Origin of the sequence: Serratia sp. OS31 (assembly GCF_014164835.1) — a bacterium.
Classification (GTDB): Bacteria; Pseudomonadota; Gammaproteobacteria; order Enterobacterales; family Enterobacteriaceae; genus Serratia; species Serratia liquefaciens_A.
In genome coordinates this window covers 57672-142061 of the sequence record NZ_JACJFQ010000012.1, presented here as the reverse complement: position 1 = coordinate 142061, position 84390 = coordinate 57672, and the positions used below count along the sequence as shown (strand labels likewise).

The 84390-nt window shown below is 55.6% G+C and carries 79 protein-coding genes, 1 tRNA gene and 1 other RNA gene (1 of these 81 cut by a window edge); 44 read left to right on the top strand and 37 right to left on the bottom strand.

Translation table 11 applies throughout. The features are described from left to right. Positions 1 to 134 precede the first annotated feature (134 nt). A complete protein-coding gene (locus H5P17_RS12670; protein WP_182823273.1) occupies positions 135 to 803 on the bottom strand; it encodes a DUF1345 domain-containing protein in 669 nt (222 codons plus the stop codon). Between the two features lie 204 nt (positions 804 to 1007). Between H5P17_RS12670 and mscS the strand changes: the two genes are divergently transcribed. Further along, the gene (gene mscS, locus H5P17_RS12665) at positions 1008 to 1877 is read left to right on the top strand and encodes a small-conductance mechanosensitive channel MscS (RefSeq protein WP_182823271.1); all 870 of its coding nucleotides are present in this window, start codon (positions 1008 to 1010) and stop codon (positions 1875 to 1877) included. Between the two features lie 90 nt (positions 1878 to 1967). Here the strand turns inward: mscS and H5P17_RS12660 are convergent, their stop codons facing one another. The 13 genes from H5P17_RS12660 to H5P17_RS12600 all read right to left on the bottom strand — a co-directional run bounded on the left by H5P17_RS12660 (position 1968) and on the right by H5P17_RS12600 (position 15865). Further along, entirely contained in the window at positions 1968 to 3317 is a 1350-nt protein-coding gene (locus H5P17_RS12660; RefSeq protein ID WP_182823269.1) for an aromatic acid/H+ symport family MFS transporter, read from the bottom strand. Between the two features lie 203 nt (positions 3318 to 3520). After that, on the bottom strand, positions 3521 to 4219 hold the full coding sequence (locus H5P17_RS12655; protein WP_182823266.1) for an RluA family pseudouridine synthase: 699 nt from the start codon (positions 4217 to 4219) through the stop codon (positions 3521 to 3523). 175 nt (positions 4220 to 4394) lie between these two features. Continuing rightward, positions 4395 to 5096 carry an L-ribulose-5-phosphate 4-epimerase gene (gene araD, locus H5P17_RS12650; RefSeq protein WP_182823264.1) on the bottom strand — a complete coding sequence of 234 codons (702 nt, stop codon included), beginning with the start codon at positions 5094 to 5096 and terminating at the stop codon, positions 4395 to 4397. Then, positions 5090 to 5950, bottom strand: coding sequence for an L-ribulose-5-phosphate 3-epimerase (locus H5P17_RS12645; protein WP_044553295.1), 861 nt, complete (start codon positions 5948 to 5950; stop codon positions 5090 to 5092). The genes araD and H5P17_RS12645 overlap by 7 nt, the downstream gene beginning before the upstream one ends. A gap of 1 nt (position 5951) precedes the next feature. Continuing rightward, positions 5952 to 6608 (bottom strand): 3-keto-L-gulonate-6-phosphate decarboxylase UlaD, encoded by a 657-nt coding sequence (gene ulaD / locus H5P17_RS12640; protein ID WP_182823262.1) that lies wholly within the window; start codon positions 6606 to 6608, stop codon positions 5952 to 5954. Between the two features lie 9 nt (positions 6609 to 6617). Continuing rightward, positions 6618 to 8096 carry an FGGY-family carbohydrate kinase gene (locus H5P17_RS12635; RefSeq protein WP_220496818.1) on the bottom strand — a complete coding sequence of 493 codons (1479 nt, stop codon included), beginning with the start codon at positions 8094 to 8096 and terminating at the stop codon, positions 6618 to 6620. Continuing rightward, on the bottom strand, positions 8096 to 9391 hold the full coding sequence (locus H5P17_RS12630) for an MFS transporter (protein WP_044553291.1): 1296 nt from the start codon (positions 9389 to 9391) through the stop codon (positions 8096 to 8098). Before H5P17_RS12630 ends, H5P17_RS12635 begins: the two co-directional genes overlap by 1 nt. Before the next feature lie 118 nt (positions 9392 to 9509). Continuing rightward, a complete protein-coding gene (locus H5P17_RS12625) occupies positions 9510 to 9980 on the bottom strand; it encodes a YhcH/YjgK/YiaL family protein (protein ID WP_182823260.1) in 471 nt (156 codons plus the stop codon). 13 nt (positions 9981 to 9993) lie between these two features. Next, positions 9994 to 10992, bottom strand: coding sequence for a 3-dehydro-L-gulonate 2-dehydrogenase (yiaK, locus tag H5P17_RS12620; RefSeq protein WP_182823258.1), 999 nt, complete (start codon positions 10990 to 10992; stop codon positions 9994 to 9996). 255 nt (positions 10993 to 11247) lie between these two features. After that, entirely contained in the window at positions 11248 to 12108 is an 861-nt protein-coding gene (locus H5P17_RS12615) for an SMP-30/gluconolactonase/LRE family protein (RefSeq protein WP_182823256.1), read from the bottom strand. Between the two features lie 12 nt (positions 12109 to 12120). Continuing rightward, positions 12121 to 13221 (bottom strand): substrate-binding domain-containing protein, encoded by a 1101-nt coding sequence (locus tag H5P17_RS12610; protein WP_044553285.1) that lies wholly within the window; start codon positions 13219 to 13221, stop codon positions 12121 to 12123. A 15-nt stretch (positions 13222 to 13236) separates the two neighbouring features. Further along, positions 13237 to 14319, bottom strand: a complete 1083-nt coding sequence (locus tag H5P17_RS12605) for an ABC transporter permease (protein WP_044553283.1) — start codon at positions 14317 to 14319, stop codon at positions 13237 to 13239. Further along, on the bottom strand, positions 14312 to 15865 hold the full coding sequence (locus H5P17_RS12600) for a sugar ABC transporter ATP-binding protein (protein WP_182823254.1): 1554 nt from the start codon (positions 15863 to 15865) through the stop codon (positions 14312 to 14314). Before H5P17_RS12600 ends, H5P17_RS12605 begins: the two co-directional genes overlap by 8 nt. A 362-nt stretch (positions 15866 to 16227) precedes the next feature. On the opposite strand from H5P17_RS12600, the gene H5P17_RS12595 reads away from it, so the two are divergent. From H5P17_RS12595 to H5P17_RS12585, 3 genes are all read left to right on the top strand, one after another. Continuing rightward, entirely contained in the window at positions 16228 to 17046 is an 819-nt protein-coding gene (locus H5P17_RS12595; RefSeq protein WP_044553281.1) for an IclR family transcriptional regulator, read from the top strand. Positions 17047 to 17168: 122 nt separating this feature from the next. After that, positions 17169 to 17786 carry an arginine exporter ArgO gene (argO, locus tag H5P17_RS12590; protein WP_044553279.1) on the top strand — a complete coding sequence of 206 codons (618 nt, stop codon included), beginning with the start codon at positions 17169 to 17171 and terminating at the stop codon, positions 17784 to 17786. 122 nt (positions 17787 to 17908) lie between these two features. Further along, on the top strand, positions 17909 to 18640 hold the full coding sequence (locus H5P17_RS12585) for an oxidative stress defense protein (protein ID WP_071827052.1): 732 nt from the start codon (positions 17909 to 17911) through the stop codon (positions 18638 to 18640). 51 nt (positions 18641 to 18691) lie between these two features. On the opposite strand, the gene H5P17_RS12580 is transcribed toward H5P17_RS12585, so the two are convergent. Beyond that, positions 18692 to 19585: a LysR family transcriptional regulator ArgP gene (locus tag H5P17_RS12580; protein WP_044553276.1), complete on the bottom strand. Its 894-nt coding sequence runs from the start codon at positions 19583 to 19585 to the stop codon at positions 18692 to 18694. Between the two features lie 202 nt (positions 19586 to 19787). Between H5P17_RS12580 and rpiA the strand changes: the two genes are divergently transcribed. Both rpiA and serA read left to right on the top strand, forming a co-directional pair. Next, positions 19788 to 20444 (top strand): ribose-5-phosphate isomerase RpiA, encoded by a 657-nt coding sequence (gene rpiA / locus H5P17_RS12575; RefSeq protein ID WP_020828502.1) that lies wholly within the window; start codon positions 19788 to 19790, stop codon positions 20442 to 20444. Positions 20445 to 20768: 324 nt separating this feature from the next. Beyond that, positions 20769 to 22007, top strand: a complete 1239-nt coding sequence (gene serA, locus H5P17_RS12570) for a phosphoglycerate dehydrogenase (RefSeq protein WP_044553273.1) — start codon at positions 20769 to 20771, stop codon at positions 22005 to 22007. A gap of 194 nt (positions 22008 to 22201) precedes the next feature. Here the strand turns inward: serA and H5P17_RS12565 are convergent, their stop codons facing one another. The 3 genes from H5P17_RS12565 to zapA all read right to left on the bottom strand — a co-directional run bounded on the left by H5P17_RS12565 (position 22202) and on the right by zapA (position 23392). Next, entirely contained in the window at positions 22202 to 22810 is a 609-nt protein-coding gene (locus tag H5P17_RS12565; RefSeq protein WP_182823252.1) for a 5-formyltetrahydrofolate cyclo-ligase, read from the bottom strand. Positions 22811 to 22838: 28 nt separating this feature from the next. Continuing rightward, positions 22839 to 23021, bottom strand: a non-coding RNA gene (gene ssrS / locus H5P17_RS12560) — 6S RNA. A gap of 41 nt (positions 23022 to 23062) precedes the next feature. Further along, positions 23063 to 23392, bottom strand: a complete 330-nt coding sequence (zapA, locus tag H5P17_RS12555; RefSeq protein WP_012146623.1) for a cell division protein ZapA — start codon at positions 23390 to 23392, stop codon at positions 23063 to 23065. Positions 23393 to 23713: 321 nt separating this feature from the next. Here zapA and H5P17_RS12550 point away from each other — a divergent pair, with 321 nt between their 5' ends. The 9 genes from H5P17_RS12550 (at position 23714) to H5P17_RS12510 (ending at position 37811) form a co-directional block, all read left to right on the top strand. Then, positions 23714 to 24292 (top strand): YecA family protein, encoded by a 579-nt coding sequence (locus H5P17_RS12550; RefSeq protein ID WP_041414927.1) that lies wholly within the window; start codon positions 23714 to 23716, stop codon positions 24290 to 24292. A 61-nt stretch (positions 24293 to 24353) separates the two neighbouring features. Next, positions 24354 to 25667 carry a Xaa-Pro aminopeptidase gene (gene pepP, locus H5P17_RS12545; RefSeq protein WP_182823250.1) on the top strand — a complete coding sequence of 438 codons (1314 nt, stop codon included), beginning with the start codon at positions 24354 to 24356 and terminating at the stop codon, positions 25665 to 25667. Positions 25668 to 25671: 4 nt separating this feature from the next. After that, positions 25672 to 26850: a 2-octaprenyl-6-methoxyphenyl hydroxylase gene (gene ubiH / locus H5P17_RS12540; protein WP_182823248.1), complete on the top strand. Its 1179-nt coding sequence runs from the start codon at positions 25672 to 25674 to the stop codon at positions 26848 to 26850. A gap of 86 nt (positions 26851 to 26936) precedes the next feature. After that, complete coding sequence (gene ubiI / locus H5P17_RS12535; protein ID WP_182823246.1) at positions 26937 to 28139, top strand: FAD-dependent 2-octaprenylphenol hydroxylase; 1203 nt, start codon at positions 26937 to 26939, stop codon at positions 28137 to 28139. A 549-nt stretch (positions 28140 to 28688) separates the two neighbouring features. After that, positions 28689 to 29786 (top strand): glycine cleavage system aminomethyltransferase GcvT, encoded by a 1098-nt coding sequence (gene gcvT / locus H5P17_RS12530; protein ID WP_182823244.1) that lies wholly within the window; start codon positions 28689 to 28691, stop codon positions 29784 to 29786. A gap of 44 nt (positions 29787 to 29830) precedes the next feature. Next, complete coding sequence (gcvH, locus tag H5P17_RS12525) at positions 29831 to 30217, top strand: glycine cleavage system protein GcvH (RefSeq protein WP_044553267.1); 387 nt, start codon at positions 29831 to 29833, stop codon at positions 30215 to 30217. Positions 30218 to 30303: 86 nt separating this feature from the next. After that, positions 30304 to 33183 (top strand): aminomethyl-transferring glycine dehydrogenase, encoded by a 2880-nt coding sequence (gene gcvP, locus H5P17_RS12520; protein ID WP_182823243.1) that lies wholly within the window; start codon positions 30304 to 30306, stop codon positions 33181 to 33183. A gap of 239 nt (positions 33184 to 33422) precedes the next feature. Further along, the gene (locus tag H5P17_RS12515) at positions 33423 to 36710 is read left to right on the top strand and encodes an autotransporter domain-containing protein (RefSeq protein ID WP_182823240.1); all 3288 of its coding nucleotides are present in this window, start codon (positions 33423 to 33425) and stop codon (positions 36708 to 36710) included. Positions 36711 to 36845: 135 nt separating this feature from the next. Next, entirely contained in the window at positions 36846 to 37811 is a 966-nt protein-coding gene (locus H5P17_RS12510) for a zinc-binding alcohol dehydrogenase family protein (protein ID WP_182823238.1), read from the top strand. Between the two features lie 4 nt (positions 37812 to 37815). Here H5P17_RS12510 and H5P17_RS12505 read toward each other — a convergent pair whose 3' ends face one another. From H5P17_RS12505 to H5P17_RS12495, 3 genes are read right to left on the bottom strand one after another with little or no spacing between them, the layout of a single operon-like run. Continuing rightward, positions 37816 to 38346 (bottom strand): GNAT family N-acetyltransferase, encoded by a 531-nt coding sequence (locus H5P17_RS12505; protein WP_044553262.1) that lies wholly within the window; start codon positions 38344 to 38346, stop codon positions 37816 to 37818. A 6-nt stretch (positions 38347 to 38352) separates the two neighbouring features. Then, positions 38353 to 39756, bottom strand: coding sequence for an ATP-binding protein (locus tag H5P17_RS12500; protein ID WP_182823236.1), 1404 nt, complete (start codon positions 39754 to 39756; stop codon positions 38353 to 38355). After that, positions 39753 to 40421, bottom strand: a complete 669-nt coding sequence (locus H5P17_RS12495) for a response regulator (RefSeq protein ID WP_048760848.1) — start codon at positions 40419 to 40421, stop codon at positions 39753 to 39755. Before H5P17_RS12495 ends, H5P17_RS12500 begins: the two co-directional genes overlap by 4 nt. 188 nt (positions 40422 to 40609) lie before the next feature. On the opposite strand from H5P17_RS12495, the gene H5P17_RS12490 reads away from it, so the two are divergent. From H5P17_RS12490 to H5P17_RS12480, 3 genes are read left to right on the top strand one after another with little or no spacing between them, the layout of a single operon-like run. After that, positions 40610 to 40828, top strand: a complete 219-nt coding sequence (locus H5P17_RS12490) for a hypothetical protein (protein ID WP_182823234.1) — start codon at positions 40610 to 40612, stop codon at positions 40826 to 40828. Between the two features lie 28 nt (positions 40829 to 40856). Further along, complete coding sequence (locus H5P17_RS12485) at positions 40857 to 41669, top strand: MipA/OmpV family protein (protein WP_182823232.1); 813 nt, start codon at positions 40857 to 40859, stop codon at positions 41667 to 41669. A gap of 25 nt (positions 41670 to 41694) precedes the next feature. Continuing rightward, the gene (locus tag H5P17_RS12480; RefSeq protein ID WP_182823230.1) at positions 41695 to 42441 is read left to right on the top strand and encodes an SDR family oxidoreductase; all 747 of its coding nucleotides are present in this window, start codon (positions 41695 to 41697) and stop codon (positions 42439 to 42441) included. 7 nt (positions 42442 to 42448) lie between these two features. Here H5P17_RS12480 and H5P17_RS12475 read toward each other — a convergent pair whose 3' ends face one another. Next, complete coding sequence (locus H5P17_RS12475; protein ID WP_182823278.1) at positions 42449 to 43126, bottom strand: GntR family transcriptional regulator; 678 nt, start codon at positions 43124 to 43126, stop codon at positions 42449 to 42451. Positions 43127 to 43255: 129 nt separating this feature from the next. Here H5P17_RS12475 and H5P17_RS12470 point away from each other — a divergent pair, with 129 nt between their 5' ends. Genes H5P17_RS12470 through H5P17_RS12455 form a run of 4 tightly spaced genes read left to right on the top strand, consistent with a single transcriptional unit; the run spans position 43256 to position 47324 of the window. After that, positions 43256 to 43969: a DUF2848 domain-containing protein gene (locus H5P17_RS12470; RefSeq protein ID WP_182823228.1), complete on the top strand. Its 714-nt coding sequence runs from the start codon at positions 43256 to 43258 to the stop codon at positions 43967 to 43969. Beyond that, on the top strand, positions 43969 to 45318 hold the full coding sequence (locus H5P17_RS12465) for an amidase (RefSeq protein WP_182823226.1): 1350 nt from the start codon (positions 43969 to 43971) through the stop codon (positions 45316 to 45318). The genes H5P17_RS12470 and H5P17_RS12465 overlap by 1 nt, the downstream gene beginning before the upstream one ends. Positions 45319 to 45348: 30 nt before the next feature. After that, positions 45349 to 46002, top strand: a complete 654-nt coding sequence (locus tag H5P17_RS12460; RefSeq protein ID WP_182823224.1) for a DUF4286 family protein — start codon at positions 45349 to 45351, stop codon at positions 46000 to 46002. Continuing rightward, positions 45999 to 47324, top strand: a complete 1326-nt coding sequence (locus H5P17_RS12455; RefSeq protein WP_182823223.1) for an MFS transporter — start codon at positions 45999 to 46001, stop codon at positions 47322 to 47324. Before H5P17_RS12460 ends, H5P17_RS12455 begins: the two co-directional genes overlap by 4 nt. A 40-nt stretch (positions 47325 to 47364) precedes the next feature. On the opposite strand, the gene H5P17_RS12450 is transcribed toward H5P17_RS12455, so the two are convergent. After that, on the bottom strand, positions 47365 to 47973 hold the full coding sequence (locus H5P17_RS12450) for an HD family hydrolase (RefSeq protein WP_182823221.1): 609 nt from the start codon (positions 47971 to 47973) through the stop codon (positions 47365 to 47367). 183 nt (positions 47974 to 48156) lie between these two features. On the opposite strand from H5P17_RS12450, the gene H5P17_RS12445 reads away from it, so the two are divergent. Then, on the top strand, positions 48157 to 48831 hold the full coding sequence (locus tag H5P17_RS12445; RefSeq protein WP_182823219.1) for a hemolysin III family protein: 675 nt from the start codon (positions 48157 to 48159) through the stop codon (positions 48829 to 48831). A gap of 156 nt (positions 48832 to 48987) precedes the next feature. Here the strand turns inward: H5P17_RS12445 and ygfZ are convergent, their stop codons facing one another. Further along, positions 48988 to 49980, bottom strand: coding sequence for a tRNA-modifying protein YgfZ (gene ygfZ, locus H5P17_RS12440; protein WP_182823216.1), 993 nt, complete (start codon positions 49978 to 49980; stop codon positions 48988 to 48990). A 322-nt stretch (positions 49981 to 50302) separates the two neighbouring features. Between ygfZ and sdhE the strand changes: the two genes are divergently transcribed. From sdhE to creD, 5 genes are all read left to right on the top strand, one after another. Further along, positions 50303 to 50569, top strand: a complete 267-nt coding sequence (sdhE, locus tag H5P17_RS12435) for an FAD assembly factor SdhE (protein WP_020828476.1) — start codon at positions 50303 to 50305, stop codon at positions 50567 to 50569. Further along, entirely contained in the window at positions 50550 to 50972 is a 423-nt protein-coding gene (locus H5P17_RS12430) for a protein YgfX (RefSeq protein ID WP_182823214.1), read from the top strand. Before sdhE ends, H5P17_RS12430 begins: the two co-directional genes overlap by 20 nt. Next, positions 50972 to 51667: a two-component system response regulator CreB gene (gene creB / locus H5P17_RS12425; RefSeq protein ID WP_044553240.1), complete on the top strand. Its 696-nt coding sequence runs from the start codon at positions 50972 to 50974 to the stop codon at positions 51665 to 51667. The genes H5P17_RS12430 and creB overlap by 1 nt, the downstream gene beginning before the upstream one ends. Beyond that, a complete protein-coding gene (creC, locus tag H5P17_RS12420) occupies positions 51664 to 53082 on the top strand; it encodes a two-component system sensor histidine kinase CreC (protein WP_044553238.1) in 1419 nt (472 codons plus the stop codon). Before creB ends, creC begins: the two co-directional genes overlap by 4 nt. Positions 53083 to 53166: 84 nt before the next feature. Beyond that, the gene (gene creD / locus H5P17_RS12415) at positions 53167 to 54531 is read left to right on the top strand and encodes a cell envelope integrity protein CreD (RefSeq protein WP_182823212.1); all 1365 of its coding nucleotides are present in this window, start codon (positions 53167 to 53169) and stop codon (positions 54529 to 54531) included. A gap of 35 nt (positions 54532 to 54566) precedes the next feature. On the opposite strand, the gene fldB is transcribed toward creD, so the two are convergent. Next, positions 54567 to 55085 (bottom strand): flavodoxin FldB, encoded by a 519-nt coding sequence (fldB, locus tag H5P17_RS12410; protein WP_020828471.1) that lies wholly within the window; start codon positions 55083 to 55085, stop codon positions 54567 to 54569. A gap of 107 nt (positions 55086 to 55192) precedes the next feature. Between fldB and xerD the strand changes: the two genes are divergently transcribed. The 6 genes from xerD to H5P17_RS12380 all read left to right on the top strand — a co-directional run bounded on the left by xerD (position 55193) and on the right by H5P17_RS12380 (position 61611). Continuing rightward, the gene (gene xerD / locus H5P17_RS12405; RefSeq protein ID WP_182823210.1) at positions 55193 to 56092 is read left to right on the top strand and encodes a site-specific tyrosine recombinase XerD; all 900 of its coding nucleotides are present in this window, start codon (positions 55193 to 55195) and stop codon (positions 56090 to 56092) included. Between the two features lie 27 nt (positions 56093 to 56119). Beyond that, positions 56120 to 56836 (top strand): bifunctional protein-disulfide isomerase/oxidoreductase DsbC, encoded by a 717-nt coding sequence (gene dsbC, locus H5P17_RS12400; protein ID WP_182823208.1) that lies wholly within the window; start codon positions 56120 to 56122, stop codon positions 56834 to 56836. A gap of 6 nt (positions 56837 to 56842) precedes the next feature. Further along, positions 56843 to 58576, top strand: a complete 1734-nt coding sequence (gene recJ / locus H5P17_RS12395; RefSeq protein WP_182823206.1) for a single-stranded-DNA-specific exonuclease RecJ — start codon at positions 56843 to 56845, stop codon at positions 58574 to 58576. Between the two features lie 166 nt (positions 58577 to 58742). Next, a protein-coding gene (gene prfB / locus H5P17_RS12390) for a peptide chain release factor 2 (RefSeq protein ID WP_104410945.1) occupies positions 58743 to 59841 on the top strand; the annotation gives its coding sequence in 2 pieces (ribosomal slippage) (positions 58743 to 58817 and positions 58819 to 59841; 1098 coding nt in all). A gap of 9 nt (positions 59842 to 59850) precedes the next feature. Next, complete coding sequence (lysS, locus tag H5P17_RS12385; RefSeq protein ID WP_044553232.1) at positions 59851 to 61368, top strand: lysine--tRNA ligase; 1518 nt, start codon at positions 59851 to 59853, stop codon at positions 61366 to 61368. A gap of 169 nt (positions 61369 to 61537) precedes the next feature. Beyond that, a tRNA-Gly gene (locus H5P17_RS12380) sits at positions 61538 to 61611 on the top strand. Between the two features lie 386 nt (positions 61612 to 61997). Here the strand turns inward: H5P17_RS12380 and H5P17_RS12375 are convergent. From H5P17_RS12375 to H5P17_RS12365, 3 genes are all read right to left on the bottom strand, one after another. Beyond that, positions 61998 to 62531: a hypothetical protein gene (locus H5P17_RS12375; protein WP_182823204.1), complete on the bottom strand. Its 534-nt coding sequence runs from the start codon at positions 62529 to 62531 to the stop codon at positions 61998 to 62000. 67 nt (positions 62532 to 62598) lie between these two features. After that, positions 62599 to 63072 (bottom strand): hypothetical protein, encoded by a 474-nt coding sequence (locus H5P17_RS12370; protein WP_182823202.1) that lies wholly within the window; start codon positions 63070 to 63072, stop codon positions 62599 to 62601. 189 nt (positions 63073 to 63261) lie between these two features. Further along, entirely contained in the window at positions 63262 to 63891 is a 630-nt protein-coding gene (locus H5P17_RS12365; protein ID WP_182823199.1) for a helix-turn-helix transcriptional regulator, read from the bottom strand. Positions 63892 to 64730: 839 nt separating this feature from the next. Here H5P17_RS12365 and H5P17_RS12360 point away from each other — a divergent pair. The 5 genes from H5P17_RS12360 (at position 64731) to H5P17_RS12340 (ending at position 70192) form a co-directional block, all read left to right on the top strand. Further along, positions 64731 to 65435, top strand: coding sequence for a DUF1120 domain-containing protein (locus H5P17_RS12360; RefSeq protein ID WP_182823197.1), 705 nt, complete (start codon positions 64731 to 64733; stop codon positions 65433 to 65435). A 210-nt stretch (positions 65436 to 65645) separates the two neighbouring features. Beyond that, positions 65646 to 66341 (top strand): DUF1120 domain-containing protein, encoded by a 696-nt coding sequence (locus tag H5P17_RS12355; RefSeq protein ID WP_182823196.1) that lies wholly within the window; start codon positions 65646 to 65648, stop codon positions 66339 to 66341. 100 nt (positions 66342 to 66441) lie between these two features. Continuing rightward, positions 66442 to 67140 (top strand): fimbria/pilus chaperone family protein, encoded by a 699-nt coding sequence (locus H5P17_RS12350; RefSeq protein ID WP_182823194.1) that lies wholly within the window; start codon positions 66442 to 66444, stop codon positions 67138 to 67140. Positions 67141 to 67151: 11 nt separating this feature from the next. Beyond that, positions 67152 to 69587, top strand: a complete 2436-nt coding sequence (locus tag H5P17_RS12345) for a fimbria/pilus outer membrane usher protein (protein ID WP_182823192.1) — start codon at positions 67152 to 67154, stop codon at positions 69585 to 69587. 14 nt (positions 69588 to 69601) lie between these two features. Continuing rightward, the gene (locus H5P17_RS12340) at positions 69602 to 70192 is read left to right on the top strand and encodes a fimbrial protein (RefSeq protein WP_182823190.1); all 591 of its coding nucleotides are present in this window, start codon (positions 69602 to 69604) and stop codon (positions 70190 to 70192) included. A gap of 148 nt (positions 70193 to 70340) precedes the next feature. Here H5P17_RS12340 and H5P17_RS12335 read toward each other — a convergent pair whose 3' ends face one another. Further along, positions 70341 to 74588: a transporter substrate-binding domain-containing protein gene (locus H5P17_RS12335; RefSeq protein ID WP_182823188.1), complete on the bottom strand. Its 4248-nt coding sequence runs from the start codon at positions 74586 to 74588 to the stop codon at positions 70341 to 70343. Between the two features lie 801 nt (positions 74589 to 75389). On the opposite strand from H5P17_RS12335, the gene H5P17_RS12330 reads away from it, so the two are divergent. From H5P17_RS12330 to H5P17_RS12320, 3 genes are all read left to right on the top strand, one after another. Then, positions 75390 to 76016, top strand: a complete 627-nt coding sequence (locus H5P17_RS12330) for a response regulator (protein ID WP_044553224.1) — start codon at positions 75390 to 75392, stop codon at positions 76014 to 76016. A 16-nt stretch (positions 76017 to 76032) separates the two neighbouring features. Then, on the top strand, positions 76033 to 76422 hold the full coding sequence (locus H5P17_RS12325; protein ID WP_182823186.1) for an Hpt domain-containing protein: 390 nt from the start codon (positions 76033 to 76035) through the stop codon (positions 76420 to 76422). 204 nt (positions 76423 to 76626) lie between these two features. Next, positions 76627 to 76932 (top strand): type II toxin-antitoxin system RelB/DinJ family antitoxin, encoded by a 306-nt coding sequence (locus H5P17_RS12320; protein WP_182823184.1) that lies wholly within the window; start codon positions 76627 to 76629, stop codon positions 76930 to 76932. Positions 76933 to 77041: 109 nt separating this feature from the next. Here H5P17_RS12320 and H5P17_RS26645 read toward each other — a convergent pair whose 3' ends face one another. The 4 genes from H5P17_RS26645 to H5P17_RS12305 form a co-directional block, all read right to left on the bottom strand. Continuing rightward, positions 77042 to 77170: a hypothetical protein gene (locus tag H5P17_RS26645; protein WP_255477903.1), complete on the bottom strand. Its 129-nt coding sequence runs from the start codon at positions 77168 to 77170 to the stop codon at positions 77042 to 77044. 959 nt (positions 77171 to 78129) lie between these two features. After that, on the bottom strand, positions 78130 to 78435 hold the full coding sequence (gene cbpM, locus H5P17_RS12315) for a chaperone modulator CbpM (RefSeq protein ID WP_182823183.1): 306 nt from the start codon (positions 78433 to 78435) through the stop codon (positions 78130 to 78132). Continuing rightward, entirely contained in the window at positions 78428 to 79360 is a 933-nt protein-coding gene (cbpA, locus tag H5P17_RS12310) for a curved DNA-binding protein (RefSeq protein WP_182823181.1), read from the bottom strand. Before cbpA ends, cbpM begins: the two co-directional genes overlap by 8 nt. A 154-nt stretch (positions 79361 to 79514) precedes the next feature. Beyond that, on the bottom strand, positions 79515 to 80084 hold the full coding sequence (locus H5P17_RS12305) for an HdeD family acid-resistance protein (RefSeq protein WP_182823179.1): 570 nt from the start codon (positions 80082 to 80084) through the stop codon (positions 79515 to 79517). Positions 80085 to 80283: 199 nt separating this feature from the next. On the opposite strand from H5P17_RS12305, the gene H5P17_RS12300 reads away from it, so the two are divergent. Beyond that, positions 80284 to 82050: an ABC transporter ATP-binding protein/permease gene (locus H5P17_RS12300; RefSeq protein WP_182823177.1), complete on the top strand. Its 1767-nt coding sequence runs from the start codon at positions 80284 to 80286 to the stop codon at positions 82048 to 82050. A gap of 42 nt (positions 82051 to 82092) precedes the next feature. Here the strand turns inward: H5P17_RS12300 and H5P17_RS12295 are convergent, their stop codons facing one another. Then, entirely contained in the window at positions 82093 to 82482 is a 390-nt protein-coding gene (locus H5P17_RS12295) for a tautomerase family protein (RefSeq protein WP_182823175.1), read from the bottom strand. A gap of 148 nt (positions 82483 to 82630) precedes the next feature. On the opposite strand from H5P17_RS12295, the gene H5P17_RS12290 reads away from it, so the two are divergent. Next, positions 82631 to 83575: a LysR family transcriptional regulator gene (locus tag H5P17_RS12290; protein WP_182823173.1), complete on the top strand. Its 945-nt coding sequence runs from the start codon at positions 82631 to 82633 to the stop codon at positions 83573 to 83575. On the opposite strand, the gene H5P17_RS12285 is transcribed toward H5P17_RS12290, so the two are convergent. The 3 genes from H5P17_RS12285 to lldD form a co-directional block, all read right to left on the bottom strand. After that, positions 83562 to 83699, bottom strand: coding sequence for a hypothetical protein (locus H5P17_RS12285; protein ID WP_156033856.1), 138 nt, complete (start codon positions 83697 to 83699; stop codon positions 83562 to 83564). The genes H5P17_RS12290 and H5P17_RS12285 overlap by 14 nt on opposite strands. After that, entirely contained in the window at positions 83668 to 84099 is a 432-nt protein-coding gene (locus H5P17_RS12280; RefSeq protein WP_044553213.1) for a VOC family protein, read from the bottom strand. The genes H5P17_RS12285 and H5P17_RS12280 overlap by 32 nt, the downstream gene beginning before the upstream one ends. A gap of 228 nt (positions 84100 to 84327) precedes the next feature. Continuing rightward, positions 84328 to 84390, bottom strand: partial view of an FMN-dependent L-lactate dehydrogenase LldD gene (gene lldD, locus H5P17_RS12275; protein WP_182823171.1) — the end only. 1080 nt of this gene lie beyond the right edge of the window; 63 of the gene's 1143 nt are visible here — the last part of the coding sequence; its start codon lies off the right edge, out of view — the gene reads right to left on this strand; it ends in the stop codon at positions 84328 to 84330.

Sequence of the window (84390 nt, the reverse complement as noted above, 5' to 3'; positions counted from 1 at the left end):
GTTTGGTGCTACCAGGTCGAAGGGAGCGCAGGTATCCCCGGGAACTGAAATCATTGAAACGAAAATATCCTATAAAAAACAATGCCGGTCACCTTAAGTGACCGGCATTACCCTTCGGGGAGCCTTTTTCGTTGTTAGCCCAACAGGCTGGCACCGACGTTGATTGACAGCCCCAGGATCACCAGATTGAAAACAAAGGAAATCACCGATTGCAGCAGAGCGACTTTGCGCACTTCGGCCGCACCGACGGCCACGTCTGCGGTTTGCGAGGCCACCGCGATGGTGAACGAGAAATAGGCAAAGTCCCAATAGGTCGGCTCTTTGAGCTCGCCGGGAAACAGCAGGGGCAGCGGATCCTGCTGTGCACCCTGACGATAAAACTGATGAGCATAGTGCATGGTAAATGCCGTGGGCAGCAGTAACCAGGACACCACCAGCGTCGCGCCCGTCAGCGCCAGATGCAGCGTCTTCAGCGAGTCGCTGACCTGTTTGGCGGTGCTCAGCTCAAACAGAATGGACAAAATGCTCAGCAGACAACCGATGCTGACCAGAGCCAGCACCATACTGGCGCTCTCATCCTGTGCACGCGCCAGTTGGCGGATGTGCTTTGGCGTGCTGATCAGCATCAGTCGCCAGAGAAACAGCAGGTAGCACCAGGCCAAAACATTCCAGCCAAGCATCAGCCGCTGCAGCTCAGAAAGCGTGGCGGGCAGCAGCAGGTAGCACAAGATGCCCGCGCCGACGGACAGCAGCAGCCTTGGCCGAACCTGCCAGTAGTGTTTGATTGACGATGGAATGTGCATAACCGATAAAGTTCCTTATCGTTATAAAGGCGATAGCGCTGTGTTCAGCATAGAAGAAGCGTGGCGGCAGTTTGGCTATTTTTGACGCTTACGGTTGGCATGCGGTGGAAATGTTGGTTAACCTAAGGCGGTGGTTTCCGACTGACGGCTGATGTCAGTTTTTTTGCGAGTTTATCCCCTTAGGGACAAGTTAGGACGACACGAATGAAAGATCTGAATGTAGTAGACGGCATTAATGGTGCCGGTAACTGGCTGGTGAAGAACCAGGACTTATTGATTCAGTACGCGGTGAACATCGTCGCGGCTATCGTTATTTTCATCATTGGTTCGATCATTGCCCGCGTAGTCAGCAATGCGTTAAACCGGGTGATGAAACTGCGCGGTATCGACGCCACGGTTGCCGACTTCCTGTCTGCCATGGCGCGTTACGGTATTCTGGCCTTCACCTTTATCGCAGTGCTGGGGCGCGTTGGCGTGCAGACCACGTCGGTGATCGCCGTATTGGGTGCCGCAGGTTTGGCCGTTGGCCTGGCGCTGCAGGGCTCGCTGTCCAACTTCGCTGCCGGGGTGCTGTTAGTGGCTTTCCGTCCGCTGCGTGCCGGTGAATATGTCGATCTGGGCGGCGTGGCCGGTACCGTTGACCAGGTTCAGATTTTCTCCACCACGCTGCGTACCGCAGACAACAAAACCATCGTGGTGCCGAACGGCAAAATCATCGCCGGCAACATCATCAACTATTCTCGCGAGCCAAACCGCCGCGTAGACATCGTGGTTGGCGTGGCTTATAACGCCGATATCGACGTGGTGAAAAAAGTGTTGGGTGATGTGATCGCTGCCGACAAGCGCATCATGCACGCCAAAGGCGTAACCGTACGCTTGAACGAGATGGCGCCATCTTCACTGAACTTTGTCACCCGTTCCTGGACCACTAACGCGGAATACTGGAACGTATACTTCGATCTGATGGAGAACTTCAAGCGCGCGCTGGATGCCAACAATATTGGCATTCCGTTCCCGCAGATGGATGTTCATCTGTACCGCACTGAAGAAGCGGCTACCGCGAAAGCGGAATAAAGCAGAAGAAGAGAAAAGGGGCCCAGGCCCCTTTTTTTATTGCCAGCCGGGGCTCCATCCTGCGGATGTCGCCCCGGCTTTTTCGTTTTTTCAGTTTGATAACGCGGAGTCTGGTGCAGGGGCGCGGCGGTTCACGCTGAGCCGGTAGAGCAGGAAAATAGCCGCAGAGCCCACCAGTACCGGCAGTGCCAGCCAGATGAAGAACATCTCCGACGTTCCTGCCGCGACGATCATCCAGGCACCAAGCATTGAACCGACGATCGAGCCGAAGCGACCGCTCGCCATCGCCCAACTGACGCCGGTGACGCGAGCGGCGGTGGGGTAAAGGGTAGCGGAGACCAGATTCAGGCCGTTCTGCGCCCCGGCCACGCCGAAACCGATGAGAAAGACGGTGACCGCCAGCGTATAGGCGTCCCCCATCAGATAACCGGTAGCGCCAATCACCAGCGCGGCCCCCAGGTACGACAGGGCCAACACCCGGTAGGGACCGACGCGGTCCATCAGCAGCGCCATAAGGATGGCACCGAGGGTTCCGCCCAGCGGCACCATCGCACCGATGCGCGATGCGTGGACGATATCGTAACCGGTATCCTTGAGGATGCTCGGCAGCCAACTGGTGAGCAGATAAAACACAAACAACGAGCAGAAGAATGCCACCCACAGCAGCAAGGTGCGTACTGCGCGACCTTCGATGAACAGGTGCGAGATTGGCGATCGCGTCAGCGCGGGGCGTTCATCATCGATAATGGTTACGCCCGCCCAATTTTTGCCGGTGATGCGCTCAACCACCTGGCGCAGGCTATCGGCATGTTTCGGGCTGGCAGTCATAAAGCGCGCTGACTCGGGCATTTGCCAGGCCAGTAACGGCAACAGCAATAATGGCGCGATGCCGCCGAGCAACAGCAGGCCACGCCAGCCGAAGGCCGGAATAATCTGCCCGGCAAGCATGCCGCCCAGCGCCAGACCGGAGGTGAAACCGCTCCAGCTGAGGGTGACCATGATCATCCGCCGACGCGCGGGCGAGTATTCCGAGCTCAGGGTGATACAGGTGGGCATCGCCCCCCCCAAACCGATACCGGTGATTAAGCGCAGCAGGGTCAACGACTCGATTGAGCTGGTGTAGGCCGAGGCCAGAGTGCCTCCGCCAAAGATCAGTATGGAGGCGAGCAGCACGCGCTTGCGCCCTATGGCATCGGCAACCGGGCCGAAGATCAGACTGCCGAGCAGCAGCCCGAACAATCCCGCGCCAAACGCCGGCGATAACTGCGCAGGCAGCAGCTGCCACTCCTCGCGTAACGCCGGGGCAATATAGCCGATGATTGCGGTGTCAAAACCGTCCAGCAGGACAATCAGGAAACACAGGGTAAGGATCAGGATCTGATAGGGCGAGATTTTCGCGTTGTCGATGATCTCGCTGATACGAGCGGTGTTTTGGCTCATGGGGGTTCCACTTTAATTAGGCTTGTGTGGAGCTGGCTGGAGGGCTGTGCAGGCGTCAGGCTCTTGCTGAAACGGGCCTGAACCAAAGCCGCTGTGGCTGGCAGGGTGCAGAAGGTCTGAGTATACACCAGAGCCGGGGGCTTGCAGCGATGCGCTGAGATGAGCCGTTCTGTTTCAGACAAAACGGCTTAAATTCTCTCGCTTCAGAACGGGCTGGCATTATGGGCTTTGATCTTTTCTTCGCTGACAGGATGAACGAAATGCAGTTCGCTGGCGTGCAGCATCAATCGCGGCGTCCCTTCGGTGCCTGGCAGCAGACGGCCGCCATACAGATCACAGCCCAAAATAGGATGGCCCAACTGCCGGCAGTGGATACGCAGTTGATGGGTTCGCCCGGTTTCCGGCATTAACTGAACCCGCGTCAACGGCAGTAACGTCCCGTTTTTCAACTCGCGATAAGTGCGTTCAACAACCCGATAGCGTGAGCGAGCGGGCTTGCCGTGGATTGAGCAAATCGACATCAGCGGGAACAGCGCCGGGTCTTTGGCGATCGCGGCATCTATCACCCCTTCGTCGTCGTTCAGGTGCCCGCAGAGCAATGCGCTGTACACTTTGGTGACGGTACGCTGACTGAACTGTTGGCAAAGGGCGGCATTGATCGCTTTATTACGCGCTATCACCATCAGCCCGGAAGTGCCGAAATCAAGGCGGTGGACCAGCGTACAGCCGGGAAATAGCTGCACCAGCCGATGATGCACCGAATCGAGATTTTGCGGATTTTTCCCCGAGAGGCTTAGCAGCCCGGCGGGTTTATTGATAAGCACCAGACTCTCGTCCTGATACAGCGTCTCTATCTGGTCATGGCACGGCGGGGCAATAAAGGTATCGATAATCTTAGACATCAGGCTGCCTGGCGGGAAAGTGGGAGCGGATAATAACGAATTTTTGGCCGCCAGTCAGTTGTCGCCGCCCGGCGCATTGTCAAAGGATGATCAATGGCTAACCCGGCAAAGGGGCTTTCACCAGACGCCGAACGGCGTCTGGCTGCCAAAAGGATGACTGAAAGGCGTTGCCGACTTATTGCCCGTAGTAGGCATTTTTGCCGTGTTTGCGCAGGTAATGTTTATCCAGCAGCGCCGGTTGCATGCTGTGAATGCCCGGTGTCAGCTGACGTGAAAAAATCCCCATATAGGCAATTTCTTCCAGCACCACAGCGTTATGCACTGCGCTGTGCGCGTCCTTGCCCCAGGCGAACGGCCCGTGCGAATTGACCAACACTGCCGGAATGGCGTTCGGGTTGATGCCGCGATGGCGGAAGGTATCGATAATGACCTTGCCGGTTTCCAGCTCGTATTCATGCTCAATTTCGTCTTCGGTCATTAGGCGGGTGCAGGGAATGGCTCCGTAGAAGTAATCGGCATGAGTGGTGCCCCAGGCAGGAATATCCAATCCTGCCTGCGCCCAGATGGTAGCGTGGCGCGAATGGGTGTGAACGATACCGCCAATGTCGGCGAATTCACGGTACAGCGCCAGGTGAGTGGCGGTATCGGAGGAGGGCTTTTTGGTGCCCTCGACGGTATGCCCCTTGGCGAGATCAACCACCACCATGTCCTCGACGGTCATGTGTTCATATTCCACGCCGGAAGGCTTGATCACCACCAGCCCGCGTTCGCGATCCACGGCGCTGACGTTACCCCAGGTGAAGGTCACCAGGTTATGGCGCGGCAGGTCCAGGTTGGCTTCCAGCACCTGTTGTTTAAGCTGCGGCAGCGTTAGCATGTCATACCCCCTTGTTGCATTTTCTGTTCGATCCAGCGGCGCGCCTGCACGATCTCGGCCACCGGCTCTTCGGCTTTTTCGGTCCACATTTCAATCAGGAAAGCACCGCGGTAGTTAAGCTGTTTCAGGGTGCGGAATACGGCGACGAAGTCGACGCAGCCCTCGCCAAACGGCACGTCGCGAAACTGTCCCGGCGAGCTATCAGTAACCGGATAAGTGTCTTTCAAATGGATGGCCGCGATGCGGTCAATGCCCAGCGCCAACTCCTGCGCCACGTCATTGCCCCAGGCGCTCAGATTGCCGACGTCCGGATAGACCGTGAACCAGGGGGAGGCCAGGCAGGCGTCCCAAGCCTTCCATTTGCTGATGGAGTTCATAAAGGCGGTGTCCATGATCTCTACCGCCAGCATCACCTGGGCCGCGGCGGCGCGCTCGACAGCCCACTGCATCCCTTCGGTGAAGCGGGCGAGGGTGCTTTCGTCCTGCGGCTCGTAATAGACGTCATAACCGGCGAGCTGAATGGTGCGGATGCCGACGTCCTTCGCCAGTTGAATCGCCTGTTCCATCATCTCGAAGGCGCGCTGACGCAGCGCATCGTCATGGCTGCCGAAGGGAAAGCGGCGATGACCGGACAGGCACATCGACGGGATGCTGATGCCGGTTTCCAGCATGGCGCTGACCAACGACAACCGCTGCTCCTTGCTCCAGCTCAGGCGTGCCAGCCGCTCGTCGCTTTCATCCACCGACATTTCGACAAAATCAAAACCGCAGGCCTTGGCCAGCGCCAGCCGCTCGGGCCAGGTCAGGTGCTTCGGCAAGGCTTTTTCATAAATTCCCAAGGGGTGCTGACGCATATCAACTTCTCCAGATGTCATCAATGGCCGAGCGGAACTGACCGGCAGCGGCCAGCGGATCGGCAGCCTCCGCCAGCGCTCTGCCGACGATAAAAGCGGTCACGGCGATGTCTTTAAACAGCGGTAAATCGGTCGGCGTGATACCGCCGGTCACCGACAATTCAATGCCCAGATCCGACAATGCCTTCATCAGATCCAAATCTTGATGGCTCCAGGTTTGCCCGCTGGCCTGCGCGTCGCGGCCACGGTGGTATATCGCCTGGCGGATACCGAGGTCGCGCCATTGTTGGGCATCCTCCAACGTCCAGCGGCCGAACAGCTCAATCTGGATCTCGCCCTGGTGCCGTTGCGCCACTTCCAGCGCACTGGCCATGGTGGCCAGCGGGGCGGCACAGATGACGGTCATCCAGTTGGCACCGTGGCCGAAGGCCTGCTGCGCCAGCGTGCCACCGGCATCGGCCACTTTCAGGTCGGCCACCAGCGTATGTTGCGGACAGCGCTCGCGCAGTGCGCTCACCGCCTGAATACCGGCGCTGATGCATAAGATGGTGCCGGCCTCGATAATGTCGACGTGGGGCTGCAGGCGTTCCGCCGTCTGCAGAGCGGCATCTAACCGGGTGTGATCGAGCGCCAGCTGCAGGCGCGGTTTATTGCTCATAAGGCCTCCTTACTGCGCGGATTGCAGCGTTTGCAGTGCCGCAACCAGCGCCTGATAGCGTTGATATTTTTTGCCGTAGGCCGCGCTTGCCGAGGCATCCGGCAGCACCCGTTCAATTCGGGGTGCCAGCTCGCGCTGGGCGGCGGTGAAGTCGCTGAATGCGCCGCTGCCGACCATGGCCGCCATCGCGGCGCCCAGGCAGCCGGTTTCTTCCACCTGTGGCAGTTCGACCGGCAGGCCGCTGACGTCGGCAAACATCTGCATCCAGGGCACTGACTTGGCAGGGCCACCGGTGACGCGCAGCGCGGTGGCCGCAGGGAAACGTTGCCGCATGCGGTTGAGATGGGTCATATGGCAGAACACCACCCCCTCGTAAATCGCCTGCACCAGGTGCTCGCGCTGGTGGAAGGCCTGCAGGCCGTGGAAGCTGGCGCTTAGGCCGAGCCCGGCGTTGGAGCCATACAGGAAGGGTGCGAACAGCAGGCTGCTGTCGGCTTTTGGCAACGCCGCTACCCAGTCATTAAGTTGGGCATAGTCTTGCAGGCCCCATTGCCGGCAGAACCACTCCAGGTTGGCGGCGGAAGTGGGGCTGGCTTCGTGCACGATGTATTTGCCTGCCTCGGCGTGGCGGCCATACACAAAGGGGTGATCGAACCCGTCGGCGATGCTGTCGGTGATGCCGCTGGTGACCGACCAGGTGCCCATCACCGCATTGAGTCGGCTTTCGTCCCGCAGCCCGGCGCACAGCGCGGTGGATACCACGTCGAACAGCCCGCCAACCACCGGCGTTCCCGACAGCAGCCCGGTCGCCGCGGCCGCGGCAGCGTTGACGCGGCCGGCGATTTCGGCGGAACCGACGATCGGTGGCAGCGCGGGCATGATGTCGCCAATACCCAGCAACTGCGCCAGTGCCGGGTCATAGCGGCCGTCGGCCATCTGATAAAGGTTGGATTCGGAGATATTGGTTTCTTCGCAGGCCAGCTTGCCGGTCAGGCAGTGACGCAGATAATCGTGCGCCATCAACACGCTGCCAATTTGGCGATAGCGCTCCGGCTGGTGTTGCCTGACCCAGCGCAGCAGCGACACCGGGTGACCGGTCCACAGCGTTTGTCGGGTCTGCGGGTAGAGCGCCCGCGGCACGCCCTGTTTTTGCCACTCCTGCACCAGTGTCAATGCGCGCTGATCGGAAGACAGCATGGCGTTGCCCAGCGGCAGGCCTCGTTTGTCCAATAAAAACGCGCCCTTGCCCTGCGCCGAGATGCCGATTGCCTGAATATCGCCGGCGGCGATGTTATTGCGGACCAGCACTTCCCGGATCACCTCGGCGGCAGTGCGCCACAGCGCGGGCATATCTCGCTCCGCCCAGCCGGGTTGCGCTGCGATAATCTCCAGATTACGACGGGCAATATCCCGCTCGGTGCCCTGACGGTCATACAGTCCGGCCTTGATAAAGGTGCCGCCACAGTCCAACCCCAACCAATATTCCATTATTCGGCCCCCGCTTTTTGGTCGCATTTATTCGGCAACATCAGCGCCAGTACCGAAGCGATGGCCAGCGATACCGCCAGGCTATATACGCCGACATCCTTGCTGAACAAGCTGATCAAGACGCCGACCATGTACGGGCCGCAGAAGCCGCCTAGGTTGCCCAGTGCGTTGATCACGCCGCGTGCCCCGCCGGCCACTTCGGCGTTAAACAGTTTGGGAGGAATGGTCCAAAACACCCCGGCGGCGGCCTGGATAAAGACGCCGCAGCCAACCAGCGCTGCGTAAGACCACCAGATGTGATCTTTTAACAGCACTGACAGCGCCATACAGATGGCGAAGCAGGCCAGCGGCAATGCGACGAATACTTTGCGTTTGCCGGTACGATCGGACAGGGTGGAGATGATCAGCATGCCGAAGATGGCGCCGATATAGGGCAGGATGGCCAGCATGCCGACCTGCTCCATGTTGCCGTTGGTCAGCCCCTTGAGGATGGTCGGCAGCCACAGGGTGTAGCCGTAGATCCCGGTTTGATAGAAGAAGTTCACCATGATCAACTGCCACATGATCTTGTCGCCCAGCACCCGGCGCAGCGAGGCGTTACGCACCGTTTTGCCTTTGATCAGCAGCTGTTCGTCATGCAACGTTTTGATCAGGTAGTCTTTTTCAGCCTGCGAAATCCACTTGGCTTCCTGCGGGCGGTTGCTGATGGTGAAATACCACAGCACCATCACCACCAGCGACAGCGCGCCTTCCACCAGGAACAGCATGCGCCAGTCCCAGGCGGTGATGATCCAGCCGGACAGTGGCGCGGTGAGAATACCGGCAATGGGCACGAACATAATCACAATGGCGTTGGCGCGGCCGCGTTCCTTGTCCGGGAACCAGTTGCTGATCATGGTCAACACCACCGGCAGCATGCCGCCCTCGGAAACGCCCAGCGCGAAACGCAGGAACAACAGCTGATATTGATTGCTGACCAGCCCGGTCAGCACCGAGATCACCGCCCAGGCCAGCAGCGACCAGCCGATGAATTTCTTGCCGTTGCCATACACCGCCAGCTTGCCACCCGGCACCTGCAGAAACAGATAACCGATAAAGAAGATGCCGCCGGCCAGGCCGGCCATGGAGGCGGTGATGCCTAGCTCATCGTCCATGCCGCCGGGCATGGCGAAGGCAATATTCACCCGGTCCATGTAGGAGATGATGCAGGTAATAAGAATAGGCGGCACTATTCTCAACCAGCGTAATTTGGGAATGACCTGGCTGCGGCTAACGGAAACAGAGGCTGTATTCATCTATACACCTTTCGCTATTTTGTAGGGTCGGGCTTTATTGTTTTGTTTGCGTTGGGCACAAGGGCGCCCGCACCGGCCTGAGGACCGGTGTTTTTTGCAGGTTTTCGTTTGCGGCTAATTAAGCGCTAAATAATGCCAGCGGTATTTTCACCACCACTTTGCGAATATCGCCGGGCTGTTGGTTAATACAGGCCGGGCGATGCACATCCTGCGGGAAAAATACCGCAAAATTTCCCGGACGCAGGGTTAACCAGGATTCATCAGCGACGTCCTGATAAAAAATAATGTCGCGCTGCGCCAGCAAATCCTGGTGGATCGAGTTATTACCGAGATCCGCCGCCACGCCGATCAATTCGGTGCCGCTGACCAGAAATTGCACGTCGATGTTTTCCCGGTGCACCTCGGGCCGCAGATCGCTCGGCTGGTGGGTCTGCAGATCCAGCACCTGTACCACGTAGCCGGTGGCAGGATCCTGATACCGACCGGCGGGCAGGGCGCTGAAATCGGTGCTTTGCAGATAGGCGATGGCTTTGGCCACCGGCGCCGGGTACTGCTCCGGCGAAGTATGGGCAATATGGCCGAATATCATGGTGACTCTCCTGTTAAAGCGCCTGAATGCGCGCCCAGACGCGCTCATCGACGGGAATGCCGTCACGCATGTTTTCAGCGTGGATACGTGGGAATTTATGGCCCGGCAGGCGAATGGCTATCTCCGGGTTATCGCGTTCTGCGCTGGTGATGTAGTCCATGATGCGCTGCAGTTTGGCATCGCGGGTGGCACCGTCGATCAAGCGTTCGATCTCAATGGCGATGAACACCTGCGACACGCCATATTCTTCGCGGTTGTCTTCGGTCACTTCCGCCACTGAGGATCCGCCGGACAACAGGGTGGCGATCATATCCAGCACGATCGACAGCGCGGATCCTTTCCAGTAACCCATCGGCAAAATGCGACGGTTTTCTTCAATGGTGGCCGGATCGCGCGTCAATTGGCCGTCGTTGTCGAAACCGCCGTCCACCGGCAAGGTTTTACCCGCCAGCCGATTCAGCTCCAAAGCGCCATAGGAGAACATCGACATCGACATATCCACCATGGTGATGGGGTTGCCCGGCACCGCGACGATCAGCGGGTTGGTGCCGATCCGGCACTCCTTGGCGCCCCAGGGGGGCATAACGGCGATCGAGTTGGTCCAGCAAATGCCGATATAGCCTTTCTCCGCCGCCTGCCAACCGAAACCACCGCCGCGCATCCAGTGGTTGGCATTGCGCAGGGCCACCAGCCCTATACCGTGGTTATCAGCCAACTGCATGGCGCGATCCATCATCTGCCGCGCCGTGAGATTGCCGATACCCTGATGCGCGTCCCATTGTTCAATGGCTCCGAGTGACAACAGCTTGCTGGGTTCGGCGTCCGGCACGATATCGCCGGCGTCCAACTGCTGAATAAAGCGTGGGAAACGGTTAACGCCGTGGGAGTAAACGCCGTTGGCAGAGGTGTCAGCGAACATGCCCGCACAGTCATCGGCGGTGGCTTCCGCCACGCCCCGCGACAGCAGCACGCGTTTGAATTCCTGTTTCAGATCGGTGTAACTCACTCTCATGCTGGTTCTCCGCTACGGCATTTTGTTTGTTTTATGTTCTTTGAATTTCAATATGCGAAATTGCATTTCAAATAAATGCTATACCTGCGGCCAGATGAAGTCAAAGCGAGGGAAGAGAAAGTTATTCATATAAAACAAGTGGTTAAATTAACTTGGTGGTTTTGTGATCGCAGGCACGTTTTTGGCCGTTGCGGTGTTTTAGGCGTGGCAAAGCAGAGCGGTAACTGCCCGCTCTGCTTTGGCCTTTATGACTAATTACCCTCGCGTATTCAGTATTTTGCGGTACAGCGAAGTGGTGGCGGTGATGTACAACTCATTGCCGTCTGGTCCACCAAACGTGCAGTTGGAAACCCGCTCCGGCACTTCGATCTTACCGAGCCGCTTTCCCTGACTGTCGAAGATCAATACGCCGTCGGCACAGCTGCAAAAAATGTTACCGAATTCATCGACACAAAAGCCGTCCGGGAAGCCGGGTGCCACGGTGGCGAAACGGCGTCCGGCGTTCAATTCACGTCCGTTAACCTGATACACCCGCAGCTCTCTGCGGCCCAGGGTCGGGAAATCGACGATCGACATATCCGCCACGTACAACAGAGACTCATCCGGCGAGAACGCCAGGCCGTTAGGGCGCTGGAGATCGCTGGCCGCGATGTTCAGCGAACCGTCACGCGGATCGAAGCAGTAAAGGTAACAGCCAACGATCTGGCTTTCCGACTTGTAACCTTCTTCGTCACCGATAATGCCGTAGGGCGGATCGGTAAACCAAAGGGTGCCGTCGGAACGCACCGCCAGATCGTTGGGTGAGTTGAAACGCTTGCCGTCAACGCGATCGACCAGCATTTGCACCTCACCGTTGTTTTCGGTTCGGCTGATGCCGCGTCGTCCGTGCTCGCAGCTGACCACGCGGCCTTCGGCATCCCGTGCGTTGCCGTTGGCATAATGCGACGGGGAGCGCCACAGGCTCAGTTCCCCCTGTCGCGACCAGCGGAACATGCGATTGCCTTTCACATCGCTGAACACCACCGCGTTTTGTGCGGGCAGCCACACCGGCCCCTCGGCCCAAATGGCCGGTGAGCACAGGCGTTCGAGCGGTGGGCCCGCCATCAGTTGGTTCATGCTGACCTCCGCTTACTTCACGCCCCAAATGGCTTTGTAATGGCCCTGATAATCATTTTGCGGGTCATACAGGTTACTGGCGCCGCCGTCGGCGGTGATGTTGTCGCGGGTCACCAGGTGCGCCGGGGTCACGTAGCCGGAAGGTGGCTGTTTGGCGAAGGCGCGGTTGAACTCATCCAGCAGTTGCCAGCCGTGCAGCTTGAGCGGCTCCGGCACCGTGGCGGACTGGCTGCCGCCGGAACGAATGCGCTGATAGGCCGAAATCGAGCCGTCGCCGGCGGAAATGCTGTATGGGGCATGGGTACCGCCCTTACCGGCGGTTTTCAGTGCCGGAGCCATAAAGTCAAAATACAAATCGTTAATCGCCAGCGCGTATTGGAACTGATCGCCGTATTTCTGCAGCAGGCTGAAGGTCATGGCGGGCATGCGGTTGGCGGTGTCCGCCAGCGGGGTATCGATAAACTCAACCACCTTGCAACCGCTGCATTTACCGATCTCCTCTTTCATCACGTTGGCCTTGTCCAGCGCGATTTGGTACAGCGAATCGGTGAAGATCAGCACGCTGGCTTTGCCGCCGGACTGCACCACGGCATATTGGGCGGCAATGCGCGCCACTTCGTTGGAGTCTGAGGTGACGTTATAAAACACGTTGTACTTGGCGATGGGCCCCGGCTCCGGCACCGCGTGCCAGGCCGTCAGCACTATGCCCTGCTGAATGGCTTTTTTCAGCGGGATCTTGGCGACGTTAGGGTTCCAGCCGCCGATCACTATGCCGTCCGGCTTTTGGGCAATGGCCTGATTGAGCGAGGCCAGCTGATCTTTCACCGAGCCGCCGCCGTCGAGGGTTTCCAGTTTCCAGCCCGCGGCTTTCGCCGCTTCGCTCAGCCCTTCCTGCACCCCTTGTACACCGCCGTTTTTCATGTCCGAAGCGATAAAGATGATTTTCTTGTTGGCTTGCAGCTGCGGCCCGCTGGTCGGTCCGTCCCACTGAGTCACGCTGGCAGTCGCCTTGGCGACCGCGGCCGTGGCCTGATCCAGATAAGCATCGGCCCAGGTGGGAGAAGCCGCGCTGGCCAGCAGCAGGGTAGTCGGTAATATCCAAAGACGTTTCATTCGGTGCACTCCTGGTTAAGGATTGATCGCTTTTTGGTTATTTTTATCAGCCGTAGCGGCTGGGCTGCGTTGTACCGCTTTTTGATTGAGTAACCGGCGGCGTTGGGCATAGCCGGCAAGGGTGATCGACAGCAACAGCGTCGCGCCATTGAACAGCGGCTCGACCCAGAATTCACCGCCGAACTGTTGGATACCGGCGATGCCGATAGCCAAAATGGCAATGCCAACCACGGTGCCCCAGACGTTAACCCGGCCCGGACGAATGGTGGTACTGCCGAGGAAGGCGCCGACCAGGGCCGGCAGCAGGTAGTCCATGCCGACGCTGGCCTGACCCACGCCCTGTTCGGCGGCGATCAGTACGCCACTGAAACCGGTCAGCACGCTGGAGGCGATAAAGGCACCAATGGTGAAGCGATTGACCGAGATGCCGTTCAGCCGCGCCGCCGCCGGATTGCCGCCCACGGCGTACATGCAGCGGCCAAGCGGGGTATGTTCGGTGATTAACCACAGCACCACGGCAACGATCAGCACATAGAATGCGACGATCGGGATCCCGCCGATCTCGGTATGGTGCAGGGCGATGAAAGCGTCCGGCAGATCGCCGACGATCTGCCGCCCGCCGGAGTGCCACAGCGCAATGGCATACAACACGGTGCCGGATCCGAGCGTGGCGACGAAGCTGTCGATGTCCGCCAGTGCCACCAGAATGCCGTTCAACAGGCCGTACAGCGCGGAAAGGGCCAGTACCGCCAGCACCGCCATCTGCCACGAAAAGCCATATTCCACCTGCAGGGTGATGGCCAGGATATGCCACAGCACGATGCCGAAACCGACGTTAAGGTCAATTTTGCCGACGATCATCGGGATGGTCGCCGCCAGCGCCAGCAGCGCAATCTTGGCTTTGCTGGAAAGGATCGCCTGCAGCGTCAGCATGGACGCGAAGGACGGTGCGATCAGCGAAAACAGTACCACCAGCGCAACGCACAGCAGCAGCAGGCCGTAGCGGGTGAGAACCTGCATCAGCCAGGGGCCGGCGCCGTCCTGCGACAGGCTGACTCTTTGCTCCAGTGCCGTTGATTTAACAGATGTTTTAGACATGGCCTACCTCAGATTCTAACGTTGCCGTGAGGGTTTCCCCGGAGCTGGCGGAGGCCAGTTCCAATAAATTGGCGAATGACACCTGCTGGTTTTTCAGCTCGCCGACCACTTTTCCCCGGTTGAATACCAGAGCGCGGTTGCAGATATGGGCGATCTCTTCAAAGTCATTGGAGATCACCAATACTGCCACGCCCTCCGCCAGGGATTTATTCAACAGATGGTAGATTTCCGCCCGTGCTCCTACGTCTACGCCGGCGGTGGGATCTTCCAAAATCAGCAGCGGGGCGCCCAGGTGCATCCAGCGCGCCATCACCACCTTTTGCTGATTACCGCCGGACAGGGCGCTGATATCGATATTGACGTCTTTGGGCCGTACGTCGAACAACTGTACCTTCCACCAACTGGCACCAATTTCAGCCCGGCGGCTGTAGCGGGACAGCAGTTTGTGGCCACTGGCACAGGGGTTGATAAACAGATTTTCACGCACGCTCATCGACATCACCAGGCTTTCACCGGTGCGGTCGCCCGCCACCAGCGAGACGCCGCAGGCCATGGCATGTTGCGGGCTATCGGCGCTATAGGGTTGGTCACGAAAGCGGATTTTGCCTTCATCGGCGTGACGCAGGCCGAACAGCAAGCGGCCGATCTCCTCCTGCCCGGCGCCGCGCAGGCCAGCCAACGCCAGCATTTCACCGGGCTGCAGGCTAAAGCTGACCGGGCCGATATCGCCCACCACCACATTATTGAGCTGCAGCACCGGCGGCTGGTTTTCCGGCAGGGGTTCGCGCTGATCGCCCGCTATTGCTTCACCGACGATCATCTGCACCAGATCGCGCAGCGAATAGTCGGCGGTATTGCCGCCCGCCACATAGCGGCCGTCGCGCATGACGCATACCCGGTCGGCAATCTCGATCACTTCATCCAGCCGGTGGGTGACGTAAATCATGCCGACCTTTTTGTCGCGCAGCCGGTTAATGACGGCAAACAGATGACGCACATCGTTGGCGGGCAGCGAGGCGGTGGGTTCATCCAACACCAGCAGTTCGGCGTTAACGGCCACCGCCCTGGCGATCGCCAACAGCGATTTCTCGGTGCGCGACAGTTCGAACACCCTGGCGTCGGGATCCAGCGCGATGCCGACATCCTGCAGCGCCTGAGCGGCGCGGCGGCGGATGGCTCGCCAGTCGATCAGGCCAAAGCGGCGCGGGAATCCCATCACCAGCGCCATGTTTTCCGCTACCGTCATCCATTCGATCAGCCCGAGATCCTGATGAATAAAGGCAATAGGCTGGCGACTGTCACTTTTTATCGCCGCGGCGGAGGCTATGCTGGTGCCCTGGAACTGAATGTCGCCGCCGTCGCGCGGATACACCCCGGCCAGCACTTTGATCAGCGTCGATTTGCCTGCGCCATTTTCGCCCAGCAGGGCCAGGACTTCGCCCGGCATCACCTGCAGGCTGACGTCGTTCACCGCGACGTTGCCGCCAAAGCGCTTAACGATATGGCTGAGGGTAAGAATGGGTTGTTCCGCATTATCTGGTGTCATGTGATGCGCCCCTGGTAGTGAAATACGCAATCGGATTGATGCTTTTTGGTGTTTATATCGCCGTTAAATTTCAATATGCGAAATTCAATTTCAAAAATAATATGACGAACACCGATCTAAAGCAAAGCCGAAGGTGTTTTAATTTTTGTTTTAAAACAATAAGTTATTTATGTCTTTGCGGAATTGTGACGCACAACTCACTTCGAGAGTTAGCAGAATGTTGCGCAATTTTAACCTGCTGCTGACAATGAAACGGCGTTCCGTCTTCACCTGATGCGGGCCTTGGGGTAACATTCCCGGCAAAGGGGCCGTTTGCCACGCGGTGGCGTTGGTCGGCGGTTCGACACTGGAGAAATTGCGTTATGAGCCTGAAAGCTGTCGACGAAAAAGATGACAAGAAAGACAAACCCCTGGGCAGCCAAAGCCTGTTCCGCGGTTTGCAACTGATTGAGATCCTGAGCAACTACCCTAACGGTTGCCCGCTGGCCCATCTGTCTGAACTGGCCGGTATGAACAAAAGCACCGTTCATCGCCTGCTGCAGGGTTTGCATACCAGCGGTTACGTGACTCAGGCGCCGTCGCCCGGCAGCTATCGCCTGACCACCAAGTTCATTTCTGTCGGTCAGAAAGCGCTTTCCTCGTTGAATATCATCCACGTTGCCGCACCGCATCTGGAGCAGCTCAATCTTGAGGTCGGGGAGACGGTGAACTTCTCCAGCCGCGAAGACGACCACGTCATTTTGATCTACAAGCTGGAACCCACGACCGGCATGATGCGCACCCGTGCCTATATCGGCCAGCATATGCCATTGTACTGCTCGGCGATGGGCAAGATTTTTATGGCCTATGGCAACAGCGATTACCCCGATCGCTACTGGCAGACACATCAGCATGAAATCCAGACGCTGACGCGCAATACCATTACCGAATTGCCCAAGATGTATGAGGAACTGGCCGATATTCGCCAGCGCGGCATGGCGATGGATCGTGAAGAGAATGAGCTGGGGGTGTCCTGCGTAGCGGCGCCGGTATTCGATATTCAGCAGCGGGTACCCTACGCGGTATCGGTATCGTTGCCGACCGCCAAACTGCAACAAATCGGCGTCAAAGCGCTGATTAAGCCGGTGCTGGCGACCGCGCAGCGCATTTCTCAGGAGCTGGGTTTTGTTCTTCCCGCCTGATTATTAGCATTGCTGATAGTTGATTAGAAATATCAATTTCACCTAATAATTTTTTCCTCCTATGATGCGCGTGTTGACCGACACGCGCCGCTGACCGGCGCACTCTTTCTGTGAGGAATACCATGCTAGCTGTCTTTCTGCAGGGCTTTGCCCTGAGCGCCGCGATGATCCTGCCGCTGGGCCCGCAAAATGTTTTTGTCATGAACCAAGGCATCCGCCGTCAGTATCATCTGATGGTCGCCTCACTGTGCGCATTGAGCGATGTCGTGTTGATTTGCGGGGGGATTTTCGGTGGAAGCGCGTTGTTGAGTCGTTCGCCGTTGCTGCTGGCTTTGGTCACCTGGGGCGGCGTCGCCTTTCTGTTGTGGTACGGCTGGGGGGCGTTTCGCACCGCGTTCAGCCGGCAATTGGCGCTGGCAACGGCCGAGGAGCTTAAGCAGAGCCGCTGGCGGCTGGTGGTGACCATGCTGGCGGTAACCTGGCTCAATCCGCACGTTTATCTCGATACTTTTGTGGTGCTGGGCAGCCTGGGTGGCCAGTTGGCGCCGGACGTTCGTTCCTGGTTTGCGCTGGGGGCGGTGAGCGCCTCCATTCTTTGGTTCTTCGCGTTGGCGCTGTTGGCTTCCTGGCTGGCCCCCTGGTTGAACACTCAAATGGCGCAGCGCGTCATCAATACGCTGGTCGGCGTGGTGATGTGGGGCATTGCATTGCAGTTGGCCTGGCAGGGCGCAAGTTTATAAGAATTTGTCACTAATCCGAATTCAAAAGCCCGTGCGATATGCTACGTTTGATGCCAAGGAACCGGCCTTTTTCAGTCGAGAAAGCTCGGTAATCAGTTACAGCCTGTCATCAAGGAGACTCTGTGAAGCTTAAAGCATTGGCTATGGCCGCAATGATTGGATTAGGGACGTTACCGCTGGCGCTGCAAGCGGCGGAAGTGCCGGAAGGGCCGCACGTAGTGACTTCTGGCACATCAAGCGTTGATGCCACTCCAGATATCGCCACCCTGGCGATCGAGGTCAGCGTCTCTTCTAAAGACGCTGCGCAGGCGAAGAAGCAGGTTGATGAGCGCGTAGCGCAATATTTTGATTTCCTGCAGAAAAACAATATCGAGAAGAAAGACATCAGCGCGGCTAACCTGCGCACTCAACCGGAATACGATTACCTGAAAACCGGTGAGTCGGTGCTGAAAGGCTACCGTGCCGTACGCCAGGTACAGGTTACGCTGCGCCAGTTGGATAAGTTGAACGAGCTGCTGGACGGGGCGTTGAAGTCCGGCCTCAACGAGATCCGCGCCGTTGAGCTTGGCGTGGCCAAACCGGATGTTTACCGCGAACAGGCGCGTCAGAAAGCCATCGAGAACGCCACACAGCAGGCGGCTTCACTGGCGAAAGGCTTTAACGCGAAACTGGGGCCGGTTTACAGCATTCGTTATCATGTTGCCAACTATCAGCCAATGCCGGTAGCGCGCATGTACAAATCGGCGGGAGCCGCTGCGGAAAGCGACGTGGCGCAAACCTACGAACAGCAGAGCATTCACTTTGACGATCAGGTTGATGTGGTGTTCGAGCTGCAGCGCAACGCGGCGCAGTAACTCAGGCCGTGTTCAGTAAAAAAGGTTCGCCGCGGCGAACCTTTTTCCCTTTTAATCCTGACGCAGAACCTGGCGACCGTGTTCCAGCAGGGCATCGGTCACTTTACGCATCATGCGGCTTTCCGGCGCGAAGCGGTGCCAGAACAGCATGCGGCGCTGGAACAGACCCGGAGTCAGATCGATAAGCTCGCCCGACTCCAACTCTCTCTCAATCTGCAGATGCGGGATCATACAGCAGGTGGTGCCCTGACGAGCCAACTGCACGAAGGCTTCCGATGAGTTCACGATATGGCAGGGAACGCTGCCCGGCGACAGATCAAAGTTCTGCTGCAGGAAAGCCTGGTGCATGTCATCGAGATGGTCGAACGCCACCGCCGGCGCTTTCAGCAGCGCAGAACGTGTGACGCCGTTCGGGAAGTAGCGCTCGGCAAAACCTTTCGAGGCGACAAACAGATAGTCCAGCGCGCCCAACCGGTCGACCAGGCAGCTCGGCAGCGGCTGCGGTTGGATACTCACTGCGCCTACCACTTCACCGCGCCGCAGGCGTTCCTGGGTACGGGTTTCGTCTTCCACCTGCAGGTTCAGGCGGATAGGGGAGTCCGTCAGCACCGGTTTTAACGCCGGCAGCAGCCAGGTGGCCAGGCTGTCGGCATTGACCGCCAGCGACAGCAGCAACGGCGTGTCGATACCGGTGTCGTTGCCCAGCCACTCTTCTTCCAGCAACTCGACCTGGTGCAGCAGCGCCAGCAATTTTTGGCCCTGCTCGGTCGGACGCGGCGGTACGGTGCGCACCAGCAGCGGTTGGCCGAACAGGTTTTCCAACTGCTTGATGCGCTGGGATACTGCCGATTGGGTGATGCAAAGCTTTTGCGCGGCGCGCTCAAAGCCGCGCTCACGGATCACCGCGTCCAGCGCTTGCAGCGTTCGATAGTCTGGGCGTTTCATCGGAAAGATATCCCTTACAGTAATAGATACAGGCACTATGCCACATCTGGGGTGTTTTACAGGTGGAAAATCACCGCGCGACTTTACCGCGACGCGCCTAAAAATGCGGCTTAGGGTGAAGAAGTGTGATCCTGCCTGAGTGAAAAATAGCGATTTACCCTATAATACGCACACGTTTTCGTACAGAGGCAATGGACATATTATGACGCAGGATGAACTGAAAAAAGCGGTTGGCTGGGCCGCGCTGGATTACGTAACCCCTGGCACCATCGTTGGGGTAGGTACCGGCTCCACCGCCGCCCACTTTATTGACGCGCTCGGCTCGATCAAGCACCAAATCGAAGGGGCGGTGTCCAGCTCCGACGCCTCCACCGCCAAGCTGAAAAGCCTCGGTATCCACGTGTTCGACAGCAATGAAGTGGATTCGCTGGATATTTATGTCGATGGCGCGGATGAAATCAACCGCCAGATGCAGATGATCAAAGGCGGCGGTGCCGCGTTGACACGCGAAAAAATCATTGCCGCCATCGCGCGCAAGTTTATCTGCATCGTCGATGCCAGTAAGCAGGTCGATGTGCTGGGCAAATTCCCGTTGCCGGTCGAAGTGATCCCGATGGCGCGTTCCTATGTGGCGCGTGAGTTGGTGAAGCTGGGCGGGCTGCCGGAGTACCGCCAGAATGTGCTGACTGATAACGGCAACGTGATCCTCGATGTGCACAACCTGAGCATCGTCGACGCCATCGCGCTGGAAAACAAAATCAACGGTATCGCCGGCGTGGTGACCGTGGGGCTGTTCGCCAACCGCGGCGCCGATGTGGCGTTGGTCGGCACGCCTGAAGGTGTGAAAGTCGTCGAATAACCGAATGTGTTAGCAGGGGCGTCGCCATGGCGCCCCTCTGGGATACGCTCTTGGATCCCAGCGAACCGCATAATTCACTGGCTAAAATATCTTTTCTTTAAAGCGCCAAATTTGGTGACATATGTCACATTGTCAGCGTTAGCTCCACAAAGCTTCTGTCTATTTCTTTCCCTTTGGCATTTTCTGCCAGAAACCGCCAACATCGCTGAGCCTTGTACTGACGGGCGGGCAATCGTTTGTATTGCCGCCCGCGTTATTTTTGTTATGTTGGATGCGTGCTGTTAACAACAGCCGCTTCTGAAGTCTGAACATAGGGTCGGGTAAATGGCAAAAGTATCATTGGAGAAAGACAGGATTAAATTCCTGTTGGTGGAAGGGGTTCATCAGAGCACGGTAGATAATCTGCTGGCAGCCGGATATACCAACATTGAATATCACAAAGGTGCGTTAGACACCGAAGCGCTTAAGGCATCCATCCGCGATGCTCACTTCGTCGGCATCCGATCGCGTACGCATCTGACCGAAGAAGTCTTCGCCGCTGCAGAAAAGCTGGTGGCGGTAGGGTGTTTCTGCATCGGCACTAACCAGGTTGATCTGAAGGCAGCGACCAAACGCGGCGTTCCGGTGTTTAACGCACCTTTCTCTAATACCCGATCCGTGGCCGAAATGGTGCTGGGCGAACTGCTGCTGATGCTGCGCGGCATTCCCTCCGCCAACGCCAAGGCGCACCGCGGCGAATGGCAAAAATTGGCCGTGGGCTCGTTTGAAGCGCGCGGCAAGAAGTTGGGGATTATCGGCTACGGCCATATCGGTACCCAACTGGGCATCCTGGCCGAAGGCCTGGGCATGAAAGTGTTCTTCTACGATATCGAGAACAAGCTGCCGTTGGGCAATGCCCAGCAGGTGCGCCACCTGTCCGACTTGCTCAATATGAGCGACGTGGTGACGCTGCACGTGCCGGAAACTCCGTCGACCAAAAACATGATGGGTGCAGAAGAACTGGCGCTGATGAAACCGGGCTCGATTCTGATCAACGCTTCGCGCGGCACCGTGGTGGATATTCCCGAGTTGTGCAAGGTATTGGCCAGCAAGCACTTGGCCGGCGCGGCGATCGACGTCTTCCCGGAAGAGCCTGCGACCAACAGCGAGCCATTCAACTCACCGCTTTGCGAGTTCGATAACGTGATCCTGACCCCGCACATTGGCGGCTCCACTCAGGAAGCGCAGGAGAATATCGGTGACGAAGTGGCCGGCAAGCTGGCGAAATACTCCGACAACGGCTCAACCCTGTCGGCGGTTAACTTCCCGGAAGTGTCCCTGCCGGCGCACGGGCCTAACGCCAGCCGCCTGCTGCACATCCATGAAAACCGCCCGGGTGTACTGACGCAGATTAACCAGATCTTCGCTGAAGAAGGGGTGAACATCGCCGCGCAGTACCTGCAAACCGGTCCGGAAATCGGCTATGTGGTGATCGACATTGAAGCGGAAACCGAGCGTGCCGATGCGGCATTGCAACGTATGAAGGCGATTGACGGCACTATCCGTGCTCGCTTGCTGTTCTGATTGAATGTGCTGTCACTGAAAAGGCCGGATTTATCCGGCCTTAGTCTGATGGCAAACACCCGAAAAACGTGGTTTTCGGATGTTTGGGGTAAATCAGAAGAAATAATCCTTTGTTTTCATTAGTCCCCAGATCAGAACTTTTAACCGCAAAGAACTTTGTCAGCAATCTGAGGCCGGATTTATCCGGCCTTTTGCTATTTAACGATCTGCCACACCCAATTTTTTGCGGGGGTGACAATCTCCGGCAGCGGAATATCCCAGTGTTCCACCGGCACCTGTTCGACCTGCTGGCAGTCATGGGCCAAGCCTATCGGATAAGGGCCGCGGTGCTGCCAATTTTGCAGGGTGCGATCGTAGAAGCCACCCCCCATCCCCAGGCGCTGGCCCGCGCTGTCAAAGGCCACTAACGGCGTCAGTACCACGTCGAGCGAACTCAATGGCAGCACCTGGCGCACGTCGAGTTGCGGCTCAAGAATATTGAAGCGGTTGTTCACCAGGAGTGTTTCAGGAGTGTAATGCAGGAACAGCAGATTACCGGGGCTGAACGGGTGCAGGACCGGAAGGTAAACCTGTTTACCTAGCTGCCACAGGCGCTCAATCAACGGGCGGGTATTCAATTCACCGTCGAAAGACAAAAATACCGCGATGTTCTGTGCCGCCAGGACGCGTGGATGTGCAGCAATGCGTTCGGCTATCTGCAGGGAGGATTGTTGTTGTTGTTCAGGCGTTAAGGCGCGTCTACGCTGACGGATTTGGCTTCGGATGTTTTGCCGCTGTTGGGCATTCTGGGCTTGAAAAGACATAGTCAGCACACATATCGCTGAGGAAGGGGGAATCTCCGAGATGCCGTCGCAGGCTGTAACCCTTGAACCCATGGTTCAAGGTGAACGTGCTGTCGCAATCTTAAGGCTTCTCGGCGGGCCGAGCATGCACACCGATCGCGGATCATCACATTCTGTTGGTACTAAATATCGGCTCAGGGGACTGGCCCGCTGGCGAACATCTCAGAGAAATTTTTTACTCATTGCCAAAACCTTGGGTTTCAGCAACTTAAGTTATTCGAATTGTGCATCCTGACGTTCAGAGATGCGACCCTGTTCAAGCAAAGCCTGTTCAATGGTCTGTTGCAGCATGCGAATGCGTTGTTCCATATTGGACGCATAATCACGGGTTTTCAACCGTTCTTGAGCAAGTTCATGACAAACGTTCAATGCTGCGATGAAAACGAGCTGCTCAGTATTTGTGACTCTAGTGCGAACTTTAAGATCTTGCAACCGTTCGTTAAGATCGACCGCGGCCATGTTCAACGCATCTTGTTGTTCTGGCGGGCAATTGACTCTTAAAGAGCGACCAAAAATTTGAATATCTACCGGTTGTGCAGACATGCCACCTTCCTGCCTAAATTTCGCGCCAGCCCCAGCTTGCCCTGACCGGGCCTACCAAAGCGGGCGCCACTATATATACCTCGGTACCAAGATACAACCCCTTTTTCAGTACCTGGTTGTAATCTACTGCGTCAGACATTACCAGTCAAAAAAGGGTTTCAAAATGCGTATTTAGCGTCATTTCGTCCCCTGCCGGCAGCGTGTGAGTTCTGACACATCACGATTATAACTAGCCACTGAGGTGTCGCGCTTATCTGGTACAGCGACGGACCTTGGTGGTAGCATAACACGAACTTATCCTGCCAACGATGACGAATGCGCATGTCTATACAGAATACATTTCCAAGTTACCAATCTTTGACCGTTGCCCTTAACCAGCAAGCGGTGGCGTTAACCGCAGCAGAAATGCACGGCCTGATCAGCGGCCTGCTGTGCGGTGGCAGCCGCGACGCCGGCTGGCAATCGCTGGTCTATGATCTGACCAATGAAGGCGTGGCCTTCCCGCAGGCGCTGAGCCTGCCATTGCAGCAACTTCATGAAATTACGCGTGAAACGCTGGAAGACGACGACTTCATGTTCCAACTGATGATGCCGGAAGGCGAAACCGTCAGCGTGTTTGACCGCGCCGATGCGCTGGCCGGTTGGGTGAATCATTTCCTGCTGGGGCTGGGCATGATGCAGCCGAAGCTGGCGCAGGTGAAAGACGAAGTGGGCGAGGCGATCGACGATCTGCGCAATATCGCTCAGCTCGGTTATGACGAAGACGAAGACCAGGAAGAGCTTGAGCACTCTCTGGAGGAAGTGGTGGAGTATGTGCGCGTGGCGGCCATTTTGTGCCACACCGAATTTACCCGCCATAAGCCGACGGCGCCGGAAAATGCCAAACCGACCTTGCACTAAATACCCGATTTCACGCCCTTAGCGGCCGTGAGCACAGGCAGATTGATTTCAGGAGAAGGTGATGACTCAGCAGGAATTCAACGGTCGCCGTCAGGCGCTGTTGGCGAAAATGGCTCCGGCCAGCGCGGCAATTATTTTCTCTGCGCCGGAAGCTACGCGCAGTGCAGATACCGAATATCCCTACCGTCAGAACAGCGATTTCTGGTACCTGACCGGCTTCAACGAACCGGGTTCGGTGTTGATTCTGGTCAAGAGCGACGAAACGCACAACCACAGCGTGCTGTTCAACCGGGTGCGCGACCTGACGGCGGAAATCTGGTTTGGCCGTCGCCTGGGGCAGGAAGCCGCTCCGGCGAAGCTGGGCGTGGACCGCGCGCTGCCGTTCGATGAAATCAACGATCAATTACCCCTGCTGCTCAATGGCCTGGACGTGGTTTATCACGGGCAGGGCCAATACGACTACGCCGATAAAATCCTGTTCGACGCTCTGGACAAGCTGCGCAAGGGCTTCCGCCAGAATCTTCAGGCACCGGCGACTCTGACCGATTGGCGTCCGTGGCTACATGAAATGCGCCTGTTCAAATCGTCTGAAGAGTTGGCGATCATGCGCCGCGCCGGTGAAATCAGCGCGCTGGCCCATACCCGCGCGATGCAGAAATGCCGCCCCGGCATGTTCGAATACCAGCTTGAAGCGGAAATTCATCACGAATTTACCCGCTTTGGCGCTCGTTATCCGTCTTACAACACCATTGTCGGCGGCGGTGACAACGCCTGCATTCTGCACTACACCGAAAATGAAAGTGAATTGCGCGATGGCGATCTGGTACTGGTCGATGCCGGCTGTGAGTATAAAGGCTACGCGGGCGACATCACCCGGACCTTCCCGGTCAACGGCAAGTTCAGCCGGCCACAGCGCGCGGTGTATGACATTGTGCTGGCATCGCTGACGCGTGCCCTGGAGCTGTTCAAACCGGGCACCAGTATCCGTGAGGTCAATGATGAGGTGGTGCGCATCATGATCACCGGGCTGGTGGAGCTGGGGGTCCTGAAGGGTGAAGTGGAGCAACTGATTGCCGAACAGGCCCATCGTCAGTTCTACATGCATGGACTTGGCCACTGGCTGGGGCTGGATGTGCACGACGTGGGGCATTACGGCACGCCAAACCGCGACCGCACGCTGGAGCCGGGCATGGTGTTTACCGTCGAGCCTGGGCTGTACATCGCGCCGGATGCCGACGTGCCGGAAGAGTACCGCGGCATGGGTATTCGTATTGAAGATGATATTGTGATCACTGCCAACGGTAATGAAAACCTGACCGCCAGCGTAGTGAAAGACGCTGACGCCATCGAAGCCCTGATGGCGGCGGCAAGGTAACGGCATGAGCGTAATTATTGTTGGCGGCGGCATGGCGGGCGCGACCTTGGCGCTGGCCATTTCATCGCTCACTCAGGGAAGAATGGCGGTTGATCTGGTCGAAGCCACCCGACCGGACGATCGTAGCCATCCGGGGTTTGACGCCCGCGCCATTGCCTTGGCGCAGGGCACTTGCCAACAGCTGACGCGTATCGGCGTTTGGCCGGCGTTGCGAGATTGCGCGACGGCCATTACCCAGGTACACGTCAGCGATCGAGGTCACGCGGGTTTCGTTAATCTGTACGCGCAAGATTATCAGGTTGACGCGCTCGGGCAGGTGATTGAACTGCATGACGCCGGCCAACGGTTGTTCGCGCTGCTGGCCAAGGCACCCGGCGTCACGCTGCATTGCCCGGCCAGAGTGGTCGATGTGGTGCGTACGACGGAACAGGCTGAAGTGCTGCTGGATAACGGGCGGCGCATCAGCGGGAAGCTGCTGGTGGCGGCAGACGGCTCGCGCTCGGCGCTGGCGCAGGCCTGCAACCTGCAATGGCAGCAAAATGATTATCCGCAGTTTGCCACCATCGCCAACGTAACCACGGCGGTGCATCCGCAAGGACGTGCCTTTGAGCGTTTCACCCGCTATGGACCTTTGGCGTTGTTGCCAATGTCCCAGGGTCGTAGCTCATTGGTGTGGTGCCATGCACGCGAAGATCGTGAACAGGTTGATGCGTGGGACGATGCACGCTTTATGAGTGAATTGCAGCAGGCGTTTGGCTGGCGATTGGGGCGAGTCCTGCGTGCCGGTAAGCGTCACAGCAACCCGCTCAGCCTGCTGACCGCCAACCAGCACGTCAGCCATCGCTTGGCCCTGGTGGGGAATGCCGCTCAGACGCTGCACCCTATCGCCGGTCAAGGGTTCAACCTCGGCCTGCGCGACGTGATGTCGCTGGCGGAAACACTGGCTCAGGCACAGCAGGACGGGGAAGATCCCGGCGGCTATGCGTTGTTAAGCCGTTATCAGCAACGGCGACAGCAGGATCAGCAAGCGACGATTGGCGTCACCGACGGTTTGATTCGGCTGTTTGCCAACCGTTACGGCCCCTTGGTGGTCGGGCGTAATCTGGGTCTGATGGCGATGGCACAAATGCCGGCGGTGCGTGACGCCTTTGCCAAGCGGACTTTGGGCTGGGTAGATCGTTAGGCAATATTCAGATGCGGCGCAGCGTGTTGCGCCCAAAAGCGCTGGGCAATCACTGCGCAGCGCGTCATTTAAGGAAATTAAGCAGCATGCAATCATTTGACGTGGTTATCGCCGGTGGCGGTATGGTGGGGCTGGCACTGGCTTGCGGTTTGCAGGGCAGTGGCCTGCGCGTTGCGGTGCTGGAGCACCAGCAGCCGGATATGACGCCGCCTCAGCCACAACCGGCACTGCGGGTATCCGCCATCAATGCCGCCAGCGAGCGCCTGTTGCAGCATATCGGCGTCTGGGATGAGATCCTTACCCTGCGCGCCAGCGCCTATAACGCCATGGAAGTGTGGGATCGCGACAGCTTCGGCAAGATTGCCTTCCGCGGTGACGAATGCGGCTTCAGCCACCTCGGTCACATCATTGAAAACTCGGTGATCCAGCAGGCGTTGTGGAAACGGGCGGCAAGCCTGAGTGATGTCACGCTGATCACCCCGGCGGCGCTCAAGCAGGTGGCCTGGGGCGAAAACGACGCTTTTATCACCCTGGAGGACGGCCGCATGCTGACGGCCAGGCTGGTAATAGGTGCCGACGGTGCTAATTCCTGGCTGCGCCAGCATGCCGATATTCCGTTGACCTTCTGGGACTACCGCCATCATGCGTTGGTGGCCACCATCCGCACCGAAGAGCCGCATTTGGCGACGGCACGTCAGGTATTCCACGGCGACGGCATTCTGGCATTTCTGCCGTTCAGCGATCCGCATTTAAGCTCCATCGTCTGGTCGGTTGCTCCCGAAGAGGCCGAGCGCCTTAAGCAGCTGGCGCCTGAGCAGTTTAACCGTGAGTTGGCGATGGCCTTCGATCTGCGCCTTGGCGCCTGCCAGTTGGAGAGCGAACGCCAGACCTTCCCGTTGACCGGGCGCTATGCACGCAGCTTTGCCGCGCATCGCCTGGCATTGGTGGGGGATGCCGCCCATACCGTGCATCCGTTGGCCGGTCAGGGGGTCAACCTGGGCTTTATGGACGCCGCCGAGCTGATCGCCGAATTGCGCCGCCTGCAACGTCAGGGCAAGGACATCGGCCAGCACCTGTATCTGCGTCGCTACGAGCGTCGTCGCAAACACGGCGCAGCGGTCATGCTGGCCAGCATGCAAGGATTCCGCGAACTGTTTGACGGTAACCACCCGGCGAAAAAATTGCTGCGCGATGTCGGGTTGCGGCTGGCTGACAGCCTGCCGGGCGTCAAGCCGAAGCTGGTGCGTCAGGCCATGGGCCTGAACGATCTGCCGGAATGGCTGGCCTGATAACGGCCTGAGAGAGATCCTTCAGCCGGGTCTCTCTTTCTTTTTCCCCGTAGCGTTACCGTTCTCCAAAGGCGCAGATCTGTGCCTTATGCCCATAGCTTTTCCTTATATAACCCTTCATTTGAAATAATCTAATTTCAGGCTGTTTTTATCATTACTTTTTCTAATTCCATAACCGGTTATCAAAAGTCGAAATTCCGTCTCTGGCCGTGAGTTTGTTATATAACTTCGGATTTTTGGTGCTCTAATTGTTGGTTTTGTGCCTTAAAGCGCAGTTTTCCAGTTTAAAACTCTGCACACTAGCCCGGCTTTTTACTGGCGCAGAACGCCGCCATGCCTATTTTAACTTATGGTTAATGTGGTCGTTCGGTGATAACGTCAGGGCAAAGGTATCGTTTGCGTCGCGGCGATTTGCCGCCGTTTTTGTCAATTTCGACGCAGCGTTTCTGTTGGGCAGTCAGTGCGCCACGCAATCCGGCCACGAGCCATAATCTGACGTATTGCGTAGCAGCACCCTATCTTCAGCTTCTGAGTGGAATGAGGGAAAAGATGGCAAAGCAAACCCCACTGTACGACCAGCACGTGGCGTGCGGTGCGCGCATGGTAGATTTTCATGGCTGGATGATGCCGCTGCATTATGGCTCCCAGATCGATGAGCACCACGCCGTGCGTCAGGATGCCGGTATGTTCGACGTCTCCCATATGACCATTGTGGATCTGCGCGGTGCCCGTACCCGCGAGTTTCTGCGTTACCTGCTGGCGAACGATGTCGCCAAGCTTACCCAACCTGGCAAAGCGCTGTACACCGGCATGCTGAATGCGTCCGGCGGCGTGATTGACGACCTGATCGTTTACTTCTTTACTGAAGACTATTTCCGCCTGGTGGTGAACTCCGCCACACGTGATAAAGACCTGGCCTGGATCGAAGAGCATGCAGCGCCGTATGGCGTAACGCTGACGGTGCGTGACGATCTGGCGCTGATTGCAGTGCAGGGCCCTCAGGCCAAAGAGCGTGCCGCCACCTTGTTTACGCCGGAACAAAAAAACGCGGTGGAAGGCATGAAGCCGTTCTTCGGCGTGCAGGCAGGGGATCTGTTTATTGCCACCACCGGTTATACCGGCGAAGCAGGTTATGAAATCGCTCTGCCGAAAGAGCTGGCGGCAGATTTCTGGCAGCAACTGCTGGCGGCGGGTGTTAAGCCGGCCGGCCTGGGTGCGCGTGACACGCTGCGCCTGGAAGCGGGCATGAACCTGTATGGTCAGGAGATGGATGAAGGTATTTCGCCGCTGGCCGCCAACATGGGCTGGACCATCGCCTGGCAGCCGGAGGATCGTCAGTTCATCGGTCGTGACGCGCTGGAAAAACAGCGTGAGCAGGGCACTGAACAACTGGTCGGCTTGATCATGACGGAAAAAGGCGTATTACGTAATGAGCTGCCGGTACGTTTCACCGATGCGGCAGGTCAGACGCATGAAGGGGTGATCACCAGCGGTTCATTTTCACCGACCCTGGGCTTCAGCATCGCCCTGGCTCGCGTTCCTGCCGGTATCGGCGAACAGGCCATCGTACAGATCCGCAACCGAGAAATGCCGGTCAGGGTCACCAAACCTGGCTTTGTGCGTGCCGGTAAGTCACTGATTAATTAATTTTTGTTTATTGATTCTTTATTTCTTCGAAGGAGTAGCTGGCGATGAGCAATGTGCCAACAGAATTGAAATACGCATCCTCCCACGAGTGGGTTCGTTCAGAAGGTAACGGCGTTTACACCGTAGGTATCACCGAACACGCGCAGGAACTGCTGGGCGATATGGTGTTTGTCGATCTGCCAGAAGTGGGCCGCAAAGTCGCCGCCGGTGAAGATTGCGCCGTGGCGGAATCCGTCAAGGCGGCATCGGACATTTACGCGCCAATCAGCGGCGAAATCGTGGCGGTGAATAGCGAGTTGGAAGGCTCCCCGGAGCTGGTCAACAGCGAACCTTACGGTGACGGCTTCCTGTTCCAGATTAAAGCCTCAGACGAAGGCGAGCTGGCGAGCCTGCTGGACGCCGCTGCTTATCAGGCTTCTATCGACGAGTAATCCATGCAACGCCCCAGGCCTTTCGGCCGGGGCGTTTTAGTTCAGGCTATATCCCGTACCACGCCAGAATTCAGGAATTTGTAGCAATGACTCAGACACTCAGCCAACTTGAACACAGCGAAGCGTTCATCGAACGCCACATCGGCTCTTCTGCAGAACAACAGCAGCAGTTGCTGGAAGCGGTGGGCGCACGCTCGCTCAGCGCGCTGATCCAACAGATTGTGCCGGCAGACATTCAACTGCCTGCGCCGCCGCCGGTGGGCGATGCGGCAACTGAACATCAGGCGCTGGCCGAACTGAAGGCGATTGCCTCGCAGAATCAGCGCTACAAATCCTATATCGGTATGGGTTACAGCGCGGTGCTGACGCCGCCGGTGATCCTGCGCAACATGCTGGAAAACCCGGGTTGGTACACCGCTTATACCCCGTATCAGCCGGAAGTGTCGCAGGGCCGTCTTGAGGCGCTGTTGAACTTCCAAACCCTGACCCTGGATTTGACCGGTTTGGATCTGGCATCCGCCTCGCTGTTGGACGAAGCCACTGCGGCGGCCGAAGCGATGGCGCTGGCCAAACGCGCCAGCAAGCTGAAAGACGCCAACCGCTTCTTCGTGGCTGATGACGTACATCCTCAGACGCTGGACGTGGTGCGTACCCGCGCCGAAACCTTCGGTTTCGAAGTGATCGTGGATAAAGCCGAGAAAGTGCTGGAGCTGCAAGGCGTATTCGGCGTGCTGCTGCAACAGGTAGGCACCACCGGTGAACTGCACGACTACAGCGCGCTGCTGGCCGAATTGAAGAACCGTAAAATCGGCACCAGCGTGGCGGCCGACATTATGGCGTTGGTGCTGCTGACCGCACCGGGCAAACAGGGCGCCGATGTGGTGTTCGGTTCTGCACAGCGCTTCGGCGTGCCGATGGGCTACGGCGGGCCACATGCTGCCTTCTTTGCCTGTCGCGACGAGTTCAAACGCTCGATGCCGGGCCGTATCATTGGCGTTTCCCGCGATGCCGCAGGCAACACCGCGCTGCGCATGGCGATGCAAACCCGTGAACAACATATCCGCCGCGAAAAAGCCAACTCGAATATCTGTACCTCGCAGGTACTGCTGGCCAACATTGCCAGCCTGTATGCGGTGTACCATGGCCCGCAGGGCCTGCAACGCATCGCCGGGCGCATCCATCGTCTGACCGACATTCTGGCCGCCGGGCTGCAACAAGCCGGGCTGACATTGCGCCATAAAACATGGTTCGACACCCTGACGGTCGAAGTGAAGGACAAGGCTGCCGTACTGGAACGTGCATTGAGCTTCGGCATCAACTTGCGTACCGACATTCACGGTGCCGTGGGCATTACGCTGGACGAAGCCACCTCCCGTGAAGACGTACAGACGCTGTTTGCCTTGCTGGCGGGCGACAACCATGGTCTGGACATCGACGCACTGGACGCTGCCGTGAGCAAAAACAGCCAGTCGATCCCGGCTGCCATGCTGCGCCAGGATCCGATCCTGACTCACCCGGTATTTAATCGTTATCACAGCGAAACCGAGATGATGCGCTACATGCACCGTCTGGAACGCAAGGATCTGGCGCTCAACCAGGCGATGATCCCGCTGGGCTCCTGCACCATGAAGCTCAATGCCGCGGCGGAAATGATCCCGATTACCTGGCCTGAATTCTCCGAGCTGCACCCATTCTGTCCGCCTGAGCAGGCGGCAGGTTACCAGCAGATGATCGGCCAACTGTCGCAGTGGTTAGTGCAACTGACCGGTTATGACGCAGTTTGCATGCAGCCTAACTCAGGTGCTCAGGGCGAATACGCCGGTTTGCTGGCGATCCGTCGTTACCATGAAAGCCGCAATGAAGCTGGCCGTCATATTTGCCTGATCCCAAGCTCTGCGCACGGCACCAACCCCGCTTCCGCGCAAATGGCGGGCATGAGCGTGGTGGTGGTCGCCTGCGACAAGAACGGCAACATCGATCTGCATGACCTGCGCGTCAAGGCAGAACAGGCGGGTGAAGAACTGTCCTGCATCATGGTGACCTACCCGTCGACCCACGGCGTGTACGAAGAAACTATTCGTGAAGTGTGCCAGATCGTTCATCAGTTCGGTGGCCAGGTCTATCTCGACGGCGCCAACATGAATGCTCAGGTGGGGATCACCACCCCGGGTTATATCGGGGCGGACGTTTCGCACCTTAACCTGCATAAAACCTTCTGTATCCCTCACGGCGGCGGTGGCCCAGGCATGGGCCCTATCGGCGTGAAATCCCACCTTGCCCCGTTCGTTCCAGGCCATAGCGTGGTGCAGATCGACGGTGTGACCACCCAGCAGGGCGCAGTCTCCGCTGCGCCGTTCGGCAGCGCTTCTATCCTGCCAATCAGCTGGATGTACATCCGCATGATGGGTGCGGAAGGCTTGAAGCAGGCCAGCCAGGTGGCAATCCTTAATGCCAACTACATTGCGACCCGTTTGAAGGACGCTTACCCAGTGCTGTATACCGGTCGCGATCACCGCGTAGCGCATGAATGTATTCTCGATATTCGTCCGCTGAAGGAAGAAACCGGCATCAGCGAAATGGACATCGCCAAACGTCTGATCGACTACGGCTTCCATGCGCCGACCATGTCGTTCCCGGTGGCGGGTACGCTGATGGTTGAGCCAACCGAGTCGGAAAGCAAGGTCGAGCTGGATCGCTTTATCGATGCGATGCTGGCGATCCGTGGCGAGATTGATCGGGTGGCAAAAGGCGAATGGCCATTGGAAGATAACCCGCTGGTGAACGCGCCCCACGTGCAGGCGGAGCTGGTCAGCGACTGGCAGCATGCCTACAGCCGTGAGCTGGCGGTGTTCCCGATTGCCGGCGTGCGTGAGAACAAATACTGGCCGAGCGTGAAGCGTCTTGATGACGTGTACGGCGATCGTAACCTGTTCTGTTCCTGCGTGCCGATGAGCGACTACGAATAAGCTTATTCGAGCAGGTTTACCTTTATGAAGCAGCGCACTATGCGCTGCTTTTTTATGGCTAATCCCCGAGAGTTTTCTTACTGATACATTTGATTCATCAGCGATTTTTTTATTTTCCCGCGCTTTGCCTCCCTTATTTTTTAAGACTCTCTCCGGTTTAATTTGCGTTTACATCCACACGTCTAAATTGTCATCAGCAAACTATTTTGCAGGGACGATCCATTGACAAGGAGTGCACGATGAAAAGGTTGGCTATCGCAATCATTGCGGCTTTACCCCTCTGTTCCGCGCAGGCGGTCGAGAGCTACGAGGTTCGAAATAACAGCGGCCAAACGGTGTTTAAACTGAATTTCTACGGTCCGGCCGACGACAGCTACTTTAATGAGGAGGGTGTCCCCCAGCATGCCTCCTGGGCATTGGATGATGCGCAAAAGGCTCAGGTGATCAGCGCCGCGCAACGCTGGGCCGATATTATCAAGCCTGCGCCGGGCCGATTGCCGGGCGTGATTAACATCGGCACCTATGACGATGAGGGGGCCGGTGCGTTGAGCCCTGACGTCAGCGATGCCGAATTTAGCCTGACCCAGCTTCAGGCGGTGTTGCAGGGCCAGGATGCCGGCGAGTTGGACAACGGTGCCCACGCCGTCGTCAGGATCGGGAAAATGGATTTTACCCCTGGCCAGGCTTCGCCGGCACAGATCCCCACCGATCACCGTACCGATCTGGAAGTCACCCTTTTTCATGAAATAGCCCATGCCTTGGGGATTAGCGCCACAGCCGGTGTAACGGATGGCGTGACCCAATTTGGCCCGACGTTTGGCAGCTGGAGTTCGCACCTGTTTGATGACAATGGCAATCCGGCGCAGCCGGGGCAGGCTATCTTGTGCAATAAGTGTGAGGGGCCGGACGATCCTTCTGCCTTTGACGTGCGCAAAGATCGCGGTTATTTCGCCGGCAGCCACGTCAAAGAGGTGTTGGACGGTGCCATGCCGGGTGTTCCGGTACGTATTCTCGATGTGCTGGGCGATCTGGACGATGATTACATGTCGCACATTGAGCTCGATCGCAGCCTGATGAGCCATCAAAACTATCGTAATTACACCACCATGATGGAAGCAGAATTAGCGCTACTGCAGGACATGGGGTATGACATCGATCGCCGTAACTTCTTTGGCCGCTCGATTTACGGCAGTGGTCTGGAGGTGACCAACCATCAGGGATATTTTGCACGCAATGCGGCAGGCACTGCGTATCTCGACGGCCAGGCGAATACTGCAGCCCGGGGCGTCGGGTTGCACATTTACGGCAGCAATAACCGGGTCGAGCAGCGCGCCGACATCATGGCGGATGGCGTTGCCGCTGCGGGTATCCGGATAGATGGCGCGGGGAATACGCTCAGTATTGCACCCGGCGTCCGGGTTCAGGCTAACGGCGATTACGGCACCGGCTTATTGGTGGCATACGGCGACAGTCACAATATCGTTCAACGCGGCAGTCTGGAGGCGAAAGGTAAAGAAGGCGTCGCCGCAAGGCTGGATTTCGGCAATAACCTGCTGGGTAATGACACCGAATACCGTGGTTCGTATATCTGGCAGTGGGCGGGCGTCGATCTGTCTCAATATCGGGCTGCGCCGCTGGTGTCTAACTTCGATATCACCGGCTCGTTAAAAGGAGCCAAAGCGGCTATCTACCAGTCAGTGAATGCATTGGCCGGCGCCATTAACGTGATGCGCGGCGCTGACATTCAGGGCGATATCATTTCCGATTATGCACAACGGGATGGAAATAATCAGGCACGTCTGACTCGCTTGACCTTCGGCCTGCAGCCAGATGCGCAGGGGCAGGTCACTGCGGCGGCGGATAACGGTTTTGATTTCACCTATAACGGCAACATTCGGGGTAAGGAAAACCTGGCGCTGGTGGCCGAAGGCGGGAAAACCACCCTGAACGGTAACCATCAGGTCTATAGCGTGGATATCCAGCCGGGTGCCCAATTGGCGGGTAATAGCCGCTACGCGCTGTCGGATGCCGGGCTGTTCACCAATAACGGCTTGCTTACCGCCGGGGGGCCTTTTGGCCAGTTGTCGATCGACGGTAATTATTCCCAGGGGCCACAGGGGCGCTTGCAATTGATGTTCGACGGCCAAGGGCAGGGGGATCGGGTACAAATTAGCGGTAAATCCAGCTTAAGTGGAACCCTGACGTTGATGCCGGTAAAAGGCTGGTATGCCTCAGGCTGGCAGATGAACAGCGCTTCTCTGTTGCGATTGGGCCAGGTCAGCGGTGAATTCGAGCAGCTCGGCGTTCAGACGGCATCACCGACGCTGAGCTTCCATGTTACTCCGTTGGCAGCCGGGCAATACCAAATCAGCGCGACCCGTGGCGTATCGGCCTACAGCCAATATGCACAGAATGTGAATGAACGAAATGTAGGTCTGGCGTTAGCCCGGGCTGCGGCGACCGCGGGGAACGACCTGCGGCCGTTACTGACCGCGCTGGATTTCTCCAGCCCCGAAGGCCGGCAGGTGAACAGCGCGCTGGCGCAGCTGGAGCCGTCGGCTTATAACAGCCTGATTCAGACCTCATTCGACCGCGAACGCCAGTTAACCCGTGCCTTGACCGCACCGGAGCGCAATTTGACGTTAGCATCAACGAGCGACGAGCAAGATTGGATCAGTTTTGCCCTGCCGTACGGCGGCGGTAATTGGCAAAACAATACGGGCACAATCGCCGGTTACAACGCATCGCGTTATGGCGTGCTGTTCGGCGCCGAGAAACGTAATGGGCTGCTACCGGGCCTGACCACAGGTTTCCACGCGGCGGTCGGCGGGCAAACGGTCAATGCCAAAAGCGCCGATCGAGCGCGCACGCACAGCACCTCCTTTGATGTTGGCTTGCAGTTCAACTACGCGCAGGACGCCATGGCTGGGCCGTTTGCCTATGGTCTGGGGCGCATAGGGGCGGAGGATAATCAGATGAAGCGCCAGTTTGATGTGGCCGGCATAAGCGGCACCCGCAAGAGCGACTGGACGGCCTGGAACGGCTCACTAACCTTGGGTGGCGGGTATCATTTTGCGTTAACCGAGGCATTTAGCCTCGGCCCGGTGGCAGCGCTGGACTATACCGCGACCACCCATCGCCCGATCCAGGAGTCCGGTTTGGGTAACGCGCCGTCGATGCAGATTAAGGGACGTTATGCCGATTCGCTGCAAAGCACGCTGGGTGTGGAAGCGCTGTACCGGCAGCCATTGCAGGGCTCACAGGCGCTGTCCGCCACCCTGCGTCTTGGCTGGCAACATGAGTTGTTAAACAACAAGCTGAGTCAGCGTGCTCAGTTTGTGGGCTATAACGCCTCAGCTTTTGATAGTGAAAGCACCTTGGCCGGGCGCGATGCGTTGGCCGCGCAGGCCGGTGTGCAGTATCAGCTAAACCAGGCCGTCTCTTTGGGCGCCGGCGTTTCCAGTGAACTGTTACGCCAGGGCAGCCATTCGTTAGAGGGCAACGTTGCCGTGACCTGGCGTTTCTGATTTTTTAATCGGATTACCGCTGAGCGAATATCAATAACACTTTTCGGCTAGATGTATTATCAGGGGACACGGCATGATGCCCTGTCCCTTTTTTATTGTCGCAGCAGGGCAACCTAAATGACATGAGGATCCAAAATGAGAGCAGCAACCGTAAACGCATTGGGGCAGGCCCCGGTACTCGGTAATGTGGATGAGCCGGTAGCGCGGGAAGGGGAAACGCTAATCGCGGTGCGCGTGGCCGGCATCAAGCAATTGGATCGCGCCATAGTAGCCGGAACGCATTACTCAAGCCCGAAAAGCTTGCCGATCGTACCCGGCACCGATGGCGTTGGCTATGCGCCGGACGGTCAACGGGTCTATTTTGCCTCCTTCCGGCAACCGCACGGTGCGCTGGCAGAACGAACCCTCGCCTCCTGGACGGTACCGGTACCTGAAGGGGTAGATGACGCGACGGCCGCCGCATTGATTAACCCGGCATTCGCTGCCTGGTTGCCACTGCACTGGCGTGCCGAGTTACAGGCGGGTGACACGGTGCTGATTCTCGGAGCTACCGGGACCTCAGGTAAGCTGGCGGTAGCGGCCGCACGTCAGGCGGGAGCGGGGCGAATTGTCGCCGCCGGTCGCCGTCAGAGCGTGCTGGAGGCGCTGGACGTTGATGCTACGGTCGATCTTGGGCTGGAAGGAGCTGCATTGACGCAGGCCTTCGCCGCCGCAGCGGGGCCGCATGGTTATCAGGTGATTGTCGACTATATCTGGGGTGCCGCGACCGAAGCCTTGCTTGCGACGCTTAACAACCATGATTTGTCTTCCTACGCCGGTGGCCGCGGCATACGTTTGGTGAACGTCGGGTCGATGGCCGGGCCGGATATCCGCCTGCCGGCGGCGGTGCTGCGCAGCAATCAACTGCAGATCATGGGCAGCGGCACCGGCAACTTCCCGCCGATAGCCGAGATGCAAAGGTATGCCAGCGAAATCCTGGCCTTGGCGGCGGCGGGGCAGATTTCGGTTGAAACTCAGGAGCACGGCTTATCAGAGATCGCCGAAGTCTGGGAGCTGAACAAGAAAAGCGACGTGCGTTCGGTGATCCGAATTGCCCAATAGGCGGCTACCGGCAATAGCAAACCAGGTGGATATCTTCCGGCTCGCGGGCGAACAGCTCGTCATCAGGCTGATCAATCAAGCGGCAGCCCTGCGACAGGTAGAAGTCCACGGTGTTTTTGTTGGGGATAGAAGATACGTACAACCCCAGCGCGCCCTCTTTTGCGGCCTGCTGCAGGCAGTGGTTGAACAGGATCTTGCCCAGTCCTTTACCGCGCTGGGCGGCACCCACGTAGAAAAAAAGCAGTTGGAGCAAGTCCTGTTGCGGGCCGCGCGGCAAGGTATCTACCGCCGCCGCGGCAACAATTTTATCTTGATCTGACAGAGCGAAAAACGAGCCACCGCGGGCAAAGCATTGTTCATGGATCGGCGTATAGGTTTCCCGATCGTGCGGATCCCAGCCGCGCACATCGTAATAGTCGGCATAAGGCCGTAGCTCTCCGTCTTGCAGACGATAGAGGGTATCGATAATTTCACTGCGGTCGATCTGCCACAGGGCGTCAAGCTGGTGCTGCTGCAGCAAAATGGGGACGGTCATGGCGGGTTAGTTCTCCGTCGGTATCAGGTAATTTTCCGGCAGGTCGATGACAAATCCGATGCCGCGTTCATCAAGCCCTTCGGTGATCCGTAGCTGCGCACCGATCTTATCGGCCAGGTTTTTGGCAATGGCCAATCCCAGACCGCTGCCTGTCTGCTGGACGCCGGGCACGCGATAAAAACGCTCGAACAGGCGTTTTTGGTATTCCCGGCTAACGCCAGGGCCATTGTCACGCAGGGTAATATAGCAGCCCAAGGGGGACAACGAGCGGATATTGGCTTCGATCCTGCTGCCGGGCGGGGCGTATTTGATGGCGTTTTCCAGCAGGTTGGTAAAGATGGTGACCAGCGAATGACGATCGGTATCGATCACCACGTTTTCACTGCCTTCCAGCGAAAGCTCAACGTTCTTTTCCATCGCATAGGGTACGTGCTGGGCAATGCATTTGCTGATTTCAGCGTAGATATCTACCGCCTCAATCTTCAGCGGAAAGTCTTCCGACTCCAGCTTGGCCAGATCAATCAGCTGGCGCGACAGCGATGCGGCGCGATCCAGCCCCAGCTGCATGTCCCCAATGATTTCCTGCCGTTCGGTTTTATCCGCCACCTGAGTCAGCAGGTGCAGCTGTGCCAGCACGGCGGCGATCGGGGTGCGCAGTTCGTGGGCCGCGTCCGCCATAAAGCGTTTTTCACGCTGGTTGGCGGCGTCGATACGCGTCATCAGCTTATTGATTTCCAGCACGACAGGCCGAATTTCCTGGTACTGCGCCCGTACATTGATCGGCGATAAGTTGCCTGGCTTGCGGTCAGAGATGGTTCTGGCAATTTGCCGCAGCGGCCGCAGGCTGAAATAGGCGGTGATCAGCAGCGTGACGATGATCGCCGCCAGGATCACCAGCAAAGGGATTGCGGTGCTTTCCGCCGGATTGCCGAAAATGGTGGTGCGGTTGTCGAAAGATTCGCCGACGATCACCCGAAACTTCTGCTTTTCGCTCCAGCTGCCGGCGATATGCCACTTCACGTTGGCGTAGCTGATGGTGCCGGACAGCACCGACGGGGGCAAAACCAAAGGTTTATCTTGAGCGGGAGAGGCATAAAGCATCTGATTATTACGATCGAAAACGACAAACAGCGGACGATAATCTATTTCGTCTTCCATCCCGTTTTTAATCGAATCGATGTACATTATTTCGATATCTTTAATGATGTCGGAATAATTATTGTTAACGTCAGTCTTGTCGAGAATGTTGGCGATGCCTTGTGCAACAATACGCTGCTGATTATCCAGATACTTTTCAGCATCCGGGTAATAAAGGTATTTGACCCAACCCAGCAATATTCCCCAGAGTACCAGTATGGCCATCACCTGGAAAACGATGGTTCGCATGAAAAAGGATTTGAAGCTAATCATCCCTGAGACTCTTTTTTCAATAAATAACCTATGCCGCGTACGGTAATAATTCTCTCCTTGCCAATTTTTCGCCGCAGATTATGCATGTGCACCTCAAGAGAATTACTTTCTACATTATCGCCATTGCCGAATAGGCGCTGTTCCAGGGCCGCCTTGCGCACCACGGTACCGGCGCAACGCATCAGTTCGTGCAACAGGCGGTACTCTTTTTTCGACAGCAGCAGCAGTTCGTCGTCCAGCGTGACCTGGTGGTTCATGGGATCCAGATACAGGTTTCCCAGGCTCCAGGTTTGGGAGGCAAACCCCGCCATGCGCCGGTTTACCGCCTTCACGCGGGAGATCAGCTCAGGCAGGGCAAAAGGCTTTGCCAGAAAGTCATCTGCGCCGGAATCCAGGCTATTGACCAGGCTTTCTATGCGGTCACGGGCGGTCAGAATAATGATCGGAATATTTTGGCCCGCAGCGCGCCATTCAATCAGCTTTTTCAAGCCATCGCCGTCGGGCAGGGTGAGATCCAGCAGCATTAAGTCGAAGCTGCCTTCAGATAATTTATGTTGTGCATCATGGACTAACCGCACCCAGCACAAATCGAACCCGGCCAGCTCTAAAGCACGGCACAGGGCTTTGCCCAATTGCAGATCGTCTTCCACAAGCAATATGTTCACGGGGTATCCGGTTTATGTCACGGCGCTGGCGGCTATATAACTACAACCGCAGGGGGAAGACAACGACGCGCTCCTGTTTGTTCACCCCTTCTTAAGCAAACCTTAATCTGGGATTAATTTGACGTTAAGGGAAGACCGTCCTCTTTCAAGTACGCTCAGCCCTGAATAAATCATTCAGGTGATAAAAAATGCGTATCGACAATCTTTCAATGAAGGCTGCCCGCTTAGGCGCAATTTTATTGTTGGTATTGGCCATGCTGTCTTTCCACGTCGATGCGCAAGGCGGGGATCATGGCGAATCATTTTTACCCACCCTGTCTGTTATTCAGCATACGGAGTCATCGGATTTTTATAAAAGCTTAAAGCCACGTATTAAAAAACAATTGCGGCGCCTGGTGGCGCTTTAAACCTTTATTAAATAATAAGGCAGATACGGTGAAAAATACCCTGGGTTATTCTGCGGCGACGTTATTGGTGTTATTCCCTCTGCAGGGGCTTACGCAAGATGGCGCAGAGGCGTCATTGAAATTCAGCGGCGGTATGGCCGTGGCGCCGGACTATCAGGGAGCTGCCGACTACAGTGCCGTGCCGCTGTACGATATTGAGGCCGGTTACGAGAAGTCTGCCTGGGGTGACTTCAGCCTGGGTTTGCAAAACGGTGCCCGCTGGCAGTTGCCGTTATCGGGGCCCTTCGGCATTGCCCTGCTGGCCGGCTATGACGCCGGGCGTGATGAAGAGCTGAAAACGCTGCGAGGCCACAATAAGCGGCTAAAAGGCATGGGCGATCTGAAGGGAGCCCTGGAAGCCGGCATTGAGCTGAGCTATAAATTTGACCCTTTTCGCACTTACGTCAAGGGGATGCAGGCCACCAAAGCGCGCCGTTATGGGGATGAGGATCTGGGGCATACCGCCTATGTCGATCTGGGTATCGCGGCAGTTTATCCGCTGAGCGAGGCATTGACGTTTTCAACCGATTTGAGCACCACCTGGGCCAATAAGGGTTACCAGCGTGGTTATTTTGGCGTGACGCAGCAGCAGGCACAGCAAACTTCATTCACCGCTTACCGACCGGGCAGCGGCTTTAAACAAGCCACCCTCACCGGCGTGCTGAATTACGCACTAACGCCGGAAATTGCCTTTCAGGGGGGCGTAAGTCTCTATACTCTGCTGGGGGATGCGGCCAAAAGCCCCATCGTCGAGAAAAAAACGGCCGGCATCGTCTTCCTGAGCGCCAGCTACAGTTTCTGATTTCCCAACCAGAGAAAGGAACGACATGACGAAAGTTGCATTGGTCACCGGCGCCAGCCGCGGTATTGGTCGCGCCACGGCGCTGCTGTTGGCCCGTAAGGGGTATGCGGTCGGCGTTAACTATCTGAAAAATGAAGCGGCAGCAGCGCAGGTGGTGGCGGAAATCGAAGCGATGGGCGGCCGGGCGCTGGCGCTAAAAGCGGATGTGGCCGATGAAAATCAGGTGGTGGCGATGTTCAATGCGTTGGATGCCGGCCTCGGCCCGATAAGTGCGCTGGTCAATAACGCCGGCATCTTGTTTCAGCAGACGGGGATTGAGCAACTGACCGCCGAGCGTATCAACAGGGTATTGTCTACCAACGTTACCGGCTATTTTCTCTGTTGCCGCGAGACGGTGAAGCGCATGGCGAAGCGTCATGGCGGGCAGGGCGGAGCGATCGTCAATGTCTCCTCCGCGGCCGCGCGTATCGGTGCTCCTGGGGAATATATCGACTATGCCGCTTCTAAAGGGGCGGTAGATACGCTCACCACCGGACTGGCGCTGGAGGTGGCAGCGCAGGGCATTCGCGTCAACGCCGTGCGACCGGGGCTGATTTATACCGAAATGCATGCCAGCGGCGGCGAGCCTGGACGCGTTGATCGGGTAAAAAGCAGCCTGCCGATGCAGCGTGGCGGCACCCCGGAAGAGGTGGCGGAAGCCATTGTCTGGTTACTGTCCGATGCCGCTTCTTACATCACCGGCAGCTTTATTGAGGCCGCCGGCGGCCGCTGACGGCGGCTTACCCCTCATGCAGCAGGGCACTGCGGAATGAAAGTATGTGCGCCTGCGCCGCATTGGCAGCTGCGTCATCGTCCTGTGCGGCCAGTGCGGCGATAATCGCCCGATGTTCCTCTATCACTTCGCGCATATGGCCTTCGCGTGACAGCGTGCTGGCCCAGAAGCGTTGTGCTCTGGCGTGCAGTACGCTCAGAATGTCCGCCAACATATTATTTCCGGCGATCTGTGCCAGCTGCTGGTGGAACTGATGATCCAGCGTCATCATTTTTACCCGATCGCGTTGCTGACTGGCGGCTTCGATTTGTTGATTGAGTTCCGTAAGCTCGGCGATCTGGGGGGCCGTAATTCTTTTGCTCGCCAGCCGCATACACAGCATTTCATTGGCCAAACGCACTTCAATCAGTTCCAGCGCATCGTCCATCGAAAGCGGCGCAACCATCACCCCTTTACGCGGGATCACCTGCAGTAATCCTTCATTGGCCAGTCGGTGGATCGCCTGATTGATCGGCGTTCTGCCCATGTCCAGCTCGCTCATCACGTGAGCGGTATTGAGATATTCACCAGGTTTATAACTTAACGTCACCAGCGCCTGCTTAAAGCGTCGGTAGGCGAGTTCATTCAGTGACAGCCCGGCTTCCTCTGCCGTCGGGAGTTCCGGGCTCTCTGCGTCAAGGGTCATCACGTTCTGCTCCTGCAAGACGAAAGTTTTTAGACATAGTACACAAAAACATGGCACGGAAATCGCTTATTTGGTAGCTAAAGATATAGTGAAATTTCACAGTATTTTAACCAAAGAGGCACAAACGCCATGAGACTGACCTTTACTTTACCCGAATCCAGCGGCACTGGGGTGTTGGATGTCGAGATCGATCACCTGGTGATTGCCGGCTGGACCGGCCGGGATCGCGAAGCGATCCTGCACCATATCAGGGAGCTGGCCGAGCTCGGCGTGCCCCAACCCAGTGCAATTCCTCTGTTTTACCGGGTGGCGGTTAACCAGCTCAGCCAGAGCGAACGTATCGAAGTTATCGGCAATGCCAGCTCCGGCGAAGCGGAACCGTTGATCTTCACACATCGCGGTGAATGGTATGTCTCGCTGGCTTCGGATCATACCGATCGTCAGTTGGAGGCGCACAGCGTGGCCCTGTCCAAACAGCTCTGCGTCAAGCCGGTGGCTCGTGCCGCCTGGCCGTTGCGTGAGGTGAGCGCTCACTGGGACTCGTTGATCCTGCGATCTTGGATCAAGGAAAACGGCGAATTCCAGCTCTATCAGCAGGGCCGTCTGGCCAGCCTGCGTACTCCGGGCGATCTGCTGGATCGCTACCTGAGCGGCCAACAGTTACCGGAAAGTGGGCTGACAGTGCCGCAGCCGCAAGACGGTCTGGCGATGGCCTGCGGTACGGTAGCGGCAATTGGCGGCATCCGGCCGGCGACCGAATTCCGTATGGAACTGGTGGATGAAGTGCTGGGGCGGACCATCAGCCACCATTACAGCAGCATTGAGCTGCCGGTGGTGGCCTGATGAAAAAGCTGACGTTATCCCAGGCCGCTTCAGGCCTGGCCAACGGCGAATTTACCGCCGCGCAGTTAACCGCTGACGCATTGTTGAAAATTGCGGACGAGCAGGGAGAGGGGCGGCGCACCTTTACTCATGTGTATGCTCAATGGGCTCAGGAGCAGGCCCTGGCGGCCGATCGGCGGCGGGCCGCGGGCAACCCTCTGTCGGCGCTGGACGGTGTACCGGTGTCGGTCAAAGACCTGTTTGATGTCGCAGGGGAAGCCACCGCGGCCGGGTCACGCGTACTGGCCGGAGCGCCAGCGGCGGGTGCCCATGCTGTCGTGGTGGCGCGCTTGTTGCAGGCGGGCGCGGTGGTGATGGGCAAAACCAACATGACCGAATTTGCCTATTCCGGGCTGGGGATCAATCCCCACTATGGCACGCCCGCCAATCCCTGGGATCGCAGCGCACGTCGTATTCCCGGCGGCTCGTCCTCGGGGGCAGCAGTGGCGGTGAGCGACGGCATGTGTTTCGGCTCGATAGGCAGCGACACCGGCGGTTCGGTGCGGATCCCGGCGGCCTTCTGCGGCCTGACCGGCTATAAGCCCACCGCCAGCCGCATTAGCAGCGGCGGCCTGCTGCCACTTTCCCCTTCGCTGGATTCGATAGGCGTGATTGCTCATGACGTGGCCGGTTGCCTGGCGCTGGATACGGCAATTGCCGATCGGCCACTACGGCCTCAGCAGAAAAATTTGAGTCAGGCACGCTTCGCCGTACCGCAAACCCTGGTGCTGGATGGCCTGGATCCTGAGGTCACCACCGCGTTTCACCTTGGCTTGCAGCGCTTGGCGCAGGCCGGAGCGCAGATTGAATTTATTCCCTGCCGAGAGTTCGCCGAACTGGCGACGATCAATGCCGACGGTGGATTTACCGCGCTGGAGTCCTGGCGCTGGCACCGTACGTTGATTGCCGAACATGCCGATGCTTATGACCCCCGGGTGCTGTCGCGCATTCGTCGCGGCAAAACGTTGGATGAGAACAACCTGCTGCAATTACGGTCGCTGCGCGCCGATTGGCAACGGCGGGTGAGTGTCGCAGTGCAAGGGTTTGATGCGTTGCTGATGCCTACGGTGCCTTTCGTTGCCCCGACCCTTGTCCAGTTGGAAGCGGATGAAGAAGCCTATTTCCGTATCAATGGTGCCGTGCTGCGCAATCCCTCGGTAATCAATTTCCTCGACGGCTGCGCATTGTCACTGCCGTGCCAGCAGGCCGATGCGGCTCCGGTTGGCCTGATGGTGGCCGCACTGCCTTTGCATGACGAAGCGCTGCTGGGTTGGGCGCTGGCAATCGAACGTTGCCTCGCCGGCGCGTGATTCTTACTTTGAGCTAACAGGAGAGTCCCCATGACCGGTTCCCCGAACGGAATGCTGTTTGTCGCAACAGATATCGCCACGCAGGATGAGGCGGATTTCAATCAGTGGTACGACCGCGAGCACGTGGAAGAGCGGGTACGGGTGCCTGGTTTTTTGTCGGGCACCCGTTATCAGGCGCTGCACGGCGGGCGTAAATATCTCGGCCTGTACAAAACCGAATCATTGGCCAGTTTTACCTCAGTGGCCTACCGCGCTGCGTTTACTCAGCAAACGCCCTGGTCGGTGGCGAGCCTCGATAAAATGCGTGACCCGATGCGCCGGGTGTGTGCAGTGGAGGCGGTAACCGGTCAGGGCTGCGGCAGTTACCTGGCTATCGTTAATCTCACACCGGCTCAACCGGAGGTATTGAAAGCCAGCATCAGCCATTTGGGCACTCAGCTGGCCGAGCAGCCGGGCTTTGTGCGCAGTAGCCTGCTGTCGCCGGACGCGGAGCTCAGTTCGCCGTTGCCGAAAGAGTCGCGTGAGAATCGTCATCTGTTGCCGATGCTGATGATCGAAAGCAGCAGCGTCGAAGCCTGCCGGCGGCTGAGCGAGCTGGCCTGTCGCCAACTGGAAATCCCCGCTGCCGAAGCCCTGCATTATGCCCTGGGCTGGCAACTGACCACTCAGGAGCTGTCATCATGAGCACTTCAACCACCGAAACGCCGACCCTGAACCTGTCCGCTGCCGACGCTGCCGCTCACCCACCGAAAACCGGCAGGCTGGCGGCCGCCAGTTCTATCGGCACCGCGCTGGAATGGTACGATTTCACCGTTTACAACATCATGGCGGCGCTGATTTTCAATCACGTATTTTTCCCGTCTTTCGACCCGCTGGTGGGTACCATTCTGGCGTTTTCCACCTATGCGGTCGGTTACGTTTCCCGGCCGATTGGCGGCATCGTGTTCGGCCATCTCGGCGACGTGCTGGGGCGGCGCTTTGTGCTGGTGACGACGCTGGTGATCATGGGGGTGACAACTGCGCTGATGGGACTGTTGCCCGGTTACGCCAGCTGGGGCATCTGGAGCCCGCTGCTGTTGGTGACGCTGCGCTTTATTCAGGGGATTGCATTGGGAGGCGAATGGGCCGGCGCGGTACTGCTGTCGATGGAGCACGGCAAACCGCACCAGCGGGGGCGCAATGCCTCCTTTGCTCAGGTCGGTCCTTCCTGCGGCACGCTGATTGGTACTGGCCTGATCACGCTGGTGACGGTGGCGATGTCGGCAGAAGATTTCCAACAGTGGGGCTGGCGTATCCCCTTCCTGCTGAGCTTGGTGCTGGTGGTGTTTGGCCTGTGGCTGCGTCGTGGGGTAGGGGAAACGCCGGCGTTTCTGAAGCTGGAAGCCTCGAAGGACGTCACTCATGCGCCAATTCGTGAGGTGTTCACCCAGCATCGGCGTCCGCTGCTGATTGCCGGCGGTTCACGTATCGGTTCCGACGTGCTCTATGCGCTGGTGGTGGTCTTTACGCTGACCTACGTCACCACGGTGCTGAACCTGCCGCGCCCGCTGGCGCTGACCGCCACTATGCTGGGGGCGATCGGCAATGCGATTACCGTCCCCATGTTTGGCGCACTGTCGGACCGTTTTGGCCGCAGGCCGGTGTATATCGGCGGAGCGCTGGCGGCGATGGTATGGGCGTTTGTGTTCTTCGTGCTGCTCGACAGCAGCCAACCGGTGCTGATCTGCCTGGCGGTGGTGGTCGGTTTGTTGATCCATGCGGCGATGTACGGCCCGCAGGCGGCATTTATCACCGAACAGTTCCCGACCCGGGTGCGCTATGCCGGATCGTCGTTGGCCTACACGCTGGCGGGCATTATCGGCGGTGGGTTTGCGCCGCTGATTATCGCTTCGCTGTTCAAGTCCTACGACAGCACGCTGGCGATCTCGGCCTACGTGGTGGTGGCGTTGCTGATCACGCTGTGGGCGGTGATTGCCGCAAAGGAAACGGCACACAAGCCGCTGTGACTGGCTTGCCGGGTGAGGGAGGCACCCGGCCTGCGGAGAGTTACTTCAACCAGCCCTTGCGCTGGGCATCCTGCAGGTGGTGCAGCAGGTGTTTCCACAGCTCAGGGTAAACTTCTTCAATCATCGTATTGCGTGACAATACCTGTTCCAGGCTGATGCCGTTTTCGACCCAGCTTTGGCCTTCATTATGCAGGTTCATCAGCATCGGCATGGTGCGGTCCAGCACCAGCGCAAAGCGTGCGTCGGCGCTCTCGCCATCTTCATATTCCTGCCACAAAGCGGTGAAATACTCGCGTTGAGCGTCCGGCAGCATACCGAACAGACGCCGTGCCGCAGCAACCTCTTGATCGTGGATCGCCGCACGGGCGGCCAGATCGTACACCAGTACGTCACCGGCATCGATCTCGACGATGTCATGCAGCAGCGCCATCTGGATCACTCGCTGAATATCTACGCCTTCACCGGCATAAGGTGCCAGGCTCATGGCGCCCACGGCGAAGTGCCAGCTATGCTCGGCGGAGTTTTCCTGGCGTTGGGTGCCCAGCACCTTGGTGCGGCGTTGCACGCTTTTCAACTTGTCGATTTCCATCAGGAACTGGATGACCTGGGTCATGGAGCCGAAATCTAACGCGGGTACAGCGGATGACATGGTGTAAACCTCAAGGTAGATGGGTTGAAGCGGATCGATTGTAGACCAGCGAGCGGGGGATTTCGATGGTTACACGCGCACACAGTTTTATTTTAGCGTACACGTGTACACTGAAATTATTCTCAGTTAAGCTGCTTTGCGGTAATTTCGAACAGTGTTGCGCATTTTGAGGGGTTTTGCGTTATGGGAAAAACGGGCGTAGTGAAAGCCGGTACCGAAAAAAATGCCGCTGCGGCCTATCCGTGGGCGGAGGAGATAGCCAACAGCATCAGCCACGGCATCGGGTTGGTTTTGGGGATCGTCGGCCTGGTATTGCTACTGGTGCAGGCGGTCGACAGCGGTGCCGACGTCACGGCCATTACCAGCTACAGCCTTTATGGCGGCAGCATGATCCTGCTGTTCCTCGCCTCCACGTTGTACCATGCGATCCCCCATCAAAAGGCCAAGCATTGGCTGAAAAAGTTTGACCACTGCGCCATTTACCTTTTGATTGCCGGTACCTACACGCCGTTTCTGTTGGTGGGGTTGAACTCACCCTTGGCCAAGGGGCTGATGGTGGTAATCTGGGGCCTGGCGCTGCTGGGCGTGCTGTTCAAACTGGCGTTCGCCCACCGTTTTGAAGCGCTGTCGCTGGTGACCTATCTGACCATGGGCTGGCTGTCGCTGATTGTGATTTACCAGTTGGCGACGCGTCTGGCATTAGGTGGCGTGACGCTGCTGGCGGTCGGCGGCGTGGTTTACACCCTGGGGGTGATTTTCTACGCCTCGAAGCGATTCCGCTTTGGTCATGCTATCTGGCATGGCTTCGTGCTCGGCGGCAGTCTGTGCCACTTTATGGCGATTTATCTGTACGTCTGATATTCGCCGATATCTTTCACACTGCAGCGTTGTTGGCTGTGCGTACTCACCCCAGTCACTGACTTGAGTAAGCTCCTGGGGATGTGCCCGCTTGCCGCCTGGCTGCAGTGCGAAACCTATTGCGATATCTTAAGAAGCTCTGACCGCCTCTATTTTTTATTTTTCATCTATCAGTGAATACGGCAGCGGTTTGATCGCCAGTTGGCTGGTGGCATCGTCGCGCACCCGCAGCTTGCTGTCGGCTTCCAGATCGTTATTCAGTACCACCTGTACCCACAGCGTGCCGTCGGCCAGCTTGGCGGCGCTCAACACCGTGCCGGTACGACGCCAGTTTTCACCCAGTTGCAGTTCCAGATCCTCGGCCGGCTGTGGCACCCGCCCGGCTTTGCCTTCCAGCCAGTACAGCGCCCGTTTGTTGGCGCCGCGGAATTTGGCGCGCGCCACCATCTCCTGACCGGTATAGCAACCTTTGCTAAAGCTGATGCCTTCCAGTGCCTGTAGATTGGTGGCTTGCGGAATTAGCTGCCCGCTGTTGGCGGCGTCAATGACCGGATAACCGGCTTCGATATCCAGCGTCAGCCACTGCTGGCTGTCGTTGAGTTCCGCCTGTTCGTGCAGCCTGGCGACCAGCTGTTCGGCTACCGCTACGGTGGTGACCAACAGGAAACGTTCCGCCGGTAAAGTGAAGTGCAGCAGGGTGGTTTCACCGTCCTGCACCACCGGATGTTCCGCGTCCGGCAGGCTGTTGAAAATGCCCGTCAGCGCCGCACGCGCCTGAAAACCGGCTATGCCCAGCAGCACCGCTTCGCTATCGGCGGCGATGGTGAGTTTGGAAAACACCGCATATTTTTTGATTTCAGCCAGTTGGCTGTCCAGCACGCTGCGGCGTTCCAGATAGGCAAAACCTTCGCCACGATGGAACAGACGCAGGTTGCTCCACATTTTGCCTTTGGCGTCGCAGTGGCCGCACAGCACGTGTTGGTCAGCCGCCAGCGCTTCGATGTCGGCGGTCACCTGGCCCTGAAGGTATTTCACCGTGTCGGGCCCGTTCAGCGTCACCAGCGCCCAATCTTCCAGCGAGATTAAGGTCAGAGGCAGATGGGAAGACGTGGAAGGTTGACGGGGTGGAAATGGAATTTTATACGCCATAGTAAGATCCTGCTTAACGTTAGCTTACCTGAAGGTGTGTTGGCCCCATGGTAAAAGAGGCGGCGGGCTTTGCAAACTGTTATTCACGCTTGTCGCGCCGGCAGCGCTTTTTTTGACATTTAGCGCTTAATTACGCTTTAGGCAGAGAACGTCCTTCCCGGCGAGTATGTCAAATTGTTACTCTATAGGCTTGCGGCCGAAGGTTACCCTTGCAGACAGATCTTTGGCTGATGGAATTATATCGCGCCGGTGTTGCCATACAGTGTGTCGGTTGAACCCTGCGATGGCGTTGCCACGCTGAAAAGAGGTTAGTCATAACAACATGGATATTAATAACAAAGCACGTATTCACTGGGCTTGTCGCCGTGGCATGCGTGAGCTGGACATCTCGATCATGCCGTTCTTCGAATATGAGTACGATCGGTTGAATGACACGGACAAAGCGCTGTTTATCCGCCTGCTTGAGAGTGACGATCCCGATTTGTTCAACTGGCTGATGAATCATGGCGCTCCGCAGGACAGTGAACTGCAGAGAATGGTGACACTGATCCAGACGCGAAATAAAGACCGTGGCCCAGTGGCGATGTGATGTTCGTATTTCCTGGCGCACCCAGTTACTTTCGCTGTTGACGCATGGCGTTCTGATCCTGCTGATCCTGATTTCACCCTGGCCGGAAGGCTACGGGCCAATTTGGCTGGTGTTGCTGACGCTGGTGGTGTTTGAATGCATTCGTAGCCAAAAACGCATTGCGTCGCGTCAGGGGGAGTTGCGCCTGCTGGAGAACCAGCGTGTGGGCTGGCAAGGGCAGGAATGGCAGTTGGTCAAGCAACCCTGGATGTTGCGTTTCGGTATTCTGCTGACGTTGCAATCAATGCAGGATAAAAAGCGTCGTCGCTTGTGGTTGGCCTCCGACAGCATGGTTAAGGCCGAATGGCGGCATTTGCGCCAACGGCTGTTGTATCCGCCGGCCAGCGATGACGAGGAACCCTGATGAAGCCGACGCTGTGGCTGGTGGAGGATGAACCCAGCATTGCCGATACGCTGATTTATACCCTGGAGAGTGAAGGTTTTCAGGTGCGCTGGTTCGAACGTGGCGAACCGGCCTTGCAAGCTTTGGCGCAAGGGGCGCCCGCGTTGGCTATCCTCGATGTCGGTTTACCGGATATCAATGGTTTTGAACTGTGCCGCCGTCTGCTGTCGCAGGCGGCGGATTTACCCGTTCTTTTTCTTACGGCTCGCAGCGACGAACTCGATCGCCTGATCGGGCTGGAAATCGGTGCCGACGACTACGTCGCCAAGCCTTTTTCTCCGCGTGAGGTCAGCGCCCGCGTTCGCACCATTTTACGTCGTTTACAAAAACAACAGCGCTTGCAGCAGCCCACGCTCTATAGCTTCGGCCCCTTTGGGCTGGATGAACCGGCGGCGACCATTTATTACCATCAGCAGCCGTTACCACTGACCCGCTATGAATTCCTGCTGTTAAAAACCTTGTTGCTGGCCCCTGGCAGGGTGTTTTCACGTCAGCAACTGATGGACAGCGTTTGGGCCCAGGCGGAAGAGAGCCTGGACCGTACGGTCGACACCCATATCAAAACGCTGCGCGCCAAGCTGCGGACCATCGATCCGGGTGAACCGCCCATCCATACGCATCGTGGCCTGGGCTATAGCGTGAGCCGCCAACCATGAGAATAGGCCTGCGCCTGCTGCTGGGGTATTTCCTGATTGTGGCGGTCGCAGGCTATTTCGTGCTGAGTATTTTCGTGCAGGAAGTGAAGCCTGGCGTGCGGCGCGCAACCGAAGGCACGCTGGTGGATACCGCCAACCTGCTGGCGCAAATCGCGCGTCTGGATATGCAGCGTACTGACGTGGCGCACGGCCAACTGGCGCAGGCATTCGCTCAACTCAATCAACGGCCCATTGGCGCCAATATTGCCGGTATTCGCAAAGATCGCAGCGAATATCACGTTTATCTCACCGATCGACTCGGTAAAGTCATTTTTGATTCCAGTGGCAAGGCACTCGGTCAGGATTATTCTCGCTGGAATGACGTGTACCTGACGCTGCGCGGCCAGTACGGCGCCCGCAGCACGCGAAGTGACCCGCAGGATGAAAACAGCTCGGTGATGTATGTCGCCGCGCCGGTGCTGGATCAAGGCAAGATAATCGGCGTGCTCAGCGTCGGAAAACCCAACAGCACCATGGCCCCGGTGATCAAACGCAGCGAACGACGCATTCTGTGGGCAGGGGCGCTGCTGTTGGGCATTGCCTTGCTGATTGGTCTGGGTTTCGTCTGGTGGATCAACCGTTCGATTGGTCGATTGGTGCGTTACGCCGATGGCGTCGCGCAAGGCGAAAGCGTGCCGCTGCCAGAAATGGGCAGCCATGAGCTGACGCAACTGGCGCAGGCGCTCGAAAGCATGCGCGTGAAGCTGGAAGGCAAAGCCTACATCGAACAGTATGTGCACACTCTGACCCACGAGTTGAAAAGCCCCCTGGCGGCGATCCGCGGCGCGGCGGAGCTGCTGCAGGAGTTCCCACCTCCGGCAAGCGCTCAGCGCTTTCTGACCAATATCGAGCAACAGAGCACGCGCATTCAGCAATTGGTGGACAAGCTGCTGGTTCAGGCGCGGCTGGAAAGCCGCCCTGGGCTGGAGTCGGCACCGATCGCGATGGCGGCGTTGGTGCGTCAGGCGGTCGCGGGCAAGGAGGCGCAGGCGGTACGGCGCGGTATTTTATTGCAGATAGACGGGATGGAAGAGGCTACCCTGACCGGCGACGCGCTGCTGATCGGTCAGGCGTTAACCAATCTGCTCGACAATGCGCTGGATTTCACCCCCTCGGGCGGCACTATCAGCGTGCACGGCGAACGTCATGATAATCATTACCGCATCACCGTCAGCGATGACGGCAGCGGTATCCCGGATTACGCGTTGGACAAAGTGTTCGAGCGTTTCTATTCGCTGGCCCGGGCCGACAAACCGAAAAGCAGCGGACTGGGACTGAGTTTTGTGCAGGAAGTGGCGCGTTTGCACCGGGGATCGGTCCGGCTGCACAATCGCCAACCGCACGGCGTGGCGGCTATTTTCACCTTATCTCTCTGACTTCACCTTCCCTTCACATAACCACATCCTGCTTTCACCGAAGGCCATTATCGTGGCGCCATTACCTACAAGGAGCGCGCAGCGATGATGAAATCGGTACTGTTTTGGAAGATAGCTACCCTGCTGGGATTGATGATTTTGATGATCATCCCGGTGACACAGTTAATGAATGTGATTGAAGAACGCAGTGGTTACCGCCAGAGCGTGGTGGGGCAGGTAAGTGAAAGCACCAGCCGCGCACAGCGGATTTTGGGGCCGTTGATTGTCATTCCTTACACCGAGAGGGAGGAAAAGACCGACGATAAGGGGCAGAAAGTGGTGCAAATGGTCAGGCATCATCGCTATCTGCTGCCGGAAAACCTGCAGGTGAACGGCAAGCCGAACGTGGAAGTGCGTAAGCTGGGAATTTACCAAACGCAGGTGTACCAGGGGCCGCTGAAGTTTCAGGTGAAATTCGGTCAGCCGGATCTGAGCGACCTGCAACGCAGCAATGTCATGATTGGCCAGCCTTTCCTGCTGGTGTCGTTGAGCGATTCACGCGGGATCAAGAGTATCTCGCCGCTTATCAGCGCGCAGTCGCAGACGACTTTCGAACCGGGCACGCAGGTTAACGTGCTGCCGCAGGGGATCCATGCTCCGCTAACATTGGCTTCACTGCAGAAAAGCGGATTGGATGCCGATTTCACCCTTACGCTGGCGGGCACCAGCAGCCTGTCATTGGTGCCGCTTGGGCGCAGCAGCGAATTGACGCTGCAGAGCAACTGGCCGCACCCGAACTTCCTCGGCAACTTCCTGCCGGACGAACGCAAAGTAACGGAGAAAGGCTTTAGCGCCCGCTGGCGCAGCACCTGGTTCGCTAACAATATCAACAGCGCCTTCCATTACGATGACGGGATCCTCGACGAGGACAAATTGCCGGCTTTCACTACCAGCCTGATTGAACCGGTGGATCATTACCAACTGACCGAACGCGCGGTGAAATATGCGGTGCTGTTTATTGGCCTGACGTTTATGGCGTTCTTCCTGTTTGAAACCCTGACCGGCCTGCGAGTGCATCCGATTCAATATCTGCTGGTCGGTGCGGCGCTGGTGCTGTTCTATCTGATCCTGTTGGCGTTCTCCGAGCATTTCGGTTTCGCCACTGCTTATCTGCTGGCCAGTATCGCCTGCAGCGGATTGATTGCCTTTTACCTCAGTGCCGTTCTGCGCGGCCGGTTGCGCGGTGCGTTGTTCGCCGTCAGCTTACTGATGCTGTATGGCGTGCTGTACCTGCTGTTGCAGTCGGAAGATAACGCGTTGGTGCTGGGCGCGGGGCTGCTGTTTGCTATTTTGGCGGGGATTATGCTGCTGACTCGCAAGCTGGACTGGTATCAGGTGGCCGATCCGGCTCGTTTGGGTGCCGAGATGCCCGTCGGAGAACAAGAAAACCGTTTCCGGTTATGGAAATAAGCAGGAGATTGGGCGCGTAGCCGCGCCCTGATACATTACAGCAGGGGTTCCATCTCCAGCAGGATCTGTTCGCACCACTGTTGCATACGGTCTTCGCTCATGTCGTATTGGTTTACATCATCCAGCGCCAGGCCGACAAAGTGTTTGCCATCGGCGCTGAGCGGTTTGGGGCTGGTGAACTCGAAGCCGTCGATGGGCCAGAAGCCGATAAATTGTACGCCGAGCGGGGCAATATGATCGTGCAGCATGCCGAGCGCATCGAGGAACCATTCACCATAACCGAGCTGATCGCCCATGCCATACATGGCAACGATTTTCCCTTTCAAATCCAGCGTTGTCAGCTGCGGCCAAATCGCTTCCCAGTCTTCCTGCAGCTCACCGAAGTCCCAGGTGGGGATACCGAGGATCAGGATGGAGTACTCTTCCATCAGCTTGGGGGAGACGTCTTTCAGGTTGTGCAGGTCGACCAGGTCTTCACCCAAAATCTCACGGATTTTTTCTGCCGCCATCTCGGTGTAGCAGGTGCTGGAGCCGTAAAACAGACCAATCTTCATGTGTAAACCGTTTATATTGCCGTAGGTAGAATTGCGTCGAGTATACCCGATTTGTACCGGTTTAAGGCATAATGCCTGTGGCATAAACGTAACAAAGAGAGGACCGCGTGCAACAGCAAGATCATGCGTTGATTGAGCAATTCCTGGATGCGCTGTGGCTCGAACGCAATCTGGCAGAGAATACGCTGGCCTCTTACCGGCTGGATCTGCAGGCGCTGGTCGCCTGGCTGAACCAACAAAACATTTCGCTGGTAAAGGCGCAGGCGCTGGATCTGCAGGCGTTTCTCGCCGAACGGGTCGAGGGCGGCTACAAAGCTACCAGCTCCGCGCGTTTGCTGAGTGCAATGCGCCGCCTGTTCCAATATTTGTACCGTGAAAATATGCGCACCGACGATCCCACCGCGCTGCTTGCCTCACCTAAGCTGCCGCAGCGGCTGCCGAAAGATCTCAGCGAAGCGCAGGTCGATGCGTTGCTGCAGGCGCCCTGTGTCGATCAGCCTCTGGAGCTGCGTGACAAGGCGATGCTGGAAGTGTTGTACGCCACCGGGTTGCGGGTCTCCGAACTGGTCGGGCTGACCATCAGCGACGTCAGTTTGCGCCAGGGCGTGGTACGGGTGATAGGCAAAGGCAACAAGGAGCGGCTGGTGCCGCTGGGTGAAGAGGCGGTGTACTGGATCGAAAATTATCTGGAACACGGCCGCCCATGGCTGGTCAACGGCCAGGCGCTGGACGTGTTGTTCCCCAGCAATCGTTGCCAGCAAATGACCCGACAGACGTTCTGGCATCGTATCAAACACTATGCGATCCTAGCGGGCATAGACAGCGAGAGGCTGTCGCCGCACGTGTTGCGTCACGCATTTGCCACCCATTTGCTGAACCATGGGGCGGATCTCCGTGTCGTACAGATGTTGCTGGGGCATAGCGATCTCTCGACCACGCAAATTTATACGCATGTAGCGACCGAAAGGCTGAAACAGCTACATCAACAGCACCACCCGCGTGCCTGACACGCCGGGTTCAAAAGGATTGGAAGAATGAAGAAAGGTTTAATGCTGCTCTCTCTGCTGGTGGCTTCTGTGACCGGCGCGGCCCATGCCGACGATGCGGCAATTCAAAAAGCGCTTGGCAGCCTGGGCATTCAGCAGGCGGACGTGCAGCCTTCACCGGTGAACGGCCTGAAAACCGTGCTGACCGATAACGGCGTGCTCTACGTGAGCGAAGATGGCAAACACATTCTGCAAGGCCCGCTGTACGACGTCAGTGGCAAAGAGCCGGTCAACGTCACCAATCAATTGCTGACCGGCAAGCTGGAAGCGCTGAAAGATCAGATGATTGTCTACAAAGCGCCAAAGCAAAAGCACGTGATCACCGTGTTTACCGACATCACCTGCGGCTATTGCCACAAGCTTCACGAGCAGATGAAAGAGTATAACGATCTGGGCATTACCGTCCGCTATCTGGCGTTCCCGCGTCAGGGGCTGAATTCCCAGGCCGAAAAAGACATGCAGTCCATCTGGTGTACCGCTGATAAAGCCAAGGCTTTCGACCTGGCCATGAAAGGCGACGCAGTGTCCCCGGCAACTTGTAAAACCGACATCAGCAAACACTACGCGCTTGGTGTGCAGTTCGGTATTCAGGGTACTCCGGCGATCATTTTGGAAAATGGCATGATGATCCCGGGTTATCAGGGACCGAAAGAGATGGCCGCCATGCTGGACGCACATCAGACCGCAACCAAAACCGGTGGTTAATCGCCGGTGAGCATCAAAACACAACTCCGCCGCCGTGAAAAGGCGGACGGCAGCCATCTGCCTGCCAGCCTGCATCCGCTGCTGCGCCGTTTATACGCGCTGCGCGGCGTGAAGGCGGAGCAGGAACTGGAACGCAGCGTCAAAGGCATGTTGCCCTGGCAGCAGTTGGACGGCATTGATACTGCCGTGGGGATCCTGCAACAGGCATTGGCCGATCATCGCCGCATTATGGTGGTGGGGGATTTCGACGCCGATGGCGCCACCAGTACCGCCTTGACGGTGCTGGCGCTACGCAGCATGGGCGGCAGTGCCGTCGACTATCTGGTACCGAATCGCTTTGAGGACGGCTACGGCCTGAGCCCCGAAGTGGTGGAGCAAGCGGCGACGCGCGGTGCAGAGCTGATCCTGACCGTGGATAACGGCATCTCTTCCCACGCGGGCGTCGATGTGGCACACGCCAAAGGCATACAGGTGCTGGTGACCGACCACCACCTGCCGGGGGAAACCCTGCCGGCAGCGGAGGCGATCGTCAACCCGAACCTGCGCGGCTGCGAGTTTCCGTCCAAATCCCTGGCCGGCGTCGGGGTGGCTTTCTACCTGATGCTGGCGCTGCGTGCCCGGCTGCGGGACAGCGGCTGGTTTGAACAGCGGGCGTTGGCGATGCCAAACCTGGCGGAACTGTTGGATCTGGTGGCGCTCGGTACGGTTGCCGACGTGGTGCCGCTCGACGCCAACAACCGTATTTTGGTTTATCAGGGTCTGAACCGTATTCGCGCCGGCAAGTGCCGACCGGGCATTCGTGCGCTGCTGGAAGTGGCTAACCGCGACGCGCGCCAACTGGCAGCCAGCGATCTCGGTTTTGCTTTGGGCCCGCGGCTCAATGCTGCCGGGCGACTGGACGACATGTCGATTGGCGTGGCGCTGCTGCTGAGTGACGACATTGCGCAGGCACGCATGCTGGCTAACGATCTCGATGCACTCAACCTGACACGGCGCGAGATTGAGCAAGGCATGCAGGTTGAAGCCTTGCAGCTGTGCGACCAACTGGAACGCAGCAGTACCGCCTTGCCATACGGGCTGGCGATGTATCATCCGGAATGGCATCAGGGCGTGGTGGGGATCCTGGCTTCGCGCATCAAGGAACGCTTCCACCGCCCGGTGATCGCGTTTGCACCGGCGGGCGAGGGCATTTTGAAAGGCTCCGGCCGTTCGATAGCCGGTCTGCACATGCGCGATGCGCTGGAGCGACTGGATACGCTCAATCCCGGGCTGATGATGAAGTTCGGTGGCCACGCCATGGCGGCCGGACTGTCGTTGGAAGAGGCCAAATTCGACGAGTTTCGCCAGCGCTTTGGCGATCTGGTTGGAGAATGGCTCGATCCGGCGATGCTGGAAGGGGTTATCTGGTCAGACGGTGAGCTGGCCCTGCAAGAGCTTTCGCTGGAAACCGCCGAGCTGTTGCGTGAGGGCGGCCCCTGGGGACAGGCCTTCCCGGAACCGACCTTTGACGGCAAGTTTCGCATTTTGCAGCAGCGGCTGGTGGGCGAGAAGCACCTGAAGCTGATGGTCGAGCCGCTCGGCGGCGGCCCGTTGCTTGACGGTATCGCCTTCAACGTGGATACCACGCTGTGGCCCGACAGCAGCGTGCGTGAGGTTGAACTGGCTTACAAGCTCGACGTCAATGAGTTTCGCGGCAACCGCAACGTGCAGTTGTTGATTCAGCATCTCTGGCCGCGTTGATTCGCACTGCCATTAAGCCGGGGCTGGCTTGCCCTGCCCCGGCCACATTTCTTGCCCACAAAAACTGAGCAACTCGCTATAAACTGACGCCTGGATCCGATAGAATTACCGGTTCTAATGGCATTTCGCCATCGACGACATCTAACGAAAAAGAACGCTAAAAACCATGTTTGAAATTAATCCGGTAAAAAACCGTATTCAGGACCTGTCCGAGCGGACTGCCGTTCTTAGGGGGTATCTTTGACTATGATGCCAAGAAAGAACGCCTAGAAGAAGTCAACGCGGAGCTGGAACAGCCTGACGTCTGGAACGAACCCGAGCGCGCGCAGGCGCTGGGTAAAGAGCGCGCGGCGCTCGAAGCCATCGTTGAAACCATCGACCAACTGGAGCAAGGTGGCGAAGATGTCACCGGTCTGCTGGAATTGGCGGTCGAAGCCGATGATGAAGAAACCTTTAACGAAGCCGTCATTGAGCTTGATCAACTGTCTGCCAAGCTGGAGCAACTAGAATTTCGTCGTATGTTCTCTGGTGAATACGACAGTGCTGATTGCTACCTGGACATCCAGGCAGGCTCCGGCGGTACCGAAGCGCAAGACTGGGCCAGCATGTTGCTGCGCATGTACCTGCGCTGGGCCGAAGCCAAAGGCTTTAAAACGGAAGTGATTGAAGAGTCCGACGGCGACGTCGCGGGGCTGAAATCCGCCACCATCAAGATCATCGGCGACTATGCGTTTGGCTGGTTGCGTACTGAAACCGGCGTGCATCGCCTGGTGCGCAAGAGCCCGTTCGACTCCGGTGGCCGTCGTCATACCTCCTTCAGTTCGGTGTTTATCTACCCGGAAGTGGAAGACGACATTGATATTGAAATCAATCCGGCGGATCTGCGTATCGACGTGTATCGCGCTTCCGGTGCGGGTGGTCAGCACGTAAACAAAACCGAGTCGGCGGTGCGTATTACCCACTTGCCGACCAACATCGTAGTGCAGTGCCAGAACGACCGTTCTCAGCATAAGAACAAGGATCAAGCCTTCAAGCAGCTGCGAGCCAAGCTGTACGAGTTTGAGATGCAAAAGAAAAATGCTGATAAACAGATGATGGAAGACAACAAGTCGGACATCGGTTGGGGCAGCCAAATCCGTTCATACGTGCTGGATGATTCCCGCATCAAGGATTTGCGCACTAACGTTGAAACGCGCAACACGCAGGCCGTATTAGATGGCGACCTGGATAAATTCATTGAGGCAAGTTTGAAAGCCGGGTTATAAGGAACAGAAATGTCTGAGCAACAACCACAAGGCGCCGATCAGGCGTTGGATCTCAATAACGAGTTGCAGTCACGCCGTGAGAAACTGGCTGCGCTGCGCGAGAACGGCATTGCGTTCCCGAATGATTTTCGTCGCGACAGCACGTCTGACAAGCTGCACGCAGCTTACGGCGAAAAAGACAACGAAGAGCTGGAAGCGCTGGGCGTAGAAGTCACAGTAGCCGGCCGTATGATGACGCGCCGTATCATGGGTAAAGCGTCATTTGTCACGCTGCAGGACGTTGGCGGTCGTATCCAGCTGTACGTTGCGCGTGACGATCTGGCGGAAGGCGTTTACAACGAACAATTCAAGAAGTGGGACCTGGGCGATATCGTTGGCGCACGTGGTAAGCTGTTCAAGACCAAGACCGGTGAGCTGTCCATCCACTGCACCGAACTGCGTCTGCTGACCAAGGCCCTGCGCCCGCTGCCGGACAAGTTCCATGGCCTGGCGGATCAGGAAACCCGTTACCGTCAGCGTTATCTGGATCTGATCGCCAACGACGAATCACGCAAGACCTTCCAGGTGCGTTCCCAGATCATGGCAGCGATGCGTAACTTCATGGTGGAACGCGGCTTCATGGAAGTCGAAACCCCTATGATGCAGGTGATCCCTGGCGGGGCTTCCGCACGCCCGTTCGTGACTCACCACAACGCGCTGGACATCGATATGTACCTGCGTATCGCGCCAGAACTGTACCTGAAGCGTCTGGTGGTAGGCGGCTTCGAGCGCGTGTTCGAGATCAACCGTAATTTCCGTAACGAAGGCGTTTCTCCGCGTCATAACCCAGAGTTCACCATGATGGAACTCTATATGGCTTACGCGGATTACAAAGATCTGATTGAGCTGACCGAATCCCTGTTCCGTACCCTGACCGAGAAAGTCTTGGGCAACTCTCAGGTGCAGTACGGTGATGAAGTGTTCGACTTCGGCAAGCCGTTTGAAAAGCTGACCATGACCGAGGCTATCAAGAAATACCGTCCGGAAACCGATCTGGCCGATCTGGCTGACATGGGCAAAGCGGTAGCTATCGCTGAATCCATTGGCATCAAGGTTGAGAAGAGCTGGGGCCTGGGTCGCGTAGTGACCGAGATCTTCGAAGAAGTGGCGGAAAGCCATCTGATTCAGCCGACCTTCATTACCGAATACCCGGCGGAAGTGTCCCCGCTGGCGCGTCGTAATGATAACAACCCGGAAATCACCGACCGCTTCGAGTTCTTTATCGGCGGCCGTGAAATCGGTAACGGCTTCTCCGAGCTGAATGACGCAGAAGACCAGGCGCAGCGTTTCGCTGACCAGGCTAATGCGAAAGACGCCGGTGATGACGAAGCGATGTTCTATGACGAAGACTACGTCACTGCGCTGGAGCACGGCTTACCGCCAACGGCCGGCCTGGGTATCGGTATCGACCGTATGGTGATGCTGTTCACCAACAGCCACACCATCCGTGACGTGATCCTGTTCCCGGCCATGCGCCCGCAGAAATAACGTTTCGTAGAGCAGATATCAACCGGTGCAGGCAACTGCGCCGGTTTTTTTTGCTTGTCGGACCGGACAGGAAGGTTGCGCATGCTAACTGCTTAAAACACCAGCAGTTACGCGCTATCTCCGCTTGCCCGCCGGGGATAACCGGTTATAATGACTGCCGCACACCGATGCGGGTGTAGTTCAATGGTAGAACGGCAGCTTCCCAAGCTGCATACGAGGGTTCGATTCCCTTCACCCGCTCCAAAGCCTTTCTTTTAGTACCTTCTCGTTTAGTACCTTCTCGTTAGAAATCATAAAATTCAGAAGTGATTGAATGTCCAGGTTCCGACAAAGGTATCTCTAGGAATTGCCCATCGCTGTTGTAGCGTGGTGTATGGTTCTGGGAGCATATCAAACCGCTTGTGGTCGTTTTACTGCCTTAGCGCAATACGCAGCATGCCATGCCATCGGCTCTAAACTCTTCTATCCACAGCATTCAACCTCTATATGCCTCTGCAAAGCTCACTGCTACCGCACCGATGTTACCGTGGAGAAATCGCAAAAAAGAAAGGTGAAGGGAAGGCTCTTTGAGTCAGGATTTAGCGCTTCCCTGTGGGCTGAAAGCAATGTCTCTTGTAATGCAGGCAGTTTTACCCTGAAATTATGGAATGGAGTTCTAGTAAAACTTGTTGTTGATCCAATGGTTCCCGCTTATTGATGCCCATGCCTAGGTCTTCCAGGCTCAAGTGCAGTTTTTGTATTAATGTATCGTCATCGCGCAGACAGATGATGTATGCATTCTCAAAGGGTAAAATATTTACCAGTCTTACACCATGTGGCTTTAGATAATAATTAATATGTTCTAGCCAAGGTATAAAATAGGGGAGTTCCCATGGTTCAATATTTGACTCTGACCAATCGATATTTTCAACGCAATTGAAAATAAAATCAGTTATATCAATGGGTAGGGTGATGTTTTTTAGCGGTTTCAACTCAGGAGTATAACCACTATACTCCGTCCATTCCTCATAGACCATCAGGTCTTGTTCGCCTAGATTTTTGTACAACCAGTCTAATACGGTACCAGGTTCAAGGGTTGTTGGTAGGGGGGTATACATAGGTGCTGAGTCGCATCCTGGAATACAGAGTTCAAGATTCTCTATCAAATTTTGTATCTGCTTCATTGATATTTCCTCATGTTTTTATCGGGTTTTTAAACAGAATGCTTTTATCAAGGCATGCGACTAATGATCACCTGGCCGAATTTAAATTCGCTAGCTTTCTGCGTGACAATATCTTTCTACGGATAAATTTTTTTACTTCCTGCTGGATAGTTTGAAGATTGAATTTGGCCAAGGTGTTTTCAGCCGGTAAGCCAGAATCGCTTTTTTGCAAATCTGTCAGATTCATTCTTGGGGTTTTGCTTTGTTGCGTAAGCGATTTTATGCGTAGCTTAGACACCGGGCTGACTCCGGTATCCCCCCGGCTGATTTTGCCTTCGGCTTGCGGCAGCAGAGCTGTCTTGTCGGTTAACTGTCCTTGATGCTTTCCGCTGGTCGGTTCATTTGTATCCCCGCTATGAGGGTTATTAGGTGACAGTTTGCCATCTTGTATGGAGTGCAAAATAGCAGGGATATTGGAAACGTCGAAAAGTGATGGCAGCAGCGCCAGTAGCAATAGCAGCGTGCTGAGTAAACCAAGCAGAGTTGCGCGGTTTAGTATCACTTTGCGGTTTCCTTCCGTTGCGCAGTTACCGAGTTGTCGATTACCCGTAATTTATTGTTGGCCGGGCAATCGACAATCCTGATAAGGCACGCTGTAAACCGAATAGAGAAAAACGCATTTATTTCCATCGTTAGCCTGCCTTTGGAGAAAAGACGCTTGAAAATAATGATGGATTTCCCTGCGAGAGGGTTACATCAGAACATGACGCCCAACGTCCTTTAAACCGCCACACAGCAACCAAAAATGCAGTTCGGCATTGCGTTTGAAATTCAGCTTTCGCATCGCGTTACGTTTATGCTGGCTAATGGTTTTTTCGCTGAGATTCAGTTTTCTTGAAATCGAAATATTGGGCAGGCCTAAAGAAAGATAATGAATGACTTCATACTCTCTGGTAGAGAACTTGGCGAATCGGGATGCGTTATTAAAATCGTAGCGATTTCTTTTATTTTGAATGGCTTTGGAGAAAATCACGCGTTCAATGGCTTCAAATAGAGCCTCGACACTTTTATTGCGCGAGATATAAGTGAATTTCTTTCGGCTGGCGCTGTTGGCAACTGGCGTTGAACTTCGTTCTTCCTCAATCAAGAAAACCAATGGGCAGCACGCCTTCGCTTGCGAATACAGATAATGAGGCAGGGTGCTTTCGCTTGGATTGGCTGCCAGAAAGATGATGTCGGCCGTCCGGTATTCGAAGGTGTTTTCGGTGAAGCGCACATTCACATTTTTTGAGTGGAAGTAGATCTCCAGTGCCTGCTGGATGCCATGCATGAAGTAGCGATTTTTATCCGATAAAAATACGGTTATAGATTCTCTGAACATAAGCTTCCCTGGCAGTAAAATGTCATTCCTCATATCAGCATTCACCAGGGTTATCATTGGTTCACATAGTGAGTGATAGCTATCAATGATAAGCCTGAATTATGCTTTGTTGAACGATCATAGCGTGAATTATGGTTAGTATGGATATGAATTTTAATTTCACTAAAAAAACGGAGTTTTTATCTTATTTTTGTTTTCATATCGCTAGTTGGACTCGAAAAGGTTTTTCTTGTAATACAAAGTTAGAGTTTTATTTGTTGATGCGTATTTAAAAAAATGTTCTTTTTTTGTTGTGTATTTTTATCTGTTATCGGCGATGATTATTATTGAACAGACGAAAGTCATTATCCCAACTTTTTACTGAGCCAGGCAGATTGTTATCTTTAATGGGCACCGCGGCGACGCTTGGCTGTAGGGATTATCAACAAATACCTGTGCGTGGTACTTCTGGATAAGCACGATGGCTCAAGGGGGCAAGAGCATAACGGGTCAGATAATCGCAAAGGGGGAATGAATTCCCTTCAATATTCCCTTTGTTTTCATCTATCTCTATCCAGGGCAGGCCTGGAGCGGCTCCAACATTTTATGTCGCAAGTGCGCCATTTCAGTTTTTGCAGGCTAAAAAATTTTAAAAAACAGGAATTAAATCCTGATAAATTGGATTTATAACGTTTTTACTCGTCTGGAGAGGTCGGTTGTATTACAAACGTGATGCTTTCACTCGTATTTAACCATATGAAGTTATTTCATTTTTAAGCTGATAAATATCTTGCCATACTCTGCCTCAATATAGGACCGGCGATAATACTCGCTACTTATGGAAAGGGAGCAATATCCGAATGAATAAAAGGCAAATGACTACCTGTGTTCTGGCCCTGCTGGCCATCACATCCTTGCCAACACAGGCAAAAAACATAGAGATAAAGGTTGCCGGCAGCATTACGCCATCGGGCTGTACCCCAACGCTGTCAGGTGCTAGCTTTGATTACGGCACGATGACTTCTGATTCTTTGACGCTGGACGCTTACACTACACTGGATCGAAAAAGTCTGGATTTAACCATTACTTGCGATGAGCCGGTGAAATTGGCGTTTGAAACAAAAAATGGTCGCCCTAATACGCTGGCTGGCGCTGATGAAGATGCAATTTCAGGTGCTGGCCTCTCTCCAATATCAGCACCATCATCACCACTTAACTCGTGGTTACAAGGAACTGCAGTTGTTGGACTTGGGCTCAGTGGTTCAGGGCATATAGGGGGATACGTGGTTACTATTGGGGGAATTAGTGCAAGTGGCGTCAGTGTTCAAACAATCTCTCGAGATGGAAGTTCCGGGAAATGGACCGATGGAGGTGGTAATCTTTACGGAATTGGTGTTAAAAAACAAATTTCGTGGAAGAAGGGCGACGTTGTGGAGCCTGTCGCCGTCCAAGCCTTAACCATGAGCTTAAACGTGCAAGCCTATATCAATAAGGCGTCAGAATTGGATCTGACCAAACCGATCGTCCTGGATGGCTTGAGCACTATCGAGCTGATTTACCTGTAAGGTATAGTTATAAAAATGACACTGGCCTCCTGAAAGGAATATTTCATCTGGTTGGTTATTGATTATGCTCTATTTGTAGTTTGAGTCTTAAACTAAACGTGAAATTTAATTGTTGTGCCAGTGATTTTATTTAAATTAATAATAACCAATGGTTTATTTAATTAATAGGCCAGCAATACATATTTTCGACATGAAGAAAGGAATCATTTTATGATGAAAAGTACGCAAATAAATCTCTGCATATTGGCCCTATTGGCAACGACGGCTTTACCTGCTTTGGCGGCAAGTATAGAAGTTAAAGTGATAGGGACTATTACGCCAACCGCCTGTACGCCAATGGTATCCGGTGGTGGAACTGTTGATTATGGAACAATTAAAGTGTCTTCGTTGGCGTTGGATGCATTCACCCCTAAAGATGAGAAACAGCTGGATCTTTCCATCAGCTGTGCCGCACCAACTAAAGTGGCCCTAAAAGCCAGCAATAATCGTCCAAATACCGTGGCGGGGGCCACTACTGATGGCGCTGGAGGGGCGGCTCTGGTTGATGTCTTTGACAAAACTAATTTGCCTGTTGTGGGGCTGGGACTTGATGGCACTCATCGCATTGGGGGGTATGTCATCAATGTTAAAGAGGGGAGTGTGCTTGCAGATGGCAATACCGTCGACGCTATCCATAATAACGTTGGAGAAACAACCTGGACAAAAGGTGGAGATGGGGGATTATATAATGACACAGCTGTTCGTCAGGTATCCTGGGCTGCTGCTGGTACCACCGAACCAGTCGCCTTCCAGAAACTTACCGGAAAATTAACGGTGCGTGCCTATATTAATAAAGCCTCCGAATTGGACCTGACTAAACCGGTGACATTAAACGGATCGACCACAATTGAGCTGGTGTATCTTTAACTTATTTTAGCCGGGCGTGTGCGCCCGGCCGTTGTCCCTTTGGCCGCTGTATTGGAGAGACCCTCAGTAGCGGCCCTTTTTAATACGGATGGTGAAAATAATGACTCTTTCTTCCCTGTTTAATATTGGGGCGGTCTCCTTACTGCTATTTTCCGCCTACAGCCATGCAACCGGTATGGTACCGGAGACCTCGGTCGTGGTGGTCGAACAGGATGACGGCGAAGGTGCCATCAATATTAAAAATACCGACGGTTTCCCGGTATTGTTGTTGACCACGCTGGAAAATATTAAAGATGACCCCGAAACCCTGCTGAGCGTTACGCCCCCGGCGGCGCGCGTCGAGTCAGGTAAAACCCAACGCGTACGTTTTATTCTGACCAGCAAAACACCGCTGACAACTGAACGTCTGACACGTGTCATTTTTGAAGGCGTGCCACCGCAGCAAAAAGGCAAAAATGAAGTGCGCATGACCGTACGCCAAAACCTGCCGGTAATTATCCGTCCTGCAGGCTTGGAAAGAGATCCGGCCCCCTGGAAGCGGCTGAACTGGAAGCAAAGCGGCGACAGTTTAACGGTCAGCAACCCGTCACCATACGTCGTCCGCCTTGGTCAGGGTGTACGAACCCTGCCGGACAATACCCTCTGGATGCTGCCCAACAGCTATGTGTTGCCAGGGCAAACCTTGACCATTACGCCTGACGGCGGCAAGAAAACCGGCATTGCGCGACAGGTCCGCATTTCTCCGGCCACCACCTGGGGCTACACGGTAAACAGTTATGATGCTGAGCTAAACCATTGACGATGGTGTTGATGCAGCATGAGGACCCGGCTAGCAGATGGCCGGCACTTTCAGCCCTGTCATTGGCTCTGACGGCCGCTTTGCTCATGACTTCGTCAGCGTTGGCCGCTGCGCAGGCGCCGTATTCGGGAGATATTGAGTTCGATCAGCAGGCGATGATGGCGCGTGGCATTGACCCCAAGCTTGCCGAGTGGTTTCGCCAGGCGCCGCGCTTTTTACCCGGAGAGTCCACCGTGAGCTTAACGGTGAATGGCAACGCCCGCGGTAAAGTCAAAGTTCATTTTGATCAGAACGGAAAACTCTGTGCCGATGAGACCTTTCAAAAAAAGGCCGGCCTGATGTCCCCACCCGGCTTCAGCAAGGATATCGCCTGTTTTGATCTGAAAACGGCCTGGCCGCAAACGGAACTGAATCTCGAGCCGGGTGAGGCTCGGGTTGATTTGGTGCTCCCGGCGCAAGCGCTGAGCGCACCCGATGCGCAGGAAGGCAACTGGAACCATGGCGGCTTTGCCGGCATGCTGAATTACGACGCGCAATATATGGACTCTGCCGGCGCCACTGCGGGCCTGAATTTTATGCAATTGGGCACCGAGGCGGGTTTTAACATCAGCGATTGGATCGTTCGTAGCCGACAGACTTTCTCTCGTTTTAACGGCAAAGATCAAATGCAGCACCAGGCCGCCTATTCACAGCGTACTTTCGCGGGGATTAAAAAGGTTCTTCAGATTGGGCAGATTAGCTTGTCCAACTCGATGTTCGGTACTGGCCAGGTGTTGGGGTTTCAGATGTTCCCGGAGGCTGCCCTGCAGGGTGACCGAGGTGGTGCGGGGTTGGTTGAGGGTATTGCCGATAGCCAATCGGTGGTGGAAGTACGTCAATCCGGCATGTTGGTCTACAGCACCACGGTACCCGCCGGCCCCTTTCGGCTGCAGGGATTTTCACTGCTAAATACCCGTTCAGATTTGGCCGTGACGCTAACCGGCAGCAATGGTGAAACGCGCCAGTTTTCTGTCCCTGCCTCCACCCTGTTGTTGAACGGAGCTGCGGTTGCGCCGGGGATGTCATTTGGCGTTGGTAAGCTTGATCAACAAGGCAGCAGCGAAGCTCCGCTACTCGGGACTCTGGCCACGGGGTGGGGGCTGACCCCGTTCACTACGCTTAACGCTGGGCTGCTTGGATCTTCGCCCTATCGCGCAGGTGCCGTGGGGCTGGATAGTCAGCTGTTTAACGAGACTTTTCTTTCTGTACAAACTATTGCCGCACAGGATGATACGCATGGCAATACGGGGGTATCGGCTACTGCCGCGCTGACTCATAAGCTTACGGAGCGTATTGGGGTTAGCGTCAATGCCGTTCAACAAACATCCGGCTATCGCGATTTGAGTGACGCGCTGCAAACCGATGGGCAGGATACCGCCGGCCGTAGCCGAAACCAGTTCGGCGGTGGCATAAGCTGGTCGCAGGACAGTTTCGGCAACCTGTCTTTATCCTGGTCTCGCAGCAGCACCTTTGCCGGAGATGCTACAAATTACGTACGTGGCGGCTGGAGCAAACAGTTTGAACGCGCTTATTTCAGCGCCAGCCTGGAGCACAATACCGGCAGCCGCAACAGCGATGCGGAAACTCGCTTGTATATCACGGTCAATATCCCCTTTGGCGGCAGCCGCAGCATCAGCAGCTACCTTAATAACAGCTCGCATAGCGGCAGTCGCGGCGGCATGCGTTACAGCGATCGCGACCATCAGGATTGGGGATGGAGCCTTTCCAGCGAGCGTGATTTTAGCAATCAGTGCACATCCGGTACCGGCAGCATCGACAGCGTTACCCCATTCAGTCAACTCAGCGGCAGCATCAGCCAAGATTCGGGTAATTACACTTCCTGGTCGGCGCGGGCCTCCGGGGCGATTGTAACTCACCATCGCGGTATTACGCTTTCTCCTTATCGGGTCAATGATACTTTCGGTATCGCCAAGGTGGGGGAGGAGGCCGGCGTGCGGTTGGACACCTCGGCAGGTCCGGTCTGGACTGATGGGCGCGGTTATGCCGTTTTACCCTCTCTGGCTGGGTATAAACGCTCCGCTGTTCAGGTGGATACCCGCAGCCTGGCGAAAAACGTCGATATTGGCAACGCATGGCAGGAGGCCGAGGCTGCGCGGGGCTCTGTCAACTATATCGATTTTTCCGTGATACGGACCCGGCGGGTATTGGTAGACGTGAAAGATGCCGTGAACAACCCTCTGCCCTATGGTGCCAGCGTGTTTGATGCGGCCGGCAATTTTGTCACCGTGGTTGGCAGCAAGGGGAGCGTATTTATTTCTGATGCGGCTGGGGCCGGCAAGCTGGACGTACAGGTTTCCGGTAAAACGATATGTTCATTTTCGCTCTCATTGCCGGAAAAGGCCGACACCAGTGGCCTGTATGAAACCGCCAATGCCATATGTCGCTGACAGGGGATGTTATTATGAGAAAAATATTTGCCGCACTGGCGATGGGACTGGCAATAAGCCAGCCGGCAGCTTCCGCCATTGAAGCCAGTAGCATTGAGGCCCAATCATTTTTGCCGGTGGACACGCGGTGTAGCCTGTCCACAGGTACGCCCGTTATCGACTATGGCATCCAGTCACGTTGGCAACTGCAAGATGTGGCCGGTGGCGATGAGGTAACGCCGGGAAAACGTACGCTTATGCTCAGCGTGGTTTGTCCCTATAGCCAGACGATACGCCTCGAGATGCGAGGCGATCGCGATGCCAACGGCGATTTGCGCTATGGTGAGCGGGGCCGTATTAATATCCGGCTGCAGGACTGCCAACTGGATGGGCAGAGCGTACAGGCCGCATTTATGACACCGGCCGGCGCCATTGACAGCACATCCGAATCCAGCCTGCTATTGCAGCCCGGTAAGGTGTTTGCCGCTGTGCTGAATGGTCAACTGGTCAAGGGTAAAAATTTTAATGCACGCGTTGAAATTGAGCCCGTGTTGCCGGAGAGCGCTGCCCGTGTTGCCTCCCGCCAAATAAGTGAATCTCACCTCTCGTTGGAGCTGCTGGAGTGATTTTAGGAGGCTGCTAACAAAGCCGGTCATTGGCGCTTTTTTTGCCGAAGTGGGGGAAGGGCTTCGCACAAAGAAAGCGGCAATGTTATCGAGGGCCACCACTTACCCGACAGAGGGGCAGGGAGGTATCATCGTCTTTTATTTTCTGCTACAGCATATGCAACTGCAGGATCAACTGCGCAATAGCCTGTTTGAAATCCTGTAGATCACCGGTGAGATTAACTTTTCCCTGATTTAGCCGTGTTTCCAGCCTTGACGCCTGCGTGGCCAGTATATGGCAATTAAGTGCCCCCAGATCCAATGCCAGGTGGCGCACAATCAGCGCTTGTTGCGGGGCAGATCGGCTGGCGGCCAGCTGATGCAGCCCATGCTCCAGATTGCCCAGCATCATACCCATGACCACTCTGGCCTTTTCTTCTGAGCCATAACGCTTATTCAAAGAGGCCATGTCTAGAGTGAAAAAATGATTTGGGTTGGTTGCACCGAACGTCGTTGCGGCAACCGTTCTTGGCGTGATAAATCGGGTGAGAATTTCCTTCAGCCCTTTAATATCAATAGGTTTTGTTAAATAAGCGTCCATGCCGGCAGCAAGACACTGATCTTCTTGTTCTTCCAGTACGCCCGCCGTGAGTGCGACAATTTTCAGTCTTGCGCTGTTTGTCGCTGCCTCTTTCTTGCGGATCAGGCGACTTAATTCCAGACCGTCTATATAGGGCATATGGCAGTCGACAATCGCCAGGCCATAGCGGGTGGTTTCTATTGCCTGCAAAGCCTGTTGGCCATCCTCAACGATATCGAAGCAATAGCCCAGGATTTGCAGCTGATGTTTGATCAGTTCCCGGCTGATAGGGTGGTCTTCGGCGACCAATATCAGGCTTCCGTTCGCCAGGGCATGTTCGCGGTTCTGGGTGATATCTGGCGCCTCTTCTACTGTGGGTTCATAGACGTTGACGGCCTGTTTTTTTTGCTCGATTAACAAAGTGGTGCAGATTTTTTTAACCCTCTCCCACGATAATGGCGTGACGTTGAGGATATGCGGATCGGTCGAATTGTCCGGCAGCGGTTTTTCAGTCAATACGATCATGTTGTCCCTGACGGTGACTGGTATCGCAAGAGTGGACAGCATGGTTTCCTCTATAAACAGCAAATCGCAGCCGGTCATGATAAGCGACGGCGTCTGCGTACCTGACAGGCAGGTGACGGTGACGCCTAATGCCAACAGCATCTCCCGCAGGTTCTGACCGATAACGACGTCATCGCACCAAAGGGTAGCTCGAGTACCCAACAGCTCCGGCAACGCGGCTGACGGTGTGTAGACGTCGAAGTGGACATCGAAACTGAGGGTGGTGCCTTCGCCCGGCTCACTGAGCATGGTGAGTTTTCCGTTCATCTGTTGCGCCAGGCCTTTGGAGATAGCCAACCCTAAGCCGGTGCCGCCAAAACGGCGGGTGGTGGAAGCCTCTGCCTGTTGAAAAGGTTGGAACAATTGCTGCTGCATATCCGCAGGGATGCCGATACCGGTATCAACCACGCTGAAGCGCAAAAACTGCCGGCCTTTCTGTTCGCCGAGCAGAACCAACCGCAGCGTAATGTTGCCCGCATGGGTAAATTTCAGCGAGTTACTGAGAAAGTTCATTAAAATTTGGCGCAGCCTGACCGGGTCGAACAACAGCTTTTGGGCGACTCTGCTATCCAGATACAGATGCAGTGACAGGCTCTTTTTCAACGCTTGCAGGTTCAGGGTTTGCATCATTTCCGACAGGAATACCCGGATATCCATCGCCAGGTTTTCCAGTGAGACCTGGCCCGCCTCCAGCTTGGAGAAATCAAGAATATCGTCAATCACCTGGGTCAAATGCTGCGCAGAACTTTGTACTGTAACCAGCATTCTGTTTTGTTCATCGTCCAGTCGGGTTCTTTCCAGCAGCTCCAGCCAGCCAAGAATGCCGTGTACCGGGGTGCGTATCTCATGGCTCATGGTCGCCAGGAAAGTCGCTTTTGCACGGGCTGCGGCCTCCGCCTTGGTTTTTGCTTCGAGCAGCATGCGTTCCTGGTGGCGGGATTGAGTGATATCTTCAAAATAACCGCCCCATAGCACATCCCCGTTGCTCTCACGTTTACCCTTGCCTGAATTGACACGGATCCAGCACTGATTGTTTTTGACCTGCATGCGGAATTCGTTCTGGAAGGGGGCCAGCGTGCCCTGCATGCGAACCAAGTTCTCTTGCAGCATGGACATATCTTCGGCATTCACCCGTTGCTGGAAGCTTTCATGATCCGCCATCATGGTTTCGGCAGATAAGCCGAAGGTGGCTTCTGCGGCACCCGCTACGTAGGTAAAATGTATATCGCCATTTACCGAAAGGCAGACTTGAAACACGGTAACCGGCAGCGATTCGGTCACGTCGGTCAGCAGGGCTTCTGAGATTAGCGCTCGTTCTTCAGAACGGCGGATGTCCGTGACGTCGACCAATACGGTAACGCTGCCGCCAGGCCCCCCGTCAACGCTGAAGAAGGGTTTGAGCCAGAACAACCCCTCCCGCATTTCCCCTTTGGCATTGGCATAGCGCAGTGGACGGTGGATGCCTTCCTCGGCCGACAGAGCCGCGCGGTTTTCCGGCTCGCGCTCCAGCGAGACGATGGCATCGATGTAGCCGCATTCTTCTGGCGTTTTACCCAGCATATGCGCGGATGCATGACCGGTCAGTTTCTCAAAGGCGCTGTTGACCGCGATATAACGATCGTGGTGGTCCTTGCCCAATACCGGGAACGGGATGGTTTCCAACAGAGCATGCTGGAAGCTGAGCTGGTCTGCTAAGGTCATCTGGGCGCGGATCCTGCGGCTGGTCTCCTTACGCAAACGCCAATAGGCGATGATAAGCAGTGCCATGATAAAGCCGACGGCCAATATGGCGGGCAGGATTTTCCTGATGATAACCAGAAGATCGACGTCTTCCTGGAACGTGATCGGGAACCAGGCGCTGCGGATCTGCTCTTTGCGATCGGTGCTGATATTTGCCAGAGCCTGGTTGATCAGCGGGATGACATAGGCGTACTTTTTGGTGACCGCCACCGCCAGTTCGGCATAGTAACCGGTCGGTGCCGCGACCTTTAATATGTTGGGGTATTGCTCGGTAATAATGCGATCGGTGACCACCAGATTGCCGATGTAAGCATCTATCTGGCGGTCGGCCAACAGCTGCAGGCCTTGTTCTGCAGTATCGGTATGAATCAGAGTCAGCTCCGGGTTTTTACGCAGTAGCGTTGGGATGGGCTCTGCGTCCTCGGATATCGCTACCCGTGCCTTGCCAAGGCTTTCGATACCTTCGATATTGCTGGTTTCTTTGCGCGTAGCGATCATCAGCGGAAAGCGTGCGTAAGGTTGACTGAAGGCTAAAAACTGCATGCGCTCTGCGGTTGGCGGCAAACCGGGGACCAGATCGATTTCGCCTTCCTTGATCATTTTCATTAATTCATTCAGTGAACGAACCCTGACACGTTCAGATTTAAGCTGCAGCTGGCGGCGTATCAGATCGAAATAGTCTTCGACCAGGCCGCTGGGTTCACCATGCTGATTGCGAAAAGAAAACGGCGGATAGGATTCCAGGTTGCTGACCTGCAGGTGTGGCAATTGATTCAGTAAAGTAATCTGATCGGGAGAAAGGTTGATGCGTTCCGTTTTTGGCAAGCGGGCAGGGAAGGGAGCGACCCATTTTTCAAATAACGCCTGTTGTTCGCGCCAGCCAATATCGGTAATGGCCACATCGAATGCGTTGGCCAGTAACGGGTTTTCCCGTGGAAAGGCAAATCTTAGCGTTTGCAGCGGTAAATAGGCATTGCCCACGGTTCTGAAAGCTTCGCTTTTGTTAAGGGCAATATGGTAGCGGATAGTGTAGCGATTGCCGATAAATGCATCGGTTTCGCCCTGCTCGACGCTGAGCAGGGCGGCGGTCTGGTTGACGAATTCATGCAACCTGATGGCGGGATAAACGTCCGGGATCAGCTCGGCTTCGGGCGAACCGGTGACTACGGCAACCGATGCCTTGGCGAGGTCTGAATGATCCAGAATGTGGCGATTGTCGCGGGCGCTGACAATAATCAGATCGTTCTCGCCGTAAGGCTGGCTGTAGCGCAGATATTTGGCACCTGAGAACGTGGGGGACATGTTCATGACCACATCGATTTCGCCGTGCCTCAGCGCCTGCATCATATCGAGACGATTTTGATACTCTTTAACCTTTAGCGTTAATTTTAATCGACTGGCGACTTCGTTGAGTACGTCCGGCGCAAAACCGGTTAATTGGTTTTTAACCTTATCTTCCAGTGGCGGCAATCCGCCTTCATAAGTGCCGACCCGCAGTTCCGGATGGGATCTGATCCACTCTTTTTCTTCCATGGTCAACTCTGCGGCGTGAAGTGCCGGCATGACAAGGGTAAACAGGGTTAATGCGAACCAGCATATAAGGCCGACTAAATTATTTTTAAGCGTTATAAAGAACATATCGGCTCATACCTTGTTTAAAAAGACGCATTGATTATCAAAGGTTCCATGTAGAATGCACGGATTTTAATTTTTAGGCTAACGAAGTGTAAATTAGCACTAATTGATAATCATAAAGTCTGGAGATAGCTACACAGCAGAAGTCGTGAACCTTAATAAGGTGCGGTTTCTATAGGAATATTGTCAAATGGAGGCGTAGACATTATGGCTGTAAGGCATTGAGATAGGATTTAGATAGATTATAGCGAAGCTTTCTTTTAACCCATCGGAACATCCTTTCAATTTTTGTAAGGTAATCCTGATTTTTTTGTAATCATCGGCGTTATTTTGTGTAATGTTTCCCTTACACAAAATTTGCGTCTGTGGCCAGGGTTTTCTCCAACGACATAGGCGCGAAATTCGCAATAATGATATGATCTGTTCAACAACAAAATAATGAGCGGAGATGGCATGTAACATCCACATAACATTAATAAAAACAAATGGTAAGTGAATTCTCTCTATGGTGATGACCACGAGGGTATAGTATGATTCATTGTTACTGCTAACGGTTTTTTGGGCCTAATATAAAATAATCTTAGCCATTCATGCCATGGTGAACTGCGTATCATTGAGCCAAGCTTCAATTATTCATTATCATCTTTTTGGGCTTTCCAGGGCAGCAGTAAATTGACGAAAATAATGAGGTAGTGACCGATGAAGAGTGTTTTGGTTGTTGACGACCATCCTGTCACACGTTTTGCCATTAAAGTGTTGTTGGAAAAAGAAGGCCTCAGGGTAATTAGTGAAACGGGTGATGGTTTTGAGGCGCTATCATTAATTGAAAAACACAAGCCGGATCTGGTTATCGTTGATATCGACATTCACTCTATCAGCGGCATTGAACTGGTTCAGCGTTTGCGCAAACGCCAGTTCGGTGGGGCTATCCTGGTGCTGTCGGGGAAAGACGAACCTTACTATATTAAAAACTGTGTGAGCGCCGGGGCGGATGGTTTTATCAGTAAGGCGAATAACTTATGCGACCTGCACAGCGCTGTGGCAGCAATTAGCGCCGGCTATGGTTATTTCCCTTTAAAACAGGCAAGACAACAGATTTTGCAGCCCGATGAAGATAAACAAAAAAATGCAATTGCTTCGCTTTCGGCAAAAGAGTTGCAGGTATTACGTTATTTGGCAAAAGGCATGCGATTGGTCGATATTGGTTTGCAGATGAATATAAGTGATAAGACGGTAGGGACCTATAAAAGAAGAGTTATGGCCAAGCTGGACCTTAATAGCATGATGGAAACCTATGAGTTTTGCATGAAAAATAATTTGGATTAAATAACCTGGACGAAAAATGCGCAAACCCAACGAGGGGCAGAATGTGATGGAGGATGGCCAGTTATCGTTGTCCGCACATGTAGATATCAACCGGCTTTTTCAGGTTGCTGGCAACGACATTTCTTTTATTAAAACGCTACTTTATAAAGCTAACGAAGAAAATATAAAGGAAATTGCCCTGGCCCAAACCTTGGCAAAGCAGGGTGATCGGGTTGGGGTTGCCAAAACGGTTCATCGATTAAAAGGCTCCGCGCAAACCATCTGTGCGAAAGAGATTGCGGCGGCCTGTCTGGCCTTTGAGAACCGAGGGTTGGAAGATATGCACCCTGATAAAATCTATAGCGGTTTGAAAATAATAGAATTAATGATATTTTCTTTGAATGACTGTTTAATCCATCTGCGTTAGTTTGAGCATAATGATGAGGTAATAACAGAGCATTTAAACGCGCACTCCTGGTTATGTCATCTTTACCTTACGAGAGATGTGGTTATTGCTCACACTATAACCGTCAATAGCGTTACTGCGCCGAGCTGAATTCTCATTTTTATCCGCTATCTCCAGCGCAATAATACCCTGACAGGATGAGATAAATGTCACCAGGAGGGTTTTATGACACGCGATAGCATTGTTCAGGCGCGAATTGACACGAACTTAAAGCAACGCGCAGAAGCGGTATTCAAAGAGATGGGCATGACCGTTTCTGAAGGCATTCGGATGTTCCTTGGCCGCATAGTGAAAGAGGGAACCATGCCGGAAGAACTGCTCAATGGCAGTAGCGCTAACCGCGAACAACCTTGCTACCAGGCTTATAATGATATTCTGTCCCAGCTGGAATATCCTGAAACCCAGCGTAACTATTCTCAATATAAATCAGAAAAGCTAGGGAATATGTTGAATACCGATAATCGCAGTTAGACTATTCATTTCTCTATAATAAAATGAATACTTTCGCACTCTGCTCAGCGGTTTCGACCGCTGAGACATATCCCTGACTTTATACAGAAAACCTTCTCGCTTGCTATTTTTAGGAAGCGGCAATTAAAACACCAAGAATGGCGATCAGCACAAACCAAAACCACTTAGAGATTTTTTCTGGCTTCCATTCTTCGCCATACTCTACCCGATAACCCTGCTTACGCTGTTTGTCATCCATTTCATTCCCTGAGCATCAAGATCCATAAATATCCCTGGTTGTATTTTAAGATGAATCCTAACGACGTTGAACTTAAACTGTATTTTTAGGTAAAAATCCTAATGATAAGTGTGTGGGGGGGCGTAAAAAACCGTCACGCAGAGCGGTAAATGAGATTGTTGCTGCGGTTTTTCTTGGGGGCTGCTGAGGAGGAAGTTAACGATCAATACGGCTCAGGGTTTGCATCAATGATAAAAGCCCTGACCGTTGCAGCCAGGGCTTTTAAGGTACTATCGACTTCAAATTTAACATTACCAGGCTTAATATTTTACTGCTGAAGTTCTACACTAAATGTACAGGTTAATCGTAGATAATATTGGGTTAAAGAAAGCCTCCCCTATATTTATCAGTTTAAACTCAGCGCCCACCTAAATAATAAAGGTATGGCATCTCAACTCGTACATCTCCCCTCGCGATATCTATTCTTTGATGCATAGCCTCACTTCTATTGCGACCGGCTTTCACTATCTTACTCATTGATCGCAAACAAAAAACAGTTCTACCATGGCCTTACATCATCGCGTTTTGGTACACACCCTGCGATTGTCGGTACTTATGACGTGGCCTTAAAGCTTCATCGAGCAAGACTGTAACTTTTCTCAGCATCGATGGCCCATACTAAAAAAACTTCGTGGCCTTTATCGCAAAATAAATTAATAACAGTTTACTTAACACTTTTACTATTAACAGCCGCTATCATTACGCTGCTGTTGATTACCAATCTACGGGTTTATCAAACAGTGTCAATACTGTTTTTAATGACATGTCTTTATTAACAGTGCTTATGAAATACCCGCGAAGCCTTATTTTTCAGTATTTAAAGCATATTTTCATTGGCACCCATCCGCTCAGGGGAAATATTAAAGCGAAATTACTTTTTCTGAGCGGAAAGGGGCGATGTTATGGGGCATTTTCGCCTATCAGGGCCTGGCAACGAATCGAGCCAGCCGTTGCTGCAACTGGCTGTTTTCTTTACGTAACTGCTCAATCTCTTCGAGCAATGTCAGGGTGACGGCAATGCCCGGCCAGTCCAGTGCCAGCTCATGGTGCAATTGCTGAGCACGATGGAAAGTGATCAAGGCGCGATCGTCAAAGATCCACTCTTCCGTTGTCGGGTTGCGCGGCTCTATAACGCCCAAGCCGACAATCTCCGCTAGCTCATCCTCAGTCACACCGGTATGCAAACAAAACTCGGTAATGGTGAAAGTTACTTTTAGGTTAGCCATTTTGCTTACTCCACTCTTTGCGCGGATCAAAGCTCGCCTGAGTTTCCGCCAGCTGTTGCCACAGCGCAGCACTCTTTTCGTCTGGCTTCGGCGGCATCATGACCTTGATCACGGCATACAAATCGCCGGTTTCCTTTTTGCCGACCAAGCCTTTTCCCTTAACGCGCAGGCGCTGCCCGGTTTGGCTGCCGGCAGGGATGGTCAACAAAATGCTGTCTTTCAGAGTAGGAACCGGCACCTTGGCACCGAGTGCAGCTTCCCAGGGGGCAATCGGCAACACAATTTCCAGATCGTGCCCTACCACGTCGAATAATGGGTGCGGAGCAATACGGATGATAAGGTAGAGATCGCCGTTTGCGCCGCCGTCGCTACCCGGTCCGCCCTGGCCCTTAAGACGAATGCGTTCGCCATCGCCTACGCCGGCAGGGATTTTCACATTAAGGGTTTTGGGGATTTCCTGCTCCACCATGCCAAAGGCGTTATAGACCGGCAGGCTGTAGCGAATAGTGCGAGCTTGCTCGGCAACTGTTTCTTCCAGGAATATGGCCACTTCCATTTCAATATCTTGCCCACGCATGGCTCGGCTTTGGCGCTGACGCTGGCCGCGCGCATGTTCGCCGAACATGGAGGAAAAGATATCGGAAAAATCTTCGGCATTATTTGCATTTGCGTGTGCATGCTGGGTTTGGCGGCCGAAGTTCGGATCATTGCGATGTTGGCGGAGTTGATCATATTCAGCGCGGCGCTCGTCGTCTTTCAGCACCTCGTAGGCTTCGGCCACTTCTTTAAACTGCGCCTCGGCATTTTTTTCCGTACTGACATCTGGATGATACTTTCGCGCCAGCCGGCGGTAGGCGGTTTTTATCGCCTTGAGGTCATCGGATGGTTTGACCCCTAAAATGGTATAATAGTCCTTGAATTCCATAGCGTTATCATCTCATTTCAATCTTTCGTCAGGGGAAGTAACTGAACCTGTTTTGCGTGCAACCTGATTAATATTAAGGCACTTGGCCGCCGATGTATCGGGGTAATTGTCGGCAGCGCAACGGAAAAGCGGAGCCGAGTGGCCCCGCCTGAGATCACGAGCGTTTCAGCTGCCGGGCAACCTGGAACAGCCCAAAAGAGCTGAAAAGCATTTCAATACCGACAATGGTGGTGACCAACACGACGGAGGTCATCGGATCGGCACTGAACAGCATCCAGGCAATGATCAGATCCAAAATACCAATCACGTATTGCAGCCAGCTGCCGCTGACTTCACGGAGCTTATAGCCGGCTATCAGTCGAACAATGCCGCCCAGAGCGAACAACACGGCAAGATAGACCGCCATGGCGAAAATGCCTACCGCCGGGGTGGTGATAAACACGTAGCCGATAATAAGATAAGCCACCCCCAGCAAAATACCGCCGATCATCGGCCAGGTATTTTGCACTCGGTTAGCCAGCATGCCGAAAATGAGACCGAAACCGCTCAGCAGCAAAAAAATGCCCATGACCATACTGAGCGCGGCACCGGAAGCGAAGGGGCTGAACAGGCAAAAAATGCCGCCCACTAAAAGCAATATTGAGATGATTAACAGCGGGGTACGTTGTTTCTTTAGGCTTTGTTCATCGATATTCAACGAATGAAGATGATTCATATTTAGCATGGTGCAACTCCCTTGTTTTGAATGTCCTGCACATTATTATAGTGGAACACACCTTCTTGGTGATGATGCTTTGCTGCGGTGTTTTGTCCTCCGGCTCAAAAAGAGTCATAGCGGCGAATTACCGAAGGTTTTTCATGGCATACGTGCCAGAATATAAAAAATCACGCCGCTCTGCTGACTGAGACAATAGATACCTGATATGGACCGTTCCCGCTTATTGAAGTTTCTGCTGCCCTACCTGTGGCCTAAAGATAATCCCAGGCTGCGTTATTACCTGGTGATCGCCTTTGTTTTTATGGTGGTTTCCAAGGTCAGTATCACGCTGGTACCGCTGGCTTATAAAGCCATGGTCGATGCCTTGAGCGGTGAAACCGCCAAAATGCTGGCGATCCCCATTGGCTTGATCCTGGCCTATGGTGTGGCGCGCGTCGGGGGCGCGTTATTTGAAGAATTGCGCAACGTGATGTTCGTGCACGTTAGCCAGAATGCGACCCGCTTGCTGGGATTGCGCGTATTTAGACAGTTGCATGCGCTGAGCCTGCGTTTTCACCTGGAGCGGCAGACCGGCGGGCTGTCGCTGTCGATCGAACGCGGCACTCAGGCGGTGGCGACGGTGCTTTCGCGGCTGCTGTTCTCCATTTTTCCTATCCTGTTCGAAATCACCCTGGTTTCGGTGATCATGTGGCATCTGTTAAACGGCTGGTTTGCGCTGGCGATTGTGGTGACGGTTGGCTGCTATATCCTGTTCACCGTGATGGCCGTCAGCTGGCGAACCCGTTTCAGGCGTGAGCTCAACCGGGCCAACGCCGATACCAACAGCAAATCGCTCGACAGCCTGTTGAATTACGAGACGGTAAAATACTTCGGTAATGAAGATTTTGAGGCCGATCGGTTCAATATGTCGCGTCGCCTGTATGAATATGCCGCCATCAAAAATCAGTTCAGTTTTACCGCCATCAACCTCGGGCAAACGGCCATCATATCCATCGGATTGATCGTGATGATGGCGATGGCAGCGCAGGGCATTGTGCAGGGGCGGATGACGGTCGGTGACTTTGTGTTGGTGAATGCCTATCTGCTGCAGCTTTATCAGCCGCTGAATTTCTTCGGGTTTATTTATGCCGAAGTCAGGCAGGCGCTGATCGACATGGAGAACATGTTCGATCTGCTGCAGGAAGAGCAGGAAATTGTCGACAGGCCAGATGCGACAGCGTTGCAATTGCGCGCAGGTGAGGTGAGTTTTGACTCGGTCAGCTTTGGCTATGATGAGCGTCGGCCGATCCTGAAAAACGTCAGTTTCACCATCCCGGCCGGCAACACGGTGGCAGTCGTCGGCGCTTCGGGGGCCGGTAAATCCACGCTATCCCGGCTGCTGTTTCGTTTCTACGACGTGAACGGCGGCGCCGTCTCGATTGACGGCCAGGATATCCGCGGCCTGAAGCAGGCCAGCCTGCGCGCGGCCATCGGCATCGTGCCGCAGGACACCGTGTTGTTCAATGATACGTTGGGCTACAACATCGGTTACGGTAAAACCGGTTCGAGTCAGGAAGAGATCGAGCGCGCGGCTCGGTTGGCGCATATTCACGAGTTTATCGTCAGCCTGCCCGATGGGTATGAAACACGGGTGGGCGAGCGCGGGCTCAAGCTGTCGGGTGGGGAAAAGCAGCGGGTGGCGATTGCCCGCACCATCCTGAAAAATCCGGCGATCCTGGTGTTCGACGAGGCAACCAGTGCTCTGGATACCCAGACCGAACGCGAAATTCAGGCGCATCTGCGTGAGGTGAGCCGCGACCACACCACATTGGTGATCGCGCACCGTCTGTCGACGGTGGTGGATGCTGATGAAATCATCGTGCTGGAGGCCGGTGAGATCGTTGAGCGTGGGCGACATGACGCCTTGCTGGCTGCCAACGGCCGCTATGCTGCAATGTGGCAAAACCAATATAGCGAAGAGCAGCAGTCCTGAAAGTGTTGCCCCAGGTGATAACCCAGGCCTGGGGCTCGGCAGTTAAAGATCGCCAGTCAGGTATTGTGCCACGCCCTTGCCGAAGCTCCAGTCACCCTTGCTGTTGGTGGTGATGGACACCATTAAGTCATTGCCTTCAATCCCGCAGCTTTCTTTCAGCTCACGGCAAAGCTCGGCATAAAAGCGTTGTTTTTGCTCTTCGGCCCGTGGGCTGGTAATCACCCGAACCACCACCAGATCGCGGGTACGGGTCAGGTTAAGACCGGTATCTTCAATCACCATGTGCTTAGCCTTATTTTCATGAACAATCTGGTAGCGATCGCGAGTGGGAACCTCAAAGGCACTGAGGACAGCACGGTGGGCTGCATCAAGCAGCTTTTGCAGTTCGGCGTCGCTGCGACCCTCGATTACATCAAAGATAACTAATGGCATAGTAATAATCCTGTCAGTGAGTTAATGGTTTTTTCTGTGCGCAGGGCAGCGTTTTGACATCGCCTTTGTGCATGCATCTTAGCCAAGCACCGGGACGGGAAGAAGCGCTATACTTGAATTCATTGTTTAGATAAATGAACAGTCGACGATGAAAAATCCCAAAATAGAAACCCTGTGGACCCATTTGCATTGGCTTACCGTGTTGGCCGAGCAGGGCAGTTATACCCGGGCGGCGGAGCGGTTGGACGTCAGCAAAGCGGCCATGAGCCAAAAAATCAAAGAGATTGAAATGCTGGCCGGGGTGCCGTTGGTACAGCGGACCACCCGCAGCGTCAGGCTGACCGAGGCCGGATTGAGGCTGGTCGAAGAACTGCGCCAGCCTTTCGCGCAGATTAAGCAGAGTTTTTCCGGCATTTGCGACTCTGCCGGGCCGTTGCGCGGTGCGGTGCGGGTCACGGCGCCGGTGGCGTTTGCTCGTCAACAACTGGTGCCGCGTATTACCGGCTTTCTCCGCGCTAATCCTGAGGTGCGGGTGCAGCTTGAGGTTTCGGATCGGCTGGTATCGTTGGCTACCGAGGGTTTTGATTTGGCGATCCGTCACAGTGACAGCCTGCCCGATACCCATGTCGCCTGGCGGCTGTGCTCAACCGAAACCCTGGCGGTGGCGTCGGCAGACTACGTAAAACGCCACGGCATGCCGACGTCACCGGCGGATCTGCAACGGCATCAGTGCCTTTACTACCCCCGCGGCACCGAACAACCCGGCTGGAGCTTCGTGGCTAAACACGCGTCGCAGGGCAAAGCAGAAAAAACTCGCGTGCCGGTCAGCGGCCCTTTTGCCACCAATAACAGCGAATCGATACGCGATGCGGCGGCAGAAGGGTTGGGTATTGCCTTGCTGCCGGACTTCAGCGCGCAGCAGGCGTTGGCGGACGGTCGATTGATTGAGGTACTGCCGGCCTGGCGGCCGATAGGCGCTTTTGCCGACAGTCTTTATGTGGTTCGCCCCTATGCGTCCCAGGTATCGCGAGCAGTGACGGAGTTCAGCCGTTATTTGCGTGGCGCCTTTGCAGAAGGGTTTACTGCCGGCTGAACGGCGCATTGGGCTCTTGTGCGGTGCCGCGCATCAATGGCTGCGGCAAACCATCAAGCATTTCTTTTTGCGGCGAGAGTAACCAGGCGGCTTTACTCGCCGTCGCGCGGTCGGTGGTGAACATATTCCAGCACCGTACCGTCGGGTAGGCGGGCATTGAAACAGGCACCGGTCGGGACTTCCACCGGACCGAAAAATATTTCTGCTCCGGCGTCCAGCAGGCGTTGATGATAGGGATAAATATCATCGACCAACAGCGTGCCGACGGTAGAGCGGAAGGGCTGCAAATTCTCTGGCGACCCTTCCAGGATCAAAAAGGGGCCGACGGCTGCCAACACCAGGCTGTGCTGAGGAAAATCAAAACGCATGTCTGCCTGCACTCCCTGCAGCTGTTCATAAAAGGCGATGGTGCGGTCTATTTCGCCTTCGCCGACATAGACCCGGATCAAAACCCTCGGCTCTTTCAACGTTGAAGAGTCCGCGGTCTTGCGCCAAAAACCGGCTTCGGTGAGTTTTGTCGTCATCGGTGATGCCTTAAAAGAAAGGGCCAGGCCACCATCATGCACCCGTTATCCGACAACCATCAGACTGAATCGGCATAAGTTAGCATGGGGCGATTTATGAGTGGCGTTGCCCGTTTAGACCGCAGGTGACAACGGGCAACTACGGCTCATGGCTGGTGAGAGCGCCGTCGCCACGGTGGGTGCAACGGCCATGATGCTGGCGGCTTCAGGAACCGCCAGGGGAGGGTGTCAGCCGCGTCCGTGGACCAAAGAGCCGGCGCCAATTTCAGCAATGGTTTTGGCTCCGGTCAG

Excerpts from the sequence above, each read along its gene's own strand:
- H5P17_RS12305 (WP_182823179.1), bottom strand. The coding sequence starts at position 80,084 with ATGCTAAATATGAATCATCTTCATTCGTTGAATATCGATGAACAAAGC.
- ulaD (WP_182823262.1), bottom strand. The coding sequence starts at position 6,608 with ATGAGCAATAAACCGCGCCTGCAGCTGGCGCTCGATCACACCCGGTTA.
- creC (WP_044553238.1), top strand. The coding sequence starts at position 51,664 with ATGAGAATAGGCCTGCGCCTGCTGCTGGGGTATTTCCTGATTGTGGCG.
- H5P17_RS12615 (WP_182823256.1), bottom strand. The coding sequence starts at position 12,108 with ATGAACCAACTGATGGCGGGCCCACCGCTCGAACGCCTGTGCTCACCG.
- H5P17_RS12350 (WP_182823194.1), top strand. The coding sequence starts at position 66,442 with ATGACTCTTTCTTCCCTGTTTAATATTGGGGCGGTCTCCTTACTGCTA.
- H5P17_RS12470 (WP_182823228.1), top strand. The coding sequence starts at position 43,256 with ATGAGACTGACCTTTACTTTACCCGAATCCAGCGGCACTGGGGTGTTG.
- H5P17_RS12335 (WP_182823188.1), bottom strand. The coding sequence starts at position 74,588 with ATGGAAGAAAAAGAGTGGATCAGATCCCATCCGGAACTGCGGGTCGGC.
- H5P17_RS12285 (WP_156033856.1), bottom strand. The coding sequence starts at position 83,699 with ATGTTCACCACCGACCGCGCGACGGCGAGTAAAGCCGCCTGGTTACTC.
- H5P17_RS12670 (WP_182823273.1), bottom strand. The coding sequence starts at position 803 with ATGCACATTCCATCGTCAATCAAACACTACTGGCAGGTTCGGCCAAGG.
- H5P17_RS12635 (WP_220496818.1), bottom strand. The coding sequence starts at position 8,096 with ATGGAATATTGGTTGGGGTTGGACTGTGGCGGCACCTTTATCAAGGCC.
- H5P17_RS12580 (WP_044553276.1), bottom strand. The coding sequence starts at position 19,585 with ATGAAACGCCCAGACTATCGAACGCTGCAAGCGCTGGACGCGGTGATC.
- H5P17_RS12465 (WP_182823226.1), top strand. The coding sequence starts at position 43,969 with ATGAAAAAGCTGACGTTATCCCAGGCCGCTTCAGGCCTGGCCAACGGC.
- H5P17_RS12345 (WP_182823192.1), top strand. The coding sequence starts at position 67,152 with ATGCAGCATGAGGACCCGGCTAGCAGATGGCCGGCACTTTCAGCCCTG.
- H5P17_RS12455 (WP_182823223.1), top strand. The coding sequence starts at position 45,999 with ATGAGCACTTCAACCACCGAAACGCCGACCCTGAACCTGTCCGCTGCC.
- H5P17_RS12610 (WP_044553285.1), bottom strand. The coding sequence starts at position 13,221 with ATGAAACGTCTTTGGATATTACCGACTACCCTGCTGCTGGCCAGCGCG.
- H5P17_RS12510 (WP_182823238.1), top strand. The coding sequence starts at position 36,846 with ATGAGAGCAGCAACCGTAAACGCATTGGGGCAGGCCCCGGTACTCGGT.
- H5P17_RS12325 (WP_182823186.1), top strand. The coding sequence starts at position 76,033 with ATGCGCAAACCCAACGAGGGGCAGAATGTGATGGAGGATGGCCAGTTA.
- H5P17_RS12450 (WP_182823221.1), bottom strand. The coding sequence starts at position 47,973 with ATGTCATCCGCTGTACCCGCGTTAGATTTCGGCTCCATGACCCAGGTC.
- H5P17_RS12445 (WP_182823219.1), top strand. The coding sequence starts at position 48,157 with ATGGGAAAAACGGGCGTAGTGAAAGCCGGTACCGAAAAAAATGCCGCT.
- H5P17_RS12605 (WP_044553283.1), bottom strand. The coding sequence starts at position 14,319 with ATGTCTAAAACATCTGTTAAATCAACGGCACTGGAGCAAAGAGTCAGC.
- ubiI (WP_182823246.1), top strand. The coding sequence starts at position 26,937 with ATGCAATCATTTGACGTGGTTATCGCCGGTGGCGGTATGGTGGGGCTG.
- H5P17_RS12360 (WP_182823197.1), top strand. The coding sequence starts at position 64,731 with ATGAATAAAAGGCAAATGACTACCTGTGTTCTGGCCCTGCTGGCCATC.
- cbpA (WP_182823181.1), bottom strand. The coding sequence starts at position 79,360 with ATGGAATTCAAGGACTATTATACCATTTTAGGGGTCAAACCATCCGAT.
- fldB (WP_020828471.1), bottom strand. The coding sequence starts at position 55,085 with ATGAAGATTGGTCTGTTTTACGGCTCCAGCACCTGCTACACCGAGATG.
- rpiA (WP_020828502.1), top strand. The coding sequence starts at position 19,788 with ATGACGCAGGATGAACTGAAAAAAGCGGTTGGCTGGGCCGCGCTGGAT.
- H5P17_RS12600 (WP_182823254.1), bottom strand. The coding sequence starts at position 15,865 with ATGACACCAGATAATGCGGAACAACCCATTCTTACCCTCAGCCATATC.
- dsbC (WP_182823208.1), top strand. The coding sequence starts at position 56,120 with ATGAAGAAAGGTTTAATGCTGCTCTCTCTGCTGGTGGCTTCTGTGACC.
- creD (WP_182823212.1), top strand. The coding sequence starts at position 53,167 with ATGATGAAATCGGTACTGTTTTGGAAGATAGCTACCCTGCTGGGATTG.
- H5P17_RS12645 (WP_044553295.1), bottom strand. The coding sequence starts at position 5,950 with ATGCGTCAGCACCCCTTGGGAATTTATGAAAAAGCCTTGCCGAAGCAC.
- H5P17_RS12500 (WP_182823236.1), bottom strand. The coding sequence starts at position 39,756 with ATGATTAGCTTCAAATCCTTTTTCATGCGAACCATCGTTTTCCAGGTG.
- H5P17_RS12630 (WP_044553291.1), bottom strand. The coding sequence starts at position 9,391 with ATGAATACAGCCTCTGTTTCCGTTAGCCGCAGCCAGGTCATTCCCAAA.
- pepP (WP_182823250.1), top strand. The coding sequence starts at position 24,354 with ATGACTCAGCAGGAATTCAACGGTCGCCGTCAGGCGCTGTTGGCGAAA.
- H5P17_RS12625 (WP_182823260.1), bottom strand. The coding sequence starts at position 9,980 with ATGATATTCGGCCATATTGCCCATACTTCGCCGGAGCAGTACCCGGCG.
- ubiH (WP_182823248.1), top strand. The coding sequence starts at position 25,672 with ATGAGCGTAATTATTGTTGGCGGCGGCATGGCGGGCGCGACCTTGGCG.
- H5P17_RS12550 (WP_041414927.1), top strand. The coding sequence starts at position 23,714 with ATGTCTATACAGAATACATTTCCAAGTTACCAATCTTTGACCGTTGCC.
- H5P17_RS12365 (WP_182823199.1), bottom strand. The coding sequence starts at position 63,891 with ATGTTCAGAGAATCTATAACCGTATTTTTATCGGATAAAAATCGCTAC.
- H5P17_RS12565 (WP_182823252.1), bottom strand. The coding sequence starts at position 22,810 with ATGTCTTTTCAAGCCCAGAATGCCCAACAGCGGCAAAACATCCGAAGC.
- H5P17_RS12295 (WP_182823175.1), bottom strand. The coding sequence starts at position 82,482 with ATGCCATTAGTTATCTTTGATGTAATCGAGGGTCGCAGCGACGCCGAA.
- cbpM (WP_182823183.1), bottom strand. The coding sequence starts at position 78,435 with ATGGCTAACCTAAAAGTAACTTTCACCATTACCGAGTTTTGTTTGCAT.
- creB (WP_044553240.1), top strand. The coding sequence starts at position 50,972 with ATGAAGCCGACGCTGTGGCTGGTGGAGGATGAACCCAGCATTGCCGAT.
- lysS (WP_044553232.1), top strand. The coding sequence starts at position 59,851 with ATGTCTGAGCAACAACCACAAGGCGCCGATCAGGCGTTGGATCTCAAT.
- serA (WP_044553273.1), top strand. The coding sequence starts at position 20,769 with ATGGCAAAAGTATCATTGGAGAAAGACAGGATTAAATTCCTGTTGGTG.
- H5P17_RS12655 (WP_182823266.1), bottom strand. The coding sequence starts at position 4,219 with ATGTCTAAGATTATCGATACCTTTATTGCCCCGCCGTGCCATGACCAG.
- gcvP (WP_182823243.1), top strand. The coding sequence starts at position 30,304 with ATGACTCAGACACTCAGCCAACTTGAACACAGCGAAGCGTTCATCGAA.
- argO (WP_044553279.1), top strand. The coding sequence starts at position 17,169 with ATGCTAGCTGTCTTTCTGCAGGGCTTTGCCCTGAGCGCCGCGATGATC.
- H5P17_RS12505 (WP_044553262.1), bottom strand. The coding sequence starts at position 38,346 with ATGACCGTCCCCATTTTGCTGCAGCAGCACCAGCTTGACGCCCTGTGG.
- H5P17_RS12515 (WP_182823240.1), top strand. The coding sequence starts at position 33,423 with ATGAAAAGGTTGGCTATCGCAATCATTGCGGCTTTACCCCTCTGTTCC.
- gcvH (WP_044553267.1), top strand. The coding sequence starts at position 29,831 with ATGAGCAATGTGCCAACAGAATTGAAATACGCATCCTCCCACGAGTGG.
- H5P17_RS12330 (WP_044553224.1), top strand. The coding sequence starts at position 75,390 with ATGAAGAGTGTTTTGGTTGTTGACGACCATCCTGTCACACGTTTTGCC.
- H5P17_RS12490 (WP_182823234.1), top strand. The coding sequence starts at position 40,610 with ATGCGTATCGACAATCTTTCAATGAAGGCTGCCCGCTTAGGCGCAATT.
- sdhE (WP_020828476.1), top strand. The coding sequence starts at position 50,303 with ATGGATATTAATAACAAAGCACGTATTCACTGGGCTTGTCGCCGTGGC.
- H5P17_RS12300 (WP_182823177.1), top strand. The coding sequence starts at position 80,284 with ATGGACCGTTCCCGCTTATTGAAGTTTCTGCTGCCCTACCTGTGGCCT.
- H5P17_RS12375 (WP_182823204.1), bottom strand. The coding sequence starts at position 62,531 with ATGAAGCAGATACAAAATTTGATAGAGAATCTTGAACTCTGTATTCCA.
- H5P17_RS26645 (WP_255477903.1), bottom strand. The coding sequence starts at position 77,170 with ATGGATGACAAACAGCGTAAGCAGGGTTATCGGGTAGAGTATGGCGAA.
- H5P17_RS12355 (WP_182823196.1), top strand. The coding sequence starts at position 65,646 with ATGATGAAAAGTACGCAAATAAATCTCTGCATATTGGCCCTATTGGCA.
- H5P17_RS12480 (WP_182823230.1), top strand. The coding sequence starts at position 41,695 with ATGACGAAAGTTGCATTGGTCACCGGCGCCAGCCGCGGTATTGGTCGC.
- H5P17_RS12595 (WP_044553281.1), top strand. The coding sequence starts at position 16,228 with ATGAGCCTGAAAGCTGTCGACGAAAAAGATGACAAGAAAGACAAACCC.
- H5P17_RS12320 (WP_182823184.1), top strand. The coding sequence starts at position 76,627 with ATGACACGCGATAGCATTGTTCAGGCGCGAATTGACACGAACTTAAAG.
- zapA (WP_012146623.1), bottom strand. The coding sequence starts at position 23,392 with ATGTCTGCACAACCGGTAGATATTCAAATTTTTGGTCGCTCTTTAAGA.
- ygfZ (WP_182823216.1), bottom strand. The coding sequence starts at position 49,980 with ATGGCGTATAAAATTCCATTTCCACCCCGTCAACCTTCCACGTCTTCC.
- mscS (WP_182823271.1), top strand. The coding sequence starts at position 1,008 with ATGAAAGATCTGAATGTAGTAGACGGCATTAATGGTGCCGGTAACTGG.
- araD (WP_182823264.1), bottom strand. The coding sequence starts at position 5,096 with ATGCTAACGCTGCCGCAGCTTAAACAACAGGTGCTGGAAGCCAACCTG.
- gcvT (WP_182823244.1), top strand. The coding sequence starts at position 28,689 with ATGGCAAAGCAAACCCCACTGTACGACCAGCACGTGGCGTGCGGTGCG.
- H5P17_RS12290 (WP_182823173.1), top strand. The coding sequence starts at position 82,631 with ATGAAAAATCCCAAAATAGAAACCCTGTGGACCCATTTGCATTGGCTT.
- H5P17_RS12475 (WP_182823278.1), bottom strand. The coding sequence starts at position 43,126 with ATGACCCTTGACGCAGAGAGCCCGGAACTCCCGACGGCAGAGGAAGCC.
- yiaK (WP_182823258.1), bottom strand. The coding sequence starts at position 10,992 with ATGAGAGTGAGTTACACCGATCTGAAACAGGAATTCAAACGCGTGCTG.
- H5P17_RS12340 (WP_182823190.1), top strand. The coding sequence starts at position 69,602 with ATGAGAAAAATATTTGCCGCACTGGCGATGGGACTGGCAATAAGCCAG.
- H5P17_RS12460 (WP_182823224.1), top strand. The coding sequence starts at position 45,349 with ATGACCGGTTCCCCGAACGGAATGCTGTTTGTCGCAACAGATATCGCC.
- H5P17_RS12280 (WP_044553213.1), bottom strand. The coding sequence starts at position 84,099 with ATGACGACAAAACTCACCGAAGCCGGTTTTTGGCGCAAGACCGCGGAC.
- H5P17_RS12660 (WP_182823269.1), bottom strand. The coding sequence starts at position 3,317 with ATGAGCCAAAACACCGCTCGTATCAGCGAGATCATCGACAACGCGAAA.